Origin of the sequence: Flagellimonas pacifica, assembly GCF_900215465.1 — a bacterium.
In the GTDB taxonomy this organism is placed as follows: domain Bacteria; phylum Bacteroidota; class Bacteroidia; order Flavobacteriales; family Flavobacteriaceae; genus Flagellimonas; species Flagellimonas pacifica.
In genome coordinates this window covers 1-115,343 of sequence record NZ_OBEH01000002.1, presented here as the reverse complement: position 1 = coordinate 115,343, position 115,343 = coordinate 1, and the positions used below count along the sequence as shown (strand labels likewise).

General features: G+C 37.1%; 109 protein-coding genes, 1 rRNA gene and 1 other RNA gene (1 of these 111 running past the window's edge). 54 read left to right on the top strand and 57 right to left on the bottom strand.

The annotated features are described in order from the left end of the window. The 5 genes in view from CRO15_RS06290 to CRO15_RS06270 are tightly spaced (at most 40 nt apart) and all read right to left on the bottom strand, a layout consistent with a single transcriptional unit that may run on beyond the window. Positions 1-342 carry the start of an iron-containing alcohol dehydrogenase family protein gene (locus tag CRO15_RS06290; protein WP_243396918.1) on the bottom strand. The gene continues 786 nt to the left of window position 1, outside the view, so the window shows 342 of its 1,128 coding nt (coding positions 1-342); the start codon lies at positions 340-342; its stop codon lies beyond the left edge, outside the window. Beyond that, on the bottom strand, positions 342-1,046 hold the full coding sequence (locus CRO15_RS06285) for an HAD family hydrolase (protein ID WP_097044968.1): 705 nt from the start codon (positions 1,044-1,046) through the stop codon (positions 342-344). The genes CRO15_RS06290 and CRO15_RS06285 overlap by 1 nt, the downstream gene beginning before the upstream one ends. Continuing rightward, positions 1,037-1,750 (bottom strand): 3-deoxy-manno-octulosonate cytidylyltransferase, encoded by a 714-nt coding sequence (gene kdsB, locus CRO15_RS06280; RefSeq protein WP_207763852.1) that lies wholly within the window; start codon positions 1,748-1,750, stop codon positions 1,037-1,039. Before kdsB ends, CRO15_RS06285 begins: the two co-directional genes overlap by 10 nt. Before the next feature lie 40 nt (positions 1,751-1,790). After that, entirely contained in the window at positions 1,791-2,354 is a 564-nt protein-coding gene (locus tag CRO15_RS06275) for a DUF4126 domain-containing protein (RefSeq protein ID WP_097044966.1), read from the bottom strand. A 30-nt stretch (positions 2,355-2,384) separates the two neighbouring features. Further along, complete coding sequence (locus CRO15_RS06270) at positions 2,385-3,818, bottom strand: ATP-dependent DNA helicase (protein WP_097044965.1); 1,434 nt, start codon at positions 3,816-3,818, stop codon at positions 2,385-2,387. Positions 3,819-4,012: 194 nt separating this feature from the next. On the opposite strand from CRO15_RS06270, the gene CRO15_RS06265 reads away from it, so the two are divergent. From CRO15_RS06265 to CRO15_RS06250, 4 genes are all read left to right on the top strand, one after another. Continuing rightward, a complete protein-coding gene (locus CRO15_RS06265; RefSeq protein WP_097045597.1) occupies positions 4,013-4,660 on the top strand; it encodes a hypothetical protein in 648 nt (215 codons plus the stop codon). Beyond that, positions 4,641-5,477 carry a DUF3822 family protein gene (locus tag CRO15_RS06260; protein WP_243396917.1) on the top strand — a complete coding sequence of 279 codons (837 nt, stop codon included), beginning with the start codon at positions 4,641-4,643 and terminating at the stop codon, positions 5,475-5,477. The genes CRO15_RS06265 and CRO15_RS06260 overlap by 20 nt, the downstream gene beginning before the upstream one ends. After that, positions 5,477-6,022 carry an RsmD family RNA methyltransferase gene (locus CRO15_RS06255; RefSeq protein WP_097044963.1) on the top strand — a complete coding sequence of 182 codons (546 nt, stop codon included), beginning with the start codon at positions 5,477-5,479 and terminating at the stop codon, positions 6,020-6,022. The genes CRO15_RS06260 and CRO15_RS06255 overlap by 1 nt, the downstream gene beginning before the upstream one ends. A 180-nt stretch (positions 6,023-6,202) precedes the next feature. After that, the gene (locus CRO15_RS06250) at positions 6,203-6,760 is read left to right on the top strand and encodes a hypothetical protein (protein WP_097044962.1); all 558 of its coding nucleotides are present in this window, start codon (positions 6,203-6,205) and stop codon (positions 6,758-6,760) included. Positions 6,761-6,813: 53 nt separating this feature from the next. Here CRO15_RS06250 and rnpB read toward each other — a convergent pair. After that, positions 6,814-7,117: RNase P RNA component class A (gene rnpB, locus CRO15_RS06245), an RNA gene on the bottom strand. A 108-nt stretch (positions 7,118-7,225) separates the two neighbouring features. Here rnpB and CRO15_RS06240 point away from each other — a divergent pair. Continuing rightward, the gene (locus CRO15_RS06240) at positions 7,226-8,974 is read left to right on the top strand and encodes a DNA polymerase III subunit gamma/tau (protein WP_097044961.1); all 1,749 of its coding nucleotides are present in this window, start codon (positions 7,226-7,228) and stop codon (positions 8,972-8,974) included. A gap of 274 nt (positions 8,975-9,248) precedes the next feature. On the opposite strand, the gene CRO15_RS06235 is transcribed toward CRO15_RS06240, so the two are convergent. Beyond that, positions 9,249-10,277, bottom strand: coding sequence for a gliding motility protein GldB-related protein (locus tag CRO15_RS06235; protein WP_207763830.1), 1,029 nt, complete (start codon positions 10,275-10,277; stop codon positions 9,249-9,251). A 505-nt stretch (positions 10,278-10,782) separates the two neighbouring features. On the opposite strand from CRO15_RS06235, the gene CRO15_RS06230 reads away from it, so the two are divergent. Continuing rightward, positions 10,783-11,943, top strand: coding sequence for a helix-turn-helix domain-containing protein (locus CRO15_RS06230; RefSeq protein ID WP_097044960.1), 1,161 nt, complete (start codon positions 10,783-10,785; stop codon positions 11,941-11,943). Between the two features lie 121 nt (positions 11,944-12,064). Then, positions 12,065-13,255, top strand: a complete 1,191-nt coding sequence (locus tag CRO15_RS06225) for an acyltransferase family protein (RefSeq protein ID WP_097044959.1) — start codon at positions 12,065-12,067, stop codon at positions 13,253-13,255. An 18-nt stretch (positions 13,256-13,273) separates the two neighbouring features. Here CRO15_RS06225 and CRO15_RS06220 read toward each other — a convergent pair whose 3' ends face one another. The 8 genes from CRO15_RS06220 to CRO15_RS06185 form a co-directional block, all read right to left on the bottom strand. Further along, entirely contained in the window at positions 13,274-13,465 is a 192-nt protein-coding gene (locus CRO15_RS06220; RefSeq protein ID WP_097044958.1) for a hypothetical protein, read from the bottom strand. A gap of 89 nt (positions 13,466-13,554) precedes the next feature. Next, positions 13,555-13,953: a hypothetical protein gene (locus CRO15_RS06215; protein WP_097044957.1), complete on the bottom strand. Its 399-nt coding sequence runs from the start codon at positions 13,951-13,953 to the stop codon at positions 13,555-13,557. 72 nt (positions 13,954-14,025) lie between these two features. Beyond that, a complete protein-coding gene (locus CRO15_RS06210) occupies positions 14,026-14,472 on the bottom strand; it encodes a MauE/DoxX family redox-associated membrane protein (RefSeq protein ID WP_133067217.1) in 447 nt (148 codons plus the stop codon). A gap of 12 nt (positions 14,473-14,484) precedes the next feature. Further along, positions 14,485-14,673 (bottom strand): hypothetical protein, encoded by a 189-nt coding sequence (locus CRO15_RS06205; RefSeq protein ID WP_097044955.1) that lies wholly within the window; start codon positions 14,671-14,673, stop codon positions 14,485-14,487. Between the two features lie 89 nt (positions 14,674-14,762). Further along, positions 14,763-15,284, bottom strand: a complete 522-nt coding sequence (locus CRO15_RS06200) for a DUF5004 domain-containing protein (protein ID WP_097044954.1) — start codon at positions 15,282-15,284, stop codon at positions 14,763-14,765. Then, entirely contained in the window at positions 15,274-15,957 is a 684-nt protein-coding gene (locus CRO15_RS06195; RefSeq protein WP_097044953.1) for a M23 family metallopeptidase, read from the bottom strand. Before CRO15_RS06195 ends, CRO15_RS06200 begins: the two co-directional genes overlap by 11 nt. Positions 15,958-15,996: 39 nt before the next feature. After that, on the bottom strand, positions 15,997-16,788 hold the full coding sequence (locus tag CRO15_RS06190) for an alpha/beta fold hydrolase (RefSeq protein ID WP_097044952.1): 792 nt from the start codon (positions 16,786-16,788) through the stop codon (positions 15,997-15,999). Positions 16,789-16,915: 127 nt separating this feature from the next. Further along, positions 16,916-18,661, bottom strand: a complete 1,746-nt coding sequence (locus CRO15_RS06185) for a helix-turn-helix domain-containing protein (protein WP_097044951.1) — start codon at positions 18,659-18,661, stop codon at positions 16,916-16,918. Positions 18,662-18,944: 283 nt separating this feature from the next. Here CRO15_RS06185 and CRO15_RS06180 point away from each other — a divergent pair, with 283 nt between their 5' ends. Beyond that, entirely contained in the window at positions 18,945-19,526 is a 582-nt protein-coding gene (locus CRO15_RS06180) for a MiaE family protein (protein ID WP_097044950.1), read from the top strand. 4 nt (positions 19,527-19,530) lie between these two features. Here the strand turns inward: CRO15_RS06180 and CRO15_RS06175 are convergent, their stop codons facing one another. The 9 genes from CRO15_RS06175 to rpsA form a co-directional block, all read right to left on the bottom strand. After that, positions 19,531-20,412, bottom strand: a complete 882-nt coding sequence (locus CRO15_RS06175) for a Ppx/GppA phosphatase family protein (protein WP_097044949.1) — start codon at positions 20,410-20,412, stop codon at positions 19,531-19,533. Positions 20,413-20,429: 17 nt separating this feature from the next. Further along, positions 20,430-22,505 (bottom strand): polyphosphate kinase 1, encoded by a 2,076-nt coding sequence (gene ppk1, locus CRO15_RS06170; protein ID WP_097044948.1) that lies wholly within the window; start codon positions 22,503-22,505, stop codon positions 20,430-20,432. Then, positions 22,502-22,993 carry a SixA phosphatase family protein gene (locus CRO15_RS06165; RefSeq protein WP_097044947.1) on the bottom strand — a complete coding sequence of 164 codons (492 nt, stop codon included), beginning with the start codon at positions 22,991-22,993 and terminating at the stop codon, positions 22,502-22,504. The genes ppk1 and CRO15_RS06165 overlap by 4 nt, the downstream gene beginning before the upstream one ends. Before the next feature lie 22 nt (positions 22,994-23,015). Further along, the gene (gene pdxH / locus CRO15_RS06160) at positions 23,016-23,663 is read right to left on the bottom strand and encodes a pyridoxamine 5'-phosphate oxidase (RefSeq protein WP_097044946.1); all 648 of its coding nucleotides are present in this window, start codon (positions 23,661-23,663) and stop codon (positions 23,016-23,018) included. Between the two features lie 176 nt (positions 23,664-23,839). Beyond that, positions 23,840-24,745, bottom strand: coding sequence for a ribonuclease Z (locus CRO15_RS06155; RefSeq protein WP_097044945.1), 906 nt, complete (start codon positions 24,743-24,745; stop codon positions 23,840-23,842). Between the two features lie 90 nt (positions 24,746-24,835). Further along, complete coding sequence (locus CRO15_RS06150) at positions 24,836-25,168, bottom strand: ribonuclease Z (protein ID WP_097044944.1); 333 nt, start codon at positions 25,166-25,168, stop codon at positions 24,836-24,838. A 1-nt stretch (position 25,169) separates the two neighbouring features. After that, on the bottom strand, positions 25,170-26,096 hold the full coding sequence (locus CRO15_RS06145) for an aspartate carbamoyltransferase catalytic subunit (protein ID WP_097044943.1): 927 nt from the start codon (positions 26,094-26,096) through the stop codon (positions 25,170-25,172). Between the two features lie 6 nt (positions 26,097-26,102). Continuing rightward, the gene (gene pyrR / locus CRO15_RS06140; RefSeq protein ID WP_097044942.1) at positions 26,103-26,642 is read right to left on the bottom strand and encodes a bifunctional pyr operon transcriptional regulator/uracil phosphoribosyltransferase PyrR; all 540 of its coding nucleotides are present in this window, start codon (positions 26,640-26,642) and stop codon (positions 26,103-26,105) included. Between the two features lie 115 nt (positions 26,643-26,757). Beyond that, positions 26,758-28,596, bottom strand: coding sequence for a 30S ribosomal protein S1 (gene rpsA, locus CRO15_RS06135; RefSeq protein WP_097045595.1), 1,839 nt, complete (start codon positions 28,594-28,596; stop codon positions 26,758-26,760). A gap of 260 nt (positions 28,597-28,856) precedes the next feature. Between rpsA and CRO15_RS06130 the strand changes: the two genes are divergently transcribed. From CRO15_RS06130 to CRO15_RS06100, 7 genes are all read left to right on the top strand, one after another. Next, the gene (locus CRO15_RS06130; RefSeq protein WP_097044941.1) at positions 28,857-29,237 is read left to right on the top strand and encodes a LysM peptidoglycan-binding domain-containing protein; all 381 of its coding nucleotides are present in this window, start codon (positions 28,857-28,859) and stop codon (positions 29,235-29,237) included. A gap of 149 nt (positions 29,238-29,386) precedes the next feature. Beyond that, a complete protein-coding gene (locus tag CRO15_RS06125) occupies positions 29,387-30,667 on the top strand; it encodes an erythromycin esterase family protein (protein WP_097044940.1) in 1,281 nt (426 codons plus the stop codon). Between the two features lie 385 nt (positions 30,668-31,052). Next, a complete protein-coding gene (locus CRO15_RS06120; protein ID WP_097044939.1) occupies positions 31,053-31,427 on the top strand; it encodes a hypothetical protein in 375 nt (124 codons plus the stop codon). Between the two features lie 378 nt (positions 31,428-31,805). Next, entirely contained in the window at positions 31,806-32,807 is a 1,002-nt protein-coding gene (locus tag CRO15_RS06115) for a helix-turn-helix domain-containing protein (RefSeq protein ID WP_097044938.1), read from the top strand. 86 nt (positions 32,808-32,893) lie between these two features. Then, complete coding sequence (locus tag CRO15_RS06110; RefSeq protein ID WP_097044937.1) at positions 32,894-33,418, top strand: hypothetical protein; 525 nt, start codon at positions 32,894-32,896, stop codon at positions 33,416-33,418. Positions 33,419-33,425: 7 nt separating this feature from the next. Further along, entirely contained in the window at positions 33,426-34,022 is a 597-nt protein-coding gene (locus tag CRO15_RS06105; RefSeq protein ID WP_097044936.1) for a DinB family protein, read from the top strand. An 11-nt stretch (positions 34,023-34,033) separates the two neighbouring features. Then, positions 34,034-34,468 carry a hypothetical protein gene (locus CRO15_RS06100; RefSeq protein ID WP_097044935.1) on the top strand — a complete coding sequence of 145 codons (435 nt, stop codon included), beginning with the start codon at positions 34,034-34,036 and terminating at the stop codon, positions 34,466-34,468. 174 nt (positions 34,469-34,642) lie between these two features. Here CRO15_RS06100 and cmk read toward each other — a convergent pair whose 3' ends face one another. Further along, complete coding sequence (cmk, locus tag CRO15_RS06095) at positions 34,643-35,335, bottom strand: (d)CMP kinase (RefSeq protein ID WP_097044934.1); 693 nt, start codon at positions 35,333-35,335, stop codon at positions 34,643-34,645. Between the two features lie 50 nt (positions 35,336-35,385). Continuing rightward, a complete protein-coding gene (gene lon / locus CRO15_RS06090) occupies positions 35,386-37,836 on the bottom strand; it encodes an endopeptidase La (protein WP_097044933.1) in 2,451 nt (816 codons plus the stop codon). Positions 37,837-38,052: 216 nt separating this feature from the next. Between lon and CRO15_RS06085 the strand changes: the two genes are divergently transcribed. From CRO15_RS06085 to CRO15_RS06070, 4 genes are read left to right on the top strand one after another with little or no spacing between them, the layout of a single operon-like run. Further along, positions 38,053-38,616, top strand: a complete 564-nt coding sequence (locus CRO15_RS06085) for an RNA polymerase sigma factor (RefSeq protein WP_097044932.1) — start codon at positions 38,053-38,055, stop codon at positions 38,614-38,616. After that, on the top strand, positions 38,613-39,173 hold the full coding sequence (locus tag CRO15_RS06080) for a hypothetical protein (RefSeq protein ID WP_097044931.1): 561 nt from the start codon (positions 38,613-38,615) through the stop codon (positions 39,171-39,173). Before CRO15_RS06085 ends, CRO15_RS06080 begins: the two co-directional genes overlap by 4 nt. Then, positions 39,154-40,245, top strand: coding sequence for a DUF4097 family beta strand repeat-containing protein (locus CRO15_RS06075; protein WP_097044930.1), 1,092 nt, complete (start codon positions 39,154-39,156; stop codon positions 40,243-40,245). The genes CRO15_RS06080 and CRO15_RS06075 overlap by 20 nt, the downstream gene beginning before the upstream one ends. A 27-nt stretch (positions 40,246-40,272) precedes the next feature. Continuing rightward, positions 40,273-40,998: a head GIN domain-containing protein gene (locus tag CRO15_RS06070; RefSeq protein WP_097044929.1), complete on the top strand. Its 726-nt coding sequence runs from the start codon at positions 40,273-40,275 to the stop codon at positions 40,996-40,998. Between the two features lie 94 nt (positions 40,999-41,092). On the opposite strand, the gene CRO15_RS06065 is transcribed toward CRO15_RS06070, so the two are convergent. The 5 genes from CRO15_RS06065 to glgB all read right to left on the bottom strand — a co-directional run bounded on the left by CRO15_RS06065 (position 41,093) and on the right by glgB (position 48,272). Continuing rightward, on the bottom strand, positions 41,093-41,608 hold the full coding sequence (locus tag CRO15_RS06065; RefSeq protein ID WP_097044928.1) for a nuclear transport factor 2 family protein: 516 nt from the start codon (positions 41,606-41,608) through the stop codon (positions 41,093-41,095). Position 41,609: 1 nt separating this feature from the next. Continuing rightward, positions 41,610-42,935 carry an MFS transporter gene (locus tag CRO15_RS06060; RefSeq protein WP_097044927.1) on the bottom strand — a complete coding sequence of 442 codons (1,326 nt, stop codon included), beginning with the start codon at positions 42,933-42,935 and terminating at the stop codon, positions 41,610-41,612. Positions 42,936-43,035: 100 nt separating this feature from the next. Next, on the bottom strand, positions 43,036-43,845 hold the full coding sequence (locus tag CRO15_RS06055; protein ID WP_097044926.1) for a M48 family metallopeptidase: 810 nt from the start codon (positions 43,843-43,845) through the stop codon (positions 43,036-43,038). Positions 43,846-43,883: 38 nt separating this feature from the next. Next, the gene (locus tag CRO15_RS06050) at positions 43,884-46,283 is read right to left on the bottom strand and encodes a glycoside hydrolase family 31 protein (protein WP_097044925.1); all 2,400 of its coding nucleotides are present in this window, start codon (positions 46,281-46,283) and stop codon (positions 43,884-43,886) included. 93 nt (positions 46,284-46,376) lie between these two features. After that, complete coding sequence (glgB, locus tag CRO15_RS06045) at positions 46,377-48,272, bottom strand: 1,4-alpha-glucan branching protein GlgB (RefSeq protein ID WP_097044924.1); 1,896 nt, start codon at positions 48,270-48,272, stop codon at positions 46,377-46,379. Positions 48,273-48,431: 159 nt separating this feature from the next. On the opposite strand from glgB, the gene CRO15_RS06040 reads away from it, so the two are divergent. The 6 genes from CRO15_RS06040 (at position 48,432) to CRO15_RS06015 (ending at position 52,321) form a co-directional block, all read left to right on the top strand. Then, positions 48,432-49,010, top strand: a complete 579-nt coding sequence (locus tag CRO15_RS06040; RefSeq protein WP_097045594.1) for a collagen-like protein — start codon at positions 48,432-48,434, stop codon at positions 49,008-49,010. Between the two features lie 107 nt (positions 49,011-49,117). After that, positions 49,118-49,612 carry a peptide-methionine (R)-S-oxide reductase MsrB gene (msrB, locus tag CRO15_RS06035; protein WP_097044923.1) on the top strand — a complete coding sequence of 165 codons (495 nt, stop codon included), beginning with the start codon at positions 49,118-49,120 and terminating at the stop codon, positions 49,610-49,612. 14 nt (positions 49,613-49,626) lie between these two features. Further along, positions 49,627-50,034 carry a peptide-methionine (R)-S-oxide reductase MsrB gene (gene msrB / locus CRO15_RS06030; RefSeq protein WP_097044922.1) on the top strand — a complete coding sequence of 136 codons (408 nt, stop codon included), beginning with the start codon at positions 49,627-49,629 and terminating at the stop codon, positions 50,032-50,034. Next, positions 50,031-50,570, top strand: a complete 540-nt coding sequence (locus tag CRO15_RS06025; RefSeq protein WP_097044921.1) for a DUF1572 family protein — start codon at positions 50,031-50,033, stop codon at positions 50,568-50,570. The genes msrB (CRO15_RS06030) and CRO15_RS06025 overlap by 4 nt, the downstream gene beginning before the upstream one ends. A gap of 72 nt (positions 50,571-50,642) precedes the next feature. After that, entirely contained in the window at positions 50,643-52,034 is a 1,392-nt protein-coding gene (gene lpdA, locus CRO15_RS06020) for a dihydrolipoyl dehydrogenase (RefSeq protein WP_097044920.1), read from the top strand. An 8-nt stretch (positions 52,035-52,042) separates the two neighbouring features. Continuing rightward, a complete protein-coding gene (locus CRO15_RS06015) occupies positions 52,043-52,321 on the top strand; it encodes a DUF3817 domain-containing protein (protein ID WP_097044919.1) in 279 nt (92 codons plus the stop codon). On the opposite strand, the gene aroQ is transcribed toward CRO15_RS06015, so the two are convergent. The 3 genes from aroQ to CRO15_RS06000 all read right to left on the bottom strand — a co-directional run bounded on the left by aroQ (position 52,318) and on the right by CRO15_RS06000 (position 53,942). Next, positions 52,318-52,734 carry a type II 3-dehydroquinate dehydratase gene (aroQ, locus tag CRO15_RS06010; protein WP_097044918.1) on the bottom strand — a complete coding sequence of 139 codons (417 nt, stop codon included), beginning with the start codon at positions 52,732-52,734 and terminating at the stop codon, positions 52,318-52,320. The two genes, CRO15_RS06015 and aroQ, sit on opposite strands and share 4 nt — an antisense overlap. A gap of 74 nt (positions 52,735-52,808) precedes the next feature. Further along, positions 52,809-53,324, bottom strand: a complete 516-nt coding sequence (locus CRO15_RS06005) for a hypothetical protein (protein ID WP_097044917.1) — start codon at positions 53,322-53,324, stop codon at positions 52,809-52,811. A gap of 120 nt (positions 53,325-53,444) precedes the next feature. Beyond that, positions 53,445-53,942 (bottom strand): DUF3575 domain-containing protein, encoded by a 498-nt coding sequence (locus CRO15_RS06000; RefSeq protein WP_097044916.1) that lies wholly within the window; start codon positions 53,940-53,942, stop codon positions 53,445-53,447. Positions 53,943-54,083: 141 nt separating this feature from the next. Here CRO15_RS06000 and xerD point away from each other — a divergent pair, with 141 nt between their 5' ends. The 4 genes from xerD (at position 54,084) to CRO15_RS05980 (ending at position 57,867) form a co-directional block, all read left to right on the top strand. Next, a complete protein-coding gene (xerD, locus tag CRO15_RS05995) occupies positions 54,084-54,989 on the top strand; it encodes a site-specific tyrosine recombinase XerD (protein ID WP_097044915.1) in 906 nt (301 codons plus the stop codon). 237 nt (positions 54,990-55,226) lie between these two features. Beyond that, a complete protein-coding gene (locus tag CRO15_RS05990; RefSeq protein ID WP_097044914.1) occupies positions 55,227-56,654 on the top strand; it encodes an amidohydrolase in 1,428 nt (475 codons plus the stop codon). 70 nt (positions 56,655-56,724) lie between these two features. After that, a complete protein-coding gene (locus CRO15_RS05985) occupies positions 56,725-57,219 on the top strand; it encodes an RNA polymerase sigma factor (protein ID WP_097044913.1) in 495 nt (164 codons plus the stop codon). Positions 57,220-57,222: 3 nt separating this feature from the next. Beyond that, positions 57,223-57,867 carry a hypothetical protein gene (locus tag CRO15_RS05980; protein ID WP_097044912.1) on the top strand — a complete coding sequence of 215 codons (645 nt, stop codon included), beginning with the start codon at positions 57,223-57,225 and terminating at the stop codon, positions 57,865-57,867. Here the strand turns inward: CRO15_RS05980 and CRO15_RS05975 are convergent. Next, entirely contained in the window at positions 57,864-58,676 is an 813-nt protein-coding gene (locus tag CRO15_RS05975; protein WP_097044911.1) for a lysophospholipid acyltransferase family protein, read from the bottom strand. The two genes, CRO15_RS05980 and CRO15_RS05975, sit on opposite strands and share 4 nt — an antisense overlap. Before the next feature lie 36 nt (positions 58,677-58,712). Next, positions 58,713-59,354, bottom strand: coding sequence for an NUDIX hydrolase (locus CRO15_RS05970; RefSeq protein WP_097044910.1), 642 nt, complete (start codon positions 59,352-59,354; stop codon positions 58,713-58,715). Between CRO15_RS05970 and CRO15_RS05965 the strand changes: the two genes are divergently transcribed. Then, positions 59,353-60,066, top strand: coding sequence for a peptidylprolyl isomerase (locus tag CRO15_RS05965; RefSeq protein ID WP_097044909.1), 714 nt, complete (start codon positions 59,353-59,355; stop codon positions 60,064-60,066). The two genes, CRO15_RS05970 and CRO15_RS05965, sit on opposite strands and share 2 nt — an antisense overlap. Here the strand turns inward: CRO15_RS05965 and CRO15_RS05960 are convergent, their stop codons facing one another. Then, positions 60,067-60,678 carry a trimeric intracellular cation channel family protein gene (locus tag CRO15_RS05960; protein ID WP_097044908.1) on the bottom strand — a complete coding sequence of 204 codons (612 nt, stop codon included), beginning with the start codon at positions 60,676-60,678 and terminating at the stop codon, positions 60,067-60,069. A gap of 2 nt (positions 60,679-60,680) precedes the next feature. Beyond that, complete coding sequence (locus CRO15_RS05955) at positions 60,681-61,406, bottom strand: RDD family protein (protein ID WP_097044907.1); 726 nt, start codon at positions 61,404-61,406, stop codon at positions 60,681-60,683. A gap of 34 nt (positions 61,407-61,440) precedes the next feature. Between CRO15_RS05955 and CRO15_RS05950 the strand changes: the two genes are divergently transcribed. From CRO15_RS05950 to CRO15_RS05925, 6 genes are read left to right on the top strand one after another with little or no spacing between them, the layout of a single operon-like run. After that, a complete protein-coding gene (locus CRO15_RS05950; RefSeq protein ID WP_097044906.1) occupies positions 61,441-62,412 on the top strand; it encodes a stage II sporulation protein M in 972 nt (323 codons plus the stop codon). Next, positions 62,393-63,331, top strand: a complete 939-nt coding sequence (locus CRO15_RS05945; RefSeq protein ID WP_097044905.1) for a hypothetical protein — start codon at positions 62,393-62,395, stop codon at positions 63,329-63,331. Before CRO15_RS05950 ends, CRO15_RS05945 begins: the two co-directional genes overlap by 20 nt. Beyond that, complete coding sequence (locus CRO15_RS05940; RefSeq protein WP_097044904.1) at positions 63,331-64,047, top strand: hypothetical protein; 717 nt, start codon at positions 63,331-63,333, stop codon at positions 64,045-64,047. Before CRO15_RS05945 ends, CRO15_RS05940 begins: the two co-directional genes overlap by 1 nt. 5 nt (positions 64,048-64,052) lie before the next feature. Next, entirely contained in the window at positions 64,053-65,264 is a 1,212-nt protein-coding gene (locus CRO15_RS05935; protein WP_097044903.1) for a DUF4350 domain-containing protein, read from the top strand. 3 nt (positions 65,265-65,267) lie between these two features. Continuing rightward, positions 65,268-66,266, top strand: coding sequence for an AAA family ATPase (locus CRO15_RS05930; RefSeq protein WP_097044902.1), 999 nt, complete (start codon positions 65,268-65,270; stop codon positions 66,264-66,266). A 9-nt stretch (positions 66,267-66,275) separates the two neighbouring features. Further along, complete coding sequence (locus tag CRO15_RS05925; protein WP_097044901.1) at positions 66,276-67,610, top strand: DUF58 domain-containing protein; 1,335 nt, start codon at positions 66,276-66,278, stop codon at positions 67,608-67,610. Positions 67,611-67,619: 9 nt separating this feature from the next. On the opposite strand, the gene CRO15_RS05920 is transcribed toward CRO15_RS05925, so the two are convergent. The 3 genes from CRO15_RS05920 to mnmA are packed head-to-tail and all read right to left on the bottom strand — an operon-like array spanning position 67,620 to position 70,266. Beyond that, positions 67,620-68,090, bottom strand: coding sequence for a YfiM family lipoprotein (locus tag CRO15_RS05920; RefSeq protein WP_133067216.1), 471 nt, complete (start codon positions 68,088-68,090; stop codon positions 67,620-67,622). A gap of 39 nt (positions 68,091-68,129) precedes the next feature. Continuing rightward, complete coding sequence (locus CRO15_RS05915) at positions 68,130-69,074, bottom strand: NAD(P)H-dependent flavin oxidoreductase (RefSeq protein ID WP_097044899.1); 945 nt, start codon at positions 69,072-69,074, stop codon at positions 68,130-68,132. A 1-nt stretch (position 69,075) separates the two neighbouring features. Continuing rightward, positions 69,076-70,266, bottom strand: a complete 1,191-nt coding sequence (gene mnmA / locus CRO15_RS05910) for a tRNA 2-thiouridine(34) synthase MnmA (protein WP_097044898.1) — start codon at positions 70,264-70,266, stop codon at positions 69,076-69,078. Positions 70,267-70,646: 380 nt separating this feature from the next. Between mnmA and CRO15_RS05905 the strand changes: the two genes are divergently transcribed. Together CRO15_RS05905 and CRO15_RS05900 are read left to right on the top strand one after the other, a co-directional pair. Further along, positions 70,647-72,524 (top strand): fasciclin domain-containing protein, encoded by a 1,878-nt coding sequence (locus CRO15_RS05905; RefSeq protein WP_097044897.1) that lies wholly within the window; start codon positions 70,647-70,649, stop codon positions 72,522-72,524. 74 nt (positions 72,525-72,598) lie between these two features. Next, positions 72,599-75,085, top strand: coding sequence for a fasciclin domain-containing protein (locus CRO15_RS05900; protein ID WP_097044896.1), 2,487 nt, complete (start codon positions 72,599-72,601; stop codon positions 75,083-75,085). Positions 75,086-75,366: 281 nt separating this feature from the next. Here CRO15_RS05900 and yidC read toward each other — a convergent pair whose 3' ends face one another. The 3 genes from yidC to CRO15_RS05885 form a co-directional block, all read right to left on the bottom strand. After that, entirely contained in the window at positions 75,367-77,250 is a 1,884-nt protein-coding gene (gene yidC / locus CRO15_RS05895; RefSeq protein ID WP_097044895.1) for a membrane protein insertase YidC, read from the bottom strand. A 67-nt stretch (positions 77,251-77,317) separates the two neighbouring features. Next, a complete protein-coding gene (locus tag CRO15_RS05890) occupies positions 77,318-78,952 on the bottom strand; it encodes a CTP synthase (RefSeq protein ID WP_097044894.1) in 1,635 nt (544 codons plus the stop codon). Positions 78,953-79,007: 55 nt separating this feature from the next. Then, positions 79,008-79,244, bottom strand: a complete 237-nt coding sequence (locus tag CRO15_RS05885) for a DUF3820 family protein (RefSeq protein ID WP_097044893.1) — start codon at positions 79,242-79,244, stop codon at positions 79,008-79,010. 46 nt (positions 79,245-79,290) lie between these two features. On the opposite strand from CRO15_RS05885, the gene CRO15_RS05880 reads away from it, so the two are divergent. The 3 genes from CRO15_RS05880 (at position 79,291) to CRO15_RS05870 (ending at position 82,257) form a co-directional block, all read left to right on the top strand. Continuing rightward, complete coding sequence (locus CRO15_RS05880; protein ID WP_097044892.1) at positions 79,291-80,154, top strand: hydroxypyruvate isomerase family protein; 864 nt, start codon at positions 79,291-79,293, stop codon at positions 80,152-80,154. 54 nt (positions 80,155-80,208) lie between these two features. Beyond that, entirely contained in the window at positions 80,209-80,550 is a 342-nt protein-coding gene (locus tag CRO15_RS05875; protein ID WP_097044891.1) for an avidin-fold protein, read from the top strand. 66 nt (positions 80,551-80,616) lie between these two features. Continuing rightward, entirely contained in the window at positions 80,617-82,257 is a 1,641-nt protein-coding gene (locus CRO15_RS05870; protein WP_097044890.1) for a sulfatase family protein, read from the top strand. Positions 82,258-82,343: 86 nt separating this feature from the next. Here CRO15_RS05870 and CRO15_RS05865 read toward each other — a convergent pair whose 3' ends face one another. From CRO15_RS05865 to guaA, 4 genes are read right to left on the bottom strand one after another with little or no spacing between them, the layout of a single operon-like run. After that, positions 82,344-82,874, bottom strand: coding sequence for a DUF922 domain-containing protein (locus CRO15_RS05865; RefSeq protein ID WP_097044889.1), 531 nt, complete (start codon positions 82,872-82,874; stop codon positions 82,344-82,346). Next, positions 82,862-83,266 (bottom strand): OsmC family protein, encoded by a 405-nt coding sequence (locus CRO15_RS05860; RefSeq protein WP_097044888.1) that lies wholly within the window; start codon positions 83,264-83,266, stop codon positions 82,862-82,864. Before CRO15_RS05860 ends, CRO15_RS05865 begins: the two co-directional genes overlap by 13 nt. After that, positions 83,256-85,391, bottom strand: a complete 2,136-nt coding sequence (locus tag CRO15_RS05855; protein WP_097045593.1) for a LysM peptidoglycan-binding domain-containing protein — start codon at positions 85,389-85,391, stop codon at positions 83,256-83,258. Before CRO15_RS05855 ends, CRO15_RS05860 begins: the two co-directional genes overlap by 11 nt. Then, positions 85,388-86,920 (bottom strand): glutamine-hydrolyzing GMP synthase, encoded by a 1,533-nt coding sequence (gene guaA, locus CRO15_RS05850; protein ID WP_097044887.1) that lies wholly within the window; start codon positions 86,918-86,920, stop codon positions 85,388-85,390. Before guaA ends, CRO15_RS05855 begins: the two co-directional genes overlap by 4 nt. Positions 86,921-87,128: 208 nt before the next feature. On the opposite strand from guaA, the gene pgmB reads away from it, so the two are divergent. Continuing rightward, entirely contained in the window at positions 87,129-87,788 is a 660-nt protein-coding gene (gene pgmB, locus CRO15_RS05845) for a beta-phosphoglucomutase (RefSeq protein ID WP_097044886.1), read from the top strand. 196 nt (positions 87,789-87,984) lie between these two features. Here pgmB and CRO15_RS05840 read toward each other — a convergent pair whose 3' ends face one another. Both CRO15_RS05840 and bshC read right to left on the bottom strand, forming a co-directional pair. Beyond that, entirely contained in the window at positions 87,985-89,379 is a 1,395-nt protein-coding gene (locus CRO15_RS05840; protein ID WP_097044885.1) for an ArnT family glycosyltransferase, read from the bottom strand. Next, entirely contained in the window at positions 89,379-90,983 is a 1,605-nt protein-coding gene (bshC, locus tag CRO15_RS05835; RefSeq protein WP_097044884.1) for a bacillithiol biosynthesis cysteine-adding enzyme BshC, read from the bottom strand. Before bshC ends, CRO15_RS05840 begins: the two co-directional genes overlap by 1 nt. A gap of 151 nt (positions 90,984-91,134) precedes the next feature. Here bshC and CRO15_RS05830 point away from each other — a divergent pair, with 151 nt between their 5' ends. Both CRO15_RS05830 and CRO15_RS05825 read left to right on the top strand, forming a co-directional pair. Continuing rightward, positions 91,135-93,588, top strand: coding sequence for a M14 metallopeptidase family protein (locus CRO15_RS05830; protein WP_097044883.1), 2,454 nt, complete (start codon positions 91,135-91,137; stop codon positions 93,586-93,588). Between the two features lie 113 nt (positions 93,589-93,701). After that, positions 93,702-95,024, top strand: a complete 1,323-nt coding sequence (locus tag CRO15_RS05825; RefSeq protein WP_097044882.1) for a carboxypeptidase-like regulatory domain-containing protein — start codon at positions 93,702-93,704, stop codon at positions 95,022-95,024. A gap of 38 nt (positions 95,025-95,062) precedes the next feature. On the opposite strand, the gene rocD is transcribed toward CRO15_RS05825, so the two are convergent. From rocD to CRO15_RS05810, 3 genes are all read right to left on the bottom strand, one after another. Further along, positions 95,063-96,304, bottom strand: a complete 1,242-nt coding sequence (rocD, locus tag CRO15_RS05820; protein ID WP_097044881.1) for an ornithine--oxo-acid transaminase — start codon at positions 96,302-96,304, stop codon at positions 95,063-95,065. A gap of 151 nt (positions 96,305-96,455) precedes the next feature. Then, positions 96,456-96,836 (bottom strand): DUF6768 family protein, encoded by a 381-nt coding sequence (locus CRO15_RS05815; RefSeq protein WP_097044880.1) that lies wholly within the window; start codon positions 96,834-96,836, stop codon positions 96,456-96,458. Further along, the gene (locus CRO15_RS05810) at positions 96,826-97,377 is read right to left on the bottom strand and encodes an RNA polymerase sigma factor (RefSeq protein WP_097044879.1); all 552 of its coding nucleotides are present in this window, start codon (positions 97,375-97,377) and stop codon (positions 96,826-96,828) included. The genes CRO15_RS05815 and CRO15_RS05810 overlap by 11 nt, the downstream gene beginning before the upstream one ends. A gap of 125 nt (positions 97,378-97,502) precedes the next feature. Here CRO15_RS05810 and rlmD point away from each other — a divergent pair, with 125 nt between their 5' ends. Genes rlmD through CRO15_RS05790 form a run of 4 tightly spaced genes read left to right on the top strand, consistent with a single transcriptional unit; the run spans position 97,503 to position 100,617 of the window. Further along, positions 97,503-98,915 carry a 23S rRNA (uracil(1939)-C(5))-methyltransferase RlmD gene (gene rlmD / locus CRO15_RS05805; RefSeq protein WP_097044878.1) on the top strand — a complete coding sequence of 471 codons (1,413 nt, stop codon included), beginning with the start codon at positions 97,503-97,505 and terminating at the stop codon, positions 98,913-98,915. Positions 98,916-98,945: 30 nt separating this feature from the next. Next, positions 98,946-99,458 carry a DUF6452 family protein gene (locus CRO15_RS05800; protein WP_097045592.1) on the top strand — a complete coding sequence of 171 codons (513 nt, stop codon included), beginning with the start codon at positions 98,946-98,948 and terminating at the stop codon, positions 99,456-99,458. Beyond that, positions 99,439-100,215 (top strand): DUF6048 family protein, encoded by a 777-nt coding sequence (locus CRO15_RS05795; RefSeq protein ID WP_097044877.1) that lies wholly within the window; start codon positions 99,439-99,441, stop codon positions 100,213-100,215. The genes CRO15_RS05800 and CRO15_RS05795 overlap by 20 nt, the downstream gene beginning before the upstream one ends. Positions 100,216-100,269: 54 nt before the next feature. After that, the gene (locus CRO15_RS05790; protein ID WP_097044876.1) at positions 100,270-100,617 is read left to right on the top strand and encodes a VOC family protein; all 348 of its coding nucleotides are present in this window, start codon (positions 100,270-100,272) and stop codon (positions 100,615-100,617) included. A 25-nt stretch (positions 100,618-100,642) separates the two neighbouring features. Here the strand turns inward: CRO15_RS05790 and CRO15_RS05785 are convergent, their stop codons facing one another. Then, positions 100,643-101,797, bottom strand: a complete 1,155-nt coding sequence (locus CRO15_RS05785) for a THUMP domain-containing class I SAM-dependent RNA methyltransferase (protein WP_097044875.1) — start codon at positions 101,795-101,797, stop codon at positions 100,643-100,645. Positions 101,798-102,045: 248 nt separating this feature from the next. Between CRO15_RS05785 and CRO15_RS05780 the strand changes: the two genes are divergently transcribed. The 6 genes from CRO15_RS05780 (at position 102,046) to CRO15_RS05755 (ending at position 113,189) form a co-directional block, all read left to right on the top strand. Then, positions 102,046-102,651, top strand: a complete 606-nt coding sequence (locus tag CRO15_RS05780) for an RNA polymerase sigma-70 factor (RefSeq protein ID WP_097044874.1) — start codon at positions 102,046-102,048, stop codon at positions 102,649-102,651. 48 nt (positions 102,652-102,699) lie between these two features. Continuing rightward, the gene (locus CRO15_RS05775; RefSeq protein ID WP_097044873.1) at positions 102,700-103,683 is read left to right on the top strand and encodes a FecR family protein; all 984 of its coding nucleotides are present in this window, start codon (positions 102,700-102,702) and stop codon (positions 103,681-103,683) included. Between the two features lie 90 nt (positions 103,684-103,773). Then, entirely contained in the window at positions 103,774-107,214 is a 3,441-nt protein-coding gene (locus CRO15_RS05770) for a TonB-dependent receptor (protein ID WP_097044872.1), read from the top strand. A gap of 24 nt (positions 107,215-107,238) precedes the next feature. Beyond that, positions 107,239-108,849, top strand: a complete 1,611-nt coding sequence (locus CRO15_RS05765) for a RagB/SusD family nutrient uptake outer membrane protein (protein WP_165769921.1) — start codon at positions 107,239-107,241, stop codon at positions 108,847-108,849. Between the two features lie 192 nt (positions 108,850-109,041). Then, entirely contained in the window at positions 109,042-112,401 is a 3,360-nt protein-coding gene (locus CRO15_RS05760) for a VCBS repeat-containing protein (RefSeq protein WP_097044870.1), read from the top strand. Positions 112,402-112,520: 119 nt separating this feature from the next. Then, a complete protein-coding gene (locus CRO15_RS05755) occupies positions 112,521-113,189 on the top strand; it encodes a ZIP family metal transporter (protein ID WP_097044869.1) in 669 nt (222 codons plus the stop codon). Between the two features lie 13 nt (positions 113,190-113,202). Here the strand turns inward: CRO15_RS05755 and trhA are convergent, their stop codons facing one another. The 3 genes from trhA to rrf form a co-directional block, all read right to left on the bottom strand. After that, the gene (gene trhA / locus CRO15_RS05750) at positions 113,203-113,841 is read right to left on the bottom strand and encodes a PAQR family membrane homeostasis protein TrhA (protein ID WP_097044868.1); all 639 of its coding nucleotides are present in this window, start codon (positions 113,839-113,841) and stop codon (positions 113,203-113,205) included. Positions 113,842-113,847: 6 nt separating this feature from the next. Next, positions 113,848-115,137 (bottom strand): amidohydrolase family protein, encoded by a 1,290-nt coding sequence (locus CRO15_RS05745; RefSeq protein ID WP_243396916.1) that lies wholly within the window; start codon positions 115,135-115,137, stop codon positions 113,848-113,850. Positions 115,138-115,253: 116 nt separating this feature from the next. Beyond that, a 5S ribosomal RNA gene (gene rrf / locus CRO15_RS05740) occupies positions 115,254-115,343 on the bottom strand; the annotation flags it as partial.

Sequence of the window (115,343 nt, the reverse complement as noted above, 5' to 3'; positions counted from 1 at the left end):
TATACCAATAATGCCCGAAGGTAATTCCTCATATGTATCCTGTATTCTTTTTACAAGGGCATCAACTTGTTCTGTTTTGGGTTCTTCATTTGCAGATATGAAAATCAACTCATCATTGAATATGAGGGGTATCTGTGCTGCAAATTCTTCATTTTCAAAAAAATCATCCACCAAGAAAATGAATGGAGCTTCTGAGTTTCGTCTTTTGGGCAATAGTATTTCACCCAATTGCGAAAAGCTTCCTTCTCCAAAAACTACCCGAGGTACCATAGGGAAATTGCGGTACTGACTTGTACTGTTTGATGTAACTTCTTCTTTGTTCAAACTTTCTTCTGTATTCATTAATTATCCAAGTACTTCAAAACTTCTGTTAAACTATTCAGTTTAAGGTGCCCATTAACTTCTTCGGCATCTTCTACCATTTCATGTACCCATGTTGTGTGAAATGGAATATGGATAGCTTTTGCCCCAATATTCAAGATAGGCAGAATATCTGATTTTAAAGAATTGCCTATCATCAAAAACTCATCCGTTTGTATTCCTAAATGTTCTAACAGATTCTTGTAATTATTTTCTTTTTTATCACTTAGTACTTCTACATGGTGAAAATATTTCGAAATTCCCGACTTCTCCAATTTTCGCTCTTGGTCCAACAAATCTCCCTTGGTTAGAACAATTAAACGGTATTTATTCACCAGTTTGCCCAATACCTGCTCTACACCATCCAAGACTTCTACAGGATGAGAAATCATTTTTTTACCAAGGTTTAATATTTCGACAATGGTTTCTTGAGAAATCTTATTGTTAGATAAATCGAGTGCGGATTCAATCATGGACAGCACAAAACTCTTAATACCATAACCATAAGTATCAAGGTTATCCATCTCTGTCTTAAAAAGCTCTTGATCAATTTTGTTTTTAGTCTCGTAGCCCTCCAACAATTCAGCAAAACGCTCCTCGGTCTCCCTAAAATAGGTTTCGTTGACCCAAAGCGTGTCATCGGCATCAAAGCCTATAATCTTTATGTTTTTAAAGTCTATTTCCATGCTTTTTTGGCTCGTTCTAAGTCTTCAGGGGTATCAATTTCTATGCCACTCACATGCGTTTCCACCATTTTTATTTTCTTTCCATATTCTAAAAACCGAATGGCCTCTATTTTTTCTTTTGCTTCCAAAGGCAACATGGGTAAGCGCTGAAAATCGAGCAAAGCCCTTTTCCTAAAAGCATATATTCCCTTGTGCTTGTAATATGTTGCATCAACATTTTCATCTCTTGGATAAGGAATTGGAGAGCGAGAAAAATAAAGTGCAAAATCTTGATTGTCCACAATGACCTTAACTGTATTTGGATTGGAAATTTCATCCCAATCAGTAATAGGCGTCATTAAGGAAGCTAAATCTATTTCTTTTTTATCATCATTCCTAAACACCTCTATAATTTTGGTCAAGCTTTCTTGATCAATAAAAGGTTCATCTCCTTGTACATTTATTACAATATCCACATCCATATCTTCAACTGCCTCAGCTATGCGATCGCTCCCACTTTCATGCTCTTTTTTACTCATGAGCACTTTTCCTCCAATTGCTGAGATGGTATTAAAAATAATGTCACTGTCTGTCACCACATATACCTCATCAAACAATTTTGTTTGCAAAGCAGCTTCATATGTTCTTATAATAACAGGCTTCCCTCCCAGGTCCTGCATAAGCTTTGCTGGAAATCTTGAGGCCTTATACCGCGCAGGTATCATAGAAATTATCTTCACTCTTATTATTTATAGATTGATGAAATTATTTTTTGGGCCGCAATTTGCGATAAATTCTAAATATGATAACCAAGATTATGATAACCAATATAGCTGCAATTGGAGGAACCAATATTGAGGCAGTTGATACGGCTACAGCCGTTCCCGTTTCAATGGTTGATACTACGGGATTTGCTATACCTCCAGTAGTAGCCGTAGATGTTAGTCTTCCCGCGGCATTAGCTCCTTTGATGGCAGTTGCCGTTCCACCTCCTGCTATAATGGCCAACGACCATGTAACAACCGGGTCTAAATTTGCAACAGTAGATACCACAACCGCAGTTCCGGCAATAGCCGCCAAGGGCACTGCTATACTATCCAAAGCATTGTCTACCCAAGGAATAAAATAAGCAAAAATTTCTACCAAAGTGGCTATTCCAAATGTAATCAATGCAGCTATGCTGCCTATCCATTGCCAATTTTCATTAAGCTCCCAAACACCAAGAAACGCAGCCAAACTCAAAGCAAAAAGTGGCAAAAACACCCTAAAACCTACAGAAGCGGCCAAACCTATCCCTAAAAAAATACTTATTATGGTATCTGGTGACATGTTAATGGTTTTGTCTAAAATAGAATATTCCTAGTCAAGAAAAAAATCATCTTTAAATCCTATTAAAAATAGTTTCTCCTTGGCTCGTGTAACAGCAGTATACAACCAACGTAAATAATCTTTGTTTACCCCGTTGGGCAAATAGGGTTGTTCCACAAAAACAGTGTTCCATTGCCCTCCTTGGGATTTATGACAGGTGATAGCATAGGAAAACTTTACCTGCAAAGCGTTAAAAAACTTGTTGTTCTTTACCCCAAGGAACTTTTTATATTTCGATTTTTCAAAGGCATAATCCTTAAGGACTTCCTGATACAACCGATTGCCCTCTTCATAAGATAACGATGGTGTTTCGGAATGAATAGTGTCCAACAATAAAACCGTTTCAAAAGGTCGTTGATTGGGATAATCTACCATTTTTACTTTTACTTCAGCAAAAGAAAAACCATAGAGTTCTTTAATGGAGAAAAGCTCCAATATTTCAATGATATCTCCATTGGCTATAAAGCCAGCCTCTGAATTTGGTCTCAACCAAAAATAATTGTTCTTCACTACCATCATGTAATCCCCAACCGCAATTTCATTATCCAAAAACAAGATTCGCTCCCTAATATTTTGATTATAAAGGTTTGCACGTTTGTTGGATCGCACAATTATTGCTGTTTCTTCCTTTCCATTTTCATTGTAAGATGTGTCAATAGCTTCTTGAATTTCGGAGCCATCAATTAACCGTACAATATCTCTAAACGAAGAGATGTCAAATTTAAAATCCTCAAAAAAATGGGATTGCAATTGTTCCCTAAGATGGGTTGCGTTATGCAAAATTCCCGAATCCCCGGTTTGACGCATAACTTCATCCAACTCTAAACCTTCTACGTCCTTATTATAATTTAAGGAAAGACGCTGTTCTTCCAAAGCGGGACTTAAATCCAGTTTTACCGGCGGTAATTGCGCTGTATCCCCAATCAATAGCAGTTTACAATTATGACCAGAGTATACATAAAACATAAGGTCGTCCAATAATGAACCGTTTTCAAAAAGTTTGGAGTCCGCTGGAGTATCCGGTATCATGGAAGCCTCATCTACAATAAAAAGTGTATTTCTGTGCTTGTTGGGTGCCAAAACAAACTGGATACCTCCACCTGATTGCTTCTTGGGAAAATAGATTTTCTTGTGAATGGTAAATGCCTTATTTCCAGAGTAAACAGACATAACCTTGGCCGCCCTTCCTGTTGGGGCCATCAGCACGGCGCTCATTTTTATTTTCCAAAGACTACTTACAATGGTTCCTACAATGGTAGTCTTTCCCGTACCTGCAAAACCCTTTAGAAGAAAGACTTCCTCCTTCTTATCATTCAAAATAAATTCGGATAATTTTTCCAGGGCCATACCCTGTTTGCTTGTAGGGTCATGGGGGAACTTCTTAGTTAGAATAGTTAAAAATCCAGATGGTGTAGGGTTGTTCATAAGCTTCTAAAGATAGCGTGGATTTTTGTAGCAAAAAGTTTCGTGATTAAAAAAAAATTGTAGATTTGTCAGTAACCGCTAAATTAATTCAGAAAGACAATATTAGTATGTTAAATTTAATCCTTATCGTTTTAGTTATATGCCTTTTGACCATAGGCTTGGTATTCTTAATTGATAGATTTTTGCCACAAAAGATAAAGCCAATCTTAGTTATTGTCTTTGGCCTTTTGAGTATTTTCTTAGGTTATAAAATTTATCAATCAATTAATGCTCCTATCGAATTTAAAAAGGTTAGAAAGGAAAGATTTTCACAGGTTATTGCAAAACTTAAAGATATTAGGGATTCTCAAGAAGCCTTTAAAACCGTAAACGGAAGATTTGCAGGTAGTTTCAACAACTTGATAAAATTTGTAGATACCGGAAGTTATACCATAACACAACAAAGAGATTCTTCTTTTATGCGTTATGATAAGGTATATCAAATAGAACTTCAAAAAGATACGGTAATCATTGATACTTTAGGTTTTATAAAAGTGAAAGATTCGCTATTTAAGAATAGTGACCGCTACAAAACCATGATGGACGTACCTTTTGCCCAAGGAGGGGAAAAGTTTGAAATGAAGGCAGACATTATTGATAAAAGTGGATATAGAGCTCCCGTTTTCGAGGCCAAGATTAATAAAAATGCTGTTTTATACGATCAGCCTTCAGATTTGGTAGCCAGAGAAAATGCCCATCAAAGTGTTGAGGAAGTCAATGGTTCAGAAATTAAAGTTGGCTCACTTACCGATGTAAGTACAAATGGAAACTGGCCTCCAATTTATGACAGAAAAAAGAACTAATATAGAGGACTCCGATTCAAATCGTAATTCTTTCAAAAAATTGTCCATTCAGGTAAGCCTGAATGGACTTTCTTTTTGTGTTCTTGATACAATTACAAATAAGATACTGGCTTTTGAAAATAAAACTTTTCAAACGTCATCTACACCATATCTTTTGCTAAAGGAACTGAAGTCCGTCTTTAACGAAAGTAATGTAACAACCAATGCATTTTCTGAGGTAGTAGTTATTCATAAGAACAATATGTTTGGCTTGGTGCCCAAAACGCTTTTTAATAAAGAAGAACTTGCCAATTATTTAAAATTCAATACTAAGATAATGGCCAATGACCTTATTGCATATGATGAGGTCATCAATCATGATATAATTAATGTCTACATACCTTTCACCAATGTGAACAACTACATTTTTGATCTTTTTGGTGAGTTTGAGTTTAAGCACAATGGTACGGTCTTAATAACTACACTTTTAAATCAAAGTAGAGTCTCGGTAGAACCTATATGTTATGCCCAACTGTCCGAGCATGAAATGGAATTAGTGGTCATTGCAGATAAAAAATTCAAATTCTACAACCATTTTGAATATAAGACCAAGGAGGATTTTCTCTACTATCTCCTCTTTAGTCTGGAGCAGTTACAAATAGATTTGGAAAAGGTGCAGTTAAAACTATTTGGACTTGTTGAAGAAGGTGATCCAATTTATGAATTGTGCCACCAATATGTTAAGCATGTTTCTGTTTTTATCCCAGACAAAGACTCTTACCCCATGGAGCAGACTGACAATCAAACAATAGATTTTACCGTACTAAGCTCTCTCTAATGCGAATCATTTCTGGAAAGTACAAAGGAAGAAGACTTACTGCTCCAAAAAAACTTCCTGTAAGACCAACAACGGACATGGCCAAAGAAGCGCTCTTTAATATTTTAAACAATCGCTTTTACTTTGATGGTTTAAAAGTGATTGACTTATTTTCTGGAACAGGGAATATAAGTTTTGAGTTTGCTTCAAGGGGTACGGGAGAAATTCTTTCTGTAGATAGTTTTGCGGGTTGTACCCAATACATTTCCAAAATTTCCAAGGAATTGGATTTTCCTATTATCACTATTAAATCTGATGTCTTTAAGTTTTTGGAACGAACCAAAGAAAAGGCTAACATTATTTTTGCCGACCCTCCATACAATTTTGATAGAACCCAATTCTTTTCAATTGCCGATTTGGTTTTTAAAAATGGTTTATTACTGGAAAATGGTGTTTTGATTATAGAACATTCTGATCAAACTGACCTTTCTGACCATCCTTACTTTGTAGAAAATCGAAAATATGGTGGAAGTATTTTTAGTTTCTTTGCTCAAGAACTAACATAGTGAACACTCTTTTTCAGGCCTGGGCAAAATACCTGTAAACATATAGGTACTAGCTTAAAAAAGTATTCACATTAAGCATTTCCAATTTTATACTGCAAATACTACTATTTTAACAGAACTAACCACACTACAACCCAAGGTTTTAACGTTATCTCAATCTATAACCCCTTATTCAAGAACATGAAATCATTAAAACTATTTTTCGCAGCCGTTACTATACTATTTATATCCTGCGACAAAGATGATGACACTACTCCTGTAGACAGTAAATCCCTTATTGGTAGCTGGTCATTAATCTCTTTACAGGCAGATATTGATTTGGAAACAGATTTTTCAGGAATTCCTATAAAAAGCTCAACCAAAAGTGTTGGCGAAAACTTTGATTACACCCTAACATTTACAGAAACAACATACGCCGTTGAAGGCAGTTATGATTTGGTCACAACAGGCACGGTAAACGGTGTGGTCATTGATGAAGATACTCAATCTATAAGTGAAATCTCGGAATCAGGAACCTATGAGTTTTCCGATAGTTCCATTAAAATAGATGGCCAATTGTATGAATTTGAAATCAATGAAATCGACACTAGTGGGCTATCGCTAGATCAGAATATAGATGTTGCTTTTAATAATGATGGAGATTTGGTTATGACACAAAAGCAGGAAGCCACAATAACCCAAGATGGTGTAAGCGTTTCTTATACAATAAATGCAACTACAATTTTTAAACGAAAGTAGTATTTACAATACCCCAATAAATCCAAAAGACCGAGTATAAACTCGGTCTTTTTAATTCAGGCAGGTCATAAGCCGGATTCTGTCTAGCCTTATCATTTATCTAGGCTTTTGGTTGCCCAAAAGCTCCAACCGCCTACCCTCCAATTTGGGCGTGCAGCCCTCAAACATTGGTTTACATGACGTTTCACCGCATAGAGTTTACCTGATTTCACTACAGCCTAACTGTACTTGCTTTCTGTTGCACTGGTCCTCACCTTTCGGCGGACGGATGTTATCCGCTACGCAGCACTATGGTGTCCGGACTTTCCTCTTCAACTTCAAATAATTTGGAGTTGAAGCGATAAGGTAACCTGCCAACGACAAAGGTAAGTCAATTGTTAATAAAAAGTGGCTTACATGGTAAAGCATAAGTGGCTTTGCAGTTTCCTATTTTTATATTTGTAGTAATGCAAATTATTTGCTGATTTGGAACCATTTGTAGTATCGGCTAGAAAATATCGTCCCCAGACATTCAAAGATGTCGTGGGCCAGGAGGCTATTACCAATACATTGCTTAATGCCATTGATAACGATCATTTAGCACAGGCATTACTTTTTTGTGGTCCTAGAGGTGTGGGTAAAACCACTTGTGCCAGAATTCTGGCAAAGAAAATAAATCAAGACGGTACTGAAAGGGAAGATGAAGATTTTGCATTTAACATCTTTGAGCTAGATGCAGCATCCAATAATTCTGTGGATGATATAAGAAGTCTAATTGATCAAGTTCGTATTCCACCACAAGTTGGAAAATACAAAGTATATATCATTGATGAGGTGCATATGCTTTCCCAATCAGCATTCAATGCATTTCTAAAAACCTTGGAGGAGCCTCCAAAGCATGCCATTTTTATCTTGGCCACCACGGAAAAGCATAAAATAATTCCGACCATACTTTCCCGCTGTCAAATTTTTGATTTTAAGCGAATAACCGTTAAAGATGCTGCAAATTACCTAAAATACATTGCAGAACAGCAAGAGGTTGAAGCTGAAGAAAGTGCCTTACACATTATTGCTCAAAAAGCAGATGGGGCCATGCGTGATGCTCTCTCTATTTTTGATAGGGTAGTAAGTTTTTCAGGAAAGCAACTGACCAGAAAGGCGGTGACGGAAAATCTAAATGTTCTTGATTACGATACTTATTTTACAGCCACAGATTTAATTCTGGAAAATAAAATTCCTGATTTACTGATTCTTTTTAACAAAACACTTTCTCTTGGTTTTGATGGGCATCATTTTATCACAGGGCTTGCATCACATTTTAGAGATTTAATGGTATGTCAGCACCAAGAGACTTTGACCTTATTGGAAGTCGGTGATGATGTTAGAACACAATACCAAGAACAGGCAAAAAAAGCTGATAAAATCTTTCTGTTGAAAGCTCTTGAATTGGCCAATGACTGTGATTTGAAGTATAAAACCAGCAAGAATCAACGTTTACTCGTTGAGCTCACCCTCATGAAATTGGCCTCTATCACTTTTGATGGAGAAAAAAAAAACGCTGATTTCATAATTCCGGCCTCTTTTTTCAAGGCCAAAAAAGAGAATAATACTGTTTCAACGGAAAAACAAGTTGTTGAAGAGCCAAAAAGTGAATACCAGGCAGAGAATTTACAATCCAAATCGGAACCAGAACCAGAAACACTCCCAACACCGATAAATGAACCTGAGGTTCAAAACCCTCCAATAGTAAATAAAATTCAGCTAAAGTCATCTGAAAAAAGGGTTTCAGGATTATCACTATCTAGCATCAAGGCCAAAAAGGCACATGAAAATGAAAAAACTCCTGCCATTTCCGGTGAAGAACTTCCTAAAGAGTCATTTGCCGAGGAGGAAATGCAGGAACATTGGAACGATTTTGTACAACAATTGGAGAAAAAAGGTCGAAAAATATTGGCAAGTAACCTACAAACAGATGTTCCCAAACTTAAAGATGACCACACAATCTGGATTGAGCTCCCTAATGGCACTATGAAAAAGGAAGTAGAGCGGGAACAAAGTTTGATGATGGATTATTTAAAGCAGAAACTGAACAATTACTCCATCACATTATTTATAACTGTAAATGAAGAGGTTGCTAAAAAGTTCGCTTTCACCCCAGAGGAAAAATACGAGAAACTCAAAGAAAAGAACCCAGCAATTGAAATTCTAAGAAAAGAATTTGATTTAGACTTTTGATTTTTCATACCCAAAATCTTTAAGTGTATAAACAAATGTAGCAAGTGTCATAATCTCTTAAAGCAAGGTTTCCCTTAGCTCACTTAACATTAGCTAAATACCTTTTCAATTTTCCGTTTTCATGAGCTTATTGGTCATATCCGGCGCGCCTTCTGAATGAAAAAAGCTTGTTCAAATGTTTATATAAGTTTAATCACCTTCAATACAAGTAGTAGTACTTCATACATGAAACTTCAAAAAGATTCATTTGGTAATTATAACCGAACAAATGATCTTAATTCAGGGTATTAATAAAGTCCTCGTATTTACTTTCTTTAAGTACCCTATTAACATCCTTTTCATAAATATCTTTCCAACTATCCACGCCATTGTTTTCTACATACTTTTCAATAATTCGGAATCCAAGCCAATAATTTAGGCTTTTAGGCGCATCCTTGAACAATTGAATTTTATCATTTCTCAACAACGGATTTTCACCACTCTCATCTGCAAAGTAAGGTTTTAATTCATTGTATAACTTCTTTTCGTTGGCCAAATACCAATCCCAATCAGTTTTACTCATATTTTCGATCGCCTCATGCTTTGCAATTTGTCCATTAAAAAAAAGCCACGTAAAATAGCAGGCAAATCCTTCGTCAATTGTCTGACTCAATGCAGTTTTCCTATCCGGGTCATTCTCTCTTAATGGCTCATATGCAAGGTGGTTTAGCTCATGAGGGATGGCCTTTTCCACAATATAGCCCATATCTTCGACCTCATAATTTAGTTCAATACAAAATTGGTCATTCTCACAACCTCCAAACAATATTCCCAACATGGGAGTGAATAATATACTTATTGTAGCTTCAGTCTTATGAGGAACTAGTTCATTGAATCTGGTAAGGTTTTTTTTCAAAATAGAATCAATATTCATATTGATAAGCATTTCAGCTCTTTGATCAAAAAAACTTTTATTTTCTGGATATAGGGTTTGATTCCATTCTACCATTCCCTTAGTTGTGTTGAATTTGGAACTGTTTTCCTCGCCAAAAATCATTCCGTAACAGTTGTCCCATAATTTTTGGTGGGGTCTATAGACCTTTTCAATAATCATCATACTATCATATTCTGTCCCATGGTGAGCCAAAATTTGACTTTTGAAAAGATTCTTTATTACTATTCCTTCCACTTTTACACTATCTGATATTTTCTTGATTTTTTCAATAAACTCAATATCAGAATTTACACTCACCTTTTTGGTCTCTTTACAAGACATTAAGAACAAAAAGACTCCTATGTTTAATATCCATAATATGTTTTTCATGGTAATATGTTTTACTTAACTTTTTAGGTTTTGGAGTTTATCAAGCACGTAGACTTTGTTATAGATCCGCTTACGTAACAACAACGGCGTATTATTTTAATCTATGATTATGCCAAAAAACTAGATGCTTAAAAATCAATGCTTTAGTTATTACAGCGTCGCAAAAAAGACTTTTTATGTCAAGTTTTTATACAATTGATGTCTAATAAATTTACATGTCCGAATAAACTCAGTGGCGTTATAGTTAAATTAAAAAGCCATAATTGATATAGGTAACAATTATTTTTTAATGCTATTTAGCATAACAATAAGATAAACATTCACAATACCCTGGTTTTGTTTTTTTGTTGATGAAGTTTCAAATTCAAAGTTTCTCTGTCCCTTTCAATATTTACATCGTTTCATTCAACCTATCAGGAATCCTATACTGCATCTAGAAAATTGAGATCTTATTTTTATACCAACTGCCCCTGTCTCTTTTTATAATTTATGTTTACATTTAAATATGGTGGAAGAAATACCCATTAGAGTAAATCTTATTTCCCAGATATTGATTTTTGGTGTGTTTTTGGGTATTTACTTATCCTATTTTCTTATTAAAAAATCAATAAAGACAAAATCTCCCAATTTTTTTATGGGGTTTTTATTCTTGATTTTGTCGCTCATCATGCTTGAAGGGTGGTTGAATTATACTGGCTACATCTTTAAAGTACTAGTCCTGACCAATTTTTCAGAGCCATTAAATTTTGCTATTGCTCCGGTCATTTATTTATTCATGTCGTCACAGTTGGGTGATAAAAGAACAAAGCGAGATTGGCTACATTTTATCCCATTTGCACTATGGTTGCTCTACTGTATGTTCTTCTTTATGCAAGCAGATGTTTTTAAGTACAATGACAATCTTGCAGTGATGAATTTGGATATTCCACCTATTCAAACAACTATTCCAAATAGAGGGGATCCCCAAGGACTTCGAAACTATGTAAACCTTGCAACCATTATCCATATCATCGTTTACAATATAATCCTTTCAAGAAGGTTGCTTTTGGCCCTGCGCACAAAAGGAGAAACCGTGTTCAACACCCAGGATAAAGATCTGCGTTCCATTAGAAATTCTTTCTGCCATTTTTTGATAGTAACCCTAATTCTTGTTTTTGTAAAGTCAACTTACCAAAGTGATGTTGGAGATCACCTGATTTTCCTGTACATCTGTTTTATGATTTTCTTGACTTCTTATGACCTTATGAACGCTTCATCCTATTACTTACAAACATCTTCGTTTTTGGAAGGGCCTGTGTTGAAATATAAAAAATCATCCTTGGCAAATGAAGACAAAGCCATCATCATGGAAGCCATTTCAAACCAGATGAAAAATGAGAAGTACTTTTTAAGTAGCACTGCCTCGTTATCTGGATTGGCAAAATCAATAAATGAAAGTTCCCATCACGTTTCTCAGGTGATTAATGAAAAATTGGGACTCTCTTTCTTCGAACTTTTAGCTTCTTATAGAGTGAAAGAGGCCAAAAGAATATTGAACACGGAAATGGGAAAGAAATTAACCATTGAAGAGGTGGCCGAACGGGTTGGCTATAACTCAAAATCGGCTTTTAATACTGCTTTTAAGAAAATTACTGCATATACACCGTCTTCTTTTAGAGATTCGTAAGCACCTGATTATCAATAAATATTAGTTCTTCCTTATAAACTCGAACACCTTACCTATCGGGAAATTCGTTTGTGGGCTGTAACGCTTAATACTTTTGGGCCAAATCAAAAAACGAACAGTCATGAAAACTCAAGAAACCATAAAAAAAGATAGAAAATATTTTATTGATTGGTTAAGAATTGCATTGATTATTAGTGTTTTCTTTTTCCATGTTGGAATGATATTCAGGCCTGAGCAATGGCATGTGAACAGCAAGGAATCATTTGCTTTTTTAGATCCGATTATGTGGTGGTTGCACTTATGGCGAATGCCCTTATTGTTTTTGGTGTCAGGAGTTGGTACTTATTATGCCATCGGACATCGAACCAGCTGGCAATATGTAAAGGAACGATTTCGAAGGTTGTACATTCCGTTTACGGTTGGGTTCTTTACACTGGTTCCTTTGATGGTCTACGTGGAACGAATAGATGTATATGATTCGTTATGGGATTTCATTCCCCACATATTTGATGGTGGGCCCTACCCAGTTGGAAACATCTCATGGCATCACTTGTGGTTCATTCTCTATTTGTTTATAATTTCTTTGTTGATCGCACCATTTTTGAACTATACCAAAAGCGGACACTACAATATGGTTAGGGGTAAAATGATAAACCTGGTCACCAAAAAAATGGGATTGAATTGGTTATTGCCCATCATTATCTTATCACAGGTAATATTAAGACAATATTTTCCAAATAGTACTCACGCACTTTATAATGACTGGGCCTATTTCACCTACTATTTGCTTTTCTTTTTAAGTGGTTTTATCCTATTTACAAGTGACAAACTAATCACTTCGCTAACCAATGACAGAAGATTGTATTTATATCAAACACTTGCATTTACCCTAATACTCTTTTCACTACCATCCATTTTTGGTAAACCTTCAGTGGTTCAAGATTATACCCTTGGAATCACGGAAATGATTATTTCATTATCCTGCGGATTGACAGCCATAGGTTACTTTAAGAAATATTTTAACAAAGATTATAAATATAGAAAAGTACTGAATGAAGCCATTTATCCTTTTTATTTATTACATCAGCCCGCTTTAATCTTTGTAGGCCATGTAGTCTTACAATGGGAAATATCATATGGGATGCAAGCAATTTTGATAACTATACTTTCATTGATTTCCATCTACCTTTCCTATTGGTTTGTCATTCGAAAGGTCAATGTTCTAAGAATTGCATTTGGAATGAAAAGCAAGGCTAAAGAAGATACTGCACAAATGAACCAACTAGAGCGTTCCCCAGTATTTGACAAATGACCTCATCTCATTTGTTATTTATTGTTTTACATCGGTTTCTTCAGTTTCAGTTTCATCCGATTCTTTGGATTCCATAACTAGTTCTATGGTATCTTTTTTTCTGCTAGAGGTGGGAAGTGGTACACCCCCATTCAGACCTACTCCAATAGAAGCAAATACTACAAGTACAAAAAGCCCCAGCAATCTCAATGCTTTTTTGAAACGTATCATATTTTAAAATTGATCACATCAATTAAACTTGATGCAATAGTTTGTTTTAGTAATTTGTAAAAGGAAAAAAGTGATGGTAGGACAAGATTTTATCCTAAGTTTATGAGAGAAGGGTACTCTTTTGAGTTTTGTTGAATTCTTGTTACTTGATATAACAAGCTAGCAAAGACGACAGTGTAAATTTGATTGGCATAGCTATTAAACTTCACTTTTTCAAGTTGGTTGTATGCCCTTAAAGAACAAAGCTCGCAGCTCTTGGAAAAATTACAAATATTGCTAGCATTGGACCGGGAAGCAGCATTTTTATAGTCCGTTGTCCGTTTGTTAATTTCTGATTTTGATACGGATACAAGCTCAATAGGGTTGTTTGTAAGCCTTACAGACGAAAGTCCTGCATCGCCTGAAAAAGAAAAGAAACTGAGCAAAAAGGTCACCGATAGCAACCATCTTGTTGAACTTCTTAATTGATATGTGTTCTGATCAGGCATTGATTGAACAAAGTTAGTTTTTATTCCTAAAAAACATTGTCATTATTGACTAATATGGTTATCGTATTTCCACTAAGTTTTTAATCGAATTAAATTTTGCTGGTCTTTTTCATTTTTGCTGTCATTCTTAAACAATGACTTATGGGAAGGAAGCAAAATACAAAGCATTCCCATGAACATATAATCCAAAGTGCCATTAACGTTGTGAAAATTATCCATGAAATACTCACCCAACATCATAAACATGATAAAAACTAGATATCCATACAAACCTATGGTTCTTGTTCTATAAAACAATAAACAAAGGCCTATTAATAGTTCAACAAAAGGCATGGTATATAGCAACGCCTTAGTTAAACCTGTTGGAATCTTAAAAACGTAGCTTTTGGCAAATAAATCGCTATAATAAGTCACAAAATTACCTAAATCTAATAGTTTGTATACGGCTCCAACAAGCAACAACAGTATTAAAAAAATCCTAGCTATTCTTTCTATATTCTTTAAATTGTTTGTATTCATTATATAGGGCATTTAAATTAAATTACTATGCAAATCATTAATGGCTTCAATTACAGTATTACCATATCCTTTTAGTATGATATAGCCTGATACATCATTTAGAGATACGACATGAACATCATTAATCTCCTCAAACATTAAATATTTAAGGAGATGTTGTTTTTCAATAATTTCTTGTTCTAAGTTTTTTTGCACATCCATATTTTATAGCTGTTGGTGTATTCTTGATTAAAACCTTGATTGCTTTTTTAATTTCATTTCTACCTTAATTATTGAGTAATAAGTGCTCACTAATTTCTTTTATAGAATGCTCTACCGTAAATATTCTTTTTCTCTCCTTGAGCATTTTTATCAAGGAATACCTCGCTAGAGTTAAATTGTAAAGTTGCACCATCAAAATCTATTTCAAGAAAAGCTATGTTACCTTCAATAGTCAATGATAAAAGTGAAAAATTAGAATTAACACTCCAAGTACCACTAATGGATGAAATCTCATTTTGACCAGTACACTCATACGAATCTGAATCATCGTTGTAAGACCACGTATTGTTCTCTTGGTAAAACGTAGAATCTGCATTGAGCACCAATTCAGAATATCTACAGGGCAGTTCATCCAAAAGTTGGGTAGTGTTTATACCATCTTCATTAACATCAAACAAAGGTTCATTTGCTATAAAACTTACTACGTTCCAAGTACCATAAATATTCATAGGTCCATCAATTGGAGAATCATCTGAAGAACAGGAAACAAATAGTGTTATAAAAACAAGATGTAAGAAAATTTTTATTTTATAGATTCGGTTAATCACCATTTCGTATGCTTTGAGATTTTACAGGCTCACCTCTTTTTACAAAAACTTTGTCTGCGTAATAATTCTGGAATTGCGCTGGTAAACCTTCCCCATTAAATGGGTCAGCTGTGGTTTGCAAGTGATAATGAAGGTGTGGCTCGCTTGAGTTCCCACTGTTGCCCGCTTTTCCCAATTCCTGTCCTTTTAAGATCTCATCTCCAACCGACACGATTATAGACCCTTTCTTAAAATGAGCCAAGATTGAGAATTCTCCATTTTCATGGTCAATAATAACCCGGTTACCAGTTGGAGAATCTTGGTTAAACTTACCAGGAATATTGTCTTCTATGTCATTTACAACATCAACAATTTTTCCACCTCCTGGAGCATTTAAACGTTTTCCGAAACAATAGTAATCATGATTCTGTTTCCCATTTCCAGTATGAGTTTTTCCATCTATTCTTTGAACAATATCCAAAGCAAATCGTTGCTCTCTTAAAAGTGTATGGTAATTTTCTCCAACACTGCGTCCTCCCCAAAACACCCACCATTCTTCATTAAAAGGAAGTTCTAATTCAGTTTTAGTTTGATACTCTAAATAAGCAGTATCTGCTTCCTTCAATATTTCTTTAGAACAGCTGAAAACTGTAACCAATATTCCCGAGAGGATTAAGCTCTTAATTATTTTTTTCATTTTATCATTCTATTTTTTTGACAATTCTAATTGCACAACTTATTCAAGTACAGCTCCTATAGCATCTATAACTAACTGTGGTTCTTCCACTTGGATGTAATGACCGCTATTCTCCGTAGTTATATGAGTGAAATTGGTAAGGTTATCTCCAAGAGTAGCATGTGCACTAATCCAACGCTCTTCATCTTCCCCTTCACGATCTTTAATACTTGTAAGTACAACAACTGGCACATTTGGTAATGTAGATAGTTGATCTAAAACCTGAAAGTTTTCAATAAATTGTTCGGCTTCATTTGCAATTTGAAAAAGGCCTTCTCCTTTAAAAAAATGAACCATGTCATCTTCTTGCTCTTGGGTCATCACTTCAAAATCTTCATGACTTGGATCAACAAATACAATACCCTCTACCATTTCTGGGTGTTGTACAGTATAATATCTGACAACCGCGCCTCCTAAGGAATGACCTACAAGAATAACCTGATTGTTCTTTGATTTGCTCAAGATAACTTGATGTAGGTCGGCTGCCAGTTGAATAATGCTTCTTTCGTTAGTGGCAGTTTCAGAGGGTTCGTATCCAGCCCTGTTATATGCGATTACCTGATGGGTTTCTGCAAGACCAAGCAATTTGAACCAACTTTCATAATTGTCTCCAAGACCTGATTCAAAAACAAGGGTATGTTCTCCATCACCGGCGGTTTCTGTATATAATTTATGGTTGCCCACATCGACCAAATTTGACGGCGTTAAAACTTGGTCGTCATCGTTATTGCATGAAATTGCAAATAAGCTTACTATACTTATATAAACACTTATTCTCTTCGATACTTTCATTTTACTCAAGTTGAATTAATATTGAGGCAAAAATATCCAGGAGTATTTACTAAACGGTTCCGAATTGTAAATCCGAACAACATTTTGTGGTAAATATTATTCTAATGCTAAAGGGAAGGGAAGCTGTTTAACTGGAATGTTTTAGGTATTGCAACGGGGTCATTCCTGTTTCTTTTTTGAAAAAGGTATTAAAGACAGTTTTTGAATTGAAGCCACTTTCATATGCCAAACCAATTAGGGTAATGTGAGCGTTTTTCGGGTCCTTGGAAATACGTTTAAAAGTTTCAACCCTATAATGATTGATGAATTCACTAAAATTTTTATCGAATTCATGATTAATCAACCATGATAATTGATTTGGGTGAATATCCAACTGAGCAGCCAGACTTTTTAAGGTTAAATCAGGGTTTAAAAATGATGACTTCCGCTCCATGCAACTTATTAGCTTTTTTGCATATTCATTTTTTTGTTCCTTGGTCAATAGGGCTTTTTTCTTAGCTGTTTTTTCCTTTACCGCAAATGTTGATGAAAACACTTTATCCGTAATTTTCTTGTATAGTGGGTCATGTTTAACGGAATTCAACAGTGGGTCGCCAAACAATGTCAACATTAAGGTTGGTTTGCTATCAATAATGCCACTTAACCAATTAAAAGCTTGCTCCTTTTTTCCTGAATGAATCAAAATTAAGAACATAAAGAATTGTGCTCTTTCTGCTTTGGAGGTTTCAATTTCCGTATTCAATAAGTCCACATAATATTCTTGTTTTTCAGTGTCCTTTAAAATAGTATGTGCAATACCCAACATACCATATTTGGTTGCAGTATCTATTGTTGCCGGCAACTCCGAATTAAAATATGCTATTACAAGCTGTATTTTATCCTGACATAACCAACAGCATGCTTTTATAATAATTGCCAATAAATTAATGGGATTTAATTCAAGACAGATATCTAGAGCTTTTATGGAAGCTTCATAATCTTCCATAATATAATGTATGTACCCCTTGGCAAAATACACTTCGGCCGATAAAGGGTCTAAACCAATAGCTATTTCAATATGCTCTAAGGCTTGCTCAAACTTTTTTAAGGAGCAATAATGAAATGCAAAATGCATATATGCAGGTGCAAAATTGGGGTTTACTTCTAAAGCTTTGTTTAAATGTTGGACTGTTTTTTTAAAATCCCATTCGTACCAATAACTTATGCTTGCCAATCCGTAATGTGCTTCAGGAAGCTGAGGATTTAACTTTAAAGCTTTATTTACATATTTGCTGGCCTCCTTATATGTTTCATCTTTTGGTAAGAAGCCAAGACCTGCCATCATTGCATAATATTGTGCTAAACCATAATTAGACTGTGCATGCTCAGAGTCTATTTCCAAAGCTTTGGTATAATAGTTTTTGGATAGTTCTAAATCTTCAGGGTTCCATTTTTGAAAATGATAATTTCCTTTTAAGTATAATTGGTAAGCTTCAATATAATCTGTTTGTTTATTGACCAATTTGTCCTTGATGTCAAAGTGCCCAAAATTTTCCCTAATCCTATCAGCTATTAACAAACTGATATCATCCTGGACAGCAAAAATATTCTCGAGTTTTCTATCCCAAGTTTCTGACCAAAAATGAAAATCGTTCTGGACTTCAATTAACTGAGCGGTAATCCTAATAGTATTATTGGATAAGCGAACACTTCCTTCAATAATAGTGGAGACATTAAGGTCTTTTCCAATCTTAGTGACTGGAACATCTTTGTTCTTAAAGAAAAAAGAGGAAGTACGTGATGTTACCTTTAAACCATCAATTTTCGCCAATGCATTGATGATTTCTTCCGTGAGACCATCACAAAAGTAATCGTTCTCAATGTTAGAGCTCATGTTTCTAAATGGAAGTACGGCTATTGAAAGGTTGTTTAGCACAGTATAAAGATAATTTTATACCCGCAATTTAACCGCCAATCCATGTAAAAACTAACCTTACTTTAACTCTTCTTCAATTGATATTACAATTAAAGAACTTTACAGACTAATATCTTTTCAGACCATTTTGATATTCTTGGGACATTCGACATCTATTGGACACTCTAAACTATTCGCAAAAGAAGTATTCTACATGGAATACTTTTATCTTTACAGCAATAAAAATTACAATTGAATAAAAATGCTAGGCCTTAAACTACCCACAGATCCTAGATGGGTCAACATCGTTGAAAAAAACATAGAGGAAATATTAACGGATCATGCTTATTGTGAACAAAAGGCAGCAAGTATGGCCATTTCGCTTATCATTGGTTTTCCAGAAAAATCTGAATTAGTAAAGGAAATGATAGCTCTTTCTCGGGAAGAAATGGGGCATTTTAACATGGTACATGAAAAGATTTTGGAGCGTGGTTGGATTTTGGGCCGTGAGCGTAAAGATGAATATGTTATCGAGCTAATGAAGTTCTTTCCCAAGGGAGGTAGTAGGGAGACCCATCTTGTCCATAAACTTTTATATGCAGCATTGATAGAGGCACGTAGTTGTGAACGCTTTAGGCTACTTTCTGAAGAAATAAACGATAAAGAACTGGCAGATTTTTATGGTAAGCTTATGGCCAGCGAAGCAAACCATTATACCATGTTCCTAAAATTTGCCCGTAAATATGGAGAAAGGACGGTTGTGGATGAAAAATGGCAGCAACTTCTTGAATATGAGGCAGAATTAATGAAAGGTCTTGGTAAAAAAGAGACCATGCACGGCTAATCTCTTATTGATAGTACAGTGTTTTGATCATTCCGTCCGCCAAACCAATTTTGGGAACATGTATTTTTTTAGCACTGCTCCACTTAGCTGCAGACAAGAATATTTTAGCTGCTGGAATAATTACATCAGCCCTATCCTGATTCAATCCTAATTCTGATATTCTGTCATCATAATCCATGCTATTTAGAAAATGGTACTGGGCATTTAACCAAATAAAAGATAGCGGTTGTTCCATTTTTCTGCCTGACATTTTGTGCAATTTGTTGATGTTTCCTCCTGAACCAATGATTTCAACTTTGCCGTTATCCTGAAAACGAGAGACTATCCATTCCTGTACTTTATTCCATACAGATTCATCAACTAAATCATTCAAAATTCTGACGGTGCCTATCTTAAAGGATTTGGATTCCGATAAATCACCTTGCCTGAAAATGGTGAACTCAGTACTACCACCACCAACATCTACGTATAAATAAGATCTGTCTTTCTTAATAAGATTCTTCAAATCGGTTGAAGCTATGATGGAAGCCTCTCTTTTTCCATTTATAATCTCAATCCTAACACCAGATTCGAGAAATACTCTTTCAACAACCTCACCACCATTTTTGGCTTCCCGTAGGGCCGATGTGGCACAAGCCATATATTTCTCAACCCCATAGACTTGCATTAGCAAATCAAAAGATTGCATACTCTTGATTAATCGCTGTAAACTCTCATCAGAAATTTGACCTTTAATAAAAGCGTCTTCTCCCAAACGTACAGGAACCCTGATCAATTCGCTCTTTTTGAAAACTGTTGGCTTATCCTCTTGCTCTATAACATTGTTTACCAACAATCTAATGGCATTAGACCCTATATCAATGGCGGCAAACTTTCGTATTTTCAAACTAAAAGCTTTTAGGATTATAACTTTTCCTGGTAGTAATCATAAAGTTTGAATTGGGAACGTAATTCAAGTTCGTCCTCGTTCCGCTCTCTGTACGCATTGTCCTGTTTCTCGGAAAAAACCCGTGCTTTTTGGTTATCCTGCCAAGAAATGTCAAACGTATCTAATAATTCCTGTTTAATATTCTCATCATAAATAGGACAACCCACTTCCACTCTAAAATCAAGATTTCTTGTCATCCAGTCCGCAGAGGAGATATAGATTTTAGGGTCACCACCATTACCAAAAATGAATAATCTTGGGTGTTCCAAAAATTTATCAACTATACTTATGGCCTCAATATTTTCGCTCATCCCCTCAACTCCGGGAACAAGGCAACATATTCCCCTGATAATAAGTTGAATTTTAACCCCAGCCTTACTCGCCTCGTATAGCTTATCTACCATTTTATAAGACGTAAAGCTGTTCATTTTTATTTTAATGTATGCCTCTTTTCCCATTAAGGCATTGGCAATCTCATTATCAATTAGTTTAATAAAAGTTGATTTGGTATAGTGTGGAGATACCACTAGGTGTTTGTACTTATTGATCTTATAGTTGGTCTCAAAAAAGTCAAAGACCCTTCCCATTTCCTTTAAAATCCCCTCGTGAGCAGTAAACAAGGTGTAATCCGTATAGATTTTTGCTGTTGATTCATTAAAATTACCAGTACTTATAAAACCATACCTTTTGATTCCTTCCGCTTCTTCACGCTCAACCAAACAAATCTTGCTGTGTACTTTGAGTCCTGGAACACCAAAAATCAGGTTAATTCCCTCTGCCTGTAACTGATTGGCATATTCAATATTGGCCTGTTCATCAAACCGTGCTTGCAGCTCTATCTGTACAGTTACTTTCTTACCATTTTTAACGGCATTGATCAATGCCCTTGCTATCTGGCTATCATTGGCAAGTCGATATACAGTAATTTTTATGGCTCTAACCTTGGGGTCAAGGGCAGCTTCCCGTAAAAATTTGGTAACATAACTGAACGTATGGTAGGGTGTATAAATAAGATAATCTTTGTGGGCAATCATCTCCAAAAGACTTCCTTTCATACTCAGGCCCTTAACTGGAAGGGGTTCTATCTTTTTGTACATGAGGTCTTGTCTTCCCAAACTCGGGAATCCCATATAATCACGCCTGTTGTGATATCTACCCCCAGGTATTACACTATCCGTATCAACAATGTTCATTTTATCTTTCAAAAACTGAAGCGTATCCTTGTCAATTTCCTTATCATAGACAAAACGTACTGGGTCACTTATTTTTCTGTGCTCTACACTTGAAGATATTTTTTCAATAAAACTCTTGGTCAAATCATTATCAATATCCAGTTCTGCATCTCTGGTAATCTTTATCATGTGTGCTGAAATGGACTCAAACTCAAACATAGTAAAAACACTGTCCAAGCAAAACCTGATAAGGTCATCCAAAATGATGATATAATTCTTATCCCCCTCCTTAGGAAGGACAATAAAACGGTCAATCCCTTTAGGAATTTCTATCAATGCATACCTGTTTTTTCCGTTGGTAGTAGAATGCTCATCATTCTTCATCACCATTTTTACAGCCAGATATGCAGCGGTGTCTTTTAACAACGGAAACTCTGTAAGGTCGTTCAAGATGATGGTCATCAGCTCTTGGTTAACCTTTTTGAAAAAATAATCTCTTACAAACTCAGCTTGACTTTCACTTACTTCATTTTCATCAATCAGAAAGATATTTTCCTCCTTCAGTTCCTCCTCTATATTATGCAAAATTTCAAGGCTTCTGGCCTGTTGGGCTATTACAATCTTTGTGATTTCTTCCAACAAATCCTTAGCCTTCTCCCCCCCTAAAACACTTTTTCCTTTTTTACCGGCATCCACAATACGTTTTACCGTTGCATACCTCACCTTAAAAAATTCATCAAGATTATTGCTGAAAATCCCCAAAAATCGGAGACGATCGATCAAAGGGACCTTTTTATCTGCACTCTCTTGAAGCACCCTTGCATTAAAATGCAACCAACTGATTTCCCTGTTTACGTATTCGTTTTTGACTTTAATCATTTATTCTTCAAATGTTTAGGAAAAATTATCTGTTCCGTGCTTCCCTTTGAGATTTTGGACCATACATCCACATTAAACTTAATCTTCACCAGACCCGAGGTAGGAACATTGTCAATATACTGATCTCCCCAAGTATTTGCAAGTGATGTGAAGGCATAATTGTGCCCAAAAATTAGAACGGAATCAATTTCATCTCCCAAGCCGGTAATAAAATTTTCTACGCTATGTCCCGAAAAATCATAAAGTTCTTCCCTTACCTGAAACTTGTTAAAGTCAAAACTAAAGTTTCTCAAAAAAATCATGCTAGTATGTAAAGCCCTATTGGCAGGACTGGAATAGGCAAAATCTACCTGAAAATCATTCTCTATGGCTTTTTTTGCCACCAAATGGGCATCATTAATCCCTCTCTCTTTTAAAGGCCTATCCTTATCGGAAACATCATATTCCCATGAGGATTTTCCATGCCTTACCAAGGTTATTGTTTTCATAATGCCTATAGTTTTTAAGCTCCTATGGTTGAAGGCGCTCTATTTTCCAATTGTAATCCTTCTGGAGGGTATACCGGATTCTATCATGAAGTCGATTGGGTCTACCTTGCCAAAATTCCAAAGAAATTGGCCTTACCAAATAACCTCCCCAATGTGCTGGCCTTTCAATTTCTTTTCCTTCAAGTTCTTTTTCTAATGCCATCAGCTTCGCTTGCAACACTTCCCTAGATTCAATAACCTCACTTTGGTCAGAAACTATGGCCCCCAATTGACTTCCCAAAGGTCGAGACTCAAAATAACCATCTGAAAGGTTTTCAGCAATTTTCTCAGTCTTACCTTTTATGATTATCTGTCGTTCAAGGTTTGGCCAGAAAAAAGATAAGCATACCGATGGATTCTTTTCTAGCGCCTTTCCTTTCTCACTTAAGTAGTTGGTATAGAAAATGAACCCTTCATGGGTATATTTTTTCATCAAAACAACTCTGTTTTTAGGAAATCCATCTAAACCAATGGTAGAAATGGTCATGGCATTGGGTTCATCCAAACCATCAGTGGCCTCCACTTCATAAAACCATTTTTGAAATTGCTCCAATGGGTTTTCTTTAATGGCATCCTCCGTCAACGCACTTTTTTCATATGATTTGCGATAATTGCTCAGATCCTTTTGCATAGTTCTACTGTCTAATCTTCTTCAAATTTCAGCAAAAGAATGGAGATTAAAAAGATTGCTGGCCTTTTGTTTTAATAGTGGTCAGGTCGAGCGCAATCGAGACCCAGAAAAACCTCTCGACTGCACTCGAGGAGACATATTCTTCAATTTCATGGTATCGAAGGGAATTTTAAACTTTATATCTCAAAAGATTTTCCATCATCGGCCAATTCCACGTTTGAGAAGACCTGTAGTGCCTCTTCCCTAAAAAGGTCAATAGATTTGTACCGCGTGGAATAATGCCCTAAAATAAGGCTACCTACATCAGCTTTTTGAGCAATCAGTGCTGCTTGTTTGGCCGTAGAGTGTTTTGTTTTTTCACCCAAATTGGATTCTGTTTCCAGAAAGGTCGATTCATGATAAAGTGTATCTACATTTTTTATGAGCGGTAAAATGTCCTCATTGTATACAGTGTCACTGCAAAAAGCATAGCTTTTAGGGTCTGGCGGATCTATTGTTAAACTTGCATTGGGAACAACGGTACCACTTTCCAGGATTCCATCAGCTCCATTTTTTATATTGTTATATTGACTCCTATCAATTTTATGTTCTGCAACTGCCTCAATATCCAATTTTCTTGGCGATGGCTTTTCTTGGAACAAGAAACCGTTAGTGTATATTCTATGTTTTAAGGGAATAGTATGAACACTTACCTGTTCGTCCTCAAATATTAGTTCAGATTCCTTGGATTTCAATTCATGAAAAATCAACGGAAAATTGGTCCATGAGTCTCCTAGTTTTAGGAACAATGTTATTGCCTCTTTGATTCCTTTTGGGCCATAAATATGCATTTCAGTTTCCCTTCCCAAAAGCCTAAAAGTGGAAATTAGCCCCGGTAATCCAAAAAAATGGTCTCCGTGCAAGTGTGAAATAAAAATGTGCTTGATTCTGGAAAACTTAATCTTATTCTTTCTAAGTTGCACTTGGGTGCCTTCTCCGCAGTCTATCAAAAAAAGATGATTGCGAATCTCCAAAACCTGTGAAGTAGGATTTGTAAATGTTCTGGGGGTAGCTGAATAACAACCGAGAATGGTTAATTTCATTTAGAATGGGTGAAGAGTTGATGGTTTATGGGGTAGACGCTCCTAAACCCATTCATTTTCAATTTTCCATTTAACATTTTTCTTTGCATATTAAATTCCCAAATCCCGCTCAATTTCCTCCATTTCTATAATATCCTTTGCTTCTTGAATGGTAGGAACCACACTGATTTCATCTGGTATTTCATCATAAGAAACCTTATTGGTGACCAGAACAAAAGACTTATTGGAAGTTTTATGCGTGTTTGAAATCTGCAAAAACTCCAAAACATCACCAGCTGTAAGTTTGCTAAATGAAAAAAGGTTTACAATAATATTGTCGTGTTTTAACTTGGGGTATGCTTTGTTTAAATTTTCCAAGAAGGTGGCAAGTGAAATCTTTTCTTGGAAAACAATGGTTGTTGTTCCTTTTTTGTCGAAAATCATTTTACTTAATTTTTGATGCCAATAAATAAATTACCGCCATGCGGATCGCGACTCCATTTTCAACTTGTTCCAAAATTATGGATTGATTGGAGTCTGCTACGTCACTTGTAATCTCCACCCCCCTATTTATAGGTCCAGGGTGCATGATCACAATCTGCTTGTCCAAACTGTTCAATAATTGTTTGTTTACACCAAACTGCTGGGTATATTCTCGTGTTGTTGGAAAGTAACTGATGTCCATACGCTCGTTCTGTACTCGGAGCATATTGGCCACGTCACACCATTCCAACGCCTTTTTAAGGTTGGTTTCTACTTGAACTCCTAAAGATTCAATATGTTTGGGAATCAATGTCTTGGGACCACATACTTTTACATTGGCCCCTTGCAGTTTTAAGGCAAAAATATTGGATAAGGCAACTCTGGAATGTAGGATATCGCCAACAATTACCACATTTTTACCTCCCACATCACCTAATTTTTCGCGGATGGAATACGAATCCAGCAAGGCTTGTGTAGGGTGTTCATGAGCCCCATCTCCTGCATTTATTATTGAAGCCTTAACGTGTTTTGAAAGAAAAATGCCCGCTCCAGGGTTGGGATGTCTCATCACCACCATATCCACTTTCATGGAAAGGATGTTGTTTACAGTGTCAATTAGTGTTTCTCCCTTTTTTACAGAGGATTGCGAGGCCGAAAAATTAATGACATCCGCTGAGAGTCTTTTTTCTGCAAGCTCAAAAGAGAGTTTGGTACGGGTACTGTTTTCAAAAAAGATATTCGCTATTGTTATATCCCTTAGTGAGGGAACCTTTTTTATAGAACGATTGATTACTTCCTTAAAATGATCTGCAGTTTCAAAAATGAGCTCTATATCTTTTTTGTTCAGATACTTTATTCCCAGTAAGTGGTTTACACTTAATTCGCTCATTATATTCTATTTGCTTACTAAATACACAATATCCTTACCGTCATTCTCTTCCCACATCACCTTCACTTTTTCTTCGTTAATAGCATCTACCTGTCTACCCCGGTAATTGGGTTGAATGGGCAAATGCCTACTAAATCTTCTATCTATCAGGGTCAACAACTCAATATCCGATGGTCTGCCGAAAGATTGAATAGCTGTCAGTGCAGCACGTATACTTCTTCCGGTGTAAAGCACATCATCAACAAATACTACATTTTTGTCATCAACCAGAAAATCTATTTTGGTGGTATTGGCCTCTAAGGTTTTTTCGCCTCTTCTGAAATCGTCCCTATAAAAAGTGATATCTAAAAAGCCCAGTTTTATGTCCTTTACCTTGTATTCTTCCCTTAAAATCTTGGTCAACCGTTCTGCCAAAAAAATGCCCCTGGGTTGAATCCCTATTATAACAGTATTACTAAAATCAAGATGATTTTCTAAAAGTTGGCAAGCCAAACGGTGCAGTATGATGTTTATTTCTTTTGAGGAGAGTAATACTTTTTGACTCATTTGCTATTTGACCGACTCAGTTGTATGCAAAAGTACACAATTCTTTAAAAAGGTCAGTGCAATAAAAAAGCCCCGACTGTTACCAGCGGGGCTCTCTTTGTATTTAAGAATCTGATTACTTCTTCTTGGAATCAGCTTCCATTTTATCCTTCAATGCTTGTAATTGAGAGTTAGCATCACCAAGAGTGGTTTTAGCCTCATCTGCTGAAGCCGCAGCTTTTCTCTTAGCTGTGCTAATGTTGCGTTCTTCTTGCTCTCTAAAGATAGCGGTATGGCTAGCCACAACACGCTTGAAATCTTTATTGAACTCAATGATCTTGAATTCTACTTCTTCACCTTTAGTTAGCTTCTTACCATCTTCTTTTTCCATATGACGTGAAGGAACAAATCCTACAATATCATCATTGAAGTTAACGGTAGCTCCCTTATCAACAACTTCTGCAATGGCTGCTTTGTGAACTGTACCTTCGGCAAACTCCTCAGAGTATTTATCCCAAGGGTTCTCAGTGGTTTGCTTGTGTCCAAGACTCAACTTACGTCCTTCAACATCCAATTCCAATACTTCAACCTCCAAGGTATCGCCTACGGCAACAAACTCAGATGGGTGCTTGATTTTCTTGGTCCATGAAAGGTCAGAGATGTAAATCAATCCATCAATTCCTTCTTCCATTTCTACAAACACACCAAAGTTGGTAAAGTTTCTAACAATTCCTTTATGTCTAGAACCTACAGGATATTTAGAAGTAATATCTGTCCATGGGTCTGGCGTCAATTGCTTGATACCCAAGGACATTTTGCGATCTTCTCTATCCAAAGTTAATACAACTGCTTCAACTTCATCACCAACACTTACAAAATCTTGTGCTGATCTTAAGTGCGTAGACCATGACATTTCAGAAACGTGAATTAATCCCTCAACACCTTCAGCAACTTCAATAAAGGCGCCGTAATCAGCAATAACAACTACTTTACCTTTTACTTTATCACCAATCTTGATCTCATCGCCCAAAGCATCCCATGGATGTTTCTCCAATTGTTTAAGACCTAATTGAATTCTTGACTTGTTATCATCAAAGTCAAGGATTACCACGTTTAATTTCTGGTCTAGCTCAACAACTTCGTTCGGGTGGTTGATTCTACTCCATGAAAGGTCTGTAATGTGAATCAATCCGTCAACACCACCAAGGTCAATGAACACACCATAAGAAGTAACGTTCTTCACGATACCTTCCAATACTTGTCCTTTTTCCAACTGGCCAATGATCTCCTTCTTCTGCTCTTCAATATCAGCTTCAATAAGGGCCTTATGGGAAACAACTACGTTCTTGAATTCATGGTTAATCTTAACCACTTTGAATTCCATGGTCTTACCAACATACTGATCGTAGTCACGGATAGGTTTTACATCGATTTGTGAACCTGGCAAGAAAGCTTCTATACCAAATACATCTACGATCATACCACCTTTGGTTCTGCATTTTACAAAACCTTGAACAATCTCTTCTTTGTCATGGGCAGCATTAACTCTGTCCCAAGCCATGATTGTTCTTGCTTTTCTGTGCGACAATACCAATTGACCGGTTTTGTCTTCACGGATATCGATAAGTACCTCAACTTTATCACCAACCTTAAGGTCAGGATTGTAACGGAACTCGTTCAAAGAGATAACCCCTTCAGATTTTGCATTGATGTCGATGATCGCCTCACGGTCTGTCATGTGAACTACTGTTCCTTCAACAACCTCTTCATCGGCAGTGTCCACAAAATTTTCCTCAACAAGTTTCTCAAACTCGTTTAACTTGCTGTCCTCTACTTTTTCAATACCCTCTTCGTACTTGTCCCAGTCAAAATTTTCCAAAAACTCTTGGGGATCTTGTTGGGTCTGTACTTCTTCTTTAACTTCTACTGTTGCTGTAGTTTCTTCTACCTCAACGTTTGCTTTTTCTTCAGCCATCTGCTGATTTAAATTTGTATTCCACAGTTTTACAAGAGTTAAACAATTCCTGTGGAAGTTGTTATTGATGATTTTCTTTCCCTTTTCCTCTTGTTGCTTTGTCAAAAAGGAGTGCAAAAATACAATTAATTACTTGTTTTACAAACCCTTATTTGATTCTTGCCCCACTGTTTTAAGAATTAATCAAAATTTAAGGTGAAATGTGACTTTTATGCATATCTTGTTTCTAAATATTAACCATTAAATACATTTAGATTATTATGAGCGCAAAGGCAAAATACCAAGCAGTGTTAGATTTAGGACAACAATTGGCCATTAAAAATGGCGATGTTTCTGAAGAAGGAGGAGTCCTAAAGATAAAAGGTGAAGCAAATACCCCATACGAGAAGAACGTTATTTGGGACAAAATCAAGGAAATTGGAGGGCAGAGTCCAAGTGATATTAAAGCCAATATTTCAGTTTCTGATGATTCTGTTTATCACAGACATACAGTAAAAAGTGGTGAATCTCTAAGCAAAATAGCCAAGCACTATTACGGAGATGCCATGAAATACAACAAAATCTTTGATGCGAACACCAACATCTTAAAGAATCCGGATGTAATTCATCCTGATCAAGTTTTGGTTATTCCGAATATCTAGGAAATAGCATAGCTATCCACTAAAAATAGCTTCTATTAATACAGAAAAGGGGGTTGGCTTTATAAAAAGTTAAACCCCTTTTTCTTTACGGTATTAAAGACTAATTTAAACACCCAATCGATATTTCGTTCATCTAGTAAATCAACAATATGAGGCAGCTTAATTTTAGGAAACCATTCATAACCATATTTCATAACAACACCTTTTCTGCCATCATATGTCTACTGCTATTTTCTTTGTATTTAAATAATATTAGTGCACAATCCAAACCTTCCATGGTTGAAGGGGTTGCCGTGGAAATAGGTTCCATTTCGCCTGGTGATACCGACTTTTCAGATTTAATGGCGTTAAAAAATATAATTGGTGATACCAGAATCGTACTCTTGGGAGAACAATCACATGGAGGGGGTTCCACATATTCAGCCAAGGTTAGATTAATCAAATTTCTTCATCAAGAAATGGGGTTTGAAGTCATGGCCTTTGAAAGCGGAATGTATGATTGTGCCAAAATATGGCAGAACATGGTAGACGGTAAAAAAATGAAGGACGAAGTTCTGAACAGTATGTTTTATATGTATGCAACAAGTACCGAGGTAAAGCCATTGTTCAATTATATGGATGATCAGATGCAGGGTTCGAAACCATTGTTGTTCTGCGGAATGGATAGCCAGCATACAGGAGAAAAATCAAAACAATATCTTGTTGCTGACTTGAAGACGTTCTTGGATAAAAACGGATCAGAAATTCAGAATCAGGAATCATGGAAAGTCTTTGAAAGAAAAGTTGCTGACATCATCGGCATGAACAGAGCTGTAACCGATGAAGATAAAGCAGACTTTTATATTGTCGTAAACAATCTCAAATCTGAGTTAAGCACTCTTAAATCAAATGAGGCAACTTTTTTAAACAATTCAGGTTTCTGGAAGGAAATCATACATAGTCTGGAATCGCAAGCAAAAAGATACTGGGGAGATATTGAGGATATGGATAGAGACCGGCAAATGGCAAGTAATATGAGCTGGTTGCTCAATAATACACATAAAGATAAAAAGGTAATTATCTGGGCACACAACTTTCATATAGCAAGAGGTCTAGACCCTATATTACCTATGGGACATTTTCTTAAAAAAGAATTCGGAGATCAAATGTATGCCATTGGGTTTACAGGTTACGATGGTGAGTTTATCAATTTTGTGAATGATAAGAAGGTATCAATAGCCAAACCATCCAAGTCAAGTATTGAGCAGTCAATCAAAAAAACAGGTTGGCCCTATGCCATGATTGACTTTAGACACTTAGCTGAAAACTCGGCATTAAAACAAAAGCAAAAAGGAAGGTTGTTTAATTTTAATCAGCACTCTTTTGTGTTGCCCGAGGTTTTTGATGGTCTTTTTTATATTGAGACCACCACTCCTACAGTACGGGAATAGTCAAAAAGTCCTATTTACTCTTGGATCACCCTTAACGAGCATTCATAAATACGCTCAAACTGCTCTTCCAATCCCATATTGCTGTTATCAAATAGTAATACCCTCAAATATTTTTTAACTGGGATGCAATTACATCCCTTCCGCCCTCCAACCTTTGGTTGGAGTCCACCTTCCCTTGCCAAGGGAAGTAGCAATACTAAAACTTTATAAAATTGGCTAACTCCCCAGATTTATGAATCCATATCCCACATCTGTCAATTTTGGTTAGATTCTTAAATCAAAATTCTCGAACTTCATTTACCTGTGCTGTACTTGATTCTGTATCGGGTGATATAGCTCATTTAAACGAACCATATCTTAAACGTTGTGTCTAAGCTAAGAGAAAATGAAAAAATCGAACTCATTTAAGTTTAAAAAGTTTGATTTAAAAAGAATGGCAATGAATATTGATGCCTTTTCTTATAAAAACATATTTATTAAACTTGCTTATGTTCAAAAAATCAAAGGGTTCCCTACAGTTGATGTTTTTGAAAATACTCAAAAGGCACAGGAGAACGAGTGGGCAATTTATGGGCCAGATTATGATGAAAGCTACAGAGTTTCATTTCAAAATTTAAATGAAATAAAAGAAGTAAAAATAAGGGATGTCATATATGAACTAAAATTTGGAAAGCATGAAAACGAAAAATACGATTATTCCAAAAAATCTGAAGTCATTGACGTATATCAGTTTGCAATTCGAAAAAAGCAAATGAACTGAATATTTGTATTGGGCATATGATAATGTCTAATGCCTTTTTTGCGTGTCAATAACTCTCAGGGTAAAATCATGGATTCGTTTAAACTGTTCTTCCAACCTTTTGGCAGCAATCCACTTTCCATGTTACCCTGAGCGCAGTTGAAGGGAAGGAATTCAAAACTCATTTATTACTGCATTAGTCAATTCATAGCGCTCATCCATCAATTTGCATTGGATTTTTACCTGAAATTTCCCAAACTACATTTAGCAGGTCATTGTAGCCAATTTAAAAGAGTTCACACAATGGTATTTATTGAAGGGTACATGTTCTTTAAAGCATTTTAGTGAAAAAAGTTGATTTTTGACAATAATAAATCTACTTTACTTAAAGTTTACTAAATGCTAACAACAGGTCTCATACTTATTCTTGCATCTCTTGGTTTGGCCCAGGGGCTTTTTTTGAGTCTCTACCTATTTACACTTAAAACAGGGAATAGAAATGCTCATTTTTTTCTTGGTCTTTTCTTGTTAGGCTTAACCATTAGAGTAGGTAAATCTGTATTGAACTATTATGTTCCATTAGAAAATTGGCAAAACAATATTGGTATTTCAGGAATTTTGTTTGCATCGCCATCATTATGGTTTTATGGCAAAGCACTTTTTGATAAAAATAGTTCGCTCTCAGGAAAAGATTACCTTCATTATATACCCTTTATTTTATTCCTCTTTTTAATTCCCTTTGTACCAAGAAAAGGCAGTTTTGAGTCTTTGTGGAACTACGGTATAGTAGTCTTTCATCTCCTATCTTATCTAATTCTATCATGGTCAAATCTTCGCAAAAACAAAAACATTGTTTCCAAAAGTATTATGGCCTGGTATCGTAATATTCTAATTGGCGCTTCGCTAATTTGGCTTCACTATGTGGGCAATCTTTTTGATTTTGAAATGTATTACATAAGAGGTCCTATTTTTTATTCGCTCTTAATTTATGCATTTAGCTATCTCTTCTTAAACCGACATAAATTTAACTTACAGAAGTATAGCAGCTCTAATTTAGATAAAGAAAGTTCTGCAAAATTGTTTCAAAGAGTCAAGGAGCTTTTCAATTCCGAAGAGATTTATTTAGATGATAATTTAACGCTGAACACCGTTTCTGAAAAATTAAATGTAAAATCAAGAGAAATATCGCAAGCCATTAATGAAAATGTGCAACAAAATTTTTATGATTTTGTTAATCAATATCGTATTGAAAAAGCTCAATTTTTGCTGAGAGATTGCCATTATAAGAAAGCAAAAATTGCCACTATTGCATATGATTCTGGATTTGGGAATGTTACATCTTTCAATCTTGCCTTTAAGAAGAAAACCGGGGTAACCCCTTCAGCTTTTAGAAAAGGATAAAAGACCATTTTTCGTTATAGGAAACGTGTTTTTTAAAGTATTTTATTGAGGTATTACTGAATATTGAAGAACAAAACGTATTCAGTATGAATAGAAAAAAATTTATATACGGTTCCCTTTTAGGGGTGGGAACAGCATTTGCAGTACCTTCATATCTTCTTTCAAAATCAAAAAAAGAGCAATCCAGCCCAACTAAAATTGAACCTAACCAGTTAGATGAAAAACTGATAAAAGATTTTGTAATTGCTGGTCATTCAAAATTAGAATTGGTAAAAGAGATGCTAAACGAGCATCCAAATTTAATTTATACTTCTTACGATTGGGGAAATGGTGATTACGAAGAAGCAATTGAAGGTGCGGCTCATTTAGGTAACAAGGAAATTGTAAACTATTTTATAACCCAAGGCGCTAGACCCAATCTTTTTGCATTAACAATGTTGGGCAAAACCAATTTAGTAAAACCTGCTATTGAAACCTATCCAGAACTGCTTTTTGCAAAAGGAGCACATGGTCTTACATTACTTCATCATGCACAGGTTGGAGAATCTAAAGAACTTGAAAATTACTTTATACAAAAGGGTTTAACAAAGCGAATATTAAAAATCAGATAAAATAACTATGAGAAAAATTTTAATTCCCTTTATGCTATTAATATTTATTCAATGTTCGAGTGATACTAAATTGTCTAAAAAAGAACGAGATTTTGCTATTGGAGAGCTAAATAAATCAAAAGACAATTTATTGAGTACCATAGATAGCTTGAGTATTGAGCAATTAAACTTTAAAATTAATGAAACATCTTGGTCTGTTGCAGAATGTACAGAGCATGTCACCATTTTTGTCGATAAGGTATTTGAAATATTGGAAGAATCTCTTGAGCTTCCCTCAAACCCTGAACGGCGCAAAGATGTGAAATTTTCAGATAAAGAATTGATTGCGTTCGTACAAGACAGAGCAAATAAAACTAAAACGGAAGAAGATTTCGAACCCAATAACACTTTTGGCAGTCACACTAAAACTGTTAACACTTATAAAGTGAAACTAGAAAAACATATTGACTATCTAAAAAAAACAAAAGATGATTTAAGAAATCACTATGTGAATTTTGGAACCATTGATACATATCAACTTTTCTTGTATATGGCTGCTCATACTAACCGCCATATAGAGCAAATTAAAGAAATTAAAAACGATATAAATTTTCCTAAAAACTAAAACATAATCATATGAAAAACATAACAATCTTAGGTTTAATAATCTTTTTCTTCATCGCTTGTAAAGACAACTCAAAAACCAGCAATGCTAAAGATGCTCAACAAAATTATTCAAACTTAACACCATTAGCAGTGGTAACTAAAAGAATGAATTATTTTAATGAGCATAATTATGACGAATTTATAAAGCTCTATAACACCAATGTAGAAGTTTATACCTATCCAGATAAGTTAATGGGAACTGGTTCCGATAGATTAGGTTCTATATTTAAAAAAGACTTCGAAAACAAAGCTGTTGCTGTTAAGGTTGTAAATCAAATGGATAATGGACCTTACGTTATTAACCATGAAATTGTAACCACAGATGGAAAAGAACAAAAATACATTTCAATCTATAAAGTTGAAAAAGGACTTATTAGCACCGTAAGTTTTGTACGGGGGTTTTAAGAAAAGGTAAATATTAGTTTAGTAAAACTAGTTACAATAACGCCTCTAGTTTATTGTGGTGGAATTTCCTGTTGGAAATCCTTATTCCGCAACAAAACCATAACCCAATCGATAAATGCATTCCAAAAAAATGTTTTTAGACGCTTGGCATCGAACTTATATCCCTCAACCGCATTACCCTTGCTTTTCAATAACCCTTAAAGCAAAATCATGGATTCGTTCAAACTGCTCTTCCAGTCCCATATCGCTATTGTCAAATTTAATGGCATCCTCAGCTTTTTTCAATGGAGAAATTTCTCGTGTAGAGTCAATAAAATCACGCTTTTGTACATTTTCCAGAATTTCTTCAAAGGAAACATCCTCTCCCCTATCCAACAATTCTTTGTAACGCCGGGTTGCACGGGCATTGGCAGAGGCAGTCATGAATATTTTTAATTCGGCATCAGGAAAAACTACAGTGCCAATATCCCTTCCATCCATTACCAAACCTTTTTCCTTACCCATCTGCTGTTGCATTTCCACTAATTTGTGACGTACTTCTGGAATAGTGGCGACTTTGCTCACCTCTCGAGAAACTTTCATGGTTCTTATTTCCCCTTCTACGTTTTTACCATTCAAATACATTTCGGAAAAACCCAATTCTTTATTCGGAACAAAATTTAGGTTGATGTTGGGCAAATTTTCAATTAAACCTGGAATATTATCAGTATCCCCAATGCAACTATTTTCAATGGCAAATAGAGTTACAGCTCTATACATGGCCCCGGTATCTACATAAATATAATTGAGCTCGGCTGCCAATTTTTTAGCTACCGTACTTTTACCTGTTGATGAGTATCCATCTATGGCTATGGTGATTTTTTCCATGAGCTAAAAATACCCAGAAAATAGATTTAACCTTAATCTATATTGAAAAATTAAAGCTTCTTTGCATTTTTCACCTTAGTATTTGTAACCGCAATGTCAATAACTTCGCTCATATCGGTCACGTAATGAAAAGTAAGTCCTTTTAAATAATCTTCTTTGATTTCTTCAATGTCTTTTCTGTTGTCCTCACACAAGATAATTTCTTTGATTCGCGCTCTTTTTGCTGCCAAAATCTTTTCTTTGATGCCTCCCACAGGCAATACCTTACCTCTAAGGGTAATCTCACCCGTCATGGCCAAGCTTTTCTTCACTTTACGTTGCGTAAACAATGAAACCAAGGAAGTTAACATGGTTACCCCGGCACTTGGGCCATCTTTGGGAGTGGCCCCCTCAGGAACATGTATATGTACGTTATACTTGTCAAAGACATCCGGGTTAATTCCAAATGTATCGGCATTGGACTTGATGTATTCCATAGCAATCGTTGCCGACTCCTTCATTACTTTACCAAGGTTTCCGGTAATGTTCAAAGCGCCCTTTCCTTTGGAAAGTATGGATTCTATAAAGAGAATATCACCACCTACGCTAGTCCAAGCTAAACCGGTAACTACCCCTGCGACATCATTGTTCTCATATTTATCTCGCTCTAAACGTGCAGGCCCCAGAATCTTCTCAACATCATCGTTGGTAACTTTAATATTGTATTCTTCCTCTATGGCAATAGATTTTGCAGCGTAACGTACCATTTTGGCCAATTGCTTTTCCAAACTACGTACTCCAGATTCACGGGTATAGCCTTCCACAATTTTTTCCAATTGGGGTTTTCCAATCTTCAAATCTTTGTTGGAAAGTCCGTGCTCTTTTAATTGTTTGGGCAATAGGTGTTTTTTGGCAATTTCCACCTTTTCTTCAATGGTATAGCCCGTTACATTAATGATTTCCATACGATCGCGCAATGCAGGCTGAATGGTTCCCAAATTGTTCGCCGTTGCAATAAACATGACTTTGGAAAGGTCATAGCCCATTTCCAAGAAGTTATCATAAAACTCGCTGTTCTGCTCTGGATCTAAAACCTCCAACATAGCTGATGAAGGATCCCCCTGGTGACTACTTGCAAGCTTATCTATTTCATCCAAAATAAAAACAGGGTTGGAAGTACCTGCTTTTTTTATACTCTGAATTATTCTTCCGGGCATGGCACCAATATACGTTTTACGGTGTCCCCTAATCTCTGCCTCATCACGAAGACCACCTAAAGACATACGCACATATTCCCTTCCCAAAGCTTCAGCTACTGATTTACCCAAAGAAGTTTTACCAACTCCAGGAGGGCCATAAAGACATAGAATTGGTGATTTCATATCGTTACGGAGCTTCAACACTGCCAAATACTCAATAATTCTTCTTTTTACATCTTCAAGGCCATAGTGGTCCCTATCCAAAATTTGCTGAGCCTTTTTTAAGTCAAACTTGTCCTTCGAGAATTCATCCCAAGGCAAGTCCAAAAATAAATCCAAGTAATTACGTTGAATGGAATACTCGGCAACTTGAGGATTCATGCGTTGCATTTTGGACAATTCCTTTTCAAAATGTTCCTTGACCTTTTTGCTCCATTTTTTCTCTTTGGCCTTTACACGCATCTCATCCACCTCTTCCTCATATGAAACCCCACCCAATTCTTCTTGAATGGTTTTCATTTGTTGATGCAAGAAATACTCCCGTTGCTGTTGGTCCATATCGTTACGCACCTTGGACTGAATATCATTCTTCAATTCGAGCTTTTGAAGTTCTTGATTCATGTACTTCAAGGTTGTCAATGCCCGTTCCTGTAAATTTGGAATCTCTAAAAGCCTTTGTTTTTCTGCAACGCTTAAATTAAGGTTTGAGGAAACAAAATTGATCAAGAATGAGTTACTCTGAATATTTTTTATGGCAAAAGTGGCCTCACTTGGAATATTTGGATTGTCCTTAATAATTTTGAAGGCCAGTTCTTTAATAGAATCTATGATTGCTTCAAATTCCTTACTTGTTTCATCGGGTCGTTCCTCCTTTGCTTCCCTAACGGTTGCGGTGAAATAGGGTTTTTCGGTGACCATTTCGGCTATCTCAAAACGCTTTTTACCTTGAATTATAACCGTGGTGTTCCCATCAGGCATTTGCAGAACCCTTAAAATTCTGGCAACCGTCCCCAATGTATTGATATCTTCTATCCCAGGATTTTCAGTTTCCTCATCTTTTTGTGAAACAACACCAATGGTCTTTGTTCCATTATTGGCATCCTTAATAAGGTTTATAGATTTATCCCTTCCTGCTGTAATTGGAATGACCACACCAGGAAAAAGCACTGTATTACGCAAAGGCAGAACCGGCAAAGTTTCAGGCAGATCCTCCCTGTTCATTTCTTCCTCATCTTCTGGAGTAAGCAATGGTATCAATTCCGCATCCTCATCTAGGCCCTGCATTGAAATATTGTCAAAACTCGAAATTTTTATCTCTCCCATATCTTATCTTTCGGCCATTTTGTCACAAATAACCCATATCGTCAGTTTATTCCAGAACCTAACACCTTTGTAATTCCTTCAAACTAAGTAATACCATGGCATTTAGGTTCTTTTTCATCTCTATAAAGGCAATTCTTGTGCCATTAAAAATTAAAATTTCAGAAAAAGTGTAACAATTGATAAATTCATCAATCTATAAGACAAACCATTCATTTTTTGAGCCACCAAAATGAACATACTGATGCACTGCTTCAATCGTGCCTAAAAGGAAAACAAAGTGCACAATTGGAAATTTACAATCGCTATTACAAAGCTATGTACAATACAGCTTTTAGGATTGTAAAAGACTCGGCTGAAGCTGAAGATGTAATGCAGGAATCGTTTTTGAACGCGTTTACGAAACTGCACACATTTAAGGGGGATGTCGCCTTTGGGGCCTGGTTAAAGCGAATTGTGATCAACAACAGTATTTATCATTACAAAAAACAGCAAAAAACAAGAGCTGTGGATTTGGATGAAGTAATGTACAGGGTCGAAGATAATGATGAAGTTGCTTTGAATCACGATGGTTATACTGAACTGAAGGCTCAAAAAGTGATGGAAACCATGAAAAGTTTAAAAGACAATTACAGAGTTTCTTTGACCTTACATTTAGTTGAAGGGTACGATTACGAAGAAATCAGTGATATCATGAACATTAGCTACGCAAATTGTAGAACAACGATTTCTAGAGCTAAAGAAAGTCTGAGGAAAAAATTGACTGTAAATGCAGGGATATGAAGAAAGATAACTTAAATCAGCTGTTTGAAAGGCTTCAAGGTGATTTTGACCATGAAGAACCAAGAGGGGGGCACCAAGATCGGTTTTTAGAAAAACTGAACAAAGCAAACGGAGTGGTTACGCTTCAAAAGAAAAAGACAAACTGGTGGAAACCTTTGTCCATTGCAGCTTCTGTGGTCATTGTTTGTTTACTTGGGCTACAAGTGTTCAACACTGAACCAAGTATTAAGGAGCAGGTGGTCGAAATTTCGCCAGAAGTATCACAAACTGAATTCTATTTTGCTAGTCTTATTGAGGAACAAATTCAATTGCTCAAGGATGAAAAATCACCTGAAACGGCCAAACTGGTAGATGACACTTTATTACAACTGGACAAATTGGAAATAAACTACCAAAACTTGGAAAAAGAACTGATAAATGGTGGGGATAGTAAAATTATCCTTAATGCCATGATCACCAATTTCCAAACAAGAATAGATTTATTAAAAGAGGTATTGACCAATATTGAAAACATTAAGAATTTAAAATCATACAATGATGAAAACTTTACTATATAAATATGTCTTTTTGGCACTAACCCTGCTTCCCATGGCCCTAAGTGCCAATACGGGGAAAATGGGCGGAAAATACACCAAAGAAAAGACCATAAAAAAAGAGTTCAACGTAAACTCCGATGCGCTCTTTAAAGTAAAAAACAGCTATGGCAACCTTAATATTACCTCTTGGAATGAAGACAGGGTAGTTATTGAAGTACACATAAAGACCAACGGCAATAACGAGGAGAAAGTTCAAGATAGATTGAACGAAATAGACGTTAGCTTTGAGAATAATGCCAGTATGGTTTCTGCTAGGACTCTTTTTGGAGATCGTGATAGAAATTGGGGCTGGAAATGGGGAAAGCGAAACAATGTAAGTGTACAGGTCAACTATACCATTAAAATTCCTGTAAAAAACAGTGTTCATTTGAGCAATGACTACGGAAACATTTATTTAGACCGTGTTGACGGGCACGCAAAAATTAATTGTGATTACGGAAAAATTGATGTTGGGGAATTAAGGGGCAGGAACAACGAGCTGAGATTTGATTATACCTCCCGGTCAACCTTTGACTATATCAATAGTGGTGAAATCATAGCAGATTATTCAGGATTCACAGTTGAAAAAGCTGGAGACCTTAACGTTAGAGCAGATTATACCAACGCTGTGATAAAAGAAATGGGCAATTTGGATTACTCCAGTGACTATGGCTCCATTCAGGTCGATAACTTAAATAACATAAATGGTAACGGCGACTATATTGGGGTTAAATTGGGAACTGTGCACGGCAATGTCAGTATCACATCAGATTATGGTTCCTTAAAAATCAGTGAAATGGCTCCTGATGCTGGAGATATGAACATTAAAACCGATTACACAGGGGTGAAAATAGGATATAACCCTGGTTACCATTTTGATTTTGAAATTTCTACAGAATATGCAGGTGTAAGTGGAAAAGATGCTTTCGAAATCAATATCAGTAAAGAAAAGTCAAGCGAAAAATATTACAAGGGCTATTATGGCAAAGAAAATTCCGGAAACACGGTATACATCAACAGTGAATATGGAGGAGTTACATTTTATCAGAATTAATCAAAAAACAATACCAAAAACACAATCATGAAAAAATTAATCACATTAGGATTAGCGCTATCAATGGTAGCCATTACAAATGCTCAATGGGGCAAAAGAGTAAAAGGGAACGGAAATGTTGTAACCATAGAAAGATCTGTTGGTGAATATGATGCAGTTGCGTTGGCAGGTTGGTTTGATGTGGAACTGGTTGACGGGAACGAGGGTGAAATTTCCTTAAAGGGAGAATCAAACCTGCTCGAATACATCAAAACAGAGGTAAAGGATGGGAAATTGGTAATCAAGGTTAAAAAAGGAGTAAATCTTAGACCTTCCAACTGGAATTCCGGAATTATGATTACCGTACCTGTAGAACAAATCGATGCTGTAGCTTTGTCCGGATCAGGTGATATTGTGGGCAGAACTACATTGAAGTCAAATAACTTTAGTGCCAGAATGTCCGGTTCAGGTGATATTTCCCTAGCTGTAGATGCACAAAGTGTAAAAGCTGCCCTATCTGGTTCTGGAGACATAAATCTAGAGGGAAAAACCACAGATCTTGACATTCAGGTTTCAGGCTCTGGAGATGTAAAGGCTTATGAGCTAGAAGCAGAGTTTGTCACCGCTCAGGTCTCTGGTTCTGCTGATATAAGGGTTACAGCAAATCAAGCTATAGATGCCCGAGTCTCTGGTTCTGGTGATATCAGTTATCGTGGAAATCCTAAAAAAGTTAATAGTAAATCTTCTGGTTCTGGAGATATATCCAGAGGATAGAACGGAGTTTATCACCAATCAAAAACAAGCTTCCGAGGTATCGGAACCATCAATCAAAAACAGAAAGCCCGAACCTAAAGGTTCGGGCTTTTTATTACCTGATCCATTCGTTGGAGTTTCTTCTATTGTTATAGTCAATCAAATTTGATGGGTAATTAATCCAATCTATATGCTTAATAATTTTACCGGATTCGTTAAAAGTTAGTATCATAACAAAATGCATAGCTTCAAACTTTGTTCCTCCCCAAAGAAATTCCGTATAATAGCCTCGTGTAACAACTTTATTACCTTCAATAATCTGTTCATAAATGACCAGAGCATCAGCAGCTCCTTTTTGAAAATCTGGGTTATTCCAATCGAAAAACTCAGTAAGTTCTTTCTTTCCTATAATTCTATCTGCATTCACTACATCCTCTAGAACAACCTCATCGTCATAAAATGACATGAACTTATCAAAATCTTTCCTTTCCTTAAAAGTATCGTAATACTCTTCAACAGTTTTGGCAATATTCTGTTTCTTGACTCTCTCACATGAAAAAAAAGATGGTAAAATAATCGTTGATAGCAATAAGCATCTAGCTATATAACTTATGTTTTGAAAATTTACCATTTTATCTACTTTTTTTATTCACCCTTGTCAATAAGAACATTCCCACCAAAAAGAACAACCCTAAAAAGATGGTGCTGTTTCTCATGCTTCCGGTGAGTTGAGCCACGGCACCATATAAAAAAGTACCTATCACTATCCCTATTTTTTCAGCAACATCATAAAAACTGAAAAACGAAGTGGTATCTGTAGTTTCTGGCAAAAATTTGGAATATGTTGAACGAGATAAAGCCTGAATTCCACCCATTACGACACCCACAAATCCGGCAGCAATATAAAAATCCATTGGGGTTTGTAAAAAATAGGCGTAGATACATAGTAACATCCAAATCAAATTGATAACGATCAAAGTCTTAATGTTTCCGTAGCTTTTTGAAGCTCTTGCGGTTATTGTGGCCCCAAAAATTGCAACAATCTGTATAACCAAAATACTGATAATAAGTCCAGTTGTACGTTCGCTATCCGTCCCCCAATTAATTTCTTCCTCACCAAAATAAGTTGCAATCAACATAATGGTTTGCACTGCCATACTGTAGACAAAGAAAGCGCCTAAATAGCGTTTAAGCTGAGTCTCCGCACCTAATTGCTTCCATACACTTTTCAATTCCTTGAATCCGTTTAAGACAATATTGGTGCGCGCTCCTTCCTTTTTATATCCCTTAGGTAGATGTAAGAAGGTATATTGACTAAACAAAATCCACCAGATTCCAACTGAAATAAAAGAGTATTTCATAGCCTTGACCTCGGCTACCTCTCCCCCACTATCCGTAATACCAAAAACGGCAGGCTGCATAACCATAGCAAGATTAAATACCAATAAGATTACGCTACCTACATAACCCAATGAAAATCCTTTGGCACTTATGCCATCTTGTTGTTCAGGAAAAGCAATATCCGGTAGATAAGAATTGTTGATAGCAAAGCTTACCCAAAAACCAACTAAACCAAAGAAATAACAGGTTAACCCAAAATAAATATTCTCCAGCGAAAACCAATACAATCCAATGCAAGACAGTGCACCCAAATAGCAAAAAAATTGAAGAAAAATCTTTTTGTTCCCCAAATAATCCGCAATTCCCGATACCAAAGGGGTAATAATAGCTATAAAAACAAAAGCAAGGGAGGTAACGTAACTAATCAATGGGGCTCTGGCAATCTCACCACCTAATATGGTTACTTTTTCTATCTCGGCCACCCGGAACAATGCTCCATAAAAAATTGGAAAAATAGCCGAAGAAATCACCAAACTGTACACAGAGTTGGCCCAATCATAAAAAGCCCAAGCATTCAACAATTTCTTACTTCCTTTTAATGCGAGTACTTTTTCCATGGTTCAATAAAATAAAAATGCCATTTAAAGCCAAGGGAGAAAATCTTTTCAGATTTTCCGCTTCACTCTAAATGGCACTACAGTTTGGTTTATCAATTGGTTATTTAAATGATGTTACCCCATATTTGGCCGCTTCTTGTTTTGCAGCCGGTGCCCAAGCCATGAGGTTGTTTATTCTTGTATCGTTTGATGGATGGGTGCTCATAAATTCTGGCGGTGCTTGACCTCCGGATTTGGCTTTCATCCTCCTCCAAAGGTTCGCAGCCTCATCTGGATTATACCCCGCTATGGCCATGATTTGCAACCCTATCCTGTCTGCTTCGGTTTCATGGTTTCTGCTAAAAGGGAGCATTACCCCTAATGTTGACCCTAACCCATATGCTTGATTAAAGGTATTTCGTTTTTGAGGATCTTTAATTGCTACATTACCGGCAACTGCTCCTATTTGTTGCAGCATACCAGCGCTCATACGTTGTGCTCCGTGATCTGCCAATGCATGGGCTACTTCATGCCCCATGACAACGGCAACGCCTGTTTCCGTTTGGGTAATTGGTAAAATACCAGTATAAAATACAATTTTACCTCCTGGCATACACCATGCATTTACGGTTTCATCATTTACCAAATTGTACTCCCATTTATAATCTTTTAGATAGCCTGGGTAACCGTTGGCATCTAACCAGCGCTCCGCGGCTGTGGAAATACGTTGCCCAACTTTGGTAATCATTTGCGCATCTGATGTCCCAGTTACAACCTTATTATCAGTCAAAAACTGATCGTATTGGGCAAATGCCATTGGGAAAATTTGACTGTTGGGATAAAAGTTAAGCGTACTTTTCCCAGTAAACGGATTTGTCTTGCATGCAGCAACCGCTAAAAAAATTGCTACGGTAATAATAAACCTTTTCATATTGTTAATAGTGTTTAGTCCAAGTAAAATACAAAAAATTATTTTCCAGTAATGTGTAGCTCTGTAAAATCTTTACTTACCTCAATACTGTTGCTTCCATTTAATTTTATATCCTTTGGTTCTACTACCTCATTATTTACTTCAATAGACCCAATTTCAAATGGAAGTCCATGAAATATAAGTTTAAACTTGTCATACGAAGTGATAAAATTACCATCTTTAAATTGTTGGATAATCAACTCATTTTCTTTTCCACGCAGTCTAAAACGTCTTAGACTATATCGTCCTTTCTTATAATCATATCCATCCAATTGGTCTTCATAAATGGTGGAATTTTCTATTCCTTCCTTATAGTAAACCTCAATGACCAATTCCTTTATCTCTTTCTCGCCCACATATTGTTGTATCGGATACTTAGGAATCATGGCTCCTTCTTTTATGAATAAAGGTACCTGTTCTATCTCGGCAGAAACCCATTTCTCCACTCCTCCTGTTACTACATCATCATTCCAATAATTATACCATTTCCCTTTAGGGAAGTACATGCGCCTACCCTGGGCATTAGGTTCTTGAACCGGGCATACCAAAATTTGCTCCCCAAAAAGGAACTCATCTGTTCTAAAGTGCGTTTGGGTATCATCCTGATCATAAAACACCAAAGATTGAATCATAGGTAGTCCATTCTGGATGTATTTATAAAACATGGTGTACAGATAAGGCAGTAACTGATACCGTAGTTCGATATATTTTCTAACAATATCTGTTACTTCATCACCAAAGGACCAAGGTTCTTGTTCTCCATGATCGCCACTAGAATGTACTCTACAAAATGGATGGAAAATTGCCAATTGAATCCATCTGGCAAACAATTCTCCATTGGGTTGTTCCGCAAATCCGCCAATATCTGATCCTACAAAAGAGTAACCACTAATACTCATTCGTTGCATTTGTACATTGGCAATCCACAAATGTTCCCAAGTTGCTACATTGTCTCCTGTCCAGGTAGCGCAATACCGTTGTGTCCCTGAATAAGCCGCTCTAGTAAGCACAAAAGGTCTTCTGGGGAACATAAATTTCTTGACCCCTTCATAAGTGGCGCGTACCATCTGCATACCGTATACATTGTGTGCCTTTCTATGACTACAAGGATGTCCATCATAGTCATGTCTTACATCCAAATTTGCAGTTTTTGAGGGAACCTCCATGATGGCAGGTTCGTTCATGTCGTTCCAAACCCCCTTTACCCCAATATCGGCAATCATTTCTTTATATAGGTCTGCCCACCATTCGCGTACTTTAGGGTCGGTAAAATCTGGAAACTTACATTCTCCAGGCCATACTTTTCCTTTAAAATGTGGACCATCAGCGCGGCGACAGAAGAATCCATTATCCATGGCTTCTTGATACACCCAGTAATTTCTGTCTATTTTTATGCCTGGATCAATCATGGTAACGGTCTTGAATCCATCCTCTTCTAAATCCTTTACCATTTTTTTAGGGTCAGGAAAGTGACTATTGTCCCAAGTAAAACAGCGAAAACCATTCATATAATCTATATCTAAATAAATGGCATCACAAGGTATTTTTAGCTTTCTAAAGGATGAGGTTATTTCTCTCACCTTTTTTTCTGGGTAATAGCTCCATTTTGATTGGTGAAAACCCAAAGCCCATAAAGGTGGAAGTTCAGGAACCCCTGTTAAATTGGTATAGGCTTCAACTACTTGATTCATTTTAGGCCCATAGAAGAAATAATAATTCAATTCCCCTCCATCTGCCCAGAAGCTGGTCACATTTCTTTTCTCATTAGCAAAATCAAAATATGTGCTGAACGAATTGTCAAAGAAAACTCCATAAGCAATGTTCTGTTTGAGGCCTACATAAAATGGAATCGCTTTATACAATGGCTCCTGGTCTTTGCCATAAGCATAGGAATCCGTTACCCAGTTATTTACACGCTTGCCTTTTAAGTTGGTATGGGAGGCCTTGTCACCCATACCGTAGTAACTTTCACCAGAATGGCAAATTTTACTCATTTTAACGATATTTCCACCGTAGTTATAGTTCTCTTCCCAATGAAACCCAAATTCATCTTCTAGAATTACAACATTATCCAAATCAAATACTCTAACCTTTAGGTTAGATTTATTAACGTGAATCCTAATTTTTGAAGTAGTGATGATATATTCAGAGACTTCTTCTTTTACTACAAGTTCATTATAACCCAAACTGACATCATCACTAATGGCATATGAAAAATCTGGTTCAAAAGCATGCTCAGTGGCATATCTGAAACGAATTGCACTGTCCCTTAAAACTGTTAGCCCCAAAATAACGCCATTCTCTGTGGTAAAATAGAGCTTATCGTTTTCTTGTTTAAAATTTACTATATGGTTTGGGAACTGATTGCCCCTTTTTTCAATTTCTGTATTGGTAATCATATTGGTTGATTAAGTCTGACAAAAGAAAGGCTTTAGGGTGAGAAATTAAAAAGATGTTACCAACATATTCACTACAACGTTTTAGTGGTTCTGCTACTTGTAAACTACTATTCCCAATGGCGGAAGTGTCATTACCACAGACTGTTTATGTCCGTTCCATGCGGTTGCAGCGGGTTTTAGGGTTTTCTTGCCCGACCCGCTACCAGAATATTTGGTGTCATCACTGTTAAAAATCAACTTTAGCTGGTTGGTTTTAGGGACACCTACTCTATAATTCTCCCTTTGTACAGGAGTAAAATTACATGCCACAATCAAATCATCCTTTGGATCCAAGCCTTTTCTAATATAAGTGACCACCGTATTTTCTTGATCATTGTACTCAATCCAATCAAAACCTTCCGGGGCAAATTGCTTTTCATACAAGGCAGGATTTCCTTTATATACTCTATTCAAATCTTTGATTACTTCCTGAATTCCAGAATGAAAATCAAATTGGGTTAAGTGCCAATCCAAGCTTTCTTCAAAATTCCATTCCGAAGATTGCCCAAATTCCCCACCCATAAAAAGTAAGTTTCCTCCCGGATGGGTAAACATATAACCAAAAAGCAACCTCAAATTTGCAAAACGCTGCCATTCATCTCCTGGCATTCTATACAATAAGGAACGTTTTCCATAAACCACCTCATCATGTGAAAAAGGCAGCATAAAGTTTTCGGTAAAGGCATATGTTAAACTAAAAGTAATATTGTTCAGGTCATAAGATCTGTGGATTGGTTCTTTTTTAAAGAACTCAAGGGTATCGTGCATCCATCCCATCATCCATTTCATACCAAAACCAAGGCCTCCAAGATCTACAGGCTTGGTAACCCCAGAAAAAGCGGTGGATTCTTCTGCGATGGTCTGTACTCCTTTAAAACTGGCATAAACCTCTTGGTTCATTTCCTTTAAAAAGGAAATGGCTTCCAAGTTCTCATTATTCCCATATATATTGGGTTCCCACTCCCCTTCCTCTCTTGAATAATCCAAGTATAGCATAGATGCAACAGCATCTACCCTGAGTCCATCCACATGAAATTGATCCAACCAAAAAATTGCATTGCTAATCAGGAATGCTCTAACCTCATTTCTCCCGTAGTTAAAAATCAAGCTTTTCCAATCCGGATGATATCCTCTTCTTCTATCCGGGTGCTCATATAAATGGGATCCATCAAAAAAACCAAGACCATGGGCATCCTCAGGAAAATGGGAAGGAACCCAATCCAAAATCACCCCAATTCCTTTTTGATGAAATTTATCTACAAGCAGTTTAAAGTCCTCTGGTTTACCAAAACGCGAAGTAGGTGCAAAATAACCAGTCAATTGATATCCCCAAGAAGGATCGTAAGGATATTCCATAATAGGCATGAGCTCAACATGGGTGAATCCCATTTCATTTACATAGCTAACCAACTCATCGGCCATTTCCACGTAGGAAAGTGATTCCCAGCCATTTTTTTTCTTCCAAGATCCTAAATGCACTTCATAAACAGAATAAGGCTTATCCAATCCATTTTTCTGCTCACGGGTATCCATCCATTTTTTATCCTTCCAAGAATGCGGAGCATCCCAAACTACCGAAGCAGTTTTAGGAGGTTGCTCACACAATCTTCCAAAAGGGTCTGCTTTTTCCGTCCAAACATCATTATTATGTGAATTAATCTTGTATTTATATTTGGTTCCTTTGTCCACACCTGGAACAAAACCCTCCCAAATACCACTTTCATCCCATCTGACATTCAGTTGGTGGTCTTCGCCTTTCCAAAAATTAAAATCCCCAATAACGGAAACAGATTTGGCAGAAGGGGCCCAAACTGCAAAATAAGTACCCTTTACCCCATCCACCTCAGTTAAATGAGCTCCAAGTTTATTATAAAGCCTAAAGTGTTTTCCAGCCTTAAAAAGATTGATATCAAATTCTGTAAAAAAGCTATGGACAACTACCTTGGACATAAAAGCGGGTTTAACTGATGCAATATTACACATCTTTGCCCAAGAATCCGATTTGAGGGTTCAGTTTACAAAATAAAACAAGGTCCTGACAAAAATGGAATGCTTTTTGATTTTGACTGTGAAACAAATGAAATGAACACAAATCAAAAATCAAAAATCATGAATAAATTCAGTACAATTATCGGCATCTTCCTTGTTTTGTTCACAGTATCTTGCGAAGGCCCAGAAGGCCCTCCAGGTTTTGATGGACTAGATGGAAGGGACGGAGTAGATGGTAAAGATGGTATTCAAGGACAGGTTGTAGAAGTGGACAATGTTAATTTTGACTATGATGCGGACGGTAATATTTTCAATGCCTTGATTACATTCAGTGATGTTACCGACTTTGAAGTATTTGAATCTGATGCTGTTTTAGTATACAGGTTTGACGGAACAGTAGATTTGGAAGATGGCAGTACAGCCGATACCTGGAGTCAGATTCCACAGAGTTTCTTCCTTCCCGAGGGTACTATACAATATGTAATGGCCCATACTTTTGTGGATGTGGAACTTTTCATCGACGGAAATTTTGACCTATCCGCACTAAGCACTGACTTCACCGACAATCAATCCTTTAGAATTGTTTTTGTTCCAAGTGAATTTGCAGAATCATCCAAAATGGATACATCCAAACTATCAAACGTTATGTCCGCCCTAGGAATTGAGGAAAATCAGATTCATAAAATTGAAGGGAATTAATACTCCAAAAAAGTATTATCTTAAAAACCTGCCAGATAACATGGCAGGTTTTTTTATGCTTTTGAAAGGAAGCTCCTAAAACAACGTCTACTTAGAAAAAGAAAGAAATGGGAAAAAAATTGCTTTTTATAGTTCTAATCCTCTCGGGATGCAAGGGTATATCGCAGGAAGGGAAAAAAGAAATAAAGGAAAAAGAAGAGGCTGCATATGCCATTACAAAAACAGATGCTGAGTGGAGGGCAGAGCTGACCGATATTGAATATTATGTTTTGAGAAAAGCAGCAACCGAGAATGCTTTTACCAGCGAACTATTAACCAATAAAGAAAAGGGCACCTACATCTGCGCGGGATGTGCAACGCCACTTTTCAGAAGTGAGAATAAATACACTTCTGGTACCGGATGGCCAAGCTTTGATCGGGAAATAAAGGGTAATGTGGCCTATGATGTAGATTACAAAATTGGCTATGCAAGAACTGAAGAACATTGTGCCACCTGCGGTGGGCATTTAGGACATGTTTTTAATGACGGGCCAAGAAAGACAACAGGTAAAAGACACTGTATTAATGGGGCAGCATTGGACTTTGTTCCAGATTCCAAATAATTAAACGAACATAGATGCAAAAAAAATATGATTTAGAGAAAACGGAATCCGAGTGGAAAAAGGAACTTTCTCCGGAAGAATATTTTGTGCTTCGCCAAAAAGGTACCGAAAGACCTAATACTGGTCAGTTCAATCTACATTTTGAGGATGGCGATTATCATTGTAAGGCCTGTAATTCCAAACTCTTTAAAAGTGATCACAAATTTGAAAGTGGTTGTGGTTGGCCGTCTTTTGACCAAGCTATTGAAGGAGCAATTGAATATATAAGGGATACTTCACACGGAATGATTCGCACGGAAACCGTCTGTGCCAATTGTGGTGGTCATTTGGGACATGTATTTAATGATGGGCCAAAGGAAACTACCGGCCAACGATATTGTATCAACTCGGTAAGTATAGGATTTAACCCAGACAAAGAATGAATTTTCACGAAAACTACCTTAAAAGTGCCATTTTCGAATTTCACCGCTATAAAAAGATGGGTGATAAAACTTTTGCTCAACTTTCAGAAGATGAAATCCAATGGAAATACAAAGAGACCGATAATTCTATTGCTATTATCGTGAAACATATGGTTGGCAATATGCTGAGCAGATGGACCAATTTTCTGACTGAAGACGGGGAAAAGTCATGGCGTAACCGGGAAACCGAGTTTGAAGGTGAATACCAATCCAAAACTGAAATGCTTGCCGCTTGGGAAAAAGGATGGAAATGCCTGTTTGAAGCTCTGAACAATATCAATGCATCAAATTTCAATACAAAAATCAAAATTAGGTCAGAGGAACACACTATTGTTGAAGCCGTTAACCGGCAATTAGCCCATTATGCAAGTCATGTAGGGCAAATTGCATTCGTAGGCCGAATGATCAAGGGGAACGATTGGGCATCCTTATCCATTCCTAAAGGGGGTTCGACTGATTTCAACAAAAAGATGTTTGGTAATTCTAATTCTGCATAACCAAACCTTGGTAATTGGCCATTGAATTGCGTACTTTTGCACTTCATTTTTAACATCTAAAATCAAAAACTAATGAGCAACTTCGATGTAATTGTTTTGGGTAGTGGTCCTGGCGGATATGTAACAGCAATTAGGGCTGCACAACTTGGATTCAAAACAGCTATTGTAGAAAAGGAAAGTTTAGGAGGCGTCTGTCTTAATTGGGGTTGCATCCCAACCAAAGCGCTTTTAAAGTCCGCTCAGGTTTTTGAATACTTAAAACATGCAGAAGACTACGGATTGAGTGCAAAAAAAGTAGAGCATGACTTTGATGCAGTTGTAAAAAGAAGCCGAGGTGTTGCAGATGGAATGAGTAAGGGCATTCAGTTTTTGATGAAAAAAAACAAAATCGAGGTTTTAAACGGTTATGGAAAGGTACAACCTGGTAAAAAAGTAGTAGTAAAGGGTGAGCATGGTGATCCAGCTGAATATACCGCAAATCATATTATTATTGCCACCGGTGCAAGAAGTCGTGAATTACCAAGTCTACCTCAGGATGGTAAAAAGGTAATTGGCTATCGCGAGGCAATGTCATTGGAAAAGCAGCCCAAAAAAATGATTGTTGTGGGAAGCGGAGCGATTGGGATTGAGTTTGCATATTTCTACAATTCCATGGGCACCGAAGTTACCGTTGTTGAATATCTTCCCAATATTGTTCCCGTTGAAGATGAAGATGTATCCAAACAATTGGAAAGAAGTTTCAAAAAAGCTGGTGTAAAAATCAAAACCTCAGCAGAAGTTACCCATGTTGACACCTCTGGTGATGGTGTAAAAGCTACGATTAAGACATCCAAAGGAGAAGAGGTATTGGAAGCTGATATTGTACTTTCAGCGGTGGGTATCAAAACCAATATTGAAAATATTGGACTAGAAGACGTTGGTATAGCAGTAGATCGAGATAAAATTTTGGTCAACGATTACTATCAAACCAACATTCCCGGATATTATGCCATTGGAGATGTTACTCCAGGGCAGGCTTTGGCTCACGTTGCTTCCGCAGAAGGAATTCTTTGTGTAGAGAAAATAGCCGGAATGCATGTTGAAGCTTTGGATTATGGCAATATTCCTGGATGTACCTATTGTGTCCCAGAAGTAGCATCTGTTGGACTCACAGAAAAACAGGCCAAAGAACAAGGATATGATATTAAAGTGGGCAAATTTCCATTCTCAGCTAGTGGAAAAGCTAAGGCCTCTGGAACCCCTGATGGCTTTGTTAAAGTAATCTTTGATGCCAAGTATGGCGAATGGTTGGGTTGCCACATGATCGGTGTAGGTGTTACCGATATGATTGCTGAAGCCGTGGTTGCCAGAAAATTAGAAACTACTGGGCATGAAGTACTCAAAGCAGTTCACCCCCACCCCACAATGAGTGAGGCGGTCATGGAAGCTGTAGCTGATGCGTATGACGAGGTTATTCACCTATAATTTATATTGTGCTTAAACTATTCAGAGCCACGGCAATTTTAGAAGGAATATCCTATCTTCTGTTATTTGGGTTTACTATGCCTTTAAAGTATTGGGCCAATATTTTAGAACCCAATAAGATTGTGGGATATGCCCATGGCGGACTTTTTATAGCTTATGTGATTATTGCTATCATTGTTTGCTGGAAACACAAATGGAGTATCAAACATTTTATTGTGCTTTTTATAGCCTCACTTTTGCCCTTTGGGACATTTTACGCAGATAAGAAATACTTAAAAGGAGCTTAGCTGATAAAGCTTTGTATTGCCAAATCATAACTTTGGAGACCAAAACCTAGAATTACGCCTTTAGCACCAGAGGATATATAGGAAATATGTCTAAAATCTTCTCTTTTGAAGGTGTTGGAAATATGAACTTCAATCACTGGGATCTCAATACCTTTAACCGCGTCTCCAATACCAACCGAAGTATGTGTATATGCCGCTGCATTTAATACAATACCATCATAGGTGAAACCAACCTCCTGAATCTTGTCTATAAGTTCTCCTTCTATATTGGATTGAAAATACTCTAATTCAACTCCTTCGAATTTTTTCTGTAATTGCAAAAAATAATCCTCAAATGTGATACTTCCGTACAACTCGGGTTCTCGCTTTCCTAGGAGGTTTAAATTGGGGCCGTTGATAATCATTAATTTCATATGGATAAAAATACAACATCTATAAAAAAGAAAAAGCAGGGACTTCCCTGCTTTTTTGTGTTATGTTTTTAAATCTAGAACAAAAACAAAATTCCTACAGTTGCAACAGAAAACGAAATATTATCCTCCACAACCATATAAGAAACATTAAGTTCTGTATTTCCCGTAATATTATACCCCACTATGGGCCTATAGTAAAGCCCTCCTTCCATACCATCACTTATACCAACGGCATAGCCAGCATCAACTCCAAACTTAAAATGGTAGGTTGGATAGATACGTACCGAAGCTGCTACAGGTAAAAACTGAAAATCTTCAAACTCTGTTTGCACGGTCACAGGTCCAACGGAAGAAGTGTCAGTGTCACCAAAAGCGTTAATAAACCCAGTGGCGAGACCTACATCAAACAATTCGGAAACACCCCAATGATAATTGACATCCAATCCAATACTAAAACTGGAAACATCGGCAGCATCACCAACTGGTATACCAGCATTTAAACCTACTTTAAAACTACTTCTATCTACTTGTGCATGCATTGCAAAAGTTACTAAGAGAAAAAAAATACTTGTTGTAATTATGTTTTTCATGTTTGTTAAATTGGTCAGAAGTTAAAACGCACTTTCCATTAAAATAGTGTTAAAAAAACTTAATGCGCAAAAAAGGAGGCTAATGCCTCCTCTCATAAAATCCATTTTTGACCTGATCTTTTAGAAAGCAAAACCAAGTGAAAATCCAACTCGCACTCCTAACCCATCAAATCCATAACTAAAAGCAGTATCATCAGATTTCACACTATAAAAGGCAGGTCCACCATATAAATCCAGTGTAATGGGATTCCAATTCCATTGATAACCACCTACACCACCAGCTACCAATACCGTTGTTTTAAAGTTATCTGCCTTAGAGGATGAATAATTAGCCACAGGTGCCAAAAACCAACCTTCTGGCGCATGCTTTCCTTCTTGTATATAGAATCGATACTGCGCTCCTATACCAAATCCTGAATATTTCGAACCTCCTGTAGAAAAAGTTGTATATCCTAAATCCACTTGAAAAGATTGTTTTTGATTTAAGACTCTTTCATAACCAATTTCCATTGTTCCAAAAGCAAGTGCCAACGGATTAACTTTAATAACATTTTCCTGTGCTTTTACCATAAACCCTATTGCAAAAAGAGCAATGGTCGTTAAATACATTTTTCTCATTATAATTTAATGTTTGATTCATTCTAAAAGTATCATTATAAATACCTCTAATATTTACCATTTGACCAATACACCATATCAATTGACCAATCCCTATAAACGAACAAACTGCACAAAACTATTTGTGATTATCTTTAAACAATGAATTGGAATCAGGCATTAACGGATTATCAACATTACCTGAAAATTGAGCGAGGTCTTTCAGAAAATACCATTACCAATTATGGTTTAGATCTTCAAAAACTTAGGGACTATCTTGACGAACATACTATTGTTGAATCGCCTTTGGAAATAACCCAAGAAACGGTTCAAAAGTTTATATATGATGTGGCAAAAATGGTAAATCCAAGATCTCAGGCCCGTATTATTTCTGGGCTTAAAGGATTCTTTACCTATCTTATTTTTGAAGATTACAGAACGGATAATCCAATGGATTTGATAGAAACTCCTAAAACAGCCAGGAAACTTCCCGATACACTTTCAACCGATGAAATCAACGACCTTATAGCGGCAATTGATCTTTCAAAACCTGAAGGTGAGCGTAACAGGGCTATTTTGGAGACTTTATATGGATGCGGACTAAGAGTTTCTGAACTTATAAACCTGAAACTGTCTGATTTATACTTTGAAGAAGATTTCATAAAGGTTACGGGCAAGGGAAATAAACAGCGTTTTGTTCCCATAAGTAAATTGAACAAAAAATACATCAATATTTACAAGAGCCAAGTTAGGTTACACTTGAATATACAAAAGGAACATGAAGATTTTCTTTTTCTAAACCGGAGGGGAAAGCAGCTTACCAGAGCCATGATATTTACTATAATAAAACAATTGGCAGAAAAAAATGGATTAAACAAAAGTATAAGTCCCCATACTTTTAGACATTCATTTGCAACACATTTACTGGAAAATGGTGCTGATTTAAGGGCTATTCAACAAATGTTGGGGCACGAGAGCATTACCACTACGGAAGTTTATATGCACATAAACCGAAAGTTCTTATCTACAGTCCTAAGTGATTTTCACCCTAGAAATGCATCAGAATAGTAATAAGGAGAGTGAAATTATACTTGCTCCACTTTGAAAATCTGTATACTTTTTATTTGATTTTTTGCAAGGGCAATGCCCCCAAAACCTCCTCCAATGATAACAATTCTTGGTAGGCTGGACTGTGGAATATTCATACTGGACATGTTTGCAAATTTACGGATTCCCTATGGGCAAAAATAGCTGCGAGATAGGTTTTTTAGTATCTTTAAAACCGACTAACAAAACTATAACTTAATGAAAAAACTACTGATCTTCTACATTGGGGCAATTTTACTTACCTCCACCTCTTCTGCTCAAGAAAATAGAGATGACGTCTTAAAAAAATTAAACGAGCAAGCCTCTAAATATGGAAATATCGCACAACAGATTTGGAATCTGGCGGAAATGGGATATTTGGAAGATAAGAGTTCAGCCCTTTTACAAAAAACACTTTCTGATGAGGGTTTTTCCATAAATAAAGGCGTTGCCGGAATTCCCACCGCTTTTATTGCTGAATATGGATCAGGATATCCTGTCATTGCTATTTTGGGAGAATACGATGCTCTTCCGGGCTTATCCCAACAAGCAGTACCTGAAAAGAAATCAGCAGGTAAGGCCGCCGGTCATGCCTGCGGGCATCACCTTTTTGGAACTGCTTCTACCGCAGCCGCTATTGCCGTAAAAAACTGGATGAAGAAAAACAAAACCAAGGGAACCATTCGTTTTTATGGCTGCCCAGCCGAAGAGGGTGGTTCAGGAAAAGTTTACATGGTTCGTGAAGGTCTGTTCAATGATGTGGATATTGCTCTCCATTGGCATCCTAGCGCACAAAATGCAGCAAGTGCCGGGGCAGCACTTGCCAATAAATCTGCCAAATTTCGGTTTTATGGAACTTCTGCCCATGCAGCGGGAGCCCCTGAACGCGGTCGCTCGGCATTAGATGGTGTTGAGGCCATGAATAATATGGTAAACATGATGCGTGAACATATTCCACAGGAAGCACGAATTCATTATGTAATCACCGATGGAGGAAAAGCTCCCAATGTAGTTCCCAATTTTGCCGAGGTCTATTACTATGCCAGACATAACAAAAGGGATGTGGTCATTGACATTTTTGATCGTATGGTAAAAGCAGCTGAAGGAGCTGCCCTGGGAACAGGAACCACCATGGATTATGAAATGATTGGAGGAACCCATGAACTATTACCAAATCTTACCTTACAAAAATTAATGCATGATAATCTATCCAAAGTGGGAGGAATAACTTACACGGATGAAGAAATGACATTTTCGGAAAAAATTTCCAGAAGTTTAGGCTATGAAACCTTAGATGTAAAAAGAGCATCAGATGTTCAACCTTATAAAGAGGAGGCAAGAGCATACGGATCCACAGATGTTGGCGATGTAAGCTTTGCTGTCCCTACTGTGGGCATGGGTGCTGCCACTTGGGTTCCTGGAACACCCGCCCATAGTTGGCAAGCCGTTTCAGCTGGGGGTACCTCTATTGGCAATAAAGGAATGATGGTGGCCGCAAAAGCATTGTCACTCACGGCGATAGATCTTTTTGAAAACCTAAAAACCATCGAGAAAGCCAAAGCGGAACTAGAGGAAAGAAGGGGAAAGGATTTTAAATACATTCCCTTGCTTGGAGATAGACCTCCAGCTCTGGATTACAGAAAATAATCATAAAAATAGATTTACCTGTAACAAAATGTGTTTTGAGGGTACTTATATAGCAAACTTACCAACCTGAGTGAATAAAGAACTGGAACATCGTTTTGTAACGGAGCTTGAGAACAATCAGAATATTGTTCATAAAGTGTGTAGCCTCTATACCAATGATCGGGATTCCCACAATGACCTGTTCCAAGAAATCACAATTCAATTATGGAAAGCATATCCAAAATTTAGGGGCGATGCCAAATTCAGTACTTGGATGTATCGTGTGGCACTAAATACTGCCATAACCCTTTACAGGAAATCAAAAAAAAGAATACAGACCCAAGACTATGATTCGGTAATTTTTAAAATTAAGACCGACGAATATGATGATACCCAAGAAAGGCAACTGAAATTGATGTACAATGCGGTTAAGCAATTGGGAGATATTGATAAAGCCTTGGTTTTTCTATATTTAGAAGACAAAGATTATTCAGAAATATCCGAAACACTGGGTATAACAGAGGTAAATGCAAGGGTAAAGATGAATAGAGTAAAAAATAAATTAAGAACCATATTAAATCCTTAGATTATGGTGGATGAACTGGAACTCTTAAAAAAAGACTGGCAGAAAAAGGAAGCACATCTTCCAAAACTGTCCTATGATGATATATATAAGATGATTTGGAAAAAATCATCTTCCATAGTCAAATGGATATTCTATATCAGTATAATTGAGTTTGTTTTTTGGGCTGGAATAAATATAATATTCAGCGACCCCGAATCTATGCAAGAACTCAAGGCAATGCACATCTATAATGCCATGATGGTGCTCAATTTTGTCAACTATGGGGTTATCCTGTATTTTATTTATCAATTTTATACCAATTATAAGAAAATCTCTTTCACAGATTCTTCCAAAAAATTGATGAAAACCATACTTGATGTGAAAAAGACGGTTACCCATTATGTATGGTTCAATCTTATCATTTTTACCATCACAATGGTCATTAGTATCTACGGAGTCTTAATATATGGCCAGGAAGGAAAGCAAATTGTGGAAGCTGCGCTTCAGGATAGCAACGAAGTAACTTTTTGGGTGATGGTCGCAATTGTCTCCATAATTTTCACGGCAGTTTTACTCTTGTTAATTTGGCTTTTTTACAAACTGCTCTATGGAATTCTTCTAAAAAGGCTCAAAGAAAACTATAATGAATTAAAAAAATTGGAAGTCTAATCTCCTTTATAGCTATACCTCCTTTTTTGATGCTCGGCTTCGTAGGCCGCCAACTCATCTTTGGAAATTACCTTTAAGAACGAGGGATGTTGTTCAATGGCATATTCCAATTTCTCAATGATAGCATCAATGGATTCATTTTCATAATCAATTTCCAAGGGTGGCTTAATTTGCATGGATTGCAATATTCCCTTCTTTTTTACACGCAATCCCTTTTTATCAAAAGAACGTCTAAAACCATCAATGACAACTGGGACAACAACTGGTTTGTATCTTTTAATAATATGGGCGGTTCCTTTTCTTAAAGGTTTCCATGGTGTTGTTGTTCCCTGGGGAAAGGTAATCACCCATCCATCATCCAAGGCCATTGCAATGTTACTGATATCACTGAACTTCACCTGTCTGTTTACATCCTTGCCATCTGCCCTCCATGTACGTTCAATACTGATTGAACCGGCATACGCAAGTATTTTTGCCAACAAACTTTGTTTCATGGTTTCCTTGGCAGCTACGTAATAGATATTCAACTTAGGGTTCCATAAGTATCCCAAGTTTTTGATATTATCGTCCCTTCCCTTTAAACTAGCATTAAAAACATGGAACATGGCTACCACATCAGCAAAATAAGTTTGATGATTACTCACAAAAAGAACGTTGGATTCAGGAAGGTCGCGAATAATTTGTGACCCTTCAATCTCCAAAGTATTAAATCCTTTATAGCGTTGATGGGTAATTGACCCGGCAACTCGAATCAGCCAACGCTTTAAAAACAAAATATGTCCAAAAGGATTTTCCTTAAACAGCCCCATATAGTATCAGTTGTGGGCTAATTTACAAAATAGCGGTCAAAGCACTTGTTCCAAAAGTTCTTTGATTTCGCTCATCATCATTGCTGTTGCGCCCCAAACCACATAATCATTTAATTTATAAGCAGGTACATTAATATTTTGAGCGTATGAAGTAGTTAAATTTTCTTCAATTAAATTTGAATTGTCCATAAAATCTCTCAAATACACCTCAACCAGGGCCTCGACCTCACTTTCTTGAATCAGAAAAGGTTCAGGGTTGTTATAAATTCCAATAAAAGGTTTTACCATAAAATTGCTTGGTGGAATATATACTTCACTTAACTCTTTTAGAACCTCAACGGAATCTGGAGACACTCCCACTTCTTCATGAGTTTCTCGTAAAGCAGTATCCAAAAGACCTACATCCTGCGGTTCAACCTTTCCACCTGGAAATCCAATTTGATTGGAGTGTACTCCATTATAAGTTTTCCTAAGAATCAGCAACAGGCGAGTCTCAAGTTCCAAATCTGGATAAAACAGTGCCATCACCCCAGCCTTCTTGGGATTCATCCTTTTGATCTCATTAGATTTCAGCCATTGCAGTCGCATAGCTGGTGACATTTTTTGATGAGAATCCTCACCGGGTAGTGGTAGATTTTTTATTTTTAAAACCTGTTGATAAAATTCCTTAAAATCCATGTTGTTGAAACAAGCTGCTTTTACTACAAGTATACTATTATTTTTTCTGGTCTCTTGCGGAGAATCTCCCAAAAAAAAGAATCCAAAAGTTGAAGAGTCCGTTACAAAAACCGATTCAATTCCAAAAGAAGGGGAAGTCATCAAGAAAGAAAAAGAAGATGCTTTTGTGCTCAACGAAGAAAATGCCATCGATTTCTTTTTTAGCTACTCGAAAGAAGAGAAAGCAAACAAGGTAAAACTCACCACCAGCATGGGAAGTTTTACTATTCAGCTTTACGACAATGTACCTTACCACAGGGCAAATTTTATTTACCTGGCCAGAAAAGGCTATTTTGACAATACCCAATTCCATAGGGTTGTAAAAGATTTTATCATTCAGGGTGGAAATTCAGATGACCGAGAGACTTCAAAGAAACGTAGACTTATAGGCCGTTATTTACTACCTCCTGATGCAAAGAAAGGACACAAGCATCATAGAGGAACCATTTCGATGCCTAGTAGCGAGCGGAACAATCCCCACAAATTGGCTTCTCCATATGAATTTTTTATTGTGGTCACTAAACCCGGCTCTTACCATTTGGATGGTTCTTACACCCCATTTGGAAAAGTGATTCAAGGCATGGATGTAGTGGACGCTATTAACAATGTTCCTGTAGGTGACGGCGATTGGCCTTGGCAAAATGTATATATTTTAAAAGCAGAAGTGCTCTGATCAGGTTTCTTTTTTGTAGATATTCGGAAGACGGATATCGAACTTAACAGCTAAAATCCTTAAAGTAATTACCAAAATTATGGCAGCCATATAAGCATACCCTTCGGGTACAGGCACCATTACAAAAAGAAAATAACTGAAACCTCCTACAATACATGCCGTGGCATAAATCTCTTTTCTGAATATGACCGGAATCTCATTACAAAGAATATCTCGGGTCACGCCCCCAAAACTGGCAGTCATGGTTCCCAATGCCACACACATTACCGGAGAGAGTCCAGCCTGAACTCCTTTCTCCACTCCTACCATAGTATACAATCCAATACCAATAGTATCAAACAAAAACAAGGATTTTCTAAGGTATTTAAGTTGATTGACAAATAGTATTCCAAAAACAACGGTGATAAAAATAGTGGTAACATAGGTTAGGTCGCGCATCCATACCACCGGAGTATTGCCAATGAGCAGGTCGCGCAAAGTGCCACCTCCAATAGCGGTCACAAAGGCAATAATCAATACTCCAAACAAGTCCAGTCGTTTTTCCATGGCAACAAGAACCCCTGAAAGAGCAAAAGCAACAGTTCCCAAAATATCTATGGTTTGATAAAACATAATTACATTTTTTGGGTGTAGTAATTGTAGTCCTTTAAAATGGTATCCAAAAATTGGACATCATACAACTTGGATTTTGTATTAAGAATACTTTCCACTTTCACCCTTAAAGCTGTCAGGGTTTTATAATCATTGCTTCTCTTGGCAATTAAGAAAGTATCTTTTATCAATCTCACGTCCTTATCGCTTAACAAGGTAACATTAGTGAACTGTGGCACATATTCTTCCTTGATCTCTTCTAGAATGGTATGCGAAACTTTGGTTTTGTTCTTGGTACTTATCACTACGGTTCCAGCGGCTGCATCACCTACACGTTGCCTTTTCTCCGTGAAAATTATAGACAATATTCCAATAGAACCCAAAAATATCCAGATATCCACAAGGCGTAACATCCATCTCACCAAATAATTGCTCCAATGCACTGGGGTACCGTCCAACCGGACCACTCGCATTTTCAGGAGCATTTTCCCTACAGTTCGTCCATTAAAAATACTGTGCATCAAAAGGGAATAAAACATGGCCGGTAAAAAGATAAGAGCAGCGAGCCCCCTCTGGGTCCATGTATCTTCATAAATGTAACCAAAGGCATCAACAATAATATTGACCAGAAAAGCGTACATATATAATATGAGTCCATCAATCAAAAAAGCCACAATTCTTTCCCCAATACTCACAATTTTATAATCTAGATTAACATTTTGCGTTGTATTGATTTGGAGGTTACCCATATAACAGTAATTTTAGCTTAACGAATCTTTTTTTATGCGCGAGGCCGCCTTTGTGAAACAAAATAAAGAAAAATGGATTGCTTTTGAAAAAGCACTTTCCTTAGGCTCCAATACCGACCCAGATGTCTTGGTTGATGGTTACATTCAACTTACAAATGATTTGGCCTACGCACAAACGTATTACGATCAAAGTAAAACTTTATTGTATTTGAATTCCTTGGCTTCCCAAGCACATCAAAAAATATATAAGAATAAAAAAGAATCCGGAAATCGAATCGTTAATTTCTGGGTTCATGAATTTCCACTTTTTTTTGGGCAACACCAACGTACTCTTGGGATTGCTTTCCTTATTTTTCTGATAGCTTCAGCTATTGGTTGTATTTCGGCACTTAACGATTCCTCCTTTGTACGTCTTATATTGGGAGATGCTTATGTAAACGAAACTTTGAGCAATATTGCAAAGGGAGAACCTACGGCCATCTATAAAAGTGGAAGTGAAATAGGTACATTTTTGGGTATTACCATCAATAATATACGCGTGGCCTTTTTAGCATTTGCCTTTGGAGTTATCACCAGTATAGGAACTGCATATATTCTTTTTAGCAATGGGGTAATGTTAGGTGCATTTATTACATTTTTTTATACCAAAGGCGTATTTTTTGAGGCCAACAGACAGATTTGGCTTCACGGAACCATAGAAATCTCTGTTATTATTGTTGCAGGCTGTGCCGGGCTTATTATGGGGAATAGTATTTTATTTCCCAAGACCTTCTCACGTCGCGTTTCATTTATGAAGGGTGCTAAAGATGGTCTTAAAGTTGTAGTAAGCACCATTCCCTTTTTCATTATTGCAGGTTTCATCGAAGGTTTCATCACCAGATACGCCAATATGCCCAACTGGTTGGCATTTGCCATCATTGGAGGGTCTTTATTTTTAATTGTGTTTTATTACATTATATACCCAATCTTAGTAAACCGATCATCATATGAAAGACAAATACATTGAACTAAGAATAAATCGTGATTTTAGCGATATTCTAACCACTTATTTTGATTTTTTAAAACAGAATATAAAAAAGTTCACCAATGTTTTTTTAAGCTATAATGGTGTATTCTTAATAGGCTTGCTCATCACCAGTTATTTATTGGTCTCAGGGTTTGTTGGACTCATTGCTGCAGAAGGAAATATGTTTGGAACAGGGTTGGAGCAAACTAATGACGATACTTACTGGGTCTATATTATAGCAGGAGGAATTTTGTTTTTTATCATCCTTATTTTGGTAGGAGGTCTTAACTTTAGTCTTAGTTCTTCTTATTTGGTAAAATATGATGAGCATAAAGGAATGGTCTTCGATAAAAAAGAAGTGTGGGAACTCACAAAAAGTAGATTTGGCAACATACTGGTATTCATCTTATTGTTGATTCCAATTTATTTGGTGTTCATGATTGTGGCATTCATATGTGCCCTTATTCCATTGTTGGGCATGTTTGCCCAATACATTCTTCAATTTTTTCTAGCTGCGTGGGTCGGGGTTTCCTTTTTCAGTATGATGAGTGAAAACAAAGGAGTAACAGATGCTTTTGGTGAAGGCTGGAACCTGGTCAGTAAAAACTTTTGGAAATCAATTGGTGTAAATTTTATTCTTGGCCTGCTGAACGGACTTTTGTTTTTTATAATTATGTTAATTCCCATGATAATAGTGGGAATATATACTTTCCATGTGGTGCAAAATAGTGTGGATGTTGGTAGCTCTATAGTATCTACCATAGTTTATACTTTAGGGCTTTGCTTGCTGTTAATTTTAATGGTCTATGCCCAGTGTCTTTCACAGTTCGTCAATGGGATTCTCTTTTATGCATTACATGAGAAAACCTATAACATCAACACAAGAAGTAAAATTGAGCAAATAGGACAATCCAACTAGTGGCAAAACGTAGCATCACTTTAGTTTTTCTTTTGTGCATATCCACTCTGTTTGGTCAAAATGACTCCATCCCTGTACCTATTGACCAAGAATCTATACTCCATGAGCGAAGTATAGATGAGGATTTGAGCAAAAAATACACTGGGGAGGAGTTCAACTATGATGTAAAAACCGGGGAATCCCAAAATTTATTGGCAAGATTCATTAAATGGCTTTTGGAAGGAATTGGCAATGCTGTTGGCATAGATATTTCACCGGAAACATTGTTGATTTTGGAATATCTTATATATGGTTTAATGGGCCTTTTGGTCATTTTTATTCTGATTAGAGTGTTCGTCAATGAAAAATTCAATGCCATCTTCACTAAAAAGGCCAAACCCCTTGTGGACATTAATCTGTCAGAGCAACATATTGAGAGCGTGGATTTGGATTCGTTGATGGACACTGCTCTTAAAAACAAAGACTATAGGCTTGCGGTGCGATATCAGTTCCTGAAAATCCTCAAATTGCTGTCTCAAAAAGAAATCATTGAATGGCACTTTGAAAAAACCAATTCGGACTACGAAAAAGAGATTGGGGAAGTCAAATTACAAACCGAGTTTCGGAAAGCGTCATACCTCTATGAATATATTTGGTATGGGGAACAGTATATTGACGAAATGGGATATACCAAAACAGCTTCTCGCTTTGCAATGTTAAACAGTTTAATTAGGTAGTAACCATGGACAAGCGATCTAAAGTAGTCATTGCAATTTTCTCCCTTGTGGTTCTTGGCATCATCATTACCGAAATTGTACGTCCAAAACCTATTAATTGGAGACAATCGTACACCGCTGTGGATAAAATTCCCTTTGGCTGTTATATACTGTATAACGAACTACCCTCCTTGTTTGGCAATAGTGAGATCAAAACAGTTGAAAAAAGTGTCTACGATATTTTGATAGCCAATGATGCTCCCGTAGGTTCCAATTATATTTTTATCAACGACTATGTAGACCTGGACCAACAGGAGACCAATCAAATGTTGGATTATGTAGATTCAGGGAACACTATTTTTATAGCCTCAACTGGTTTTGGTGGACATTTATCAGATACCTTGAATATTGAAATTGCATCTGATTATAGTGTACAAGAAGGAAGCAGCATATTGAATTTGACCCATAAAAAATTTGATGATAGTGAATTTGAACTAACTCGGGGCAGCTTTAATTCACACTTTATAAGTGTAGATTCCACAAACACTACCGTTTTAGGGCATATTACATATACCAAAGACAATTTTATTGATGATAAACCCGCTGAAAAAATCACAAGACCCAATTTTATAAAGACCAGGTTTGGAGATGGCTACTTCATTCTAAATACTACACCAATAGCCTATTCCAACTTTTATATGCTTAAAGGAAACCAAGATTATGTAGCTCGCACGTTTTCTTATTTGGAGGATAAGGACATTCTTTATTGGGACAATTATAAAAAAGCTGGGCGAATTGTTATAAACTCACCAATGCGGTTTGTTTTAAACCAAGAAGCGCTCAAGTGGGTTTATTACCTCACCATGTTAGGACTCATACTTTTCGTTCTTTTTAAAGCAAAACGCGAACAACGGATAATTCCTGTAATAGAGCCCTTAAAAAATTCCTCGGTGGAATTTGCGCAGGCTGTTGGGTCTCTTTATCATCAGAATAAAGATTTCACGGATTTGGTCCATAAAAAAATGAACTATTTCCTGGCCTATATCAGAAATCGATACCATGTAGATACCGGTCAGCTAAACGAAAGAACCTTTCAAGTGCTGGCCGCCAAGGCAGGCAAGGGAATAAAGGAAACGAAAGAGCTGATGGAATATATCATCCATCTTAAAAACAAGAATACACATACCGAGCAAGAAAGTATTGAGCTCAATAAAAAAATAACCGCATTTAAGCAGTAACAAATGGAAGAAAAAGAACCACAAGAAGACGCATTACAGTTTAACCAGAGGATTGATCTTACCAAACTACAAGAAGCCGTTTCCCAAATAAAATCAGAATTGGGAAAGGTAATTATAGGTCAACAGGATATGGTAGAGCTATTGATTATTTCAATTTTGGCCAACGGACATTCATTGATTGAGGGAGTTCCTGGAGTTGCTAAAACGGTGACCGCCAAATTGCTGGCAAAAACCATGAATGTGGATTTTAGCCGTATCCAGTTTACGCCGGATCTTATGCCAAGCGATATTTTGGGAACTTCAATATTCAATGTAAAGACTTCAGAATTTGAATTCAAAAAGGGACCCTTGTTTTCAAATATTATTTTGATTGATGAAATCAATCGTGCACCAGCGAAAACACAGGCTGCCTTATTTGAAGCCATGGCGGAACGACAAATTACCATGGATGGTACCGAATACGATATGGAACCTCCTTTTTTGGTTTTTGCAACTCAAAACCCTGTTGAACAAGAAGGTACTTACCGACTTCCTGAAGCGCAATTGGACCGTTTTCTCTTTAAGATTAACGTGCAATACCCAAGTTTAGAAGAAGAAATTCAAATTTTGGAAAGCAAGCATGAACAGAAAAACACCGAAGTAGAGGATTTAATCAAGGCTGTATTGTCAGCCAAACAAATTGCAGAGTATCAAAACACCATCAAGGAAATCATTGTTGAACAGAACTTGCTAAAATACATTGCTGCCATTGTGGACAATACCCGTAGCAATGCCAATCTTTATCTTGGAGCATCTCCACGGGCTTCCATTGCCATAATGGATGCCTCAAAGGCATTGGCAGCCATAAATGGTCGGGATTTTATCACTCCTGATGATATTAAAAAAGTGGCCGGCCCCATATTGGGGCATAGAATCATCTTGACCCCAGAACGGGAAATGGAAGGACTCACTGCTAATCAAGTTGTGAAACAGATTGTGGAAAGCATTGAAATACCCAGATAAAACCGACACTTGAAAAGATTATTCAAACATATCTATTTACAAAAGCGCTTTTTTATTGCGCTTACTACAATTATTGTGGCCTTTTTGATATCGTATATATTCAAAGATATCTATGGTGCCGTAAAAGTGCTTTTTTATGTTTTTATCTTCTTTTTTACCGTTGATTTTTTATTATTGTTCGCTTCCAAAGGTAATTTGACGGGGCGTAGGATTCTGCCGGACAAACTGTCCAATGGAGATGAAAACCCTATCCAGTTAGAAATTACAAATACCTATTTATTCCAAACTGACATCAAAATAATTGATGAGATACCTTTTCAATTTCAGAAAAGGGATTTTGGACTTAAAAGCAAGATTGTAAGTGGTGGTACTAAAAAGTATGATTATCAACTTAGACCCACCGAACGTGGTGTATATTCATTTGGGAGCTTAAATACATTTGCAGCCTCACCAATTGGATTTCTTTCCAGAAAATATACATTTGACCAATTCCAGGAAGTCCCTGTATATCCATCTTTTCTGCAACTTCAAAAATATGACCTGATTGCTTTCACCAATCGACTTCATGAGTACGGGCTTAAAAAAATAAGGCGAATTGGACATACTATGGAGTTTGAACAGATCAAAGAGTATGTTCAAGGGGACGATATCCGAAATATCAACTGGAAAGCTACGGCCAAAAAAAACCAGTTGATGGTCAATCAGTATCAGGATGAAAAATCCCAGCCTGTGTATTCGGTCATTGACAAGGGAAGGGTAATGAAAATGCCTTTTAATGAACTAAGTCTTTTAGACTACGCAATTAATGCGACCTTGGTCATTAGCAATATTGCTATAAAGAAGCATGATAAGGCTGGAATGTTCTCTTTTAGTGACAAAATTGAGAACCGGGTGGTAGCGGAGCGCCGAAGTTCTCAAATGAACCTCATTTTGGAAACTCTTTATAATCTGGAAACCAATTTTATTGAAAGCGATTATAGCAGACTTTATATTGATGTTAAACGAAATCTGAATCAAAGAAGCCTTTTATTGTTGTACACCAATTTTGAAACATTGGATGCGCTGCACCGGCAACTCCCCTATCTTCAAGCCATTGCAAAACAACATTTATTGGTGGTCATCTTTTTTGAAAATACCGAACTGAACAAGTTTGCCAGTAAAAATGCGGAAACGGTCCATCAAATCTTTGAGCAGACCATTGCGGAAAAGTTCATCTATGAAAAAAAGCTTGTTGTGAATGAGCTTCGTAAACATGGCATTCAAACCATATTGACCAAACCTGAAAGTTTGACCATTAACACCATCAATAAATACCTAGAAATTAAAGCTAGGGGTCTCCTCTGAATAATAAACCTATTCTGAAAGTAAGCTAGAAAAACCTAAAGAATTGAAATTGGGAAGTTCTGTACTAATTACAAATGCTTTATTCGCTTCCATATCTATTTTAAAAATATCCCTATTGAAGCGTTGTGTGGTCAGGCTCCCCATAGGTCTTCTTTTGTTGCGCTTCTTAGAAAAAATTTCAATGGATACACCAACGGTAATACCACCCAAAACTGTAGCGGCCAAATCATCATTGTCCCATCCATTTTCTCTTTGACCGGAGTCAACTGCTTCTTTAGCAACACCAATTAAAGCACTTCCAGCAACAGACCCTATAAAAGTCCATGTTCTATTGCCATCCGAAGCTTGTTTGGCTATTCCCGCACCAACTAAACCAAAGAGGTTACCGCCCAAAAAGTGAAGGGCTTTATCGCGTTCTATCTGTCCATAGGAATTCAGGACGAACATAAAAAGGACTAATGTGGGGATTAGTGTTCTCATCGCGCAGTAAAAGTAAAGAAATTTAACTAACTAGATATTCTAAAGGTTTCCAGCTCTCTTTTTTGCCAGTTCAAATTCGGTGATTAAATCATTTGTAATTTCCTTAGCAGGTTTTATTTCATGAATTAGACCAGAAACCTGTCCAATCTCCAATTCTCCTTCTTCTAGATTTCCCTCAAACATACCTCGTTTTGCTCTCGCCCTTCCCAGAAGATTTTTCAAATCCTCAACAGTAGCACCTTGGGCATAGGCGTTTTGCACATTTTGATAGAACTTATTTTTGAGCAACCGAACCGGAGCCAATTCTTTTAAAGTCAATTGGGTATCTCCTTCTTTGGCCAAAACAATTTGTTCTTTGAACAAATCATGCGAAGAACCCTCAATACTTGCTGCAAATCTACTACCCACTTGCACACCATCCGCACCTAAAACCATGGCAGCCAGCATAGCACTTCCAGTTGCAATGCCTCCTGCAGCAATCAAGGGAATATCTATTTTTTCTTTTACCGAAGGAATCAGAACCATAGTTGTAGTCTCATCCCTGCCATTATGGCCACCGGCTTCAAACCCTTCCGCAACTATAGCATCTACACCAGCATCCTGAGCTTTAAGGGCAAATTTGACACTACTGACCACATGAACAACAGTAATCCCGTTCTCTTGCAAAAAATTGGTCCATGTTTTAGGGTTTCCCGCAGATGTAAACACAATTTTAATCCCATTGCGGACAATAATATCCATCAACTCTTCAATATTTGGATATAGCATTGGAATGTTAACCCCAAAAGGTTTATCAGTGGCTTTCTTGCATTTATCAATGTGTTCCTGAAGAACATCAGGGTACATACTACCTGCCCCCAATAAACCAAGTCCACCAGCGTTGGAAACTGCTGATGCCAATCGCCACCCACTCGTCCAAATCATGCCTCCCTGCACAATGGGATGTTTTATATCAAAAAGTTGCGTGATTCTATTCTTACCCATATTATGAAATTACCCCCGAGCCGATTAATTCATCATTCAGGTACCAGGCTACAAATTGACCTTCGGTTATTGCGGATTGTTTTTCCTTAAAGTCCACGTAGAGTCCATTATCTGTTTTATATAAAATTGCAGATTGTAAGGGTTGTCTATATCTGATTCTGGCCACCACCACCATGGTTTCATCTACTTTTAAAGCTAAATCCCTTCTCACCCAATGGAGTTCATCTTCCTTTACAAAAAGTGTATTCCTCAACAAACCTGGGTGCGATTTTCCTTGGCCGGTGTAGATGACATTTTCAATTACATCTGTCTCTATTACAAACAGTGGTTCTTTAGTTCCGCCTACATTCAACCCTTTACGTTGACCAATTGTAAAATAATGAGCACCTTGGTGCTCTCCCACCACTTTACCATCCGCTAAAGAGTATTTGGGTTTCTCAGCTTGAAAAGCCAATTCAGCAACCTTGTTTTTAAAATTAGGAGTTGAAACAGAGAAATGTTCTGCCTCACTCGGTACCTCAACAATAACACCTTTCTTAGGTTTTAGCTTCTGTTGTAAAAATTCTGGTAGATGAACTTTTCCAATGAAACACAATCCTTGTGAATCTTTTTTATCCGCAGTGATAAGGTCATTGTCTGCCGCAATCTTTCTTACTTCTGATTTTTGAAGATCACCTATGGGAAATAAAGTTTTTGCCAGTTGTTCCTGAGAAAGCTGACATAAAAAATAGGACTGATCTTTATTAGGATCCTTACCGGATAACAACTGATATATTTCCGAACCATCCTCATTTAAAATAGTCCCCTTTCTACAATAATGTCCAGTGGCGACATAATCGGCTCCCAGCTGAAGAGCAATTTTTAGAAAAACATCAAACTTTATCTCTCTATTGCATAAAACATCCGGATTAGGTGTTCTACCCCTTTCATATTCATTGAACATATAATCCACAATGCGTTCTTTGTACTCTTCGCTCAAATCAACTGTTTGAAATGGGATTCCTAGCTTTTCTGCAACTATGAGCGCATCATTGCTATCTTCTACCCAAGGACATTCTTCAGATATGATTACAGAATCATCATGCCAATTCTTCATAAACAAGCCAATGACATCATAGCCTTGCTCTTTTAACAAATAAGCAGCAACGCTTGAGTCAACACCTCCAGAAAGTCCAATAACTACCTTTTTCATCTATTACATTGAATATGCAAAAATACAAAATGACCTTGTGAATACCATTTCATAAATAGACTCTCATCTTTTATCAAAAAATAAATCCAATTCAAGTATCACTTTACCAAATCTATATGTTCAGTTACAATTCACTATTATTTTGTTATATATTTTAATTTAAATATTAAACATTAAAATATTATCCTAATTACTAAATCCAGAATATATATTATAAAACACTACACGCAAAATATTTAACCTATTGATATATATAACTTTATATACTTTATTGTATTTTTTGTTAAAGTTTTCATAAAAAACAATAAACAAAAGATATTTATTTTGTTTAATATTATCTTTCTAACATTAAACAATTAGGATAATCTAAAAACAATCTCATGAAAGCACTAGTTAAACTATCCCAAATTCCTTTTTTATGCCTACTTCTGATTCTTACTTCTTGTTCCAATGATGACGGAACAGTTGAACCTCCTCAAAAAATTGATAATATTGTGGAAACCGCACAATCTACTGCAGATTTAAGCAGCTTGGTAAGTGCCTTGCAAAAAGCCGATGAAAGCGCCGATAATGATTTAATTAGTGCTTTAAGCGGAGATGGGCCTTTCACGGTCTTTGCGCCTACCAATGCTGCCTTTGCAGATTTACTTGCTCAACTGGACGGTTATGATTCCTTGGATGATTTTAACACCCAAGAGCTTCAAAATTTGTTGGCAACTATTCTTACCTACCATGTAATTCCAGGTGTAGGCGCTCTGTCTACAGATTTATCTGACGGACAAACCCTGACAACACTTCAAGGAAGTACTTTGGAAGTTTCCACCCAAGGTGGGGTATTTATTGGTGATGCAACAACTTCCAACTCCGAAGTAACTGCAGCAAATGTTGAAACCTCCAACGGTATAGTACATATCATTAATAAGGTATTGCTACCTCAGTCCATACTAGATACACTAGCTGACATCATTTTGGTTCCCATTACAGATTTGGCTATTGGCAATGAAAATCTTCAGAATCTGGTTGCAGCTCTTACTGCTGCCAATGGAGATTTGCCTACCGTATTGCGTGGAACCGGACCTTTTACCGTTTTAGCTCCAACCGATGAAGCATTTACAACTTTTCTTGATGGCGCTGAATTAGGAGATATCCCTGTTGACGTATTAACCAATGTATTGTTGAACCACGTTATTGATGGAGCTTTGTTCAAATCTGACTTGGATGGACTTGGTTCTGGATATACCAAAACTATGGCAACCGGAGCAGAAGATAAAAACATAAGTATCTTCTTCGATACTTCCGACGGAGTTAAGTTTAATGGGGCATCTTCGGTTGCAACGCCAGATGTAAAAGCATTAAACGGGGTAGTTCATGTTGTAGATGCTGTTATTGACCTCCCCAACATCGTAGATCATGCCTTGGCCAATCCAAACCTTACTTCTTTGGTTGGTGCCCTTACCCAAGGTGGAAACATGACCTTCACCGATTTACTTTCAGATGAGGAGGAAAGCTTTACCGTATTTGCACCGGTTAACACCGCTTTTGACGCTTTCACAAATCCAAATTCAAATGATTTGAACGCTATTCTATCAAATCATGTGGTAGTGGGTGCCGCAGCTTTCTCTTCTGGATTGACTAATTCTTATGTAACAACTGCAGCAGAATTTGATACTGATGAAAACTTGAGTTTGTACATTAATACTGACGACGGTGTCAAGTTAAATGGAACAAGCACAGTGGCCATTGCAGATATTGTAGCCACCAATGGGGTCATTCATGCTGTTGATGCTGTTATTGATTTGCCAACTGTTGTAACCTTTGCAACTGCAGATCCTAACTTTTCTACTTTGGTACAGGCACTAACGGAACTTACACCAAGTACGGATTTTGTTTCAGTATTATCTGCACAGGATGGAAATGGCGATGATCCCTTTACAGTTTTTGCACCCACCAATGCTGCCTTTGATGCACTTACCGCCATCCCAGCAGAAGCAGATTTAATTCCAATACTGCAGCATCATGTAGTTGCTGGGGCAAATATCCGCTCCGGAGATCTTACTGCCAATGGAGATACGGTTACACCTGCCACATTGGAAGGAGACACCTTTACCATTACATTACCAGGCACAAATGAGAACATTGCCGACGTAACGGATGGAGCTGGTAATATGGGAATTGGAATTGATGCCGTTGACGTTCAAGCCATAAATGGTGTCATCCATGTCTTGGATAAAGTATTGCTTCCAGATACCACAAACTAGAAAATAGAAAGGGGCCATCTATGCATGGCCTCTTTTCATCCCACTAATTTCATAACTATTTAAACACTATTAAAATGAAAAATTTACTACAATTTAGGACCTATCTCCTAATGCTGCTTTTTGCAACATTTTTAGTTAGTTCTTGTGACAAAGATGACGAGCAATCCGTTTATGACGGAGTGGAAGATTCCAAAACCATTGTTGAAACTGCCCAAGAAACGGATGACTTAAGTTCATTGGTCTCAGCTCTGGCCAAAGCAGATGAAAATGAAGATTCTGACCTTATTGGAACATTGAATGGAAATGGGGCTTTCACTGTTTTTGCTCCAACCAACGAAGCATTTACAGATCTTTTAGAAAATCTGGATGGTTTTGGTTCATTAGATGACTTTGATACTGATGAGGAAAGAGCACTTTTAGCAACAATTCTTCAGTACCATGTAGTTGCCGGTGTAGCAGCAGCCTCTGGAGACCTTTCAGATGGACAAACCATCACTACGGTTCAAGGTGAAGATCTAACTATTAATTTGAATAATGGGGTTTTTATTGATGATGCCACAGATAATGATGCTGAAGTGGTTCTTCCAAATGTATCCGCATCCAACGGTATAGTACATGTGATTAACAAGGTTTTGCTTCCACAAGCTATTATTGATGCCCTCAACACTACTGGAACCCTAGTCGATATTGTAGTTGGTACCGAAGCATTGTCTTCTTTGGAAGCTGCCGTTATTAAAGCAGATTTAGTGGACACCTTAAATGGTGAAGGGCCATTCACAGTGTTTGCACCTACTTATGATGCCTTTGAAGCCTTGTTAATGGCACTTGGTGATGACTATATGAGTTTAGACGATTTTGATACCCCTGATGAGATTGAATTATTAAAGAACATTTTATTGTATCATGTAGTACCAGCTAAAGTGCTTGAAGCAGATTTAGCAGCTGGGGACGTAGCAACAGCATTTCCGGAAAACTCTTTGTCGGTTATTGATGAAGATGGAACTTTCGTTATCGGAGATGCTTCGGATTCCAATGCAAGCATAACCGGCACAGATATTTTGGCTTCAAATGGAGTTGCCCACACTATAAACAAAGTATTGCTACCCCAAGCAGCTGTAGACTTCGTAGCCTCTTTGCAACTCAAGAATATTGTAGAAATTGCCATTGAAACTGATGACCTAAGCCTATTGGTCGAAGCATTGCAAGCCGCCAATGCCGGACTTGTGGAAACTTTAAGTGGTGATGGGCCGTTTACCGTTTTTGCACCAACCAATGAGGCATTTGGGGCATTGTTAGATGCCTTGGGAGATGATTACAACAGTCTTTCAGATTTTGACACTCAAGAAGAAATAGATCTATTGGTAGCCATTCTAACTTACCATGTGGTTCCCGATATTGCTGCTTTTTCCACAGATCTATCTGATGGTCAGCATATTTTAACCGTACAGGGAGATAACCTCGGAATTAGTTTAAAGGATGATTACGTTCATGTCGTGGATGCTTCTGACGAGAATGCCAAAGTGGTTCTTCCAAATGTTAAAGCAAGTAATGGAGTAGTTCATGTAATAAACAAAGTTTTATTACCTCAAGTTGCCATAGATTTTGTCGCTTCTCTGCAATTGAAGAACATCGTTGAGATTGCAATTGAAACCAATGACCTCAGTCTGTTGGTTAAAGCATTGCAAACTGCCAATGCCGGACTTGTGGAAACTTTAAGTGGCGATGGTCCGTTTACCGTTTTTGCACCAACGAATCAAGCTTTCAAAGATTTATTGGATTTTCTTGGTTTCCATGGTCTTAGTGATTTTGATACAGATGAAGAAATAGCAATCCTTGTCAAAGTACTCACCTATCATGTGGTTTCTGGTACAGCTGCTTTCTCTACTGATCTTTATGATGGTCAGCATATCACTACCGTGCAAGGGGGAAATGTAGGTGTCAATATAAAAAATGGAACCGTTCACATTACTGATGCAACAGACAAAAATGCCACAGTTGTGCTTCCAAATGTGGAAGCAAGCAATGGAGTAGTACATGTAATCAATAAAGTCCTTCTACCACAAGAAGTTTTGGATATTCTGTTCCCTCCTACTCCCAATATTGTTGAATTGGCACAATCCGTAGATGATTTGAGCCTGTTGGTGAATGCCTTGATTCAAGCAGATGCCGGTTTAGTAGAGGTGTTGAGTGGAGATGGTCCTTTTACAGTATTTGCCCCGACCAACAAAGCGTTTACAGACCTTTTACATGCATTGGGTGATGAATACAACAGCTTAGATGATTTTGATACTGAAGCTGAAAAAGAACTCCTCTCTAAAATTCTCGCCTATCACGTAGTATCCGGTTCTGCGGTCGCTTCATCAGATATCCATAACCATCAGGAATTTCATACGGTTCAGGGAGAATCTCTATTTGCAATTATTAACCATGGAATATTCATCAGGGATAAGACCCATGTGGATGCCAAAGTGAAAGGACCAGATAATGAGGCAAGTAATGGCATAGTACATGTCATCAATAAAGTACTCTTGCCTCAGGAAGTTTTGGATGCACTTCACTAATTTGGAAAAGTTTTGGCCTATGTTTTTGTAGGTCAAATATTACAAAACAACTCCCTTAATATATATTAGGGGAGTTCCTTTATCTATAAGGGATTACCGTTTATCGATGACACATCAAAAGTGGTCTCTTTACCATACAAAAAAGCACCCTTTACAACTATTAATTTTTTAGGCAAGTAATATGTGACATCTTTGAAGTCCCAAATCTTTCCAAACTATACCTATCAATGGTGAAAGCTCCCCCACATTCATGGGGGAGTTTTTATTTTCGGGAAGTGGGATTAACGTTTTCCTGCCTTCTTTTGAGCTTCAGCCTGTTCCATCATTTCACGCATCTTCTTCTGGAACTTGTTTTCCTTTTTAGGCTTCTTCTTGTTCTCTTGAATCTGGGCATGAATCTTATTTTCATCCAAAATGTAGTTCTTGATGGCCAGCATAATAAAGATGGTAATCAAGTTGGAGATGAAGTAGTACAAACTCAGTCCACTCGCATAATTGTTGAAGAAAATCAACATAATAAGTGGAGATAGGTACATAATAAACTTCATGTTGGGCATACCAGGTTGCTGTTGCATCTGCATACTTTGCCCTGTGGTCATTGTCATATAGAAAAAGATAGCGATGGAAGCTAAAATTGGGAACAAACTCACGTGATTTCCATAGAAACTCGATATCACGGGAATATTTGTACTCCATTCAAAAATGGAATCATAAGATGCCAAATCCTCTGCCCAAAGGAATGATTTCTGCCTTAACGCAAAAGAAGTAGGAAAGAACATGAACAGTGCATAGAAAATGGGCAACTGTAGCAACGCTGGAATACATCCACTCATTGGGCTTACGCCAGCCTTACCATACAGCTTCATGGTTTCTTGCTGCTTTTTCATGGCATTGTCCTTATACTTCTCGTTGATTTCGGTAATCTCAGGCTTCAATACCTTCATCTTGGCCTGGGACAAGTATGATTTATAGGTAACAGGTGATAAAGCCAATCTCACCAAAATGGTCATCACAATAATTGCTATACCAAAGGGCAAGAAAGAACTTAAAAAGTTATAGAAAGGTGTAAAAACAAATCTATTGATCCATCCAAAGATGCCCCATCCAAAGGGAATAGATTCTACCAATCCCAAATCTTTATATTCTTCCAATACCTTAACATCGGTTGGCCCATAATACCAATGCATATTTTGTACAAGCTCGCCACCCTGTAATTCCAACGGTGCTTTTGTAGCATATTCTTTTGTAAAATGGGTTTCCTTACTTTCCTCCTCAACCAAATTTTTAGAACTTAATGCAGCACTTTTGAAATGATCGTCAGTAGCCAAAATTGTACTAAAGAAGTGTTGACGATAAGATAACCATTTTACATCCTCTTCGGTTTCCTCATCCAATTCACTAGCTTCTGAAAGCTTACTGATTTTGTCATCATCATGGTTATAGGTCAACCGAGTATAACGATTCTCATATTTTACGCTTTTACCATGCCTGATGCCTTTTAAATTCCACTCCAAATCAATAGGACGACCTGAATTAATCACACCATTCAACCCTTGTGACCTAATGGTAAAATCTACCAAATAATCATCAGGTTTCATTTCATAACGATATTCTAAAAAACGATTATCATCAACTTTTGCTTTCATGGAAAGCACTTGATTATCTCCACTTTTGGTAAGGGATGGTTCAAAAAACAAATCTTTGGTGTTAAGTACCCTGTTATCCGTTGTAGAGAAATTAATTCCAAAATCCGCATTAGCATTCTTTACCAAGTAAACAGGCACAGAATCATAAGTCACAAAATTTTTCATTTTTGCTTCAATAATCTGTCCTCCTTTGTTGGCAACTTCCAAATAGAGTACTTCGTTCTCAAGCACAGTTGACCCTTCAGATGCGGCAGTAAAACCAAAAGCCCCCACTGAGCTTTTATAGTTGGCCACAGCAACAGAGTCTTGTAAATTTATCTGAGTGGGCTTATCCTCCTCCACAACTTTTGCAGCCTCAACTTCTTTGGCATTTGCCTCGGCTTCAACTTTTGCCTGTTCAACCTTTTGTGCCTCCAACTCTTCTGGTGTGGGTTGATTTTGGTAAAACATAAAAACGAGTATTCCAAAAATCAATACAAATCCAATAATGGAATTGATATCCAACTTCTTTTCTTCCATGAAAGTTATTTAGTGAAAATCTTCTATTTGCCTTTTCAGGTGGCAAATATATGTCCAAAACCGCAGTTTATGCCAAACTGGCATTAGTTTGTTGCTGTTTTTGTGCTAAAACCGCTTTTACAAAACCAACAAACAAAGGATGAGGGTTGGCCACTGTACTTTTATATTCTGGATGATATTGTACCCCCACAAACCAAGGATGCGACGGAATTTCAATAACCTCTACCAAGCCAGTTTTGGGATTAAAGCCGGTTGCCAACAATCCTGCCTCTTCCATTTGGGTTTTATAGTCGTTATTGAATTCAAAGCGATGTCTATGTCTTTCAGCAATTTCATCACTGCCATAAACACCATGCACCAGACTATCTTTCTTAAGTTTACAATCCCAAGCCCCCAAACGCATGGTTCCTCCCATATCGGTGACCAATTTCTGCTCTTCCATTAAGTTGATGACCGGATACACAGTCTGCTCATCCATTTCCGTGCTATTTGCTCCGTTTAACCCCAATACATTGCGCGCAAATTCAATAACTGCCATCTGCATTCCTAAGCAAATACCTAAAAAGGGAATATTGCTTTCACGGGCATATTGCACCGCCATTATTTTTCCTTCAATGCCACGTTCCCCAAAACCTGGGGCAACCAAAATTCCATCAAGGCCCTTTAGTTTTTCATCAACTTTAGTCGCTGACAAATGTTCAGAATGAATAGATTTAACTTCAACTTTTACTTCATTTGCGGCCCCTGCATGTATAAAGGATTCCAAAATAGATTTATAGGAATCTTGAAGCTCAACATATTTACCGATTAAGCCAATGGTTACTGTATGCTTGGGATTTTTGTGCTTTGTAAGAAATTGTTTCCAAAGATCTAGATTAGGTTCTGCATCATTTGAAAGTGCCAATTTTTCCAAGGCCACGATATCCAATCCCTCTTCCTGCATCAAAATAGGAACATCATAAATAGTAGAGGCATCAATGGACTGAATAACAGCCTCCTGTCTTACATTACAGAAAAGAGCCAATTTTTTCTTGATATCATCCGAAATCTGATGCTCCGTTCTGCACACCAAAATATCTGCTTTTATCCCACTCTCCATCAAAGTTTTTACCGAGTGCTGAGTAGGCTTGGTTTTTAATTCACCGGCTGCTGACAAGAAAGGAACCAAAGTCAAGTGGATAACAATTCCATTGTTATCGCCTAGTTCCCACAGCAATTGTCTTACAGATTCTATATAAGGTAAAGATTCTATATCACCTACAGTACCCCCTATTTCTGTAATAACTATATCATAATCGCCACTTTTTCCCAAAATCTGGATACGCTCCTTAATCTCATTGGTAATATGCGGAACCACTTGGACCGTCTTTCCCAAAAATTCACCTTTGCGTTCTTTTTCAATAACACTTTGGTAAATTCTTCCAGTAGTCACATTATTGGCCTGCGAGGTTCGTACATTCAAAAATCGCTCGTAATGTCCTAAATCAAGATCAGTCTCAGCGCCATCATCGGTTACATAACACTCACCATGTTCATATGGGTTTAACGTTCCCGGATCTACATTGATATACGGGTCTAATTTCTGTATGGTGGTCCGGTATCCTCTGGCTTGAAGTAACTTGGCCAAAGATGCAGCGATAATTCCTTTACCTAAAGAAGAAGTAACGCCCCCCGTAACGAAAATGTACTTTGTCTGTGACATATTTGGGATTTCTATTACGGGGTGTAAAGTTACAAATTGCAAGTGGAAAACAGAATCATTCCTTGGGAAATTCTTTTCGGATTTTCCTAATTAAAGGTTCCAGGCCATTTTCTTTAATGTCCAGCATAGTGGTAAGGTATTCACCTAATTTTCCTGCGGGAAACCCTTTTTGCCTGAACCACACCAAATAAGGTAATGGCAAATCGACCAAATAACGATCTTTATATTTCCCAAATGGCATTCTATAATGTGCCATTTCCAGTAACTTTTCTTTACTTGGTTTAATTTCCATTTGTATGCCTAAAATACTATCTTTCTTGGTTTAAATATCATCAATAATGAAGAGAAGAAATTTCATATCTGCTTCAGCAATCGGCGCAGCGGGAATTATAAGTACAAAATCAATGGCGCAAACCACAAAAATGAGTAAAGACTTTAAACTAAAAAATAACATCAACCATAGTGTTTGCCAATGGTGCTTTGGCCATCTTCCTTTGGAAGAATTCTTGAAAATTCTGAGCGAGATGGGAATTAAGGCCATTGATCTAATAGGCCCCAAAGATTGGCCGCTGCTCAAAAAATATGATATTCATTGTTCTATGTGCAATGGAGCTGAAATAAGTTTGACAGAAGGATGGAACAATCCAAAAAACCATGAAATCCTAATTAAAAATTATACTGAAATGATTCCTAAAGTAGCCAAGGCTGGGTATACCAACCTTATCTGCTTTAGTGGCAATCGAAATGGAATGAATGACTATGTGGGCTTGCAAAATTGTGTTGATGGACTTTCCAAAATCATGCCCCTGGCAGAGGAACATGGAGTGGTTATTCAAATGGAACTTTTTAACCAGACAAACCACCCCGACTACATGTGTGATAGCACACTTTGGGGAGTAGAACTATGCAAACATTTAGGCAGTGACAATTTTAAACTGCTTTATGATATTTACCATATGCAAGTTCAGGAAGGGGATATTATCAAAACTATTCAAACCTACCATGAGTATTTGGGACACTATCATACGGCAGGGGTTCCTGGGCGTAATGAAATTGATGAAAGCCAAGAGCTTTACTACCCTGCCATCATGAAAGCCATTCAAGAAACCGGTTATACTGGATACGTGGCCCAAGAGTTTATTCCTACTTGGGATGATAAAATTGAAGCATTGAAGGATGCCTTTGTTAGATGCGATATTTAGGTTACTTTATTAAATGCCCCAGCATGTTTTTAACATTGGTAAACATAATTTTAAATGACAAAAATTAGTTTGAACAAGGTTAAAATGAATGTTATCAAAACCTCTAATAATGGTGTGGTAAATAAAGAGACCATATTTATTTTTACACAAAATGACAATCTAATCCATGCCGAATATACTGGCGGTCAAATAGTCAAAGGGTTCCTTGTAGGCAATTTGAAGGGCAATACCTTAAAGTTTAGCTATTGTCAATTGCAAGTAGATGGAAGGTTGGACAATGGTTCCTCAACTGGAGAAATTTCAACCTCAAATAAAGGAAAAATTAGATTGACAGAGTATTTCAAATGGGATTCAAGACCAGGGCAGTCGGGCACAAACATTTTTGAACAGATTTAATTTCAATCAAAATATTAAGTAAAAAACAACCCAATTAAGACAATAACCTTTCTAAAAACCATCTTTATGTTCAAAAGACAATTCTTGACATTTACTCTAATACTGTGTACTACTATATCATGTAAAAACACAGGTGTGGAAAATGGTAAAGAAGATTCTAAAAGTACCAATAGGCCCAATATTTTGTTCATCATGTCTGATGATCATGCGTATCAAGCTATAAGTGCGTATGATACCACCTTAATCAAAACTCCTCATATTGATAGAATCGCTAAAGAAGGTATGCTCTTTACCAATGCCTCTGTCACCAACTCTATATGTGCTCCGTCTAGAGCCACAATTCTTACCGGAAAACATACCCACCTGAACGGAAAAATTGATAACCTCACTCCTTTTGATACAACACAAGTTACCTTCCCCCAATTATTTAAAAGAGCTGGTTATCAAACCGCAATGTTCGGGAAACTCCATTTTGGGAATAGCCCAAAAGGTTTTGACGAGTTTAAAATAGTCCCGGGGCAAGGAAGCTATATTAACCCAGATTTTATAACCACCAAAGGTGACACTATTCAAAAAACCGGGTATGCCACGGACATTATTACAGATTTCACACTAGATTGGTTGGATACCAAAAGAAATCCAGAGAAACCATTCTTAATGCTCTATCTACATAAAGCCCCGCACCGAGCATGGTGGCCAAATGCAGCAAAGTTCAAAGCGTTTTCCAAACGTAAATTTCCGGAGCCTGAGTCCCTTTTTGATGACTATCAAAATAGAGGAACAGCTGCTAAAACTGCTGAGATGAACATTTTTAAGCATATGTTGCTTAGCTATGACTGCAAAGTATTTCCAGAAACCTTGGCCGAAATGGAGGTAGACACCGATCCAAGGAATACAAGACTTTTTAATGGGGGGGATTTTTATCGTATGAATCCAGAGCAGTTACAATTGTACAAGCCAGTTGTTGATTCTATCACAAATCATTTTAAGGAAAATTGGCCCAAAATGAACGATCAAGAAAAAACCAGTTGGAAATACCAAAGGTATATTCAAGACTATTTAGCATGCATCTCTTCTGTGGATGACAATGTAGGACGGGTTTTGGATTATCTAGATAAAAATGATTTAGCCAAAAACACTATCGTGATTTATACTTCGGATCAGGGTTTTTACTTGGGTGAACATGGATGGTTTGATAAGCGTTTTATGTATAACGAATCTTTTAAGACTCCCCTGCTAATTAAATGGCCAAACCAAATAAAGCCGGGAACCACAAGTGATGAAATGGTTCAAAATCTTGATTTTGCACAAACCTTTTTGGAAGCAGCTGGAATATCAGCGCCCGAAGACATGCAAGGAGAAAGTTTAATTCCTTTGTTAACCGGAAATACGGAAATATGGGATAGGGATGGTGTGTATTACCATTATTATGAATACCCTGCAGAGCACGCCGTAAAAAGGCATTATGGAATTGCAACAAAAACGCACAAACTCATGCACTTTTATCATGATGTTGATGAATGGGAATTATATGATCTTGAAAAAGACCCCAACGAAATGAACAATGTGTATGCTAATCCAGAATATAGTTCGGTTGTTGATCAACTAAAAAAAGAGCTTGATGCTTTGCGTAAAAAGTACAAGGATTCCCCAGAACTAGATCGGAAGTTCATCGATTCTTACAATAAGAAGAAATCTAAAAAATGATAAGAAACGAACATGGACCTACAAAAGGTTTTTTTTGAAGTAAAATCAAGGTTTAAAAACTGGAGATCATAAGTTAAAAGCTATTTTTAATCTTTTTTTAATGCCTCGGCAATCTTCTTGTTCCATTCCAATTGTTTTTGTGCATTTCTGGAAAAGTTGGTTTCCCAATCGTATTGTTCTTGAAACTTTTGGAGCTCTTCCAAAATCTCCCTATATATTTTTCGGATTTCGGCTTTTACATTATCCGAAAATGAGGTGCGCTCCAATTTATCTCTCATTTTGCGGGCAAAAAGTTCAGAAATATCAAAATGGAGTTGTTCATGACTTAGAATTAAATCGTCACAAACTTCAGGTTTATACCAAGATTCATTAGGGTAAAAAAAGGCGTTTACCTCAAAATCCAATTCCACCTCATGATGAATAAGGTTAGCTGAATATTTATAACTGATTCCGCTTGCGGTAGTGGCAGCCGGAACGGAAGCTGGGGGCACTTTACCTCTAAAATCTGACCATGTAAGCCTTAATTCAGGACTCCATAAAACACCTTCTTCAATTTCTTGGGAAAATCCCAAGAAAGAAAAGAATAGAAAGCATCCTATAGCTGTTATTTTACCCAATCAAATTCAATTATTTTTTCAATATCTGGATGTAAACTATAATGAACTGGACATGTGTTGGCTGTATTTTCCAAAACCTTCCGATGCTTTTCAGAAATATTGCCCGGCAACTCCATCTTTACTTCAATTTTTGAAATTCGTCTAGGGTTCGCCTCCATATGTTTGGTTACTTCTGCGGTCGCTCCTGCCAAATCTACTTCTAGGTCTCTTGCTTTTATTCCCATCATAGTAAGCATACAGCTCGCCAAGCCCGTGGCGACAGTATCTGTTGGTGAAAAAGCTTCTCCCCTTCCATTATTGTCTACTGGTGCATCAGTAATAAATTCATTGTTGGATCTTAGGTGCAAGCAAGTAGTCCTAAGTTCTCCGGTATAGGTTACTTTAGAGGTCATCTAATTTTATTTCTTTTATTCTTAAACTATCATACTCCATTAAATAACAGGCTTTGTTGTAATAGCCAGAGGTCCAATCATTAAAATAATTAAAGCTATTTCCTGTATATTCCGTTAGTCCAATAATCTTTGAGGTTTCAAAAAGATTATTCTTGTGAGCCAGTTTCAATAAAACATCAAAGGTTACATCAAAACCGCGAACCGCGTAACGATCAGGTTTTAATCCTTTATAACGCTTACGATATGCTTTGGTAAAAGCATCATTTGATGCCTCCCTATAAAAAGATGGATAAGAAAACTTCAAATTGGACAGATGCGTCACTTGAACGGCATCCTCTTCAAAAGCGCTATTAAAATTAGTAGTGAACATTCTTACCGATACATCTTCAGTAATGGCTGAATTTAAAATGGAACTCACGCTTGAAACCATATTAGGTTGTGCTGTCTCTACAAAAACCCAATTTTCTTTTTTCTCAGACAATTGAATCAAAAACTCATCCAAATGGAGGGACTTGTTCTCAATTATCTTGGCTATTTGAGCTGCAGGGAATTTGGTCAAAATGGAATCAAGCGCCACTTGATGGGTAGAATCTGCAATGATCACCACATTCTGGTCTGTATATTTTTTTTCCAAGTAGGACAACATCTTTTTCCTAAGGACATCATCTTTTGGCACGGAAAAGAACACATTGTTATGGCTTAACCCACTATTCGAAGTTATGGGTGCAACCACTGGTATATTTTTAGAAGCTGCCTGTACAGCTACTTCATCCAAGGCATCTGGCAATAATGGTCCAATAATGGCATTGACCCCAATAAAGTTTTCCCTAAAGAAAATCTCTTTTACTTTATCCTGATTTCGTTCTGTATCATACGTTTTTACATCTACCGAAATTCCCATTTTTTTTATGGAATCCATGGCAACCATGGCTCCAGAATAGAATCCAACGCTAACATTGACGTCTTTTCTGTTTTTAATTTGATTGATTGTTTTTTTCCTATCGCTAAAATTGACCCGATCTAGCCTAAAAGGCAGCATAAAAACCAATTTTGGCCTGTTTTCCGTGTTAACACTATCAATAAGATTGATCTTATCTATGACCAATGCATTTTTGACTTCTAATCCTTCTGCATTTTCCTTGGGAAGTTTTAATACCATTCCAGCTTTTAAGCCGTTTTCCAAATCTGGATTTAACCGGAACAATTCATCTCTAGTAATTTTCAGGTTTTGGGTAAGCCTAAAAATATTCTGCTTTGGTTTTACCTCGTAAAAAATGAAGTTCTCCGTATTTACCTCTCCCGATGTATCCCTTTTCTTTGGCAACCGAATAATCATGCCTTCCTTCAACCCCCCGCGTTCCATAATTTCAGGATTCAGTTTAACGATAGAATCTGAGGGAATACCGTATTCTTTCCCTAAACTATACAAAGTTTGTTTGGGTGGCACGGTAAAAGAAGTGAACAAATCAACCTGTTGGTCTTTTAAGCTATCTCCTTTCGGTCTTGGCAATTTCAATTCCTGGCCCATGGCCAAATAATCAGACGTTTTACTTAAATCCGGATTCAAGGCAACCAAACTATCCACTGTTATCCCATATTTATGGGCAATACTCCATCTAGTCTCTTTGGGCAAAACCGTATAGGTCTCAAAATCGAGTTCCTGCTCTTCTTCCTCTATGCGCTCTGGGAATTTAGGAATCTGCAAAATCATACCCTTTTTTAAGGGCTCTGCATATAATTGTCTATTGTACCGTTTTAATTGTTCTTCGGTAATATCATATTTCTGGGTAAGTCCAAAAAGAGTCTCTCTTTTTCTGACTCTATGCCTTGAAAATCCAAGAGGTTTTTCCTGTTCTTTTACATTCTCCTCTTTTGGTTCATTTCCTTGGGTAATCACAGATCCATCAAGAGGAATGACCAGAATAGTATTGACCTTTACATCTGCGGCAGTTTTTAATTCCTTATTGGATTGCAAAATAGTATAAGGAGTAACCCTATACTTTTGAGAAATACTCTGTAACGTCTCCCCTTCTTTAACCGCATGTGTGGTATACTTTTGGGCAGAAACCTGAATTGAAGTCAATAAAAAGACAACAATACCCAGTCTTAAAATATATTTTTTCATTCCCATTCTATAGTTGCAGGTGGCTTAGAACTAATGTCATACACTACTCTATTAACGCCTTTGACCTTATTTATTATATCATTGGAGGTCTTTTGTAAAAATTCGTAGGGTAAATTTACCCAATCCGCGGTCATTCCGTCTGTACTTTCTACTGCCCGTAGCGCGACACATTTCTCATATGTACGTTCATCTCCCATAACTCCTACACTATTTACGGGCAAAAGCATGGCTCCGGCCTGCCAGACTTTATCATAAAGTCCCCATTTTTTCAACCCCTCAATAAAAATCGCATCAACTTCCTGTAAAATAGACACCTTTTCGGCGGTAATGTCACCCAGAATACGAATTCCTAAGCCTGGGCCTGGAAATGGGTGTCTGCCCAATATGGTTGGATCCATATCCAAATTCTTTCCAACCCTTCGCACTTCATCTTTAAACAATAAATGTAGTGGTTCCACAATCTTCAGTTTCATATAATCGGGCAATCCGCCAACATTGTGATGACTTTTGATTACTGCTGATGGGCCTCCACTTGCCGACACCGATTCTATACGGTCTGGGTAAATGGTACCTTGTGCCAGCCACTTTGCATTTTCAACCTTGTGGGCCTCATCATCAAAAACCTCAATAAATACCCTTCCAATAATCTTTCTTTTCCCTTCGGGGTCTGATTCTCCCTTCAGAGCATTCAAAAAACGTGCCGAAGCATCTACGCCCTTCACGTTCAAACCCATATGCTTGTACTGATCTAACACGCTTTCAAACTCATTTTTGCGCAACAATCCATTGTTTACAAAAATACAGTGCAGATGTTCTCCAATAGCCTTGTGCAATAACATAGCTGCTACACTGGAATCTACACCTCCGGAAAGTCCCAAGATTACTTTTTCATCACCTATCTTCTCCTTAAGCTCAGCAACCGTGGTTTCAATAAAGGCATCTGGTGTCCAATCCTGATTTAATCCCGCAATGTTAACCAAAAAGTTCTCCAAAAGCTTTTTACCATCTGTGGTATGATATACTTCTGGATGAAACTGGATCCCATAAGTTTGTTCCCCTTCTATCTTAAACGCAGCGTTTTCAACATCATGGGTACTCGCCAAATGAACAGCTCCTTCCGGTAATTGTTTGATGGTGTCGCTATGGCTCATCCATACTTGGCTTCCCTCATTCAATCCATCAAGAAAACCTTCTCCATCTTTTACGTAAGACAGATTGGCCCGGCCATATTCCCTTGTAGCCGAAGGAGCCACATTACCACCGTGAAAATGGGAAAGATATTGGGCACCGTAGCAAATACCCAACAAAGGCTTTTTCCCTTTTATTTCCGATAGATCGGGATGCGGAGCATTTTCACTTCTTACCGAGAACGGAGAACCTGATAAAATCACAGCTTTATACTGTGATAAATCCTTTGGAGGGTTGTTGTATGGTTTTATTTCTGAGTAAATATTGAGTTCCCTGACGCGTCTTGCGATCAACTGTGTGTACTGGGAACCAAAGTCTAGGATAAGTACGTTGTTCTGCATGGGCAAAAATAGCAATTTGCCGCAGTTGAAAAAGTATCTTTTCAGGTATATTTTCAGAACTTTTTTAAAGGCTTATCAACACAAACGAAGCTTGCTTGTTTTCAGGTATTTGGTAAAAAACCTGAATTGAATATAATGTTATGTAGTTTTTTTCTTAACATTTTTCGTCATTTCTTTGCTTCCCTAAACACAAACCAAAGCATTAGTCATGATCAAAGGATTTATCTTCGATTTAGATGGGGTCATTACAGACACGGCAGCATTGCATTATGTTGCTTGGAAAAAAATGGCAGATGAAATGGGATGGGCCTTTGACCATGATGTCAACGATAAACTTAGGGGCATATCCCGAACCGACTCCATAAAAGTGATTTTGGAGCATAACAATACGACATTGGAGGAGCATAAACTGGAAGAACTGGCCGCCAAAAAAAATGATATTTATGTTGCCAGCTTGGAAACCATGACTTCAGAAGATTATCTTCCTGGAGCCAAGGCACTTTTAACACATTTAAGAACCGAAGGTTTTGCGGTTGCATTGGGAAGTGCCAGTAAAAATGCCGAAAAGGTCTTGAAGCAATTGAATGCAAATCCTTATTTTGATGTTATTGGGGACGGCCATAGTGTATCTAACAGCAAGCCAGCACCAGATATTTTCCTTTTTGGGGCAGAAAAAATGAAACTTCAACCAGAAGAGTGTATCGTTTTTGAGGATGCAGAAAGTGGTATTGATGCTGCTAAAGCGGGTGGGTTTTATAGTGTGGGCATTGGCCCAGAGGAACGAGTAGGCCATGCCGATTTGCGTTTTGATACCATGGAGCAGGCAACGCTTTTTGAGGTGAAGGCGTATTTCAAGGAATTGTTTTAACAATCAACTAGGTTAAAATTTCACTTAAAAAACAAAAGCCCCGGGAACCACTCCGGGGCTTTTAATAAAATCAAAACCAACCTAAACATATGAGTTTACCTCATATTTTTTTAAAAAATTTTCATAGCAATTTTCTCTAATAGAACAACCAGGTAACAAAATACCCTACCTGTTTTTTTATTTTTTTAAAAAAAAGTTACTCAAAGGGTATCTCAGAGGTTAAATCGACCTTAAAAAAATAGAGGTCATCATCATCTGGCCCATATTGAAGTAAGCTATCAACAGCTGTTGAAGTAAAGCTTTCTTTTTGAGTACTCACAACACTACACCCATTTTTAAAAGTTTTAGGGAGAGTGGCAGAAAAATCGTCCAACGTGAAAATTTTCCTAGTAGGGTCCAGCAATCGAATCTGTCCTCCATAGGTTACATTAGGCAACACCCAGGTTTCTTTTGGAAATTCTTTATGGAGTTTTTGCTCTAGTGCTGTATATTCAAAATGTATATCTGACTTAATCCCCAAAAGTTTTTCCAATGGTGTTCTTAAAACCTGAAAGCATAAAACAGAAATGTAAATAATAGTTCCCCATTTTATATAATTGTTCTTTATAGAACCCAGAAACGCTACAAATAATACCAAATAAGGTAATAAGAGTGGAAGCAACCATCTACCGTGAACATCTTGGGCATCCATCAACACAAAAAAGATGAGCAACACTCCAAACTGTACAATTCCTAAATGCAACAGCCATCTCAATTTCTTGTTAGTTTGGAGATTCTTTTTTCTGAAGAAAAACAATCCAACTAGCAATAAAAGTATGGGCAACATTCCTTCCAAAAGTGCTTTACTCATTTTTAAAATAGGGCCTACTACTATTATTCCAGGGTCTGAGTCTCCAAACTTTGCTCCCAAGCTTCTTTTTATTTCAATCAAATACCCATCATGCAACAACCAATATAAATGAGGGAACACCAAAGCAACTGCAACTATGCATGACAACAAGACTCTTCTATTCCAAATAATTGCCTTAAGGTCGGCATTAAAAAAAGAAGCAATAAAAAGTGAAGCCGGAAAAAGCGCATAATTATATTTTGCAAGCATTCCAATGCCCATAGCCACTCCCAACAATAGATAATTGTAAGAAGATTTTTTTTGAACCAGTTTGGCTACGATCAGATAGGTGATCATTATGGTCAAACTTGCCAATAATGTGTGCGAAAGTCTCCTAAAGGCAAAATCAATAAACACAGGAATCAAAACCGAAGCCAACATTACCAACTGGGCTTTCTTTGTTTCATCAAGCACCTTTTTTCCAAACTTGGCCAACAACAGTAAAATTGAAGCAAAAAGTAGTCCCCTTAGCAAAGAGAACGAAAACTTGGTGACCCCAAAACAGTAATTGACAATTTTTTGCAGCCAAGTGTACAACGGAGGCTGGTCATCATATCCCCACCGCCACCATTGGGAATAATAAGCTTGCTCTGCATCTTCCAATTCCAAAGAGTTTTTCAAATAACTGATGAGGACAATCGATAAAACGGAAAATAAAGCAAGGGGCCAGGTAATTTTGCTTTTGGTGATAAAACCCGTCATTACTCAATTTTCAATATTGAAAATCCTTTAGCCGTTGGATTAAGATGATCCACGAGAAACGGAACAAGCTTAACACCAAACTCCAAGTAGAGTTCTGAAAAGTTAAGTTGTCGTTCTTGTAAGGACTGATTCGGGAAAAGTTCGTTCTGAAGGTCGGTCATTCGAATAACATGGTCTTTCAGTTTTCTTTTTTGGGCCTTTAAAAGACGTTTTTCAAGGGCATCCAACCCATTCTTTTGTTTTACCTCTTGAGCTTTAACAGCTCCTAAAAAGGTTTCATCGGTTTCTTTAGCCAGTTTGTACATAGACTCAAACTGTTCTTCCAAAAGTTTTCTCTGTTCGGAAAAATCAATGTCAATATTGGAAATCTCCCGAATTTTCTTGTTGATAAAACTGTTCTGCTTTAAAAACAAATTGGAAACCGTTAAATCTAATTTCTCGACTTTTTTTGCCTGTTTTTCCGTGAGCACCAAAGCAGAATTTCGCAGCAATAGCATTGGAAAAGGAATTTCCATTGTTTGAAAATATGATTTTAGTTCTAACCAATAGGCCAACTCTCCTCCTCCTCCAATATAACATAGATTGGGCAAAATCACTTCTTGATACAAAGGTCTTGCTATAACATTTGGAGAAAATCGTTCCGGGCAATTTTTAAGTTCTTCTTTCAATTCACTTTGTGAAAATTGAATCTCGGTATTATTTACCACATATTTTCCCTCTTTCTCCACAATCCGTTCCCGAACTCCATCCACCAAATAGAAATAATTAATTTCCCTTGGGTTTACCTGAATTGTGTAATCAGAAGAAACCTGTTTTAATGCTTCAATCGACTCAGAAACTTTCTGAAACGCGGTGTTTTCAAAAATGTCTTTTTCAGCGTAAGGTGTCAATATTTTTTTCAGAGCAACATCATCACCGTCAATAATTACCAAACCGTGTTCACCAAAAAGTGCATTGGCTAAAAATCGAGTGGCATCAGTAAGGTTTGAATGTCCCAAATATGCTTTTTGAAAAAGCTCATTCAATTGGTTGGCATTAGTAGAATTACCCAATTCTTGGAAAAACGTATTAAAAACGCTATCTAAACCATCGGTTTTCAATTTACCTACCGCACCGGAAGCATCAAGGTTCCATTGTACTTTCTTCCCTTGAAAGTTGAAGTAATTGATCTCATCAAAGTCATGATCTTCCGTAGCCATCCAATACACCGGAACAAAATTGTGCTTGGGATAGACTTCCTTTAATTGTTTGGTAAGGTTGATGGTGGATATAATCTTGTATAGAAAATACAACGGCCCGGTAAACAGGTTCAACTGATGCCCGGTAACCACGGCAAACGTATTTTTTTTTTCCAATGAAGCTATATGTTCCGATGTAGCTTCCGAAACTTCAAAGCTTTTATACTGTGTTCTAAGTACATCAACCAAAATTGGTCTATGTGCTTCAGGAAAATTAGCTTCCTTTTCCGCAATCTGTACCTTGAAGTTCTTTATATCTGGAAAGTGGCCGAAAAAAGGTTTCAGTTCCTTTTTCTGGTCTAAATAATCACAAATAAGTTTAGAGAAATAACCCGTTTCTTTAAAAGGTATACAATCTACTTCCATTCAGTTGAAATATCGCGTTAAAGATAATCCTCTTCTTTTTTTCTTCTCCTAAAAATACGTTAATTGCTTATTAGCCTGATCTGAAGTCATGGAAAAGAAGGTGATTGTTCTTCAATTTATTGTTAGATTTGGAAGGACTAATTCTAACTAAATGACAAGATTTTTACTTTTATCGTTCTTCCTGTTTTCTTTTATTTCTTCTGCACAACTCAAATCCCCTTCTGAGTTTTTAGGATATAAACTAGGTACTGAATTTACAAGGCACCATGAAGTGGTAGATTATTATGAATATTTAGCCAAAGAGGCGCCTGACAGGGTTAAACTTACCATTTATGGGCAAACCAATGAACGTAGACCCTTGTTATTGGCCTATGTGTCTTCTTCTGAAAACATTTCCAATCTGGAAAACATTAGAACAGAGCATTTGAAAGACACGAAAGGTTCTGGAAACTCGTCAAAAGCAATAGTATGGCTAAGCTATAACGTTCACGGAAATGAAAGTGTGAGCACCGAAGCTTCCATGCAGACCATTTATGATTTATTGACATCCAAAAGTTCTTATTTGGAAGATACCGTTGTCATTATGGATCCCTGTATAAATCCTGATGGGCGTGACCGATATAGCAATTGGTACAATCAATATAAAAATTCGCCATACCAAGTGGACCCAAATAGTAAGGAGCATAATGAAGGTTGGTGGAATGGGCGTAGCAATCATTATATGTTCGATTTAAATAGAGACTGGGCTTGGCTTACACAGGTGGAAAGCCAGCAACGGATGAAAGTTTATAACGATTGGTTGCCCCATGTGCATGTTGATTTTCATGAACAAGGAGTGGACAATCCCTATTATTTTGCCCCTGCGGCTGAGCCTTATCACGAAGTGATAACAGATTTTCAACGCGATTTTCAGGTTACATTGGGTAAAAATCACGCCAAGTACTTTGATGCCAACGGATGGTTCTATTTTACCAAAGAAATTTTTGATCTTTTCTATCCAAGCTACGGGGACACCTACCCTACCTATAACGGAGCCATTGGTATGACTTATGAGCAAGGTGGCAGCGGACGTGGTGGTCTTGGTGTTATTACCAAAATTGGAGATACTTTAACCCTAAAAGATAGATTAGCTCATCATCATACCACAGGGTTATCCACTGTAGAGGTGGCTTCAAAAAATGCCAAAAAACTGAATTCTGAGTTTAAAAAATTCTATCAAAAAAGAGATTTTAAGTATAAAAGCTACGTGCTCAACGGTGATGAGGATAAAATTAATGCTTTAAAGGATTTGTTGGCAAAACATAAAATTGAGTATAGTGCTGCTTCAAAAGGCACGGTGAAGGGTTTTAATTACACCACTGGAAGCAATGGCAATATGACCACATCAAATAACAGCTTGGTCGTTTCTACAAACCAACCTAAGGGAACACTGGTAAAAGTACTGTTTGAACCAAATGCTAAGCTAAGTGATTCATTGACATACGACATTACGGCTTGGTCGCTACCCTATGCCTATGGTCTTAATGCGGTTGCATCAAATTCGTTAATTAGTAGTTCCGGCAATGATTCTTCAGTCGACCCAATAACAAATAACAGTGTCAACCCAAATAGTTATGCCTATATAGCAGATTGGAACAGTATGAAGGATGCTCGTTTTCTTGCAACACTTTTAAAAAATGGCATTAGGGTTCGCAAAGCCGATCATCCTTTTTCCATTGAAGGAAAATCATTTAAGAGAGGTAGTTTAATAATCACCAAGGCAGATAATCAGAATAAAACGGATTTCATTGCTGTTTTGACAAAAACCGCCAATGAATACAAGAAGGAGATTACAAATTCAAAAACTGGCTTTGTAGATTCCGGAAAGGATTTTGGTTCCTCTTATGTTCAAATGATCACAAAACCTAAAATTGCAGTTTTATCTGGCAAACCAACCTCTACATTAAGGTTTGGTGAAATCTGGCACTTTTTTGAGCAACAACTGCATTACCCAATTACAGTATTGAACAGCGACTATGCTAACAATGTAGATTTAAAAGACTATCATATTCTGGTGCTGCCAAGTGGCAACTATGGTAATTTCTTCAAAGAAAAACAGTTAACAAAATTACAGGATTGGGTGAAAGGTGGTGGTAAAATCATTGCAATGGGCGGTTCCATAAATGCCATTGATGGTGAAAAAGGTTTTGGTATAAAAAAGAAAGAGACAAAAAAAGATTCCACTGCCAATAAACCCAAACCTCATAAGAATGCGCAAAGAGAGAATATTAAAAATGCCATAACAGGAGCAATTTTTAAAACCAAGGTAGACAATACCCACCCTTTGGCCTATGGCTATGGCACAGATTATTTTACACTTAAATTGGGAAGTGCAAGCTATGATTACCTAAAAAATGGGAACGCGGTTTATTTGGAAAACAATACTACTCCTGTTTCTGGTTTTGCAGGAAGCAAAGCATTGAAAAAAGTAGGCAATACCTTAGTTTTTGGTGCTCAAAATTATGGACAGGGCCAAGTAATCTATATGGTGGACAATCCTTTGTTTAGAGGTTTTTGGGAAAATGGGAAATTGTTTTTTGCCAATGCCCTTTTTATGGTGGATTAATATCTTTTTTTTCGAAAGACCCAAAGATATTGTGACTAAGGCAAAAATACTGCCATATGTCGTTAAAAATCATTAATTTAGAATAGTTTTTTCAATTAAAAACGGCAGCAGTTATGAATCAGATATATTCAAGAATTCAGCACAAGACCCTAACAATAATATGCTCCGTATTATGTGTTTTGGCATTTGGAACCAAAGAAACATTTGCATTTCAAGAACAATCCCAAGTAGATAATTACAATCAATATAAAGGTAAAATAGTAGATGCCACATCCAAAAAACCTTTGGTGTTTGCAACTTTATCTGTGGAAGGCACCAACATCAGCACGATCACGAATACAGAAGGTAGTTTTCTCTTGAAAATTCCACAGAGTATCACAGATGGTACAATCGTGGTTTCTTTTTTGGGATATAAAAGCAAGAATATCAAGCTTTCAGAACTAAAACCCAATAAAAATAAGATTTCCTTATCCGTATCGGTGACAGAACTTTCTGAAGTCAATATCAATGCCCCAAAAGATGCTTCGGCATTGGTAAAAGAAACGCTAGCTAGAAAAGGGGACAATTATTTTGACGACCCAACATTGATGACAGCATTTTATAGAGAAACCATAAAGAAGAGGCGCAAAAATGTTTCTTTATCGGAAGCGGTTGTTAATATTTACAAATCTCCTTACAGTTCGCTTAGAAAAGATGCCGTGGAACTTTACAGAGCCAGAAAAAGTACTGATTATAGTAGATTGGACACCGTAGCCCTTAAATTACAGGGTGGCCCTTTTAATGCACTATACGTTGATATTATGAAATATCCAGAGTATATCTTTGATAACAACTCTATTGATGACTATAAGTTTAGATTTAGCAGGTCTACCAGAATCAACGACAGATTAATCTATGTAATCAAATTTGAGCAACATGAGTCCATAATGGCACCATTATACAAAGGTGAACTGTTTATTGATGTTGACAACAAAACTTTGACCAGCGCCATTTATACACTCAACATTACGGACAAAGTAGCGGCTGCCAAGCTTTTTGTTCGCAGAAAACCTGCTAGAGTTGATGTCTGGCCAACTGAAGTTGCCTATAGAGTAGATTATAGGGAGAAAAGTGGAAAATGGTACTACGGTTATAGCAATGTTCTGTTAAAGTTTAAAGTTGATTGGGAGGATAAGTTGTTCAATTCGGTGTATAGCATGATGGCAGAAATGGCAGTCACAGATTGGGAAAAAAATGTAACTGGGAAATTACCCAAGAATAGGGAGCGCCTTAAAAAATCAATTATTTTAAGTGATGAGGCAATTGGTTTCTCCGATCCAGATTTTTGGGGTGAATATAATATTATTGAACCTGAAAAATCCATAGAATCGGCAATTAAAAAAATACAACGACAATTACGTAAGGCCAAATCCAAAGGTGGAACATCGGCCCCATGATATTAAAGCAAAAAAAAGCCCCTTTAAAGGGGCTTTTTTTATTTATCAAACTCTAGGAGTGTTTTCTTTATTATGGAAACGCAGTCCAGTAATTGCTCTTTGTTCATTACCAAAGGAGGAGCAAAACGAATGATATTTCCATGGGTGGGCTTCGCCAAAAGTCCATTCTCTTTAAGTGCCATACAAATCTCCCATGCTGTGGAGCTATCCTCAGAATCGTTGATCACAATGGCGTTTAAAAGACCTCTTCCCCTTACCAAACGTACTAAATCGGTTTCTTTGATTAGCTTTTCCATTTCCTCGCGGAAAAGTTCACCCAACTCAGATGCATTTTTAGCTAATTGCTCTTCTTCTACCACTTCCAAAGCCGCCATGGCAACTACACATGCCAATGGATTCCCTCCAAAGGTAGAACCATGATTGCCAGGCCTAATAACTTCCATCACCTCATCATTGGCCAAAACAGCGGATACAGGCAATACGCCTCCCGAAATAGCTTTGCCCAAAATTAACACATCAGGTTTTACACCTTCATGGTCAACAGCTAAAAGCTTTCCCGTTCTTGCTATACCTGTCTGTACCTCATCAGCAATGAAGAGTACATTTTTGGATTTACACAAATCATAAGCTTCTTTCAAATAATTCTCCGCTGGCACATACACCCCAGCCTCTCCCTGTATAGGCTCGACCAAAAATGCAGCTACATTTTCATCTTTTAATGCTTCCTGTAATGCATTGATGTCATTGTAACGGATTGAAGTAATTCCAGGTGTAAAGGGTCCAAAGTTTTCCGTGGCAACGGGATCGTTTGATGCTGAAATAATGGAAATTGTTCGGCCATGAAAATTGTTTTGGCAAACAATTATTTTAGCTTGATTTGTTGGCACTCCCTTTTTTTCATATGCCCATTTCCTTGCCAATTTCAATGCGGTTTCTACAGCTTCTGCACCGGTGTTCATTGGCAACAACTTATCAAAACCAAAGAATTTTGTCGCAAATTCTTCATACCTGCCCAAAACGTCATTGTAAAATGCGCGTGATGTGAGCGTAAGCTTTTCAGCTTGGTCTTTTAGGGCCCCTATTATCTTTGGATGACAATGCCCCTGGTTTACTGCGGAGTAGGCAGACAAAAAATCATAGTATTTATTGCCTTCCACATCCCATACGTAAACACCTTCTCCCCTACTCAAAACAACGGGTAGTGGATGATAATTCTGTGCTCCGTACTTGTTTTCTAAATCTATCGCTTGCTGCGATGTTAAATGCTCTAAAACAGCCATTTTAGTTATAGTTAAATTAAAAAAACAACTATTCCTACAATACCTTTATTCTTTCGAAGACTCGAAAAAGCAGCGTGGGAGAGAAATCATCCCTGAAGAGCCGCTAAAATATTAAATATTTGCGAATTTTCTCAAATATGGGCCGTTCATCCTATTTTTTTTGAGCTTGGGCAGATATCAATAGTTCCAACCTTTTTATTTCCCTCATCAATGCATTCCTATGCATTTGCATCCACATATAAATTTTTAACATACTTATGGTTGAAAAGCATACTAAAACACCTCCAACCCAAAGAATCAAATCGTTAGTGTTTTCTACATCAAAGGTTTGTATTATGCAATAAATAAGCAATCCAAAGACCAAAGCATTCATAACATTCATGATCAATGCCAGCCAAGAGTTTTTCCCTTTAAATAATCCGCCAAGCATTTGAAAAAGATTTTGTTCATCCAATCCATCATAAAACTTAGCCTCTTCTTCAGTTAGAGCGTCTTTAATTAATCTGTCTATGTCTTCCATATTAGTTTTCATGACTTCTACTTTTTATTATTGTTTTTAATTTTTCCCTAGCGTGATATAATCTAGATTTAGCCGTTCCAATCGAAATCTCCAAAATCCCACTAATTTCCTTTAGCGAATAGTCCTGAACATAAAACAAACGGACAACCATTTGTTGGTGTTCGGGTAATGTGTTCACCGTCTTCAACAAGTTTTGTTTTAAATTATCCATATATGTTGATTCAACTTCTTCAATACTTTCTTGTTCCAATTGATTGTCAATGGCGCCAGTCTTATTCTTTATTTTAATAGCATCAATAGATTTGGTATAAACAATTCGCATTGCCCATGCACCAAAACTTTCAGGATCTTTTAGCGTTTCAAGCTTATCAATAATAGTCTGCCAGCAATCTTGGGCAATATCCTTCGCCATATCCGCATCTTTAACAATCCAATATGCTTTATCGCAAAAAATTTTGTGCCAACGCTTCACCAAGGTTATCAATGCCTGTTTGTTTCCAGATTGAAAATCCGCAACAAGTTTGCCATCAACTATACGTTCTTTTTCCTGCATTTAATTAGTTCGTATATAACCCAAAGACGCTGAATTATCAAAAAGGTTCAAAAAAATGTAGATTTTATCCTTTTCATTTCACAAGTTAGTTGTTCTGTATAAAAACCTATGCTTACTTTTGCGCCATGCGTAGAAAAAACAAGCGAAGAACGTTTGAAAATGTTGAGGTAATTGATGCTGGGGCCAAGGGAAAATCAGTTGGTAAAGCCCCTGATGGCAGAGTTATCTTTCTTTCCAATGCCGTTCCCGGCGATGTGGTGGATGTGATGACAACCAAAAAGAGAAAGGCTTATTTTGAGGGTATTGCCACTAACTTTCACACACTTTCCAACAAAAGGACCTCTCCAGAATGTGAGCATTTTGGGGTATGTGGTGGATGTAAATGGCAACATATGGGCTATGAGCACCAGCTCTATTTTAAACAGAAAGAAGTTGAAAACAATTTAAAGCGAATTGGGAATATTGAGCTACCGGAACTAACACCAATTCTTGGCTCCAAAAAGCAATATTTTTATAGAAACAAAATGGAATTCTCATTTTCTAGCTCCCGGTGGCTAACACAAGAAGAGATAGATTCCGAAAATTCCATAGAAGATAAAAATGCATTAGGATTCCATATCCCTGGAATGTGGGATAAGATTTTGGACATTAACAAATGTCACCTCCAGGAAAACCCATCGAATACCATTAGGTTAGAGGTACGGAATTTTGCTGTTAAAAATGGACTTTCATTTTTCAATCCAAGGGAACAAAAAGGATTATTACGTACCATGATGTTGCGTACAGCCTCCACTGGAGAAATTATGTTATTGATTCAATTCTGTGATGATAATCAAGAGCAACGGGAAATGCTATTGAACCACCTTATCATAAAATTCCCTGAAGTAACATCCCTGCTATATGTCATTAACCAAAAACAAAATGACACCATTTATGACCAGGAAGTAATTTGCTTTGCAGGACGTGATCATATTTTTGAACAAATGGAAGGGCTAAAATTTAAGATAAATGCAAAGTCATTCTACCAGACCAATTCTGACCAAGCCTATGAACTTTACAAAGTAACTCGTGATTTTGCAGGATTAACCGGAAATGAATTGGTCTATGACCTATACACGGGAACCGGGACCATTGCTCAATTTGTCTCTAAAAATGCAAAGAAGGTAGTAGGTGTAGAATCTGTACCAGAGGCAATTGAAGACGCAAAAACCAATGCTTTAAATAATGGCATAACCAACGTGGATTTTTATGTGGGGGATATGAAAAATGTTTTTAATGAGTCCTTTATTGCTGAAAATGGACAACCAGATGTAGTGATTACTGACCCTCCTCGTGATGGAATGCACAAATTGGTAGTAGAGCAACTTTTATCAGCAGCACCTAAAAAGATAGTCTATGTGAGTTGTAACAGCGCAACCCAAGCAAGAGATTTAGCTCTATTAGATGAAAAGTACGAAGTCATAAAGGTACAGCCCGTGGATATGTTCCCACAGACCCATCACGTTGAAAATGTTGTACTTTTGGAGAAACGGGTATAATTTTTGATGAAATCTGTTTTTAATTTTAGCATGAAAAAAATACTTCCCATCTTACTGATAGCTTTCTTGTTTTTTTATGTAGCTTCCTGCGAAAAGGATGACATTTGCGTGGATGGAGACACTCCTCTGCTGGTCATTGGTTTTTTTGATGCAGACAATCCTACAGAACCTAAAGAAGTCCCTTCACTTCGAGTAAAAGAGGTTGTTCTGGATCAAAACATCAATACCATAACAGACCGAGCCAGCAATTTGGATTCTATTGGTATTCCCTTACGTATTGATACGACCAGTACACAATTTTCTTTTATCACAAACTCTGCGGACGATGATACCACCGGTGAAGAAACAGGCAACGTAGATATACTTACCGTCTCATATAGTATGCAAGAAAAATTTGTGTCGAGAGCTTGCGGTATTGTGGCCAATTATGAAGAAATAAATGTGGCCCTTCCAGATAATCCTGAAAACTGGATAAAAGACATTGACGTTGTTCAACAAAAAGTAGAAAACTCCAATAATATCCATGTCAAAATATTTCATTAGCATTTTTTGTATCGCAACCTCTTTTTGGGGAATTTGTCAGGATAAACCAATTGACCTGCAACCTAAGGACACTGTGGAATATAAACAGGAGTACGGTTTGCGTGTTGGAGCTGATTTAAGTCGCCTAATTCTATCTTTTACTGATGAAGATTATACTGGTTTGGAATTGGTCGGTGATTACCGGTTGACCCAAAAGCTGTATCTGGCCGCCGAATTGGGCAATGAGAAAAAAACCCAGACAGAAAACCTTGGGAGTACTTTGCTCTATAACTATACCACATCCGGAAGCTATCTAAAGGTTGGGGTTGAAATCAACACTTATGAAAATTGGTTTGGAATGAACAATGCCATTACCATTGGAGGACGCTACGCAGCGGCAAGTTTTAGCCAAACCTTGAACAATTACAACATTTTTGATAGTAATAGATTTTATAATCCTGATGGCTTTTTGGTCGGAGCCCAAAATGGTGAAGAATTTAGTGGCCTGAATGCTTCTTGGCTAGAGTTTGTTGCTGGTGTGAAAGTTGAGCTTTTTGCCAATATTTATGTCGGCATGAGTGCAAGACTTGGCTTTTTGGTGACCAATAAAGAAGAAGAGCGCTTTCCCAACCTTTGGATTCCTGGGTTCAATAAGGTAACCGATGGCAGTAATTTTGGTGTGAGCTATAATTATTCTATTTCTTATTTAATTCCATTTTACAAAAAATCCAAAAAGAAAAAAGAAGTGGAGCCGGAAACTGAAGCCGAGCAGAATTAAGTAATAATTACCTTTAAAATTCTGTTTTTGGATTTTCACAATACTCATAAGCTCATGAAAACAAAAAATACGTTGATCAACTATGTTGAGTTTAAAGCTTTGGACCTTGAATTAACAAAAATATTCTATAACCAATGCTTTGGCTGGGTATTCACCGATTATGGACCAACCTATACCGCCTTTACGGACAGTGGGTTAGAAGGTGGTTTTGAAAAAACAGATGAAGATATCATAAATGGAGTCCTCATTGTATTATATCACGAAAACCTGCTGTTCATAAAAGATAAAATTGTGGAAGCAGGGGGAACTATAGTAAAAAATATTTTTTCTTTTCCTGGAGGAAGTAGGTTCCATTTTTCTGACCCATCAGGAAATGAGTTAGCCGTTTGGTCGGACAAATAGCTTTATCTATAAAGTAATTTGGTATTTAATCTTTATACTTTGCCTTTTTACTGCCTGAATACATTTCATATTTAACCAATCTAGATTCGAGCTTTCCGTTATAGGTTTTTATCTTTCTTGAAGGTCTAAGTCCAACATGTTTCAATGCATCCAAGTTTGAGGTAATCAACCAGGCGTCAGTTGCAGGATATTGCTGTTTTAAGGTATCACCAATTTTCGCGTAAAAATCTTCAACATCTATCTGCAGACGCTCTCCATATGGCGGATTGAATACCATATGTAACTTTGATTCAACTGGCTTTTCTGTTCTAAAAAAATCCTTACGTTCAATGCTTATGTATTCAGAAAGATTGGCATTGTCCACATTTTCTTGAGCTTTGCGCACTGCAGATGGGGCCTTATCGTATCCAAGAATCTTATGGTGAAACTCTCGAGTCTTGTTTAAACTGGCATCAATAATTTTTTCATGAAGCTCGGAATCATAATCGTTCCAGTTCATAAAAGCATAGTTTTCGCGATTAATATTTGATGGAATATTACAAGCTATCATACCGGCTTCAATCAAAAAAGTACCACTACCACACATGGGGTCCAAAAAATCAGTTTGTCCATCCCATCCGCTTGAAAGAAGCAAGCCTGCTGCCAATACTTCATTTATTGGTGCAATATTAGTCGCTATGCGGTATCCCCGTTGGTGCAAAGAACTACCAGAGCTATCTAAAGATACAGTACAAGTATTTTTATACAAATGGACATTGATTCTGACATCAGGATCATGAGTATTCACACTAGGACGTTGGCGTTCAATGGCTCTAAATTTATCTACCAAGGCATCTTTTACCTTTTGTGAAACAAACATGGAATTGTTAAATATGTCTGAGCTCATGGTAGTATCAATAGCAAAAGTTTTACTGGAATCAAAATAATCCGTCCAATTCAAACTATACACACTTTGATAAAGTTGCTTTTCATTAAACACCTGAAAAGTAGCAATGGGCTTAAAGATTTTTAATGCAGTCCGTAAGCATAGATTGGCTTTGTACATAAATCCAGAGTCCCCTTCAAAAGTAACATTGCGCACTCCTTCTCTTACATGGCCTGCTCCCAAATTGCGAAGTTCTTTGGCCAAAATTGGCTCAAAGCCATAAAAGGTCTTGGCCAACATTTTAAAGTTTCCCATTGTCAAAAATTAACTTTCACAAAGTAAGGGACAACATCTTAATTTGATGCAATTTTTTATGAAGAATATCCCTCTTTCTCTCTGTAATAGAATTAAGTAAAGTTCAAACTATATCTTATATGAATAGTTATATCAACAAAAAAGTTTCCTTTTCTTACAAAAAACAAGATTTATATCAATAAATGATTAAATAATTATTAAAAATGTAAATTTACCCATATTGGAGTAACGAACCTCCTTTTGATTTTATGGGTAATGACCTCAACATAAAAAAATCAACACTCTTCCAACTTGTCAAGAAGGGAGATAAGGAAGCCTATCGACTTCTGTATGATTTGTATTATCCAAAACTGCTTCAGATTGCTATTGGTTACATTCCAAAAAATGAAGATGCAGAGGAACTTGTCCAAGATGTATTTCTTAAAGTTTGGAAAAAAAGATATACTATCAATATCAATTCCAACATGGATGGTTATCTCTATAGAATGATGCGCAATGCTTGTTTGGATTTTTTGAGGTCAAAGAAACACACTTTGAATGCAGGTGGCAATATAGCTCAGTTAGAAGCTGCACTAAATTTACAGGCATTGTCAAATGATGCTGCATCTGCAATATTGGTAAAAGAACTTGAACAACAGATCATGGAAGCCATTGAATTGCTTCCCGACAAGTGTAAAGCTGTATTTTTAAAAAGCAAGATAGAGGGATTAAAAAACAGAGAGATCTCTGAAGAATTACAAATCTCCCACAAAACAGTTGAAGGCCATATAACAAAGGCAATCAAACACTTACAACTACATCTAAAAGAATTCCTATATTTTTTCCAATTTATTTTTCTTTTCATACAAGGGTAGTCCAATAGTTTTTACGTCTATATAATATAGACTATATCATACTTGGGCATGAGCAAAGAAACCATTGAAGAACTTTTAGGGGATGACATTGATCCTAAGAAAAAAAAGCAGCTGGTCAATTGGCTGTTCAAACATCCTGAACACCTTGAAACCTATGCTCTGCTAAAAGCTAAAAAAGTAGCAAAATCCATGGGGGCTAAAACCATGGACAAGAAAGAGCTTGACGAAGGGTTCAACAAAATTCTTAGACGTATTAAGCGTAAATCCATACTTAGAAAGTCTGGAGTTGCCGCCGCTATAGCAATATTGATGACCCTATCTGTCAATCTTTACTTTGAAAACCAATCTTTCTTTCCCAATACATCTGATTTAGTGCATGTAAGTACAACCATTGGTGAAAAGAAGAATATTATTCTACCAGATGGTACGCAGGTAACTTTAAATGCCAATAGCCAATTAGAATACCCTGAAATTTTTAACGATAGTCTTAGAGAAATAAGTCTAAACGGCGAAGCTTATTTTAAGGTTATAAGAAATGAACATAAACCTCTTTTGGTAAATACCAATAGTCCTATTAAAATAAGAGTATTGGGAACTGTCTTCAATATTAAATCATACCCAGAGGAAAAACATGTAAGGACCACTCTGGTTTCAGGAAAAGTAGAGGTCATTAAGCAAAATGACAATGGTGAGGTTTTGGTACTCCAGCCTTCTGAACAAGCTACTTACCACAAAGAAAGTGAACAGATCAACGTAGAAACCGTACAATCGGAAAATGTAATTTCCTGGAAACAAGACAGGTTGATTTTTGATGACACCCCACTTTCACAGGTAATCCTTGATTTGGAGCGAAAATTTAAAGTCAAGTTCAAGGTTGATTCCCCAGAACTCTTAGATTATAAATACACAGGTACTTTTAGTACAATAGCCCTAGAGGATGTTTTAAAATTATTGAGCATTTCCTCTCCAATCAACTATAGATTAGCAGACAACATTATCACATTAACCAAAAAAGAAAATGAAATAAAATGAAATGAAAAAAAGGGGAGTGTTCGCACCACTCCCCATACAGTTAACTATTTAGCAAAATCCAATTGTAAATAATTAAAACCAATCAAAATTATGAAAAAAAAACAGCTCAATGTTTTTTCATTGGAAATTCCTATCGTTAGGATTATGAAAATTTACCTTTTATTGTTATGCTGTACGTTAGCCAAGCTGTTTGCTTCCAATGCTAATGCACAAACAATTACTCTAACCAAAGAGAATGTCAAGATCAAAAAGATTTTGAATGAAATAGAAAAAAGTAGTGAGTACAACTTCTTTTACAACACCAATATTGTTGATGTAACACAAAAAACCTCATTGAACATACAAAATGCGGTTATAAGTGAAGCGCTAAGTATGTTGTTCACTAGCACCGATATCGATTACAGTATTATTAAGAAGTATATCGTTCTATATCCAAAAAACAATCCGAAAATAAAGGAGGAAATAGAAGCATTCTTAAGAAATAATACTATTGAGGCTACGAATAAGCAAGAAAAGGTCAATCTCATGTTGACCAATACTATTATCAATGCCGCCCAAAACACAATCACCGGTAAGGTAACGGACTCCGATGGAGGGCCACTTCCAGGGGTAAGTATTGTGTTAAAAGGATCTTCTACTGGAACAACTACAGATTTTGATGGCAACTATAGTATTAGTGTTCCATCTGCCAACAGTGTTTTGCGGTTTACCTATATAGGATTTGCCACTCAAGAAATAACTGTGGGCAATCAATCTGTAGTGAACGTAACTATGGCAGATGACGCTTCTGAGTTGGATGAAGTTGTGGTAGTGGGTTATGGAACACAGAAAAAAACCAATGTTACCAGTGCTGTTGTCTCAGTTGATAGTGAAGAACTGAACCAAAGTTCCGTTGCGAATATTAGCAACGCCTTGGTTGGTAGATTACCAGGACTTATTGCTACACAACGTAGCGGACAACCAGGGTCTAATGGTTCAAATTTGTTAATTCGTGGTAGAAGTACACTAGGGAACTCTTCTCCGCTTATCATTGTTGATGGGGTTCAACGTAATTTTTCACAGTTAGATCCAAACATTGTAGAAACTGTTACCATTTTAAAGGATGCATCTGCCGCCGCAGTATATGGTGTTAGAGGTGCAAACGGGGTGATTTTGATTACTACTAAGCGTGGAAAAACAGGAAAACCCACCATTTCTTATACCTCTGAAATTACCACATCAAGACCAACTCAACTACCAAAATATTTGGGAAGTCATGATTATGCCCTTTTATTCAATGAAGCGAAAAGAAATGAAGGCAAGGCCGAATTGTATACTGCTGAAGATCTTGAAAAATATAGAACAGGGTCCGACCCAATAACTCACCCAAATACGGATTGGTATGGGGAAGGCCTAAAGACCTCTGCACTTCAACAACAACATAACATTACTATTTCTGGCGGTTCAGAAAGAGTTAAGTATTTTGTATCTGGAGGCTTTTTATCTGAAGGCGGATTGATGCCTAACGTGAATTATGATCGTTATAATGTAAGAGCAAACATGGATTTTCAGATTACTGATGCTCTTAAAGTTTCCTTGGATGTTGGAGGTCGTCAAGAAGAAAGACTTTCACCCACATCCAGCGTAGGCTCTTTTTTTAGTGGACTTTCGCGCTTGGCCCCTAACACAATAGCATATTATCCTAATGGTCTTCCCGGTTCAGGAGCATTTGGAAGCAATCCTATCGAACAAGCAAGAACAGGAGGAGTACGGCAATCTACAAGTATTATTTTGTTGGGTAATTTAAGCTTTGAATACAAGATTCCTCATGTAGATGGACTTACATTAAAAGGATATACAGCTATAGACCGCATTTACAATACTACCAAAACACTGGAAAAACAATATACGGTTTATGATTTTGATTCAAATACAGGGGATTTCAATCCTGCTTCACGGGGCCAATCAAGTATTAGCGAATCGTATTTTCAAAGCGCACCAGATAGTGGTTCAGGAGTTCCTGATCCGATCATAACCTATAATGCCACCTTAAACTATGACAAAACATTTGGGATACACCAAGTAACTGGTTTGTTAGGAGCTGAAAAAGCCATAAATAGACGAAGATGGTTTGGTGCTCGTCGTCTTAACCTTACATCTGATGAACTTCCTCAATTGGATTTAGCAGATTCTGGGTCAGCTCAAAACAATGGAAACGCCAGAAGTAATGCACGATTAGGCTACTTAACAAGATTTACTTACGCCTACGATTCAAAATATTTACTGGAAGGTAGTTTTAGATATGATGCTTCAGAAAACTTTGCTTCTGACAAAAGATGGGGATTCTTTCCTTCGTTTTCAGCAGGTTGGAGAATTTCTCAGGAAAAGTTTATGGAAAAAGTCAATTTCATAAACGAGCTAAAGCTTAGAGCATCTTGGGGTAAATTAGGAAATGATAGAATTGACCAATTCCAGTACTTAGATGCTTTTGACTTTTCAGGATCTTATATTCTTGGAGGCAATCCAGTACAAACCATAAGACCTGGCGTAATACCAAACTTAGATGTTACTTGGGAAACAGCTATAATAAAAAACATAGGTTTTAACTTGGAAATGTTTGAAAGTAAACTAGCAATTGAGTTTGATTACTTTAACAAAACCACAGAGGATATATTAATTCCTCCAGTAAGAGTAGTACCTGGTTTCGTTGGCGCCGCTCTACCAGATGAAAACCTGGGTATTGTGGATAACAAAGGTTTTGAAATAGCCATAGATTACAAGAATACCATAGGAGAAGATTTCTTCTATTGGGTAAAAGCAAATTATACAGATGCTAAAAATACGCGAGTGGAAATAGGTGAGCCTGCAGATGTAGCCGATAATCTACGCCTTACAGGAACCCAAATAGGCACTAGATTAGGTTTAATTGCAGATGGTCTTTTTCAATCACAAGCAGAGATTGATGCACACGCGGATCAATCTGGATTTGGAACATTAGCTCCTGGTGACATTAGATATAAGGATGTCAATGAAGATGGTGTCATCAATAATGATGATCGTGCAAATATTGGCGTTGTTAGTGACCCTAACGCCATCTTTGGATTCTCTTTTGGCGCGAGCTATAAAGGATTTGATATGAGCGCTCAATTTCAAGGTGCACACGATTTTAACGTTTACCTATCAGAAGAAGCTGCATTCCCTTTCTTTAATGGAGGAAAAGTGCTAGAACAACATTTGGATCGTTGGACACCAGATAATCCCAGTGCTAGATTTCCAAGAACCCTTACCGAAGATACCAACAATAGGGTTGTTTCATCTTTTTGGTTGCAAAATGCCAATTACTTGAGGCTGAAAAATGTTGAGATCGGATACAACTTCCCTAGTGATTTGATATCCGCCCTCAAATTGGATCAGTTAAGGTTGTATGTTTCAGGATTGAACCTGCACACATGGACGGACATTGTAAACTTTGACCCTGAAGCTCCTAGTGGAAGAGGTGCTTTTTATCCACAGACTAAGTCGTACACTTTAGGTTTGAGCGTAAGCTTCTAATTGTTCAACAAAAAAATGAGAAAAATGAAAAACTTAAACATACTATTATATGCAATAGTCTTGATTTCCTTTGCAGGTTGTCAAGATGATTTTCTGGACCTTACTCCTCAAGACAAGCTTAATTCCGAGGCAGTTTGGAATGACCCAAAACTTGTTGAACTGGTTATTAATGAAATGTACCAATCTTTACCTGACGGTTTTAACAGAGGCTGGTATATGCTGGGTGCAGCCACTGATGATGGAGAAAACAGTTATGGCTGGCCAAGTGGTCAAGCTTTTAACCGTGGAGACTATGGGCCAAGTAACTACCCAATGAACGGCACATGGTTCAATGCTTTTACTATGATCAGGCAGGCCAACCTGTTTTTTGCCAATGTAACGGAAGAGTCAGAAATAGATGCAGATATAAGAAATAGAATGACCGGAGAAGTACACTTTTTACGTGGATTCTACTATTTCGATTTAATGAGGCATTATGGAGGAGTTCCTATTTTAGAAGAAGCTCTTTCATTGGATGATGATTTTAATATTCCAAGAAACTCAAAAGAAGAAGTGATTGCCTTTGTTATAAAAGAATTGGACGCTGCTGCCGGTTTGTTGCCAGAAAGTCATGATGGAAGCTTATTGGGCAAAGCAACTAGGGGTGCAGCACTCGCACTTAAGGGCAGAACATTGTTATATGCAGAAAAATGGGCAGAATCTGCTGCGGCAAGCAAGCAAGTAATAGATGCTGGAACTTACACTCTTTTTTCAGATTACCATAGTTTGTTCCATGCCGCCAATGATAATAATGAAGAGGTTATTTTTGACAAACAGTTTCAAGATCCAGATATTGGGCATTGGGCAAACTTGTTTAACCATCCTATTTCTTTCCCCGCCGGTGGATGGGGAGGAACTTCTCCTACTCAAGAACTTGTAGATGCCTATGAGATGACAGATGGTATGTCTATTGAAGATTCACCACTTTATGATTCCAATGATCCTTATACTGATCGAGATCCGCGTTTTTATGCCTCTATCTTTTATGATGGTTCTCCATGGAGGGAACAAGCAGTTGAAACCAGAATTGGAGGTTTAAGTGGAATAGAAAAAAATGGAGATGCCACAAAAACCGGATACTATTTGAAAAAGTTTTTGGATGAATCTTTTGAAAACTACGGTTGGGGACAACAAGAGGGTAGCAATAACTGGATTCATATTCGTTATGCCGAGGTATTGTTAAATTATGCAGAAGCACAAAATGAAGCTTCTGGACCAGATGCAAGCGTTTATAGTGCTGTTAACGAAGTAAGAGCAAGACCTGGTGTCAATATGCCGGCATTACCAGCAGGATTGTCCAAAGATCAAATGCGAGCTAGGATAAGAAATGAACGCCGTATTGAGCTGGCATTTGAAGAACACCGTTTCTTTGATGTACGAAGATGGGGCATTGGCGAAGATGTCTTTAACAAACCCATACATGGTATTAGAATAGGACCTAACGGTGAGCTGACAGGAGCTGATGCTCAGGGAAAACCTTATGGCGTTTTTGAAGTGGAGAACAGAGTGTTTGCACCAAAAAATAATCTGGCACCAATACCTCAAAGCGAAATTGACAAGCTCTCAGATGTCTTGACACAAAATCCAGGGTATTAAAAAATAGAGTTCGAGTTAGTTATTTAGTTTTTTTTCAAAAAGCCCATTTATTTTTTATCAAATGGGCTTTTTTTAACTCGATTAAATAAACATGAAAAGAAAAGTGACGTCAATACAAACTAACAGTTATTAAAAATTTAGTATAATTCCATATCATTTTTCCTTTTCCAATAGATAGAAAAACATATTCTCATGTCAAAAAAAATAACGGTATTCTTCATTTGTGCAGTATCAATAATGTTGTTAAACTGTAAAAAATCCGAAGAGAAAAAAAATGAACAAATCATTGCAGACATACCGTTGTTTGAAACCATACCTTCTACCGTTTCTCAAATAACCTTCAAGAATGATTTAAGGGAAACAGAATTTATGAACGGAATTTTTTATGAATACTTCTACAATGGCAGTGGTGTGGCCGTTGGAGATTTTAACAATGATGGATGGGAAGATATCTATTTTGTATCTACCCTTGGTAAAAACAAATTATACCTCAATGAAAAGAATATGAGGTTCAAGGATGTTACCTCCATTTCCCTTGCCGATAGTGGAAAAGGTTTTGATTCTGGTGTGACGGTGGTCGACATAAATCAAGATGGACTATTGGATATCTATATCTGCAGAACTGGAAGGTTTGAACAGGAAGAACCTCGTAAAAACGCACTGATGCTCAATATGGGAGTATCCAATGGTGTTCCTGTGTTCAAAGAAATGGCTTCAGAATTTGGGTTGGATGATCCCTCATTTTCAACTCAAGCTGGTTTTTTTGATTACGACAAGGATGGCGATTTAGATATGTTTCTTATCAACCATGGTATAGACACCTATCCGGAAAGTCAGATTGAAACATTTGCCAAAACACCCTCTAAATATAGAGGCGAACGTTTGTTCAGAAACGATGAGGGGAAGTTTAAAGATGTAACACAAGAAGCAAATATTGTCAACAACATGTTGGGTTATGGATTGGGTCTTGCTTTTGGTGATCTAAACAATGACGAATGGCCAGATATATATGTAAGTCATGATTTCTCAGGACAAGACCATATGTATATTAACCAAAAAGATGGGACATTTCAAGAAGTCGCAAAAAAAAGTACTGGGCATATCTCCAATTTCTCTATGGGCAACGATATTGCTGATTATAACAACGATGGATTATTGGACGTAATCACTGTAGATATGATGGCAGAAGATAACTTTGGAATCAAAACCAGCATGAGCGGTATGAATCCCGCTAGGTTTTACCATCATGTAGAAGTTGGCCTGCATCATCAATATATGTACAATACACTACAACTGAACAATGGTATTGACCAAAATGATAACCTCCCAAAATTTTCTGAGGTGGCACAACTTGGTGGCATTGCCAGCACTGATTGGAGTTGGTCACCACTATTTATGGACATGGACAATGATGGCCATAAAGATCTTTTTATTTCTAACGGAATTAAACGTGATTTTAGGAACAACGATTTCAATATTTACCGAAAAAAAAGAGAAGAAGCCCTTAAAGCAGGAAACATTGATGTACGTCAGAACTTTGTTCATGATTTACTGAATAAAATGCCTCAAAGAAAGAAGAAAAACTACTTTTATCTCAACAACAAAGATTTAACTTTCAAGAAAATAGAAATTGATCAACCCCCAACGAGTTCAACAGGGGCTGCTTATGCCGACTTTGACAACGATGGAGACATAGATCTTGTCGTAAACAATGTTGATGATAATGCCTTTATCTATAAGAACAATACCTCAGAACTCACAGCAAACAATTATTTAAAAGTTAAACTAATTGGCCCAACAAATAACAAAAAGGGGATTGGGGCTAGAATAACGATCCATCAGAACAATAATATTCAAGTTAAAGAAAACTATATTACAAGAGGTTTTCAGTCCGGGGTTTCCTCAATCCTTCACTTTGGATTGGGAGAGGCATCGGTAATTGATATGGTTGAGGTTACTTGGTCCAATGGGCAAAACCAAATCATGGATAAAATAGCATCCAATCAAACATTAATTGTGGATTACAAAAATGCTGTTCAAAAGACCTTGAAATCAAAAAATGATTCAAAACCGTTGTTCAGGGATATTACTCAACTAATGCAATTAGACGCAAAGCATGAGGAAAACGCTTTTAGTGATTTTCAAAGAGAAGAGTTACTTCCTCACCGAATGTCCACACTTGGACCCGCTTTGGCAATAGCTGATATAAATGGTGACAACTTAGACGACTTTTTTCATGGAGGAGCTATTGGTCAAACAGGAAAAATCTATCTACAACAACCAGATGGGACCTTTAAAACTGCTTCATCCAATACTTTCCTAAAGGACAAGGAACACGAGGACATGTCTGCCACTTTTCAAGATTTTGATAACGATGGCGATATGGACCTATATGTTTCAAGTGGTGGAAATGAATATGAATCCGGCTCTATATACCTGCAAGACCGTTTTTATGTTAACGATGGAACAGGAACATTTTCAAAAAGCACAAGTGCGCTGCCTCAAATGCATTCAAGCGCCTCATGTGTTGTAAGTGGAGATTTTGATGATGATGGAGATTTGGACCTATTCATTGGAGGTAGGCAAAAACCGGGAAAGTATCCTTATCCAGGTGATAGTTATATATTAAGAAATGATAGCTCTAAAGACATCCCTAAATTCACTGATGTAACCAACGAATTGAATATTGATATCAAGAACATTGGAATGGTGACGGATGCTACTTGGAGTGATATAAATAAAGATGGTAAAACAGATTTGATAATAGTAGGCGAATGGATGGCACCAACATCATTTTTAAATACAGGCCAAGGGTTTATCAAACAATCAACATTCTCCAATGAAACAGGTTGGTGGAATACGATAATTGAAACAGATTTTGATCAGGATAACGATATGGATTTCATACTTGGAAATCTTGGGTTAAATTACAAATACAAGGCAAGTGAGCTAGAACCATTTGAAATATATGCAAATGATTTTGATAACAACAATACCCTTGATATTGTATTGGGCTATTACAATTATGGGAAACTCTTCCCCCTAAGAGGCAGGGAATGTAGCTCTAATCAAATGCCTTCAATAAAAAAGAAATTCCAAACATACAATGAATTTGGTTCAGCTACATTAGTAGATGTCTATGGTCAGGATAAGCTAAAAGAAGCATTACATTATGAAGCAACCAACTTTTCATCCTCTATTATTGAAAACAAAGGAAGTGATGGTTTCGGAATAATTCCTTTACCCAACTATCTACAACTATCCTCCATTAACGATATAGTAATAGATGATTTTGATAATGACGGCATACAAGATGCCGTAGTTGTTGGAAATTTATATGGCTCAGAAATTGAAACCCCAAGAAACGATGCAAGTTATGGTATGTTCCTAAAAGGAAAAGTCAATGGAGAATATGACGTCATACCACCACATAAAAGCGGTCTTTTTGTGAACGGGGACTCTAAGGTGGCAAAAGTTTTGCGAACAAATTCTGGCAAAGCCTTATTAATAGGAAAAAATGATGGTTACCTACAATTAATAAAAATAAACTAGTACCATAATTTTCCTCATAATATATTTACAATTGGCCTACTATGGAATCTTGAATTAAAACATTTCCCATGGAATAATTGTTTTATTTTTGCCGTCAACCATTTGGATTTCCATTTTTAATGACCTTCATAATTCTTGTTTTAGCCGTTTGGGCCAGTTTTGCATTTGTATGGATTGTAAAGCCTAAAGACAAAAAGAACATAAAGCTTTTACTAGCTTTCAGTGGAGCTTTTTTGCTTGCCTTAACCTTTTTTGAACTACTCCCGGAGGTATATGAGAATCAGGAACCAAAAACTATCGCTATTTTCATCCTTGCAGGAATTTTATTACAAATCTTTTTGGAATTCTTTTCCAAAGGAGCAGAGCATGGGCATGTACATCTGGATATGAAAAAAAATAAGTTTCCGCTATTACTGTTTGTAAGCTTATCCATACATGCCCTAATAGAAGGTGTACCTATTCATGGTGACTCTTCTATTTTATATGGAATCTTAATTCATAAAGTACCAGTAGCGGTAATACTGAGTATCTTTTTAATTAATTCTGAGTTGAAAAAAAGCTCAGTAATACTATTCATTGCAGCCTTTTCATTGATGACTCCCATAGGAAACTATTTGGCGCAATCTACATGGATGGAAGCATATGCATCAATCTTTACTGCTTTGGCCATTGGTGTATTTTTACATGTTTCCACAATTATACTTTTTGAAAGTTCGCAGGGGCATTCTTTTAATCTAAGAAAGTTACTGGTCATTATTTTGGGCATTGGTATTGCTTATTTTGCATAGCTTTTGAAATAATTTAGTCTATAATTTCTGAGAAAATCAGTACCCAGTGACTGATGGCGCCACCTAATACGAAAATGTGCCATATGAGATGATTATACGGAATCCTCTTTATGGCATAAAACAAGATTCCAATCGTATAAAACGCTCCGCCCAGCGCTAGATAAGACAATCCTTTTAATGTGATATTTTGTACAAGAAATGGATAATCAATGACAACCAGCCATCCCATCAACCCGTATAGCACCAATGAAAAAACTTCAAACTTTCCAGTAAAAAACAGTTTTAAAAATGTTCCCAAAAAAGCAATTCCCCAGACACAATAAAACAATAACCATCCTTTTGAACCCAACAAAATAGTCAAGCAAACCGGTGTGTAAGTGCCAGCTATCAAATAATATATACCAATGTGATCTAGGATTCTAAGTTTCTTTTTAAGCTTTGGATTTTGCACTGCATGGTAAATAGTTGATGCTGAAAACAGAAACACAAGAGAACTACTATAAATTAAAATACTTCCGTACAAAAACGGCACTCCAGTCATATCTTGCTGGAATATGAGGACAAAACCAATAATGGAAATCGCAACTCCCAAAGCATGGGAATATGCATTCAATCTTTCCTCAATTAAAGTAGATTTGGGATTAGAAGTCAAGAAATGTTATTTGTAACGTTTACCATGCTTTATAACCATGTCCACATCTTGTAACAAACTAATATAGCGTAAAACATCTCCATCTACCGCGATAATATCCGCATATTTCCCCGGAGTGATAGTTCCTACATCGTTAGCAACTCCCATCCATAACGCTGGCCAATAAGTGGCAGAACGTATGGCATACATAGGATCAATTCCAAACTCGTTAACCCAAACATCAAGTTCGTTCCAAGTGGATTGACTATGGAATTTCATGGGAATACCACTATCAGTGCCCACTAACAAAACAACTCCTGCATTCAAAAGTTGATGAATTTTTGTTTTTAAAGTGGGCTTTCTTGAAGGTGTCAACTGAAAATAAGGCAATCTGTCGGGGTGCTTAATACTATTTTTAATATCAGTAATAATACTGTCCGGTAATCCTAAATGCCATGAATCATTATCCAATTTCTCATGATTATCCCTTACGTATTCGTAATTGTAAAGCCCCTCAACGGTTGGACACCAAAACAAAGGTCCTTTATTCATTTGGGCTGTTCGTTCCTTAATCATTTCCATAACATCATCCGGGTATTTGGGTGCAGAAGATAATCCTGTATGTTCAAAACAATCCACACCAACCTGCAACCCTCTTCTAATTTCTTCAGGGCGGTGTCCATGGGCAACAACTTTCAAATTATATTTATGGGCTTCATCTACCACAGCTTTCAGCTCTCCCATGGTCATTTGATCATGATCAATCAACTTTATGACATCAACACCGGCATCCGCAAGCCTTTTAATTTTTCTTTTTCCATCCTCCGGACCGTTTACCCCCCATCTAAAATCTTCGGTTCCTGGATATGGTCTATGTTGAATAAAAGGTCCTGATACATAAAGTGTAGCTCCAGGTATTTCTCCATTATTGATTCTATCCCTTACCGAGATACTTTCTTTTAATGGGGCACCTAAATCCCTTGTACTGGTTACTCCTGCCATTAACAGTTGATGGGCAGAAGAAGGCATAATTACATCTTCAAATAGTGGTGGATAGGTTTTGTCCCAATATGTGTAATCTGCATGACCATTGATCATAGTGTGAACATGCATATCCCAAAGCCCAGGAAGGACACTCATTCCTTCAGTTGATATAAGTTCTGCATTGTCCGGGACAGGAAGTGTTTCTATGGTTCCAATAGCCTTAATACGCTCTCCTTCAATCAATATAACGCTATTTTTTATAGGGTCTGAACCAAAACCATCTATCAATGTTCCTCCGACCAAAGCCTTAAGTTGGCTTTCTTGCGAAAACATAAAAATGGTAATAAAAAATATACAGAAGGTTGATTGAAGTCTGAACATGATTTTGTTTATCTCTAAAGATAATATAAAACAAAAAAAGGCCCTTTACATTAGTAAAGGGCCTTCAAGGAAGGCGGCGACCTACTCTCCCACTTGGTATAGCAGTACCATCGGCGCAAACGGGCTTAACTTCCCTGTTCGGAATGGAAAGGGGTGGG

Coding starts and splice junctions, on each gene's coding strand:
- CRO15_RS06285 (WP_097044968.1), bottom strand. CDS start 1,046: ATGGAAATAGACTTTAAAAACATAAAGATTATAGGCTTTGATGCCGAT.
- kdsB (WP_207763852.1), bottom strand. CDS start 1,750: ATGATACCTGCGCGGTATAAGGCCTCAAGATTTCCAGCAAAGCTTATG.
- CRO15_RS06275 (WP_097044966.1), bottom strand. CDS start 2,354: ATGTCACCAGATACCATAATAAGTATTTTTTTAGGGATAGGTTTGGCC.
- CRO15_RS06270 (WP_097044965.1), bottom strand. CDS start 3,818: ATGAACAACCCTACACCATCTGGATTTTTAACTATTCTAACTAAGAAG.
- CRO15_RS06260 (WP_243396917.1), top strand. CDS start 4,641: ATGACAGAAAAAAGAACTAATATAGAGGACTCCGATTCAAATCGTAAT.
- CRO15_RS06255 (WP_097044963.1), top strand. CDS start 5,477: ATGCGAATCATTTCTGGAAAGTACAAAGGAAGAAGACTTACTGCTCCA.
- CRO15_RS06250 (WP_097044962.1), top strand. CDS start 6,203: ATGAAATCATTAAAACTATTTTTCGCAGCCGTTACTATACTATTTATA.
- CRO15_RS06235 (WP_207763830.1), bottom strand. CDS start 10,277: ATGAAAAACATATTATGGATATTAAACATAGGAGTCTTTTTGTTCTTA.
- CRO15_RS06230 (WP_097044960.1), top strand. CDS start 10,783: ATGGTGGAAGAAATACCCATTAGAGTAAATCTTATTTCCCAGATATTG.
- CRO15_RS06225 (WP_097044959.1), top strand. CDS start 12,065: ATGAAAACTCAAGAAACCATAAAAAAAGATAGAAAATATTTTATTGAT.
- CRO15_RS06220 (WP_097044958.1), bottom strand. CDS start 13,465: ATGATACGTTTCAAAAAAGCATTGAGATTGCTGGGGCTTTTTGTACTT.
- CRO15_RS06215 (WP_097044957.1), bottom strand. CDS start 13,953: ATGCCTGATCAGAACACATATCAATTAAGAAGTTCAACAAGATGGTTG.
- CRO15_RS06210 (WP_133067217.1), bottom strand. CDS start 14,472: ATGAATACAAACAATTTAAAGAATATAGAAAGAATAGCTAGGATTTTT.
- CRO15_RS06205 (WP_097044955.1), bottom strand. CDS start 14,673: ATGGATGTGCAAAAAAACTTAGAACAAGAAATTATTGAAAAACAACAT.
- CRO15_RS06200 (WP_097044954.1), bottom strand. CDS start 15,284: ATGGTGATTAACCGAATCTATAAAATAAAAATTTTCTTACATCTTGTT.
- CRO15_RS06195 (WP_097044953.1), bottom strand. CDS start 15,957: ATGAAAAAAATAATTAAGAGCTTAATCCTCTCGGGAATATTGGTTACA.
- CRO15_RS06190 (WP_097044952.1), bottom strand. CDS start 16,788: ATGAAAGTATCGAAGAGAATAAGTGTTTATATAAGTATAGTAAGCTTA.
- CRO15_RS06185 (WP_097044951.1), bottom strand. CDS start 18,661: ATGAGCTCTAACATTGAGAACGATTACTTTTGTGATGGTCTCACGGAA.
- CRO15_RS06180 (WP_097044950.1), top strand. CDS start 18,945: ATGCTAGGCCTTAAACTACCCACAGATCCTAGATGGGTCAACATCGTT.
- ppk1 (WP_097044948.1), bottom strand. CDS start 22,505: ATGATTAAAGTCAAAAACGAATACGTAAACAGGGAAATCAGTTGGTTG.
- CRO15_RS06165 (WP_097044947.1), bottom strand. CDS start 22,993: ATGAAAACAATAACCTTGGTAAGGCATGGAAAATCCTCATGGGAATAT.
- pdxH (WP_097044946.1), bottom strand. CDS start 23,663: ATGCAAAAGGATCTGAGCAATTATCGCAAATCATATGAAAAAAGTGCG.
- CRO15_RS06155 (WP_097044945.1), bottom strand. CDS start 24,745: ATGAAATTAACCATTCTCGGTTGTTATTCAGCTACCCCCAGAACATTT.
- CRO15_RS06150 (WP_097044944.1), bottom strand. CDS start 25,168: ATGATTTTCGACAAAAAAGGAACAACAACCATTGTTTTCCAAGAAAAG.
- CRO15_RS06145 (WP_097044943.1), bottom strand. CDS start 26,096: ATGAGCGAATTAAGTGTAAACCACTTACTGGGAATAAAGTATCTGAAC.
- pyrR (WP_097044942.1), bottom strand. CDS start 26,642: ATGAGTCAAAAAGTATTACTCTCCTCAAAAGAAATAAACATCATACTG.
- rpsA (WP_097045595.1), bottom strand. CDS start 28,596: ATGGCTGAAGAAAAAGCAAACGTTGAGGTAGAAGAAACTACAGCAACA.
- CRO15_RS06130 (WP_097044941.1), top strand. CDS start 28,857: ATGAGCGCAAAGGCAAAATACCAAGCAGTGTTAGATTTAGGACAACAA.
- CRO15_RS06125 (WP_097044940.1), top strand. CDS start 29,387: ATGAGGCAGCTTAATTTTAGGAAACCATTCATAACCATATTTCATAAC.
- CRO15_RS06120 (WP_097044939.1), top strand. CDS start 31,053: ATGAAAAAATCGAACTCATTTAAGTTTAAAAAGTTTGATTTAAAAAGA.
- CRO15_RS06115 (WP_097044938.1), top strand. CDS start 31,806: ATGCTAACAACAGGTCTCATACTTATTCTTGCATCTCTTGGTTTGGCC.
- CRO15_RS06110 (WP_097044937.1), top strand. CDS start 32,894: ATGAATAGAAAAAAATTTATATACGGTTCCCTTTTAGGGGTGGGAACA.
- CRO15_RS06105 (WP_097044936.1), top strand. CDS start 33,426: ATGAGAAAAATTTTAATTCCCTTTATGCTATTAATATTTATTCAATGT.
- CRO15_RS06100 (WP_097044935.1), top strand. CDS start 34,034: ATGAAAAACATAACAATCTTAGGTTTAATAATCTTTTTCTTCATCGCT.
- cmk (WP_097044934.1), bottom strand. CDS start 35,335: ATGGAAAAAATCACCATAGCCATAGATGGATACTCATCAACAGGTAAA.
- lon (WP_097044933.1), bottom strand. CDS start 37,836: ATGGGAGAGATAAAAATTTCGAGTTTTGACAATATTTCAATGCAGGGC.
- CRO15_RS06080 (WP_097044931.1), top strand. CDS start 38,613: ATGAAGAAAGATAACTTAAATCAGCTGTTTGAAAGGCTTCAAGGTGAT.
- CRO15_RS06075 (WP_097044930.1), top strand. CDS start 39,154: ATGAAAACTTTACTATATAAATATGTCTTTTTGGCACTAACCCTGCTT.
- CRO15_RS06070 (WP_097044929.1), top strand. CDS start 40,273: ATGAAAAAATTAATCACATTAGGATTAGCGCTATCAATGGTAGCCATT.
- CRO15_RS06065 (WP_097044928.1), bottom strand. CDS start 41,608: ATGGTAAATTTTCAAAACATAAGTTATATAGCTAGATGCTTATTGCTA.
- CRO15_RS06060 (WP_097044927.1), bottom strand. CDS start 42,935: ATGGAAAAAGTACTCGCATTAAAAGGAAGTAAGAAATTGTTGAATGCT.
- CRO15_RS06055 (WP_097044926.1), bottom strand. CDS start 43,845: ATGAAAAGGTTTATTATTACCGTAGCAATTTTTTTAGCGGTTGCTGCA.
- CRO15_RS06050 (WP_097044925.1), bottom strand. CDS start 46,283: ATGATTACCAATACAGAAATTGAAAAAAGGGGCAATCAGTTCCCAAAC.
- glgB (WP_097044924.1), bottom strand. CDS start 48,272: ATGTCCAAGGTAGTTGTCCATAGCTTTTTTACAGAATTTGATATCAAT.
- CRO15_RS06040 (WP_097045594.1), top strand. CDS start 48,432: ATGAATAAATTCAGTACAATTATCGGCATCTTCCTTGTTTTGTTCACA.
- msrB (WP_097044923.1), top strand. CDS start 49,118: ATGGGAAAAAAATTGCTTTTTATAGTTCTAATCCTCTCGGGATGCAAG.
- msrB (WP_097044922.1), top strand. CDS start 49,627: ATGCAAAAAAAATATGATTTAGAGAAAACGGAATCCGAGTGGAAAAAG.
- CRO15_RS06025 (WP_097044921.1), top strand. CDS start 50,031: ATGAATTTTCACGAAAACTACCTTAAAAGTGCCATTTTCGAATTTCAC.
- lpdA (WP_097044920.1), top strand. CDS start 50,643: ATGAGCAACTTCGATGTAATTGTTTTGGGTAGTGGTCCTGGCGGATAT.
- aroQ (WP_097044918.1), bottom strand. CDS start 52,734: ATGAAATTAATGATTATCAACGGCCCCAATTTAAACCTCCTAGGAAAG.
- CRO15_RS06005 (WP_097044917.1), bottom strand. CDS start 53,324: ATGAAAAACATAATTACAACAAGTATTTTTTTTCTCTTAGTAACTTTT.
- CRO15_RS06000 (WP_097044916.1), bottom strand. CDS start 53,942: ATGAGAAAAATGTATTTAACGACCATTGCTCTTTTTGCAATAGGGTTT.
- xerD (WP_097044915.1), top strand. CDS start 54,084: ATGAATTGGAATCAGGCATTAACGGATTATCAACATTACCTGAAAATT.
- CRO15_RS05990 (WP_097044914.1), top strand. CDS start 55,227: ATGAAAAAACTACTGATCTTCTACATTGGGGCAATTTTACTTACCTCC.
- CRO15_RS05980 (WP_097044912.1), top strand. CDS start 57,223: ATGGTGGATGAACTGGAACTCTTAAAAAAAGACTGGCAGAAAAAGGAA.
- CRO15_RS05975 (WP_097044911.1), bottom strand. CDS start 58,676: ATGGGGCTGTTTAAGGAAAATCCTTTTGGACATATTTTGTTTTTAAAG.
- CRO15_RS05965 (WP_097044909.1), top strand. CDS start 59,353: ATGTTGTTGAAACAAGCTGCTTTTACTACAAGTATACTATTATTTTTT.
- CRO15_RS05970 (WP_097044910.1), bottom strand. CDS start 59,354: ATGGATTTTAAGGAATTTTATCAACAGGTTTTAAAAATAAAAAATCTA.
- CRO15_RS05960 (WP_097044908.1), bottom strand. CDS start 60,678: ATGTTTTATCAAACCATAGATATTTTGGGAACTGTTGCTTTTGCTCTT.
- CRO15_RS05955 (WP_097044907.1), bottom strand. CDS start 61,406: ATGGGTAACCTCCAAATCAATACAACGCAAAATGTTAATCTAGATTAT.
- CRO15_RS05950 (WP_097044906.1), top strand. CDS start 61,441: ATGCGCGAGGCCGCCTTTGTGAAACAAAATAAAGAAAAATGGATTGCT.
- CRO15_RS05945 (WP_097044905.1), top strand. CDS start 62,393: ATGAAAGACAAATACATTGAACTAAGAATAAATCGTGATTTTAGCGAT.
- CRO15_RS05935 (WP_097044903.1), top strand. CDS start 64,053: ATGGACAAGCGATCTAAAGTAGTCATTGCAATTTTCTCCCTTGTGGTT.
- CRO15_RS05930 (WP_097044902.1), top strand. CDS start 65,268: ATGGAAGAAAAAGAACCACAAGAAGACGCATTACAGTTTAACCAGAGG.
- CRO15_RS05920 (WP_133067216.1), bottom strand. CDS start 68,090: ATGAGAACACTAATCCCCACATTAGTCCTTTTTATGTTCGTCCTGAAT.
- CRO15_RS05915 (WP_097044899.1), bottom strand. CDS start 69,074: ATGGGTAAGAATAGAATCACGCAACTTTTTGATATAAAACATCCCATT.
- mnmA (WP_097044898.1), bottom strand. CDS start 70,266: ATGAAAAAGGTAGTTATTGGACTTTCTGGAGGTGTTGACTCAAGCGTT.
- CRO15_RS05905 (WP_097044897.1), top strand. CDS start 70,647: ATGAAAGCACTAGTTAAACTATCCCAAATTCCTTTTTTATGCCTACTT.
- CRO15_RS05900 (WP_097044896.1), top strand. CDS start 72,599: ATGAAAAATTTACTACAATTTAGGACCTATCTCCTAATGCTGCTTTTT.
- yidC (WP_097044895.1), bottom strand. CDS start 77,250: ATGGAAGAAAAGAAGTTGGATATCAATTCCATTATTGGATTTGTATTG.
- CRO15_RS05890 (WP_097044894.1), bottom strand. CDS start 78,952: ATGTCACAGACAAAGTACATTTTCGTTACGGGGGGCGTTACTTCTTCT.
- CRO15_RS05885 (WP_097044893.1), bottom strand. CDS start 79,244: ATGGAAATTAAACCAAGTAAAGAAAAGTTACTGGAAATGGCACATTAT.
- CRO15_RS05880 (WP_097044892.1), top strand. CDS start 79,291: ATGAAGAGAAGAAATTTCATATCTGCTTCAGCAATCGGCGCAGCGGGA.
- CRO15_RS05875 (WP_097044891.1), top strand. CDS start 80,209: ATGACAAAAATTAGTTTGAACAAGGTTAAAATGAATGTTATCAAAACC.
- CRO15_RS05870 (WP_097044890.1), top strand. CDS start 80,617: ATGTTCAAAAGACAATTCTTGACATTTACTCTAATACTGTGTACTACT.
- CRO15_RS05860 (WP_097044888.1), bottom strand. CDS start 83,266: ATGACCTCTAAAGTAACCTATACCGGAGAACTTAGGACTACTTGCTTG.
- CRO15_RS05855 (WP_097045593.1), bottom strand. CDS start 85,391: ATGAAAAAATATATTTTAAGACTGGGTATTGTTGTCTTTTTATTGACT.
- guaA (WP_097044887.1), bottom strand. CDS start 86,920: ATGCAGAACAACGTACTTATCCTAGACTTTGGTTCCCAGTACACACAG.
- pgmB (WP_097044886.1), top strand. CDS start 87,129: ATGATCAAAGGATTTATCTTCGATTTAGATGGGGTCATTACAGACACG.
- CRO15_RS05840 (WP_097044885.1), bottom strand. CDS start 89,379: ATGACGGGTTTTATCACCAAAAGCAAAATTACCTGGCCCCTTGCTTTA.
- bshC (WP_097044884.1), bottom strand. CDS start 90,983: ATGGAAGTAGATTGTATACCTTTTAAAGAAACGGGTTATTTCTCTAAA.
- CRO15_RS05830 (WP_097044883.1), top strand. CDS start 91,135: ATGACAAGATTTTTACTTTTATCGTTCTTCCTGTTTTCTTTTATTTCT.
- CRO15_RS05825 (WP_097044882.1), top strand. CDS start 93,702: ATGAATCAGATATATTCAAGAATTCAGCACAAGACCCTAACAATAATA.
- rocD (WP_097044881.1), bottom strand. CDS start 96,304: ATGGCTGTTTTAGAGCATTTAACATCGCAGCAAGCGATAGATTTAGAA.
- CRO15_RS05815 (WP_097044880.1), bottom strand. CDS start 96,836: ATGAAAACTAATATGGAAGACATAGACAGATTAATTAAAGACGCTCTA.
- CRO15_RS05810 (WP_097044879.1), bottom strand. CDS start 97,377: ATGCAGGAAAAAGAACGTATAGTTGATGGCAAACTTGTTGCGGATTTT.
- rlmD (WP_097044878.1), top strand. CDS start 97,503: ATGCGTAGAAAAAACAAGCGAAGAACGTTTGAAAATGTTGAGGTAATT.
- CRO15_RS05800 (WP_097045592.1), top strand. CDS start 98,946: ATGAAAAAAATACTTCCCATCTTACTGATAGCTTTCTTGTTTTTTTAT.
- CRO15_RS05795 (WP_097044877.1), top strand. CDS start 99,439: ATGTCAAAATATTTCATTAGCATTTTTTGTATCGCAACCTCTTTTTGG.
- CRO15_RS05790 (WP_097044876.1), top strand. CDS start 100,270: ATGAAAACAAAAAATACGTTGATCAACTATGTTGAGTTTAAAGCTTTG.
- CRO15_RS05785 (WP_097044875.1), bottom strand. CDS start 101,797: ATGGGAAACTTTAAAATGTTGGCCAAGACCTTTTATGGCTTTGAGCCA.
- CRO15_RS05780 (WP_097044874.1), top strand. CDS start 102,046: ATGGGTAATGACCTCAACATAAAAAAATCAACACTCTTCCAACTTGTC.
- CRO15_RS05775 (WP_097044873.1), top strand. CDS start 102,700: ATGAGCAAAGAAACCATTGAAGAACTTTTAGGGGATGACATTGATCCT.
- CRO15_RS05770 (WP_097044872.1), top strand. CDS start 103,774: ATGAAAAAAAAACAGCTCAATGTTTTTTCATTGGAAATTCCTATCGTT.
- CRO15_RS05765 (WP_165769921.1), top strand. CDS start 107,239: ATGAAAAACTTAAACATACTATTATATGCAATAGTCTTGATTTCCTTT.
- CRO15_RS05760 (WP_097044870.1), top strand. CDS start 109,042: ATGTCAAAAAAAATAACGGTATTCTTCATTTGTGCAGTATCAATAATG.
- CRO15_RS05755 (WP_097044869.1), top strand. CDS start 112,521: ATGACCTTCATAATTCTTGTTTTAGCCGTTTGGGCCAGTTTTGCATTT.
- CRO15_RS05745 (WP_243396916.1), bottom strand. CDS start 115,137: ATGTTTTCGCAAGAAAGCCAACTTAAGGCTTTGGTCGGAGGAACATTG.